The organism is Halorhabdus sp. SVX81, from assembly GCF_029207715.1.
GTDB lineage: Archaea > Halobacteriota > Halobacteria > Halobacteriales > Haloarculaceae > Halorhabdus.
Window position 1 is genome coordinate 1,803,468 of record NZ_CP104322.1, and the last position, 112,724, is coordinate 1,916,191.

Here is a 112,724-nt window from a genome sequence, read left to right on the forward strand (position 1 = left end):
TAACTCCTCGACGTGCGATTCGATCAGCCGCAAGGTCGCGTCGGCATCAGTGTACCCACGGTCGTAGTCCTCGCGGGCCGCGTCGTACTCGTCGAGGAATTCGTCGACAGCAGCTTCGATATCACTCATACCTGACGGTTCGGCTCGACGCCTCTCAAGGCTTTGGAACCAGCTATGTGACTGCGTAGGACACGTCGCTGTCACGGAGGGCATCGGTTACCCGCCCGACCGCGTCAGTCGTGGCGACGACGACGACGTCGAGGCCGCGACTCGCTGCGTCGGCGGCGACCTCCCCGGCCCCGAAGTGTGTCGCCGGTTCGTGGTCGATCCGACGGAGCGCGCCGACGGCCTCGACACCCGCCGCGGCGACGAGGTCAGCAGTCTCGACCGCGTCCGTGAGCCGATCGAGCGGCGGGTCCTCGTCCGAACGGATCGGCGGCACCTGAAGGATAGTAACCTCCCCCGGTTCGAGATCGATGACGCCCTCGAACCCAGTGACGCCCACGACCTCGCCCGCCTCGGCGTCCGTCGTTGCCACACCAGTCGCCTCGCCGTCGCCCGGCCGCGCCTGGAGGAGGCCATCGGCGATCGAGAGCGTAACGGTCTGGCCTTCGTTGACGGGCTTGAGGGCGATCGCGGCGTCCTCCTGAACGCTCCCGAGGACGTCTTCGGTTACATGATCCGCGAACCGTCGGACGTCCGTCGCCGCGCCGAACAGCCAGTCGACGCCCTCGTTGGTGACCCGATAGCGCGAGCGCCCCTCTTTCTCGACGAAGCCGTCCTCGACGAGTTCGCGAATGTACTCGCTGACCGCCTGGCTCGTCACGCCGACGGCGTCGGCGATCTCGCCCTGGCTTACCGCCGGCTGGCGTTCGGCAATCTCGACGAGGATCCGAAAGCGGGTCGCCGTCCGCTTGTTGTCGAGGACGTCGATCATGTCCGAACCCTGGGAGCGCTGGGTAAAAAACCCCGGAGTTGCGTCCCCGAGCGATTCCCGTTTCGTCTCGGTCGAATCCCGACGACACCCTTACGCCCGTGGGTCGCCGATGGCGTAGTGATGGAACCGACGTTTCGGGACCGGGCCGTGATCGTCGGCGAGACGCTCGTCGTCGCGGATCTGCATTTCGGCCGGGAACGATCCTCGAACGTCGAGCTGTCGCTCGGTTCGGACGCGTCCATGTGTGATCGAATCGGGACCCTGCTGGAGGCACACGACCCCGCGGAAGTCGTGATCGCCGGCGACGCGTTGCACTCGTTCGATTCGCTTCCACCCGGCGTCGCACGGGCGTTCGACGACCTCCGGGAATCCGTCGCCGACCACGGCGCAGACCTGATCATTACGCCCGGGAACCACGACGTGCTGCTCGATGCTGTCTGGGACGGGCCGACACCCGACAGCTACGCCCTCGCCGACGGCGAGACCGTCGTCCTCCACGGTGACGACCCGCCCGAACGATCGGCTGACCGGTACCTGATCGGCCACGATCACCCGGCCATCGAGATCGAGGGCCAAAGGCGGCCGTGTTACCTCCATGGCGTCGACGCCTACCGGGGGAGTGACGTCGTCGTCCTGCCATCGTTCAACGAACTGGTCGCTGGCGTCCGGATCAACGAGATGCGCGCCGCAGATTTTCACTCGCCGTTCATCCGGAACGCGGGCGCGTTCCGGCCGATCATCCGTGACGAGGCGGCCGCCGAAACCCTGGAGTTCCCGCCGCTTGGCTCGCTTCGGGAGATGCTGTGAAGACCTCGCCATCCAGTACCGACTGCCCCCAGTACCCACCAGTGTTTTGTTCAGGGGCGTCGAACCCGTTACTATGGAAGCTGCCGTCATCCTACTGCTGGTGAGCCTGCTTGCCCTCGGTGTGTTGCTCGTGTTGACCCGGTGGCTCGTCCCGAAAGCGCTCGCCGAAGAGCCGACTGATCACGCCGGCGGTCACTGAGTCGGCCGGGCAGTCAGGGGAGTCCCGGCCCGTCTAGGAGTGTCTCAGCGGCGATTCGACCGCTCTGGAGAGCACTCTGTATCGAACTCCAGCGAGTGTAATCGCCGGCCAGGACAACGGGGCCGTCCGGGTCGTCCGGATCGGGCAGCCCCGACTGGAACCCTGGCGGCTGGTCGATCTGGGCGAAGGGGACCCGTTCCGTCCGGCGGTGTTCGAGGGTGGCGAACGAGCGTTCGGGATACCACTCCGAGAGGGTATCTCTCGTCTCTTCAAACAGCGTTTCGTCGTCAGCAGCCGGCACACCGAGGAACGTCGCGGCGAGTAACTGCTGGCCGTCCGGTGCGAACTCGGGAGCCACTGCCGACATGGGCGCAACCTGATTTGGCCGGTCGTCCGCGACGTTCAACAGGAGGCGTTTGCCCGTATCGAGTTGCGTTTCGGAGGGCAACGACGCGTAGACAGTGGCACACCCCCGATAGTCGGTCGGCGTCTCGACGCCCGTGAGCTCGCCGGCCGTCTTCGGGTCGGTCGCCACGACCGCGCCGGCCGCCGTGATGGTCTCGCCGTCGACGGTCACCCTCACGCTGTCTCCCGTTTCGCCGGTCTCACCAGCATCCGCGCCGATCGACTCGACCGTCACCCCCGTTTCGATCCGCACACCGGCCTCGCGGGCACGACGGGCCAGTTGCTTCGGAATCGCCGCCATCCCGTCAGCCGGGACCGCCGCCGACCCCTCGATCAGTCTGGCAAACGTGTACTCGAAGATCCGGGCGTCCGTCGACAGCGTGCGATCCAGCGTGATCCCGCCGTAGAACGGCGCGACGAACCGCTCGCCGAAAGCTTGGGAGAAGCCACGGTCGGCCAGCGCCGCCTCGATAGTCCGATCCGGCCGCGTCGGGTCGAAGATATCGCCTTCATCACGCCCAGCGAGTTCCTGACGGAGTTTGAGGACGCGAAGCTTGTCGCCGAAGGGAATCTCGCGGTTGAACAGCGTTTGGGTCACGGTCCGTGGGTCCCGAAGCGGGTCAGCGATGACGCTCCGTTCGCCCGGCCGTGCGAGCGTCGCGCCCGGTGCGAATCGCCGCAGGTCGAGCGCGTCCACGTCGAGTTCGCGCTTGACTGCCGGATAGCTGTCGAAGACGACCTGGAACCCCCGATCGTAGGTAAATCCGTCGTCTTTGTGGGTGTGGACTCGACCGCCAACGCTCGAATCTGCCTCGAAGGCGGTCACGTCCAGTCCGTCTTCGGCGAGGTGGCGTGCGGCGACCAGTCCGGCGAGCCCGCCGCCAGCCACGATCACGTCAGTCATGTCGTCGCCTACGGGGGCGACGATCAAAAACCCCGGTCGACCGTGGGCGATGGGCCAGTCGGGAGCGGACGTTCTCCGTGACCGGACCACACTTTAGCGGGGCGGACTGACGGCGTGGTATGCACACCGACGGCGGACTCGACGGCTTCGATTGCCAGACGTGCGAGACGACCCTCGCCCCGGAGGACGTCGAGACGACTTGCCCCGAGTGTGGCGACCCTGTCACACCGGTGTTCGACGCCGATGCACTCACAGACGTGGTTGCGGCTGAAACGGACAACGCAACCGGAATCGACCGTTTCGCCCCGGCGCTGGGATTCGACTCGGATGCGGGGCTCGTCTCGCTCGGTGCGGGCGGAAAGACTGTCATCGACGCCCCCTCACTGGCTGCCGAACTCGGCGTCGACCGCGTCCGGATCGCCGACGAAGGACGCAATCCCACCGGCAGTGCCGTGGATCGAGAGTTGGCCGTGGCCGTCTCGGTCGCCGCTGAACGTGACGCCGAGCGCGTCGTCCTGCCATCGACGGGCAACGCCGCACGGTCGGCAGCCGCCTACGCCGGCCGCGCCGGCCTCGAATCGCTGTCCTACGTCCCCTCCCGGACACCCTTCGTCGAGAAGGCGATGACAAACGTCCACGGCGGCGAGCTCTCGGTCGTCGAGGGCCGATATGTCGACGCGGCAGCCGCCTACGACGATGCCGACACCGACGCCTTCCCGGTCGGGCCGGCCTCGCCGTTCCGGCAACTCGGTGCGGCGACGCTCGCGTGGGATCTCTTTGGACAGGACGGATCGTCGCCGGACGCCGTCGTCCTGCCGGTCGGCCACGGGACTCGCCTCGCCGGGTTCTTCGCCGGGCTGCAAGCGCTCGAGGCGGCCGGTCGAATCGACGCAGTTCCACGGCTGTACGCCGCACAGCCGGCGGGATGTGCACCGATCGTCACCGCTCACGAGAACGGCGTGGAGATCGAGGCCTGGGAGACACCGGACAGCGTGATCGGTCCCCTAGAAATCCCAGAGCCGGCCGTCGGATCGCTCGCCCTCGACGCACTCACAGCCAGCGACGGCGGTGCAGTGGCCGTGACGGACGACGATGCTCTCGCCGCCGCCGTCGACGCCAACGCGGCGACCGGCGTCGAGGTCAGTGCGACCGGCGGTGTCGCGCTGGCTGGCGCTCACGAACTTGCCGAGCGCGGAACGATCGAAACGGGTGCGTCCGTACTCGTCGTCGATCCGCTCGCCGTCGCTGCCGAGAGCGACATCCTCCGCAGTCAGTTGATGAGCCGCGGGATCTGAAGGGCGAAAAAGCCGTTCGTTCAGCCGATATATCGGAGATCCTCGTCGGGACTGCTGGGTGCACCTTGCTCCATCTCCTGGATCTTCCGGACGACTTCCTCCATGTCGTCGGCACGCTCTTCGAGCGAGGCATAGTCGACATCGAAGCCGAGGATGTCCTGTAGAATTTCGAGGACCGCCTGGGCGCTCTTGGGATCGACGAGGTAGCCCGAGGTCTCGCCCATCAGACAGGCTGCCGGCCACTCCCGACGCTGGCCCATCCCGAGCAGCAGCCCCGAAACCCCGACGATGCCCCCGGCTGGCTCGTTCTCGCGGAAGTCGACGCCGGCGTCCTCGAGTTCCGTCTCCAGGTCCTCGGTCGTGACCGCACCGATGACGTCGTACTCCTCGATGAGTTCGCCCGTCGGGACCCCGCCCAGCGCGACGATGCGTTCGACGTCGAATTCCGCAGCGACGTCGAGGAAGGTCTCGACGAGGCCGTAGTGACCGACGTTGTCCTGGGCCTGGTGGTCGCCCGAGAGAACGAGCATATCCTGGCCGTCCTCGGGGGTGACTGCGTGGAAGGTTGCACTGGCGAGTTCGATGCCATCCTCGACGCTGACCTGCGGCGGAAAGTGCTGGGAGTAGACACGCCGGACCGGCGTGCTGTCGAGTTCTTCGAGTAAATGTTCGGCGGCCAGTTTCCCGACGTGGCCAACCCCCGGCAATCCCTCAACCAGAACCGGCTCGTCGAGGTCGACGTCGCCAAGAACTTCGATCTCGTATTCGTCCATACCGCCTACTGCCGGTGTCGTCGTTTAAGAGCGCGTCGATACTCCCCGTTCGGGTCTTCTGGAGAAAACGGGGCTGGAACGGCGTTTTTGGCCGACGCGCCACAATCAGGACAGGCGTCACCGAGCGTGTACACCGGGCGGTCGTGTGCTTCGCGCCACGCCGAACACACCCGGATGTCGGACTTCATTCCTCTTCGGTGGTCCGCTCACGGTGGTACTCGGCGGAGCCACCGCGTTCTTCGATGGCCGCCGCGGCGCGGTCTGCGCTCGCTTCAAGTTGGGACTCGGCCGTCTTGTAATCCGGAGCCTGCACCTCGATCCGGTATTCGGGGGCCCCGACGTAGGTGACGTCGAGTTCGATCTCCTCTGGCACGCTGCCGTTGCCCTCGGCGGCCTGCATCGCTTCCTTGATTGCATCAACGCCGTCACTCTCGGGGCACGTCAGATCGACGTAGCCCGTGACGTTGACGTACGGGACCGAGACGTTCTCGCGTGCCGCCTCGACGATCGCGTCGATCTCCTCGTCGTCGAGGTCGGTCTCTTCGAGCGGCTCCGTGCCGTGGATGGCCGCCTGCTCGAAGCCGTCGTACATCGAGCCGAACGCGGCGATGAGTTCCTCGGCGATGGCAGCGTAGTGGTCGTCGTCGAGATCCTCGCCGAAGGCGATGGACATCCAGTTGTCGGCCTTCTGCTCGTTTTTCCACTCCTGGATGGTGTCCTTGCGCTGGTGATCGTTGACGTCCTTGATCGAGAGGTCGATCTGCTGGGCGTCCTCGTCGACGTCTAAGACCTTCGCGACGACAGTCTGGCCCTCGTTGACGTGGTCGCGGACGTTCTTGATCCACCCGGAGGCGACCTCGCTGATGTGGGCCAGCCCGCGCTTGTCCTCGTACTCTAAGAGGTCGACGAACACACCGAAGTCCTCGATCTCGTCGACGCGCCCGACGACCAGTTCGCCGGGTTCGGGCCAGCCGCTGAACTTCATCGTTGTTCGACCGTCTCGAGTACGTCGCCCTCAATGGTGGCCTTGCCACCGGTCGGGCGGACGAGCGTGTTCCCACAGACGGCACAGACGACTTCACTCGCCGCCTTGCCGAAGACGACCTGTTCGTTCTCACAGTCCGGACATCGGACGCTGTAGAAGTTTCCTGTCATCGTTATTCCTGGAACTCGATCCGGCCGGCGCGCCATCCCTCGCGGAGGTGGGCGTTGCCACACTCCGAACAGCGGTACGTGAGGTTGGTCTTCTTCGTCGGCTTGTCGCCACCGGGGACCTTCGAGAACTTGCCGTCGTTCCCGATCCCGGACTGGCGCTCGCGCTGGCGGCCGTTGACTTTCGTCATGCCGGTAGAGCGTCCCTGTCGGACGCGCTCGACTTCGTGTTCGTGGTGCTCGTTGCAGTTCGGACAGTAGGTGTTAAACCGGCGTGGCATCTGCATGGATATCTACCTTGCCGGAGGGTTAGACAGCCCGGCTTAAAACCCGTTTGGTTCCACGCGAGCGCCGTCTGTGGAACGTGAATCATCCGCACGCCATACGGCCATCAGTCCGTACACAGACTGCATGCTCCGAAGCGTTTAATGCCATCTCAGGCGAATCCCCGGTAGTTCATGAAGCGGCTCATCATCCACGGCGACCCCGGCATCCGCAAAGACGCCGTGATCGAGCACGACGGCGAAGAGTACATCTGCTTCGGGATCAATAAACAGGGCGACTGGCATGGCCCGGCCGAACCCCAGCTGTGGTGTACGGTCGGCAGCGAGGACGAACGCGAGACCTTCGAGCTCCGGAACTACATCCCGATGCACATGGAGACACTCTCTGCGGACGCCGACGCGATTACTGTCGTCGAGTCGGCCTGAGATAGTTCGAGCCAAGCATCGACTGGTTGACGCGGTAGATTGTCACCGAGTCCCAGTGTTTTTCGATCGTCACGGCGTCGAGTTTCTGGACCGTGATCTCCGGGAAGGCCGCCCGTTCGAGCGGGCCGACGTAGACATATGCGATATCATACTGGGCGAGCAATCGACGCTGGTTTGTGGGGGCACCAGTGAACAGCTGGATGGTATCGTGGACGCGTTCACAGTACGTCGATGCCCCGCGATAGCCGATTTCGCGGTTCCATCCGGCGACCGTTGGGACGCCAGTCATGGTTGCAGGAGCATTGCCCCAGTTGTAGATGTCCCAGCGCCATGGCGTGACGCCCGTTGAGAGTTCGCTGTCAGCAGCACAGTATCGACTCAGCGAGCCCGAAGTCGGTCGGGACAACAGGTTCGGTTGCCCGGTGACGTTGTCATTGAGCCAGTGGATCGCCGGCGCTTCCTCCGGATGGTACCTGTCGACGAACGCGAGCGCATCGAGGGTCGGTTCCTCCGGTGGCGCTGTCACGGAAGACCCGGAGAAATGCTGTGAGAGGGCCAACACACCGTATATCGAGGTCGAAACAACCAGTACGGCAACGAGGACTCGGAAGCCACGTCGCCACCCGTCACTGGACAGGCCAAGCGAAGGCCGTCGGTCGGCAAGCAACCCCACGAGTACGACCCCCATCGCCGAGGCCCAGAGCGCCCACGTCTGGGCGTAGAACTTGAAGACGGTGTTCATGCGCCCCGGCCCGGCCTGCTCTTGGACGTAGACGAATTCGACGAGTACCACGAGCCCCGCTCCGGCCACGATCAGGATCGTCTCGTAGCCGGGTGTCGGCACATCCTTATAATCCCCAACACGGCGAAGGAACCAGCCGACGGCGATCAGCGGCCCGAACAGCCCGAGCGCGGGCACGTCGAGCAAAACGGAGACGAGAACCAGGCCGAACGCACCACCCAGTAGTGTTCTCCTGACCACCCGGGTGGTGTGTGAATGCAAGTACCGAACATAGTAGCACGCGAATGCGATCAGGAACGCCCCGTGAACCAGCAGGAGTGGGCCGAGTCCACTTCGGTCCGGCCACAGGGCAAGTTGCTGCTGGCCACTCACGGACTGTAACCAGAACGGCAACGACAGCGCACCCCCGATCACGAGCACCGCGACCCCCGCGACGCCGGCGAGAACGTGACGCCGAATTTCCTCCCAACGCCAATCACGTGCGTCGAGCCGGTTCCGGATCGACGGCGGCAGTAGCGTTACCGGACTCGCCGGTGCGAGTGAAACTGTCAGAACGGTGAGCCCGCCGATCGAGGGGAACGACCAGGTGTTGCTGACGGCGAGTTGGGCCGCGATCGGGCCGAGGGCGGCAAGTAACGCGATCCGTCGGGTTCGGTCACCCGCTGGCGTCCGGTAATAGCCATAGAGAAGCGTCGCCGCGAGCAGCAACAGGGGTGGGCTCATCATGTGTGGGTGGAGATCACCGTTGAGCCAGGCAAACAGCGGGAACTCGTTGATCGTCCCCGGGATGACCCGGCTGGCCGTCCAGTAACTGAAATTCGCGAACCCGGTCCCCAGCCCGTCGAGTTCGTGGCCGAAAGCCACTGAGAATCGCGTTGCGATATCGGTCGGGAGCGTCAGAAGGACCAACTGGACCGCCGGAACGAGATTGCTCGCTAATCCGACGAAGAAGGCGGCGATGACACCCGCGGGGCGGGCCGGAAGATCACGACCGGCGGCGACGTCTTTCGCGAGCCCGTACGCGGCCGTGACGACCATCGCATAAAACCCCGCAACGGAGAGATTGTAGGCGAACCGGGCAGCAGTGTCCGTCATGCGGGCGAGCAGCGACGCGAGGAGATGACCGCCGTAGTAGTACTGGACGGGTTCGCCGGCGAACCACATGTCCTCGGGTGGCAGGGCCTCGGCGCGGAGGAGGGTCTGGAGCAGGCCGAAGTCGAGGAACTTCTCACCACCGCTGGCGTGGACGGCCGGATCGACCGCTCGGATCGCCACAACGAACAGGAACGCGATCGAAAACACCGCCGCCGTTTCCATATACACCGTTCTGTTCACGCTGTCGCTTCGATGCCGAGCGATCACAGCGACGAGACCGAGGACGAAGAGTCCGCCCCAGAGCCCGAGCGTGAGCGAGACGTGGCCGACGAAGAAGGTGACGAGCCAGATGATCGTCAATGTGAGCGGAATCGCAACCCCGGCACCACTATCGGCCAGGTCCGGCAGCACCGTGTGAGTGATCGGGAGACCGACGAATAACAGCAGGAGATAGGTCCCTAGCCACAGCGCGAGGAGTCCAAACTCCATCACCCGGGCCAACGGACAACCGCACTAAATGGCTTGTGTAATTGAAAGAGACGGTCATGCAACGTCACCTTGGCAGGGAGAATACGTCTCGACGGCCCAACCAGGGGCCAGTCTACCAGAATATCCGGTGTAAGTATTTGCTGGAATTGTTCCGTCAAGTCACAGGGAATGCACGGTAAGAACTAACGGACGGCATCCGAATCACAACCCTTAATTGACGACCGAGGGTACAGTAGGGTAGCGGGATGGGATAGCTAGGAGATTCCGGCGGGCTCATAACCCGCAGATCGGTGGTTCAAATCCACCTCCCGCTACTTCTCAGCGAATTTACGGCGCAGAGGCGTATCTCTGCGCCATCCTCGCTGTGCTGTCGCCGTAGTGGATTTGAAGCAGGGAGTGGAGCGGAGCGGAACGACCGTGGTTCAAATCCACCTCCCGCTATACTTCTGCCGCTCGCAAACTTGCGAGCGGCGAATATCGGTCACGGTGATTTGAAGTAGACCACGAGGGAGTGAAGCGACCGAAGTGGGCGTGGTTCAAATCCACCTCCCGCTATTTTGCTGCGAACAAATCCGTGAGCAGCAAATCGTATAGAGTGGATTTGAAATAGAGAAACGCGAGCGGAGCGAGCGTTTCGCGTGGTTCAAATCCATCTCCCGCTACGTCTCGGCGAATTTACGGCGCAGAGGTGTATCTCTGCGCCATCCTCGCTGTGCTGTCGCTGTCGTGGCTTACCCCTGTTTTGAGCGGAATGAGACAGTACCTGCCTGCAAGCCCGACTTTTAGGTACCCGCCGGCGAAGGTCGACTATGACCGAAGAAATCGGAATCGTCGGTGGCGGGATCGCCGGGGCCGGTGCGGCCTACGCGTTGAGCGACGCCGACGTCACCGTCTACGAGATGGATACCGTCGGGGGGCGGATGGCGAGTCGGCAACGGAACGGATGTATCTTCGACTTCGGTGCGAACTACCTCGAAGTCGCCGATCCGGACCTGGAAGCGATCATCGAAGACGCCGCCGGGGACAGACTCGTCGAGATCGAACCACCGGTCTGGCGGTTCGACGCCGCCGGGGAGGTCACGGCCGGAGATACGCCACAGAACACCCGCTGGACGGGCCGCGGTGGCCTCGACGAGGTCGTCCGAGGCATGATCGATGCCAGCGGCGCGACGCTGGAGGATGGCGTCGGCGTGACACACCTCGAACGACTCGACGATGGGTGGCGTCTCACGACCGAGACGGGCGAGCGGGAGTTCGATGCGATCGTGCTCGCGGTGCCAACCGCGTCGGCGTCGGTCCTGCTGGAAACCGCAGATTGGGATGCCTCGCTCCGGGAGGAACTGGCCATGGCCATCAATCAGATCCCCTACCGGACGATGGATACCGTTGCGCTCCACTTTGCCTTCGAACTGGAGACGCCGTACTTCGGGCTCGTCAGCGAGGAGAGTGTCTACGATGTGGCGTGGGTGTCAAACGAAGGTCACAAACCCGGCCACGTTCCGGATGGCGAGACGGTGATCGTCGTCCAGTTCGGCCCGAGCTGGGTCGTCACGCACCCACAGACGTCGCCGGCCGCTGCCGCCGAGGCGGCGACCCATCGAGCCCGGGAACTCATCGGCGACGACCGGCTCGTCGATCCAAACTGGTGGGAGTACCAGCGCTGGGGTGACGCGATCCCCACGCGAAGCCCGGATGAAGAACTGATCGAGCAGGCGCTCGATTCGGACCTGGCGATCGCTGGCGACTGGGTCAACGGTATCGGGCGGACACGATCGGCCCTCCGGAGTGGCCTGGATGCCGGTCGAAACCTGCAGTAAGTCGGTGCTATACTTTTCGTCCCGTCGTCACTCGCCGGGACTGTAGTTCGGAGCCTCGTCAGTGATGAGCACGTCGTGGGGATGGTTCTCCTGCTGGCCGGCACTGGAGACCCGGACGAACTCGGCGCGTTCCTTGAACTCGGGGATCGAACTCGCACCGACGTAGCCCATTCCGGACTGCATCCCGCCGACCATCTGGTGGAGTTCGTTCTCGACAGGTCCCTGATACGGCGTGGCTGCCTCGACGCCCTCCGGGACGTAGTCCTCTTCCTCCTGATCCTCGACGTCCTTGAGGTATCGCTCGCCGCCGCCGGACTTCATCGCGCCGACGCTACCCATCCCGCGGTACTGCTTGTACTTCTTGCCGTTGCGGGTGATGATGCGACCCGGCGCTTCGTCGGTGCCCGCAAAGTACGAGCCGAGCATCACGGCGTCCGCGCCGGCCCCGATGGCCTTGATCGCGTCGCCGGAGTACCGAATGCCACCGTCCGCGATGACGGGCACGTCGTGATCTGCTGCGACGTCGGCGACCTCGGCGACGGCCGAAAGCTGGGGCATCCCCGACCCGGAGACGATTCGCGTCGTACAGATGCTGCCCGGGCCGATGCCGACCTTGAGCCCGTCGGCGAAGTCGACAAGGTCCTCGGCGGCCTCCCGCGTGCCGATGTTCCCGACGACGATGTCCGCGTCGATCTCCGCTTTGATATCTCTGGCCGTGTCGACCACGTCGAGGTTGTGGGCGTGTGCGCAGTCGACGAAAATGATGTCCGCACCGGCGTCATCGGCTTCGAGCGCCCGCTCCGTCTCGAAGGGGCCGACGGCGACGCCACACCGGAGGCGCCCGTTCTCGTCTCGGGCGGCCTGGTCGTACTCGCGACGCTGGAGAATCCCCTGCATCGTCACCAGCCCGATGAGGCGGTCCCCGTCGTCGACGATCGGGACGCGCTCGATCTTGTGTTCGTACATGAGTTCGAGCGCCTCGCGCGGCGAGACGGACTCTTCGGCGGTGATAACCTCGTCAGTCATGGCCTCCCGAACGGCATCCGATTCGCCGACTTCGAGGTACGGGCGGATGTCCGTCGCCGAAATGATCCCCAGGACTTCGTCGTCCTCGCCCACGACGGGCGCGCCACTGACGCCCTTGTGCTCCATCATCTCGTCGACCTCACGGACGGTTTGGTCCGGGTCAGCCGTCACGACATCGCGAATGATAGGTTCGTCAGCGCGTTTGACGCGCTCGATCTCCGTGACCATCCGGTCGACGTCCATGTTACGGTGAATGACGCCGAGTCCGCCGTGTCGAGCCATCGCGATCGCCATCTCGCCCTCGGTGACGGTGTCCATCGCTGCCGAAAGGACGGGGACGTTCAACGAGACGTTCTTCGAGACGCGGGTCTCCGTCGTCGCATCGTCAGGTTCGACGCGACTCTCCTTCGGACGCAACAGGACGTCGTCGAAGGTCAGCGCTTCCGGTACGTCGAGTTTCGCCGAAAACGGTCGATCGTGCTTCGCCATGTAATCGGTCGTACAGCCCAGCCCAAAAACGTTGCGAGTTGTCGCTCATCGCTTGCAGTTTCACCGGGTGGAACCACAGCGCCCCGCGATTGTGGAGGGCGTCCGATGACCGATCATTACGATATCCGGATCCCACAGGCAGTTATCCGAAAGGAGATTACGATCCAGTACAAATGAACGATATTATTCGAAATGACTGCTATTTTGTAGCCGATCCATGCGCATACCGTCGCTTGCGGGCACTTCTCACACAACGTTTTTACTTCTATCCTTCGTGGTTTATCATATGGCTTCCGCCATCCCCATCAGCTCGCGGATCGCCAGTGAGCAGCGTGCAGTCACCGGTGTGACGAATACATGGAAGTCGATGGGGACACCGTTCAATTTTGGCGCTGACACAACCAGTCAGCCGGCGGAGCACGACCGTCACGGTATCGCCGAGCGATACCGAAGACGGCCCCAGTACCCATTGGCCACGGGAGACGGCCCCCGTCGCTGATGAGTAGCTCCCAACATCCGATCGCCCTCGCCATCGAGCGACGCGTCGGCGGTGACGGTCGCCTGCTTGCGACGGTGATGTGTCTCCCACTCGTCGACGGGGTGTTCCCGGCGCTGATCCTCGCCGGTGCGATGGGCAGTGTGTCCGGGGTTTTCGAGGTCGGACTCCTGGTCTTTGGGGGAAGTGCAACGGTCGCAGTCATCCTCGCAGATTTAGACGGGACGCCGCGCGAGCAGGTTCTGACTGTCCTCGGTGTCGGGGCGATCCTGTTGCCGATTGCAGCGGTTGAAGCGGCCCTCGCGCCGACGATCGCCAGCGTGCTCGATCTGGCAATCTTCGAGCGGTTCGCGGGGCTCGTTATCCTGGCAATCGCCGCCCAGACCGCCAGTTCACGGATCGCCGACCTCATTCCACGGCCGGCGATCGTCGTCGGATTCGGCCTGATCGCCAGTCTTGACCTCGGCGGCGCGGAACTGACCGTCGCCACTGATCCCGAACTCGTCGTCAACGGGACAGCCACGGCCCTGGTCGGCGTCGGCTTTGCGGTACTTGTTGCGCTTGCTGGCCCGTGGCTTCGAGCCAACGTCGACATCGACCGCTTTCGTTTCGGCAGCGCTGTTGCCCTCGGCGTGCTGGCGCTATCGATCTACGGATTCGTCCCCAGCGACGCCCCGCTTTCGCTGGCTGTCCTTGCGATGGCCGGGCTATTGGCGTTCGATCCGGACCAGGGACTGATCTTCCCACCCCGCGAGTCCCCAGTGGACGCTGAGGCGGACGAGTCACTCCCGGACGGCGGCAGTCAGTCCGACGCGTCAAATTCTGTCTCGACAGAATCAGATGGCAGTGACGATCGCTCACCGTGGCTGTAGAGACAGGGCTCGATAGTGAACGGGGGCCGAACGAAGAGACGGTGTACGTTGACAGTAGGAATCCTGCCTGGACGGCAATATTTAGAAGTCTCGATAGCCTGGGTCCGTCATGGCCGAAAATAGGGTGGTCCAGGGACGGATGGTCACCGCCGTCACGCTGGCAGAACTCATCGAAGGCGAGGATGTCATGGACGCCGAATCGATCTCCGACGCCGAGCGCACGTGCCCCGAATGTGGCGGCGATGTCCTGGAAGTCGGATATATGCCCTCGATCACCGAGTTCGTGACCGGAAACAAGTGCCAGGACTGTGAGTGGGCAACAACCGACAGAGACTGAATCGAAATCCCTTTAGGGGAAATCGTCTAACGACGGGTTGCGGGGTCGTGGCCAAGTCCGGCATGGCGACTGACTCCAGAGGCACGCGCCCGGGACGACACTCCAGACTGATATACTGAGCGACCGGCTGATCACCGGCCGCCTTGATGACCCTCTGGAGTTCCGAGGCGCAACCGGAGATATCAGTCGATCGGGAGTTCAAATCTCTCCGACCCCATTCTTTCGCGCCCACCAACTCCGTGAGGCGCAAGTGTGTAATTCGGAGAGATGTGAATGTGGGAGCCGCTCACTACGACCGCGGTTCACAATCCTTCCGATCCCCTCTATTCAGACAGCATATAGACCCATCTATGCCGCATCAAGTAGCTAGATCGAGTCCCAGAACTCACTCAGCGATTGCTTCGATACGGTCGGCCAGTCGGGTGCCGATCCGTTCCATTCCGGCATCACCCGGGTGGAGGAGATCGGCCGTTAACCCGGTGATATCGTTGAGGTCAGGCCCCGCGACGACGTGGAGGTTCTCGTGTGGCGACTCGGCGACGACAGCACGCACTGCATCGCGGAACGCGCTGGCGTGTTCGGCGTCGCCGGATTCGGTCAGGTCGTCGAAGTAGGGGAACAACGTGAGACACACGATCGGTTTCTCGGGATGTGCATCCGCAATCGTGTTCACGAAGTACTCGACGCGGTCGTGGAACTCGGCCGGCGTGAAATCAGCGTTGGCCATGTTCACAGACAGTTCAAGCGTTGCGACGTCCCAGTCGTCGCGAGTGGCGAGGTAGTCCGCCATCGACGAGTCCGCGTAGGCGGACCCCGAGCAACCGAAGTTCAGCAGGTCGTATCCGAGGTCCCGGGCGACGTGGGTGACGTAATCCGTGTGAAGCGCCGAGGCGGCGGCACCTTCCGTGATCGAAGTCCCGTAAGCGAGATAGCGTTGCTCCGGGAGTTCGTCCTCGTTTGGCGGGCGGCAGTTACCGGAAATATCGTGGATCGCGATCGCTGTCCGACGTTCGAAGCGGATCCGGCAGACTTCCGGATCAAATCGACCCGCCTCATCGGTCGGCTCGATTTCGCGGAGACGCTCGGGCACGCTGAAGGTGTACGTCTCCGGCGTCGGGCCGACCTCGGTCGGCTGCCAGGGCTGGTGGACACCCCAGAACGTCCGAAATTCCGTCTCTTCGGCGGCCGAAAGCGTCACTTCGATCGCCGCGTCGTCCTCGGTTGGAACGAACCGGACTTCACTGGCCGTGGGGTGACGAACCCGGTCTGCCGCCATCTCGTTTAGCTCCTGGCCAAACGAAGATGGGATCCGACAGAGTCGATCCCCATCCGGGCCCCACTCGGCGGGTTCAGTTTCCGCGACGTTATGCAACGAAACCGACGGATACTGGTCGTGATCCATGTGCGTCGTGGCACCAGTCGAATCGCGATCACATGGGTTTGTTGGAAATCATTCGCGATCCGCCATCGATCCGTGGCGGCTCGTTTGCCTCGTCCGGTGGTGAAAACAAACGCCCAGATAGGACGTACCCCAGGCTCCTCAAGCAAGGGCCTGAAATCAAGGCGACCGAAGATGGTGGGGGAAGGGAATGGCAATCCGGTCGTCTTGATGTGCAGACGGTCCGCGTCGGGGGAAACGGGGACCGCTGTGTATCGCCTGGGTCGGCGGGGACCGACCCGTGAGTAACTGACGTATTTCATAAATGTATACCTTCCGTACGCTTTCAAAAATGATACTTTGGGAGAAAGTACCCAGAAAATAAGTTATCATATGTTAGTATGGATAAATTAATAAATGGCACATGTTTTACCGATGCTGTATGAGCCGTACAGTGCTCCTTCGCAGTGGGCGGCAAGAATTCGTAGCCGCTATTCTCCCACGGGAACGTCTGTGAAACCAGCCAGCCATTTTATAAGCGAGACACCGGTATGGGGCTGTAACGTGGTTGCTATGGTGGAGACAAGATCAATCAACCCGATCGTTTCGACGGAGTGGCTGGCTGATCGTCGTACCGACGAGGATCTCGTCGTCGTCGACGCCAGAGGGCCAACAGCCTACGAGGAAGGTCACATTCCCGGTGCAGTCAACGCCCCGAAATGGACGTGGATGGACGCCGAAGCCGACCTGCTCCTCACGCTGCCGAGCGCGGCGGACCTCTTCGAGACCCTGGGGTCGCTGGGGATCGACTCGGACTCCCGAGTCGTAGTCGTCGGCGGGACCGAGGACACGTTCGCGCTTGCCGACGCGGCCAACGCTGCGGATACGCTTGTTTACGCTGGTCTAGACGATGTCTCAATTCTCGACGGCGGCTATACGAAATGGGCCGACGAAGGACGACCGACTGAAGACGGGGCAGTCACACCGACACCTGCCGAGTACACGGGCACACTCGACGAACAGATGTTCGTGACGAAAGACGAGGTAGCTTCCCGTCTCGGGGATGTTCCGCTGCTCGACACCCGGTCGCCGGAAGCCTATTTCGGGGCAATGCAGGAGGATTTCACGGACCGTCCGGGTCACATCCCGGGGGCGTCCTGTCTCCCGGCCGCCTGGATCTGGACGGACGAGGGGACGTTCAAACCACCTGAGGAGCTGGAACCCTTCGTCGAAGGACTCGTCGGCGACGACCGAACGAAAGAGGTAGTCCTCTACTGTGGTGCGTCCCCGTTCTCGAAATCCTGGCGATACGTCATCCAAGAGATGCTGGGCTATGAGAACGCCAGAGTCTACAACGGGGCCGCCCAGGAGTGGACCCAGGACCCGGACGCGCCGTTAAACCGGTACTGCTGGGAATAACGTGACGACCTATCCCGAGTTCAATCAGAGTGACAGGCAGACCGTCGTGGACACGTAGTGGTGCGACAAGGAGCGTCGTTGTAAAACGACATATAGCGGAGTATAAAACAACAAATATATAATTGTTATTCATATCACGCCGGTCTTTCGAGAAATAACCGTCCGAAAAACAACAACCCGGTGATATACGCAAGACATTCTCCAGTGGTTTCCCTAATGAATAAATATAAAAATATTTGTATTAGTGTGTTGAATTACTTGATTGCAATGTCCACGTATCGACTGCTGGATAGGGGGGTATCGCCAGTCATCGGGGTGATCCTGATGGTTGCGGTCACTGTGCTGCTCGCGGCTGTCGTCGGCACATTCGTAATGAATATGGACATGCCGGAGAATCAGCCGCCCAGCACTAGCTGGGACATTTCCGAAGAGGGGGACGCGATCGTCATCGAACATGACGGTGGCGAGTCTGCGACTGCTGAAGAGCTCACCGCGGTGATATCGTATGAGGGAAGTCATCCTGCTGAACGCTACACGTTCGCGGACGCAAACGGATACAGTGACGGCGATACAGTCACTGCCACGGACTCGATGGAACTTGTCTACGGCGGCACCACGCCAGCAACTGACTATATCGATCTCACAGCTGGCAGCCTGAGTGTCTCTGATGTCGATGAAGTCCAACTCATCTGGGTCTCGTCTACCGGCTCTCAAAGCCAGCCGTTGACAACCTGGACGCGGTAATCGAGACGGGCTGCAACCCGGTTTCCGTTCAGAAGTCGTCGATAGTCGCTTCGATCACGTCGATATAGGCGTCGAGGTCTGCATCCTCGACGTCTTCGGGGGCGCGTTCGGCACGGTCCGCCAGCAGATCCGGTAACCGATAATCGTAGGCTCCCTGGCCGACGTGCTCGATCAGTTCGGCCGTCCGAAGCGTCCGATTGCGGGCGTAGGCATGCGTGCGATCACCCGATCCGCCGGCGACAAAGTGGGCGTCGAGCGGCGACGCCGGCCCCTGTTCGCGGTAATACGAGAGCATCTTCTGGGTTTTGGGTTCGAGCGACCGGACTTCGGCACGGAGCCGGCCGACGAAATCGGGCACCTCGTCGATGGAGACTTCCCCGCTCGCCGCCGTGATTTCATCCTCGTCTTCGCCAGCTGACCCGGTGCCGTCAGCGGACTCGTCGGTCTCCGAGGCGGTGTCGGTTGCGTCAGCGATGGGGGTGGAGTCGACCGATGCTTCCGCCGGGACGAAATCGTCGATAGACTCGAACGCCTCGGCGACTGCCTCCCCCGTGCCGTTGCCGCCGGCAGCGTCCGGCGCGGCCGTCCCTGAACCGTCCGCCGTAGCGACGTCCGACCCGAACGTGGCCTGGTCGTCGGTGTCGTCCGTGGCCTGGCCCTGCGTGCGTGCATGGCTGTCCCGAAGCTTTGCCTGTTCGGTCCGGCCCGGGTTCGCCCCGTCGACGTGCTCGACCAGGGCGTCGACGAACTGATCGGCCATCCGGCTCATGTCCCGGGCGTCCTGGAGTTCGCGTTCGAGTTCGGCGATCCGGGAGTTCTTGCGGTCGAGTTCCTCCCGGAGTTCGGCGATCCGGTCTTCGGTCTCCGCACGCTCGTCGGTGATCGACTTCAGTTCGGAGACGAGGTCGTCGCTGACGGACTTGAGATCCGGGCGCTCGAAGTCCTCCAGCCCCGGGGTGGCCCCGGCGTCGAACGTCTGCTTGCGGTAGAACTGGACGCGCTCGACGGCCGCCGCCCAGTCGGTCATCAGGAACGCCTCGCCGTCGGCCAGGTCCTCGACGGCGTCGGCGTACTGGCCGTCGAGGATGCGGCTGACGACCTTGGTGTCGTTGTTCCAGGTGAGGCGATGCCAGACCAGCCAGTCACACTGGGTGATGAAGTCCTTTTTGACGTCGGCGGGTCGCTGGCTGATCCCGACGATGCCAAGGCCGTGTTTGCGCCCGCGCTTGCCGATCTTGATCAGCATCTTCCCGCACTCATCAACGCCGCCCTTCTCCGGGATGTACTCGTGGATCTCCTCGACCAGCAAGAGGAACGGCTGTTTGCACTTCTTGGCCTTCGCGAACAGCTGGCGGGCAACGGCCGTCAGTACCTCACGGGCCTTCTCCTCGTCGAGGTAACTCGAAACGTCGAGGATGATCGGGACGTTCTGTTCTAAGGCGAGCGAAGCGAGTTTCTCGGCGTGGTCGGTCGTGACCTGGATGTCACACTCGTCGTCGGCCCCGGCGTGGAGGATCTCGTACTCCTCCTTGAGCCCGTAGTACTCGCCGTCGATGTCGACGATGAGCAGGCCGAAGCCGTTGTCGAGCAACTTCTCGGCGACGACCGACGCGGAATTGCTCTTGCCGCTCCCTGATTTCCCGGTGATGAACCCGCGTCCGGTGAGCAATTCGACGACTGGCAGCGAAACCGGCCGGCCTACGTCACCAGTCCCGCCATGCCCGGGGCTGCGTTCCGCAACGGTGATCGTCCGCGTATCGCTGTCAGCCATACGTTTCTTACGTAGCCCAGAACCTCGACACCCATAATTCATCGTCAGACGCGGGTCCGACGCTGGGTCGTGGGTGGCTCCGTCCGCCGCGATCGACATGAGGGTATATATCCGTGGACTACTTTCCCCTGGATTGAAAGCTGGAGAAAATGCCCCGATACGAGACGATCGTCGAGGACGGGACTGTCTACGTCGCCAGCGACGGCGACCGCGTCGAAGTCGGGCGCGTCGATGCCGTCCTCGACCTGGTCGGCGGGCCGTCCTGGACCATCTCGTATACGCCCGCGGAGAAAGAGCGCCACCCGGAGATGGACACCTCGGACGAGGGCCTGACCGTCGACGTCGTCGACATGATGGCGGCGATGACCCACGGCGAGCAGTTCGTCCGCGCGCTCGAGACCCACCCCGTCGACGCACCCTCGAACGATCCCGACGCCATCTCACCACGGCTGGGGCTGTTCGCCGGCAAGCTCTTAGAGAACCTCGACAGCGGCCTGGAGTGAGTCCGACTCACCGGAAGTCCGCAAGCGTCGTCTGACCTGACAGCCGCCGGCTCCCGGACGACGACTGAGGGGTGGTGTCCGTTTCGTTCGTGTGCGTTTCAATCTCCGTGCCGTCACTATCGCCGTCCCACTCAGCGAGACTCGCCTGGTCGCCCGCCGAAAAGGAGAGCCCGGAGACGAACACGCCGACCTTGCGAACCTCGCGGTCAGCAAACTCCGTGAGGAGATCGAGCGCGACAGAACGAACCAGCTCCGGGCGGTCGACCGGTCCGGACAGCGACCGTTCGCGCGTGTTGATATCGAACGGTGGCGTGACGACTTTGATCCCGATCGTCTGATAGAGCGCATCACGCCGATTCGCCCGGTCCGCCACCGCATCGGCGAGCGTCCGTACTTGTTCCCGGACAGTCCGGGAGCCACCCGCCTCGGCTGGCAACGACGACTCCCGGGAGAGACTCTTGGGTTTGCCGACGGGCGTCACGTCGCGGTCGTCCTCGCCGCGGGCGTACCGGTAGATCGCGCGTCCGCGTTCACCGAAGCGATCGACGAGCGCCGCCGGATCGGCATCCGCGAGTTCCCCAGCCGTCTCGATGCCCATCTCGGCGAGTTCCGTGACCGTCTTCGGGCCGACTTCGTGGATATCCTCAACGTCGAGCGGGGCCAGAAACGACTGGACGGATCCCGGTTCGACGACCGTGAGGCCGTCGGGCTTGTCGTGGTCGCTCGCGATCTTGGCCGCGCTCATCGTCGGCGCGACGCCGACGCTCGCCTCGACGCCGACTGTGTCGGCGATCTCGGTTTTCAGTTCGCCCGCGAACTGTTCGACGGACTCCCAATCGGTCCGGTCGGTCACATCCAGGTACGCCTCGTCGATGCTGACCGCACGCAGCACGTCGGCGTGTTCCGCTAGGACGGACTGGACCTCTTCGCTGACGTCCTCGTAATAGGACATATCGACGGGCCGGTAGTAGGCAGTCGGCTCCGCGTCGGGATCGGCAACCTCGCGTCGGGGCAGCAGCTCGAGTGCCCGCTCGATCGACTGTGCGCTCTCGACGCCGTGCTCGCGCGCCTCGTAACTCGCGGTGGCAACCGCCCCCACTGTTTCACCCGGCTCGTATCCCATCCCCACGACCACCGGTTCGCCTCGGAGTGGGGGTTCGCGGAGTCGCTCACAGGCCGCATAGAAACAGTCCATATCGACGTGGAGGACAATGCGCTGCTCGCTGGTGGACTCGACCGGCAACCGGCCGGGCCGGGACATACGCGGCGTTCGCGCCGGAGCCATACCAAGGTTCTCACACCGGCATGGACAGAGTCGAGACTACTGGGCAGGTGAAAACGGAAACTCCGCCGGAGAATCGGCGGAGGGTACTCGTCGTTTGCGCACGGTGCGTCTCCCGGACGTTCACGACGGTCGTTCCCGTCGGGAACCACCCGGCGCGGTTCCACGCTAATGTTACACATGCCCATACTTAACTCTTGCTCTCGGGGCCTTTCCAAGACACGCCGCTGGCCAGCAGACACAGCGGAAAGCGAATATCGAAGCCTGGATCGCTGGAGAAAATGCCGAATTGCGCGCGTTTAACTGACGTGTGCGGCGATATCGGCGTCGGTGATGATGCCGACGGTCTCGCCGCTGTCGACGACCAGGACGGCGTCGTGATGATCCAGGTACGTATCGATCTCTTCGAGCGTCGCGTCGGGTTCGACGGTGGTGATCGACTCGTGCATCACGTCGGCAACGGGGAGTTCCCCGACGTTGTCCGCCTGGCGCTGGCGGATGTCAGTGTTCCCGATAAGTCCGTCCGGTCGCCCGTTGCGGATGACCGGCACCTGCGAGTAGCCCTCGCTGTCCATCAACTGTTTGGCCTCGTGGACGCTGTCGTCGGGCGCGACGCTGACGATGGGCGAGTTCATCAGGTCGCCAGCCCGAAGGATGCCACCTTCCGCTTCCTGGAGCGCGTTGACGATCCGCCGGAGCGTCGAGAGTCGCGGATCGACGTCACCACCCTCGATCCTGGCGATCAGCGGCTGGGAGACATCGGCACGATCGGCGAGTTCACTCTGGGTGAGCCCGAGGTCCGTCCGGCGCTCGCGTAAGTCCGCTGGAGTCGGCAGTTCCATAGAGGCTGATAACCATAGGTAATACAAAAAGCCACCGGCTCTCAGCGGTCGGTACTCTCCCGATAGACTCCGTGTCGTCCCGCGGGCGGTCTCACTCGTCGGGTGCAGTCGGTGGCTCCTCGTCCTCGGCGTATTCGATCGTCTCGACGATTTTGAGCGGGACATCCCGTAGCGCCCCACCGATCTCGCTTTTCGCGATCCGCTGGGCGTGTTCGGCACTCTCGGCGTTGAAGACCTTCATCTCGAGGACGAGTCCGACCAGGGCGGTGTCGGCGGCGATGAACGCCGAGTCGAACGGTTCCGCGCACGCGGGACAGGTCGTGGCACCGACCTCGACTTCAACGTAGTCCATGTCCTGATCGTTGAGTCGCTTGCCGGCTTCGCTGACTGCCACACCGATAGCGTCGTCGATGTTCTCTACGTCACGAACCAACCAGGCTGCTTCCATTGCCACGAGGTAGTTCATACTTCATCTCTACCGGCGAGCCTATTCGTGTTTTATGATTTCCGGATGTCGCCCCGATGTTGCGCGTCACGCCGTTGGGCCCTGCGCACGTCACGCCAATAATGGCTATAACTTATGACGAGGCCGCGTCGGTGTGACGAGCCCATTATGCCCTCCGGCAGTGAGTATCCTGTGCAGTTGGGGATAGTACAACCGGAGTTGAACCGCAAGACGTAGCCGTATTTAATTATAATAATCTACAATACTGTAATACTTCTTTCAGCAATCTTTATATACTGGAGGCGGGGGAAGCTCAGGTGAGGACCAATGGAAACGTACCTGTACCGAGCCGGCCTGTCCGTGCTGTACCACGTGACACTGCTCGTCGGGATCATGCTGTTGCCAGTCGCGTTGCTCGCCCGCCAGATCGGGATACCGCTGCCGTATCACCGGTTCCTCGGATCGCTGAAAGACGCATACGATCGGGCGGCGACAGAGGCCTGAGGCCGGCAGTGACAGGGCGACTCGGAGTGCGACGACTGGGGCCAGGAACGTCAAAGCGCTCCGGAGGGCCGGCGGGGTCGACCCCACGTCGAACGGTGAGTCGACCGATCGTCACATTCTAAGTGCGGTGCCGTCCAGGGAGTCGTATGGACCTGTTCGGGACAGCCGGAATCAGAGGGCCGGTCAGCGAACGCGTAACCCCCGATCTCGCACTCCGCGTCGGTCGAGCGGCCGGCGACGACGGCGCGGAGTTCGTCGTCGGCCGGGACGGCCGGACGACGGGCATGGGACTGGCGGCCGCCGTCGAAGCGGGACTGGAAAGTGCCGGTGCCGACGTGATTCGTGTCGGCCAGATACCGACGCCGACGCTCGCCTACGCCTCCCGGGGCCGTCGTGGCGTGATACTCACCGCGAGTCACAACCCACCGGCGGACAACGGACTCAAACTGTTCTTCGACGGCCAACAGTACCCGGCTGGGGCCGAATCCCGGATCGAATCCCGGATCGAAGACGATCCCGCCCCCGCCCCATGGGACGAGTGGGGGACGACCACCCGCCGTGATCCCCTCCCCGACTATCGGAAAGCGGTCGTCGAATATGCCGAAACCCTCGGCGCGCCGCTTGACGGACTCGGTGTGGCAGTCGACTGCGGTAACGGTGTCGCCGGCGTCGCGACCCCACCGGTGTTGCGCATGCTCGGTGCGCACGTCCGTGCCCTGGACGCAAACGTCGACGGTCACTTCCCGGCCAGAGAGAGCAAGCCGACACCGGAGAACATCCGGGGACTCCGGCAGTTCGTCGCCGGGTCCGAGGCGGTCGAACTCGGCTTCGCTCACGACGGCGATGGGGATCGGATCGTCGTCGTTGACGATGACGGCGACGTGATCCACGAGGATACCGTCACGGCGATCCTGGCAGACCATTTCGTCCGCGAGAGCTCCGCCGGTGACCCGGTCGTGATCACGACGCCGAACACCTCAACCCGGATCGACGAACGCGTCCAGGCCGCGGGCGGCCGCGTCGAACGCGTCGCCCTCGGTAGTCTGCACGAGGGGCTGGCGGACATCCCCGACACACCGGAGACCGAAGTCGTCCTTGCCTCCGAGCCCTGGAAATACATCTTCCCCGACCTCGGGCCGTGGATGGACGCCATCGCCAGTGCGGGGGTGTTCGCCCGGCTCGTCGCCGAGTCGGGGCTTGACGCCCTGCGAGCGCCAGTCACGGAACGGCCCTTCCGGAAAGTCAACGTCGACTGTCCCGACGCGGACAAACCGGCCGTGATGGATCGACTCGCTGCGGAGTTGCCTGCCCAGTTTGCATCCGCGACGGCCTCGACGGACTACGGAGTCAGACTGGAATTCCCGGACGATTCCTGGGCGCTGGTCCGTCCGAGCGGGACCGAGCCGTACATCCGGCTGTACGCCGAAAGCGATGAGGTCGAAACACTGATCGACGACGTTCGCGCGGGCATCGAAGACGCCGTCGAAGCAGCGACGTAAGCGAGCCCCGTTTGCGGTTCGTCACGGCGGTGGCTATTTGCCCACTCCGATACACCGCCCTGTATGGACGAGTTGATCGAGCGAGCACGCAAAGCCCTCCGAAGTTCGTATGCCCCCTACTCGGCGTATCGGGTCGGGGCCGCCCTCCGGACGGCGGATGGAACCGTCTTCACCGGGTGTAACATCGAGAACGCCAACTATTCCAACAGCGTCCACGCCGAGGAACTCGCGATCAGCAAGGCCGTCGAGGCCGGCCACCGGGAGTTCGAGTCGATCGCCGTCACGTCATCGAAACGCGATGGCGTCACGCCGTGTGGAATGTGTCGACAAACGCTCACGGAGTTCTGTGACGAGGGGTTACAGATCGTGTGTGACGAGGACGACGCCGTCGCCGCGTACACGCTGGGTGAATTGCTCCCGAACACGATCAGTAGCGAAAACCTGGAGGACTGACGATGGACAGCGAAGACCCCAACGACGAGGTCCAGTATCACCTGCAGGTCGGCCCCGAGGACGTGGCCGGGGCGGTCCTGCTGCCGGGTGATCCAGACCGCGTCCCGAAGATCACGGACACGTGGGACGACAGCGAGACCGTCGCCGAACACCGCGAGTTCCGGACGGCAACGGGGACCGTCGACGGGACGCCGATCTCGGTATCCTCGACAGGGATCGGGAGTCCGTCGGCGGCGATCGCCGTCGAGGAACTCGCCAGACTCGGCGTCGACACCCTCCTTCGCGTCGGCTCGTGTGGGAGCCTCGTCGAGGAGGCCGCCGTCGGCGATCTGATCATCACGACCGGCGCGGTCCGCCAGGAGGGAACCAGCAAGGAGTACGTCCGTGAGGATTATCCGGCAGTCGCCGACTATCGGGTGGTCTCGGCGCTGATCGCCGCCGCCGAGCGGCTCGACTATGACTATCACGTTGGACTCACGTGTTCGACGGACTCCTTTTACGCCGGGCAGGGCCGGCCGGGATTCGAGGGGTTCGAGGCGCGTGGAAGTGACGAACTGGTTGGGGAGTTGCGTGACGCCAACGTCCTCAACTTCGAGATGGAGGCGAGTTCGATCCTGACGCTCGCGAACCTCTATGGACTCCGGGCAGGTGCGGTCTGTACCGTCTACGCCAACCGGGTGACCGGCGAGTTCCAGACGGAGGGCGAACGCAAGGCGGCAAAGACGGCGTCGACTGCCGTCTCGATTCTGGCGTCGATGGAGAGCGACGCAGACGCGGCCGATGCCGACGCCTGGCACGCCGACCTCTGAGGGCTGGAAGCTACATATTGGGCCAGGCAGCGAGTGCCCGGGAGACCGAACTGACGTCGGCGATCCACCGCGCAGCGATGCCCTTTTTTAAGAGTTCGGCGGTGAATCCGTCGAACGTCTCGATCGGACTGAACATCACGTCGGTTGCGACCGCCTCGTCGCCGACGGAGACGACGGTCCCTTTATTCTCGTACTGCCACTCGGCGAGCGGTTGACCGCGGATCGACCGGGCAATGTTCTCCGCGGCGACGTCCGCCGCCTGCCAGGCCGCCTCGGCGTTCGGCGGGGCCGGATCGTCACCCGGTTGTTCGACCAGCGCCGCGTCGCCGATGGCAAAGACACGGTCGTCGTCCGTTTGAAACGTCGTGGAGGCTTTGAGACGGTTGCTCTTGTGATCTTTCGCGACGCGAACGTCCTGCATGGCACGCTGGCCCGTGATACCACCAGTCCAGACGAGGACGTCGTACTCCAGATCACGACCGTCGTCGAAATGAACCCGTTCGTCGTCGACCTTGCTGACAAAACTGCCCGTCCGGACGTCGACCGATCGCTGGTCGAGTCGCTTTCGAATTGCCGACTGGAACCCGGGGCGTTCCCCCGGCAGGATCGACTCCAGGCCCTCGACCAGGACGACATCGATCGGTGCCGAGTGTTCCTCGCGATAGGCAGTCACTTCGCCGGCGACCTGGACGCCGGTCTGGCCCGCGCCACCGACAACCACGCGAGCGGGATCAGCCGTGGAGGCGGATTCGGCCGCCGACTCGACCGCGTCGTGGATCGCGAGCGCGTCGTCGAGACTCTTGAGCGTGTGTGCGTGGGCTTCGAGACCGTCGATTCGGAAGAAGGCAGTCTGGCTGCCGATGGCCACCAGCAGGTAGTCGTACTCGATGGGATCGCCGTCGTCGAGTGCGACCGTTCTGTTGTCGACGTCGACGGCCTCGACCCGGCCCCGGACGAACGTCGTGGACGGTCCTTTGATCTCCTCGATCGGGATCGTGACGTGCTCTTTGATAGTCGGATCGCGAATACAGCGATGGACTTCGTGGAGAACGAGATGATACGGTTGATCGGAGACCCACGTGAGGTCGACCCGATCGCCGAGTTCCGACTCGAGGCGTTGGATCGCGCCCGCGCCGGCGTACCCGGAACCGAGAACGACCACCGACTCAGTCATATCCGTCGTTCAGCGAGGCCCGGATACAAACCCTTTGGAATGGCCCCGTGGAAGGTGTATGTAACCGTATCACGTGGACGCGACGCAACCATGGAGACACGCCACGAAAGCGGCAAAATCGAGTGGGGAATCCGAGCCGTGGTCAGTGTTCGGGTGCTTCGGCCGGGGCGACCATATCGTCGATCGTCAGGATGAGCTTGTTGCTGGTATCGTCCTTGCCGTCGAGGGTGCCGACGATCTGCAGCTTCGAGAGCGGCGTCGGGCCGACCGTGACGCTGTCACCTTCGTCGTAATCAGAGAGCGACCCCTGAAGCGTGACCTCCGCACGGCAGTTCTCCGGATGGTGGACGCTCGCAAGGTTGATCTCGGCGACGTTCGCCTCCGGGATCTGCTCGCCGTTGTGAAACAGCGGGACTTCCGCGGCGTGGTCCATGTCCTGAATCTGGAGTGCGTCGTAAGCGGTCGCCGTCGGCTTGTAGCCGCCTTTGGGACCGGGGACCCCTTCGACCAGCTGGAGGGCTTTCAGACTCTGCATCTGGTTGCGGATCGTACCGGGGTTCCGGTTGACTCGCTCGGCGATCTCCTCACCCTTTACCGCACTTTCTGAGTCACGATAGAGGTTGACGAGCTCCTGCAAGATGTTCTTCTGACTGGGCGTGAGTTCGATTGATGACATGAGTTATTTTTCGTGATAGGCTGTATTAAATGCGGCGGTGGATGACGACGACGCGTCCGCCCGGTTAACCGGGGTACACGGTGGCAAAGACGGCCAAATCCTCCAGGGGAGATAACTGTTCTCGAACATATGTACGCCGGAGGGATCGATGGGTGGGCCGCGTCCCGACTGTGTCCTGAACGGACGCCACGCTGGTGGCTATCACGGGGCTGGCTGGCCTCTGGAGACGGCTCGTAAGTTGCCGACGGCCATTCGAGAGCACGGTCGCTGCAGTTCGTGACACAGATTTATGAAACACCGCTGTGAAATCCGGCTATTGATACAGATATGGGTTCTTCGGATACGGACACCGGCGAGTCAGTCATCGAGGTCTCAAACCTCCGGAAAACCTACGGTGAGACGGTCGCCGTCGACGGGGTAAGCTTCGACATTCAGGCCGAAGAAGTGTTCGCGCTGGTCGGTCCCAACGGTGCGGGCAAGACCACAACTGTCGAGATGATTGAATGTCTGCGGACGCCAACCGCGGGGTCGGCACTCGTTCTGGGCGAAGACGTGACGACAAATGCACACTCGATCAAAGCGGAGATCGGCGTCGTCCCACAGTCGTTTCACACGTTCGATCGTCTCTCCGTTCGGGAGAACGTCACGCTCATCCGGCGGATGTACGACGATGGATTGTCGGTCGATGCAGTGCTCGACGAACTCGATCTCACCGAGTGGGCCGAAACATCGTTTCAATCGCTGTCAGGCGGCTTACAGCGACGGACTGGCATGGCGATGGCGCTCGTTAGCGATCCCGCCGTGCTCTTTCTGGACGAGCCGACGACCGGCCTCGATCCCGACGCACGCCGCACGACATGGGAACAGATCGAGGGGCTCGCCGATCGCGGCACGACCGTCGTCCTCACGACCCATTACATGGAAGAGGTCGAACGGCTGGCCGACCGGGCCGCACTCCTTCTCGACGGGCGGATCGAGGCCATCGACACCGTCCCGAACCTGATCGACCGATACGGCGGGGCCATCAAGGTCGTCGTCAGAAGCACGGGCGAGTCTGCCGAGGACGAAGTGTTCGAACCGATCCTCGAAGACGCGGCAAGTGAGGTCTACCGGACCGAAACCGGCGATATCGTCGGTCTGTTCGAGGACCGCGGTCGCGCCCAGGAAGCCTACAGTCGACTCCACCAGGAGGGCGAGGGCCGGGCGATCGACCTGATCAGCGCAGGCATGGAAGACGTGTTCCTGCAACTGGCCGGCGCGACGCCGGACGCCCGGGGGGAAATCGAATGAAGCGAATCGCCGCGCTGCTGGATGCGCTGTTGCGTGACTGGTCGCGCTCGCGGGAAACAGTCTTCTTTGTCGTATTATTTCCGATCATTCTGCTGGTGATCTTCAGCACCGTCTTTGCGTCCAGTGCGCCGTCGTTCGGACTCGTCGTCCAGAATCAGGACGTCGGCCCGAACGGCGAAGCGACGAACCTCTCCGCGACGTTCGTCGAGAACCTGGGCGGGATCGAACCCCTCGACGTTCGGCACCTCGACGCCGATCGGAACCTGACCGAGTGGAGTCAAGAGAGCGACGGCGGGGGCCGTGTCCTCGTCATACCCGACGGGTTCGCCGAAGACGTCCGCGCCCAGAGCGGCCGCGTTCGGATTGCGATCATTCGGGACACTGTCGCGCGTTTCCGGGACGACATGAACGATACCGAGCGAGCAAACATTGAGCGGGGCCTTGATCAGGCAAGCCAGCGGAACGCGACGAACGCGACCGGTGTGACGGTGCAGTTTTACGCACCGCCGGACGACCAGTCGGCACCCGTCGTGCGTGGCATCCTTTCGACTGTCATTGCCGAGTTTAACCAGGAATCGCTCGGTGTCGAGGAACCGCCAGTCAGTCTGGATTCTGGAACGATCGGCTCAGCCGGGCTGACGTCGACTGATTACTACCTGCCCGCGTTCATCGCCACGCTGGTGTTGATCAACGGTGTGATGACAGTCCCGGGCGTGATTGCCGGGTTCAACCAGGACGGGACGCTCAAGCGCCTCGTGGCGACACCACTGCGAAAGCGCGACTGGATCATCGCGAACATCGTCCAGCAGTCGCTGCTCGCCCTCTTACTTTCGGGGGTGATGCTCGTCGTCGCGGCGCTCCTCTTCGGGGTGACGGTGATTCCGGGTCCGCTCTCGGTCGCCCTCATCTTGCTCGGGGCGATCGCCTTTTCGGCGCTGGGGATGACCCTCGGGAGTCTCCTGCCGAACCCAGACGCGGCAAGTAGTCTCGGCGGGTCGATCGCGTTCCCGATGATGTTCCTGTCGGGCGTCTTCTGGGAGGTCGACATCATGCCCGAGACGTTACAGACGATCGGCCGGCTCATGCCGCTCTATCAGTTCCATCGCGGACTCCGCCGGCTCATGATCGTCGAAACCACCGACGGGGTGTGGCCGGCGTTTGCGATGTTGGGCGCGATGGCGATCGTCTTCATCGGGCTGGCCATCAAACTCACGCGCTGGCGGGATTTCGGGGACTGAATTCAGTCCGCGAGCCGGGTTTCGACCAGTCGAACGCCCACGACGACGATGCTTGTGATCACCAACAGCAATTGGTATCCCGACCGTGCGATGGGGAACACCCGGTCGACGTTTGCGGGTTCCGGGCCACGCTGGGGATCGACGCCTGAGCTAATGTGGACGTCTTCGGTCGACCCGACGGCAACCCCGCCGCCGTCAGTTGCCTCCGGAGCAAGGTCCACGAACGTCTGGACGAGACCGCGCTGGGTCGAGAGTTCAAGCTTGCCGGTAACGGCGTAAAACTGGTCGTGGATCGGATAGAAGATGTTCGCTCCTGCCCCGAACAGATCCGGGCCGATCCCCGCGAAGACGACCGCCAGGACCCCGACCCAGGCGACACGAGGAGCGTGCCCGTCGAATCGATCGGCGAGCCAGGAGTCCGCTCGGACTCGCGTATCCCAGTAGACCAGCACAGCGAGGCCGGCCGGGAACAACAGCGTATGTAGAAGCGCTCGGTGCCCACCTGGAATGAAGAGGCCACCGAAAGCGTCCAGGTCTGGGACCACCACCAGCGCAAGTACGACGAGGAGTGCGCGTGCGTCGAAGGCACGCCCCAGCAGCGCCGCCCCTATCAGCCCGGCCAGGGCAAGGTGTACCACGGTTGAGGGCATATGCGTGGGACGCACTGGACACAAAAAGCAATTACGTCGCCATTGGCGGGGGAAGCTGTCCCCGGATTCGTCTTTTGTCGAAGTGTACTTCGACGGGATTTATGGGCTCGACCACGCACTTACGGGCATGGACAGAGGGTCGGACCGCGACCGTCTCGCGAAACAGATCGCCGGGGAGATCGCGACGAGCGATCGGCCGGGCGAAACGATACGAAAGTGGCGGACGGACTTCGAGATCGCTCAATCGGAACTCGCCGCCGAACTCGAGGTATCGCCATCGGTCGTCTCGGATTACGAAAGCGGGCGGCGGGACAACCCCGGGATCGCCGTGGTCAACCGGACGGTCAGCGCATTGCTCGCGATCGATCAACGACGCGGCGGTCGGCACATCCGCCAACACGCCCGGGTTATCTCGGCCGGGTTCGACAACAACATTGTCTCGGATCTCCGGGAGTTCGCGGCGACGGTCCCGATCGACCGATACTTCGAGGTGATCGAAGCCACGAAACTTGCGCCCGGTTCCCAGGAGACTGTCGTCGGCCACACCGTCATCGATAGCATCGAGGCGATTACCCGTCTCTCCAGTGAGGAATTCTACCGGCTCTATGGCCAAAGCTCGAACCGGGCGCTCGTGTTCACGAACGTCACCCGCGGCGAGTCACCGCTGGTCGCAATGCGCGTGGTGAATCCGACACCCAACGCGGTCGTGCTCCACGGGATCGAATCCGAAGACGTCTGGGCACGGGCCGCCGATCTGGCTCGCGTCGACGGGTTCGCGCTGGCGGCGACGACGCTCGACCTGGACGCGATGCTCGACCGACTGGCCGAACAGTTCTGAGAGGGAACAGCGAGGGGATGCGGCCGCGAACACGATGGGCCAGCCACGGCCACATCCCGTTCCCGCTGTCGGTCCGGAAAGCCCGAACCGGTGGCGATCGGCTGATTCCGTCCGCGGTATCCGTCCGAAGCGTGGTCTCGCTCTATTCGACGTCGTGCTCTCGCTCTATTCGACGTACGTGTACTTGCGCTCGCCCATGCGGCCCCAGCCGTCGAAGACGAACTCCGCCTCGGGCGTGGTGAACGCGTCGACGTCCGTGGTCTCGTCGTAGTTGTGAACTTCGTGAATCTGTTCGTATTCCGCGAAGCTGATATCGTAGCGCTCCCGAAGCTGGCTGTCGACGTTGAGTTGGGCGATCTCCTCCTCCCAGCCCGGCTGGACAGTTTCGACGTGGATCTCCGCCTGCGCACCGCTGCCATAGGAGCAGACCAGCATCTCTTCGTCGTCCAGATCACGGCCGTTCTCTCTGGCTTCCTTGAGCGCCGATGCCCGGGCAAGGTGGACGGAGCCGGTGTACCAGTTCCCGACGTATCGGGAGATACCGAGCGTCGGCTCGACCGTCCGGTCGTACCACTCGCGATAGCGATCGGTCTCGGTCAGGTCGTCGGTGTACGCCGACAGCGCGTCCCGGAACGCCTCGTCGTCCTCGAAGTCCTCGCGACGGGGCTGCATACCGATTTCCTCGGCGAGTTCCTCCTCGACGTCCGTGTCCCGAGAGATGTGTCGATAACCGAGTGCTGCACCCTTCCGGACCATCCCGGGGAACGGAATGTGGAACGGGACGACCGCGAAGTCATCAGGATGTAAATCGCGCTGTCGTTCGACGTCCGTCATCGCTTCTCGCATCCGGGCGAGATACACCTGCATCGAGCGCTTGCCGTCGACGCTCGGGAACTGCTGGTTGGGTTTGAGGAAGTCCGTCTCGTCGGCGCTGCCAAAGCCCTGGACGGGATCGACCGACGTGAGACTCGGATCCTCGTCGATCAACATCGCGACCGCGCCTGCACCCTGGGTCGCCTCGCCGGAGTCACCGCGGGCGTACAGCGCAGTGTCGGTGGCGATCACCAGTGCCGCGCGTCCCCGATTCTTCCCGGCCTGGATCCAGTTGACCGCGTCGTCGATCGCCTGCGTGCCCGCGACGCAGGCGAACTTCCGCTCGCCCTTGTTGGCGTGATGGAAGTCACCCTCGTAAACGTCCTCGAGACACCCAGCGATGTACGTCGAGGCCGGCTTGGAGTGATCGAACGCGCTCTCGGTCGCGACGTCGATCCGGCCGATATCGTCGGGTTCCAGCCCCTTTCGATCCATCAGGCGCTTGGCCGCGTTCGCGCCCATGGTGACGATGTCCTCGTAGACGTCCGGGAACGAACTCGAATGCAGTCCGAGGCCCTTGGTATATTTCGCGGGATCCTCGTCCTTGGCGGGGGCGAACGTCTCCGCCAGGTCGAGTTTGAGATTGCCAGTGCGGATCTCGACAGCGTCGATGCCCACTGTAGTCATGATTCGTTCCCGGAAACGGAGAGGTCCCTTATGTTTTTGTCGACTGTGAATTCGTCAATCGTCGAAATCGATCAGCTTAACAGGTTTCGTACGCCGAATCGGGGGGATCACTTCCGTCGGCAGTGTCCATCACAGTACGGCACGCCTCGTTTCCGGCCTCATCGACGGCAACAATAGTGACTGTATGCTCGCGCCCGGACGATTCATATGTTCGCGTATTGTTATACGTTTCATCCCCTGACTGGTCTGTGTACGTATCTTGAACCATTCCGGACCGGTTGACGTAAACCGTCGTTTCGGCGAGGTGGTCGTCCGTTGTTTCCCACTCAACCTCGAATGATTCTATAAACTCCCAATAGATGACGACAAAATTGAATTCACTCTCGTCTGCGACCGAGAAGTTCGTAATGCTCGGTGGCGTTGTGTCCACAGTTAACGTGTTGGCCATCGCACTCGCCGTGTTCGAGGCATTGTCGACCGCGGTAATTGTCACTGACTGTGGCCCCTCTGTGGGCGAGGTCCCAACCGAGGTAGTCGCGTTGTAGATTCCATCACCGTCGCGATCAGTGAGCGTGACCGTCCCAGCGTCCAAGGACGACGCGTCGGCTGTGACAGTTGAAACGCCTGAGAATGAATCGGAGACAGTCACTGAGAACGAGACGGAATCACCATCGGTAACGATAGCGTTGCCGTCGCCATCCTGCAGGCTCACATTCTCAATCGTTGGTGCCACCGTATCCACGGAGAGCGTCTGAGAAGTCGTTGCAATTAGACCGAATGTATCAGTTGCTATTAAGGTGACGTTGTAGGTGCCACTACCGGCATACGTGTGGTTGACCACCGGTTCAGTCGTCGTGGTCGTATTGCCATCGTCAAACGCCCACGTGTAGTTGGCAATCGTCCCGTCATCGATCGTCGTTGAGGCATCGAACTGGCACTCATCGCCTTCACAGGCCGACGTGAAGTTTGCATCCGGCGGACTATTGGCCAGCAGCGACCGGGTCGTCGCGTTCGTCGCCCCTGTATCGTCTGTCACATTCAGGGTCACGTTATACCGGCCCGGCGTGGAGTAACTGTGTCTAATGGCTTCACCGCCCCCATCAACCGTGCCATCGCTGTCGAAGTCCCATTCGTAACTGGCAATCGAACCATCGGAATCACCCGAATCGGACGCATCAAACTGGATCTCCTCACCAGTTCCGGGCGCGCTTGGGTTGTAAGTGAAGTTGGGAAGGGGTTCGTACGTGGCTGTGATTGTCGTCACTGTCGTGTTCGTCTCACCACGATTGTCAGTGACTCGTAACCGAACCGTCTGGTTTCCTGGCTGTGTGAACGTATTGGTAATGGTCGAATTGCCGGACCGTTCGTAGTTCCAATCACCGTCGAGATCCCACGCGTAGCCAATAATCGAACCGTCGAGTGCAAACGAATTGCTTGCGTTTACCGTCACACTCTCACCGACAACCGGGACCGTCGATGAAGTCGACATGACAGCCACCGGCCCGGTATCTTGCGTCGGCGGCGGGACATCGAAATCACGGTTATATAGCACGGTGTTCGATGGATCATGAACGACGAAGACGGTAAGCAACGCTGTTGCGTTGTGGGTGTGAGTGACCGTTTCCCCGGGATCGAAACTGCTGTCGGCATCTCCCTGCCGCTCCTGAAATGCGTCCAGCAAGTGGCGTTCCGTATTCGCGGATCGGAGGTGGACCGTGATTTCATCGACTGAAAGATAGGTTCCGCCGTGATGACTCACCGTGACGTTCGAGGCGTCAACGGACACGTTGAGATTTGCCGTCGGCTTTTCCTCCGTGTCGACGGTGCTAAGGATCGTTCCGCCGACGATCATTGCCAGAATGATGATGACTGCGGTCATGAGAACGACACCGACAACTTCCGATTGGGCGCGGGCTTGTTTCATCCTGGGACCCCATCAGTAGTGGTATCCTGGCTGTGCTCAATATCGTGATATCGAAAACGGACGGTCGCGACCCACTTCATGGGTCAGTGCCATCTGCGACTTCACCGGTGATTATGCGACTATCGACAACTGCCCCTGACGAATCGTAGACGAGAATTCCGACTTTGTACGCTGTGCCAGTGCCGCCACCGGGGTTCACATCGACGTTTTTATCGTCTGGGTTCGACTGTCTCGTCGTGGCGGAATCACCATTGTCATTCTCATTCAGAGCGAGCAACTCTACCTGGGAGTAATCGCCCGTATTACCGATCGTATACTCAAAGCGGTAGCGCACTTTGTTGTTCTGTGTATTCGACCGATCGGTGATTGTTGAAGAGCTCAGCGTTGCTGAGGTCCCCGTTGAGAGATCATCATTCTCGGAAACGGGATTTTGCGTGTCCGAAACCGTCGAAATGGTTCGCTGTGCGGCGACATATTCCCCACCACCGTTGTCGTAGATGACTTCGTAGGTAATATCAAACGACGTTCCAGTTCCGCCGGCACTCGTCGAATAGCGAACACTGCCCCGTTGTGTCGTATTGGAGACGGAGCCACTAGCACCACCAGCACTGGTGTCGAAGGCCACATTCACACGTTGGAACGAGCTATTCGCGTTGATTACGTCATAGGACGCAACGAACGTGGGTGCGTTGTTCCGAAAGTCCGTGAGATCGTCAACACGGGCCATGATTGACGGACCGCCAGTCACGTTTCGGACAGCAATATCGATAACATCGCCATCGCCACCACTCACCACTGCAACACTGATCGTCCCGTTATCACGCGCCGTCAGTGTGGTCGACGCGCGACCAGTCGGCCCCGTCGTATTATCGTCGGGCGAAATAGTCCCAATGGACGTATCGTTTACACTGAAATCAGTGATAACACCCTCGAACGATGGGTCTGTCGCAGCGACCAGATCTAAGTTAGCGCTATCACTTGCACCGACGTCCCAAACACAAGAACCGTCCGAACAGGTGATGTTAGCGGAATTTGTACTTTCAGGACCAACCCACGAAACGTTGAACGGACCACCACTACCACCACCGCTTGCATTCCCAGTTTGTGGTGATCTCTCCACGGTTACGTTGACAGAGACGTTTTCCGGCGTAGTGGAGTCAAACGGATTCCCGATCGATTCCAGACTGAACTGAATCTCATGGGTGTCCGGTGTCATCGTTGCCGTGGTATTGTATATGAATGTGATTCGACCGTCAGTATCTGACGTTTCGACGTTCGTGTTGAGCGATCCGGCATTCTGGGGATCAACGCTTCCATTGACGACGACACCCGCCGAGGGATTGTTGAATGCGTCACGAACCTCCAAACTGATCCGTTGACTATCCCCACGAGTGATTGTCTCGCCGTCCCCAGCGATATCTGTCAAATATGCCGCCGACTCCTCACTTGCCCCCGTCGCGACCCCGACTTTCGCCATCTGCAAACGATATTGGCCCGGATCCAGCGTGATCTGCACGCGGGTAAACGGGTCAGGCACAGCAGCAGCATTCGGCGCGGGCGCGACAGTATCCACGTTGGCCTCGTCGTCGAGTAGCGTCGTCCACCGACTGGCCGAGAGCCGGGTCGTCAGATTGAGCGTGATCGGCGACGTGGCGTTGCCCTTGACCAATATTGTCCGGTCTGAACTGCTGATCGGCTGAGTATCGACGGTCGTCGAGGCGCTGCTCGACCGACTCAACGACCCGTTGAGCGTGACCAGCGAGATTCGGTCCCCGGAGATGAGTGACTGTCCTGCCAGCGTCAGGTTCCCGCCACGGAACGTATTGTACAGCAGCGTATTCTCATAAATCGTTGTCGGGGGATCACGATACTGGTTGTAGTCCGGTTCGTAGACGATGCCCCCCGTATTGTACGGGCGTGTCGACCCGTTCCAGACATCGCCCGTCTCCCCGGCGACTGTCGCGTTCGTGATGGTCAGATTCACCCGCGGATCGGTCGTCCCAGCCGTCGACAGTCGGCCGGACGGCGGGGGTGGATTAAGCGCCACTACCCGAGCCGGATACGACGTTCCCAGCGAAATCGTCGTCCCTGTGCCCGACGTGCGCCCGGGCATCGAGACGATTGCGTTTCGGAGGTCCTGGAGTTGTTGTTGGACCTCAACGTTGTGGTCCAGTTCGATCTGTTCGTTCTGCGTCGGGACGATAAACGCCTGATAGAGGGAAAACGCGATCACGAGCACGGCAAACAACAGTACAGCACCGATTTGAATCGCCTGCGCACGCTCGTCGCCCCGGAAGGACATTGTCCCTAGGTGGGCCGGCCGCGGGTAAAAGTTTGTCTGCCGAACCACCGGACCGCTCCGACTCCGGGCCCCGATCCGCCGTTCCGGCTTACTCGTCGTCCTCTTCGACGACTTCCGGGTCGCTCATCGCCGTCTGGAGACTGTCTAGCCCGTTGACCCACTCGGCGACCAGTCCGAACTCCAGGTCGTCGACGACCTCCATCGTCAACTCCTCTTCGTCGGCGATGATCCGCGTCCCGGCTTGCGCACAATACCCCAGGGCAGCGTCCATGTTCTCTTCGGCTTCGGCCTCGCTGGCGGCGGCGATATACTCCGCAACCGACCCGTCGGCGACGCCACCGGCGACGTACTCTTCGGCGGCATAGAAGACACAGACCAGCGAGGTCTGGACGCCGTCGACGACCATCAGCTTCTCCTCGTCGGCGATGTCCACCTCGCCGAGGACGATCTCACGGACGCCCTCGAGTTCCTCGAGTGCCCGCTCGGCTTCGAGTTCGCCGTCCTCGTAGTCAGTGACGATTTTGGCGACAGCGATCGCCGTATCGTCCTGGAGGTTCAACAGGAGACGAGCCGAGTCCTCCTGCTCGGGATCGATATCCTCCGATTCGATCCGCTGGATCCAGTTTTGCCACCGTTCCTCTGTGTAGTACTCCCCCGGCGGAGCGCTCATACCTCTCCGTTCGTGTCTCGGGGGATATGGCTTTCGCTACCGATCACGTGTCACCCGAGACCACTCACCGTCGAGAGTGACCGACACCCCGTCAGTCGAGCAGTTCGAACGCGACAGTCACTTCGGCCTGGTACTCGCGATCGTCGGCGGTCGCCACTTCGACGCCCAGTTGGTCGACCTCGATCCACTGGACGTTCTCCAGCGTATCCTGTGCTCGATCGATCGCGTCGTCTGTCGCCGCGTCGAAGCCGTCGGGACTCGTTCCCACGAGGGTTACCTTTTTGAACACCATAGCGGCAACCACGTGTCCATCACAGGTACCTTCTTCGATACCGACAACTCTGTCCCCGGGTCGGTCCCGACGCCCCGAAGCGGAATCCAGGGACAGCTGAGGAACCCACTCGGCTCGAGTGTAGAAACCGCATCTCCACGCGAGAGGCGTCTTCGAGACGCGCGGCTCGATCGATCTCTTGGCAGTGTGTTCAATACGAAACGTTGAGGCGTCCCCGGGACGGACATAGTGTCGATGACAACGGTGACGGTTCCGATCCGGTATCCACTCAGCGAACACTCGGAGGCGACGCTGGCCAGAGCGATCGACGTCGCCGAGGCGGAGAACGCTGATCTGACGATCTTACACGTCAATCTCTACCAACACAACGGGCACGTCACGCGAGCCGAGCTCAAGTCCGCGGTCGAGGACGTGTTTGGCCATCTGCCGCGGACGCGATACGCGATCCGAACCGGCCTTCTCGTCGAAGAGACCATCCTCGAAGAGGTCGCCGCTGAAGGAGCCGACGTGGTGGTGATTGGAAAGAAACAGGTCGGTCGATGGCGGCGGATGGTCCGGCGGTTGGTGGACGATCCCGACGTCGCAACCTTCCTCGAAACCGAACTTGACTGTCGGATCGTGACTGCTTCAGTCGAGTAGCCAATCGACGTCTCTCGACCGAGCTCCAAACGCCTGCACACCAATCACTCGGAGCGGTCGCGATACTCTTGGCGTTCGTCGTCGACAGCCGCCTCGCTAGATGGGGGCTGTCTTCCAGGTTACTCCGAGACTCCTTCGTCGTGACTGACCCGCAACTGGCCACTTGTATCATCAAACATCAAGTGGGAGTGAGGATAGGCGATCTCAACGTCCAGATCCTCGATCGCGTCCCAGAGCGCAGTCTGTATCTGTGACCTGACTGCTTGCATCCGGTATGGTTCTTCGATCCAGTACCGGAGAGTCAGATTAATGCCATGATCGCCGAATTCGGCAATCTGGCAGACTGGACTCGCTGGATACCGGGCGGCCCCAACTCGGATGTCCGGCCCGCCGCCGATGACGCCCTCGACCGACCGGGCTGCCTGGACGAAGCGCTCGCGTGCCAGTTCCAGATCACTTTCGTATGTGACCACAATGTCGATCGATTCCCGAACGCGCGCGTCCTCTGCGGAGTAATTAACGACATCCCGCTCGCGGATCGTCCCGTTCGGGATAACCAGAAACGTATTGTCCAGCGTGAATATCTTGGTGTATCGCAGTGTGATATCTTCGACGAACCCGCGCTGACCTGTGTCGGCCAGTTCGACCATGTCGCCGATCTCGTAGGGTTGATCGGCCAGCAGGAAGACGCCGCTGATGACGCTGCCGACAATTGGGGCGAGGATGACACCGATGACAGCGGAAAAGACAGTCACCGAGAGGGCGATATCCCCCAGTTTGAGTCCAAAGATGCGAAGGATCACAAGGAGCGCGAGGATGAACACGCCGGCTCGAATCCCGCGAATGAACGCCCGAGTCAGGCTTGGCCGTCGAAACTGGCGCGCGATCCGCCGGCCGAGCAATTCGATCAGTAGTCGGCTGGCGGCCCAGGCAAGTCCAAGGACAACGACGACAGAGACCAAATCGAGAGTCCACCCAGGGATCCACGTCGGAATCCACTCCAATGCCTGGACCGGATTGGCGGCCTCGGTGGTCGTGGCTCCAAGCACGTCGATCCACCCGACGGCCACCGGTTGCATGCGAAAATCGACACCCCGATAGCTGAAAAGGGTTGTGTTGACGGGTACTGGAATCGAGAGCAAGGGGCACTGGCATCGATCTGGCAAGCAGGGCGAACAGTCTTTTTATCGCCACGGGTACAAGGGAACCTGTGATGGAACCGGCCACTGCGACGGGTTGGGACGAACGCGGGATCTCGGAGATGACTGCGGTCGTCACGCTCGTCGGCATCGCGTTCATTCTCGTGGCCGGAGTGGGGATCAGTGCGTTCCTGTTTGTGGGCGATACATCCGGGCCACCCCAGGCCAACTTCACGTACACGTTCAACGAACAGGGTGGCTTTCTCATCATCGAGCACGATCGTGGAGACGAATTCAGGAGCGGTGATCTCTATATCGCGGGTTCAAACAACAACGTCACGTGGGCTGCACTGGCCGAATCAAACGAATCGGCCCTGGTGACGCCGGGCGATACGGTCCCGGTCAGTGAACAAAATGCCTACGGGGACCGGATCCGCTCGAGCAGCCGCCTCGAGATCATCTACCACAACGCCACACTGAACCAATCGACCGTCCTCTCACGCTGGAACGGTGACACGGGCATCTAGGCCGGGCAGCGATCACCCTTTGATATTACAGACCGGAAACGTCCGGGCGACCCGATCGCCGATCCCGAGTTCGTCGGAGATGCGCACGACCTCGTCGACGTCCTTGTAGACGCCCGGGGCCTCCTCGGCGACGGTCGCGCCGCTCTCGGCTTTGACGTAGATCTGCTCCTGATCGCGGAGGTCGTCCTGGACATCCTCGCCCCAGTAGGTGTTCTTGGCTTCCGTCCGGGACATGAGCCGGCCCGCGCCGTGGGCCGTCGAACCGAACGTCTCCGCCATCGAATGCTCGCCGCCACGGAGGACGTAACTCCCGGCCCCCATGCTCCCGGGGATGATGACCGGCTGGCCGACGTCGCGGTAGGCGGCCGGGATTTCCGGGTGACCGGCGGGAAACGCGCGCGTCGCGCCCTTCCGGTGGACGAAGAGTTCCCGATCCTCGCCCTCAATGGTATGGGTCTCCTTCTTGGCGATGTTGTGGGCGACGTCGTACAGCAGTTCCATCTCCATATCGCGCCAATCCCGGTCGAAGACGTCGGCAAAGACCTCCCTGGTTCGGTGCATGATGAGCTGGCGGTTGACCCACGCGAAGTTGATCGCGGCGTTCATCGCCCCGTAGTACGCCTCGGCGAGATGGCTCCCGGCGGGCGCGGCCGCGAGTTCCTTGTCCGGCAACTGCGAGAGCAGTCCCTGGTGGGTCTGTTCGATCTCCCGAAGGTAGTCGGTACAGACCTGGTGGCCCAGGCCGCGTGAGCCACAGTGAATCAGGACGACGATCTGGTCTTCGCTGAGACCGAAAGATTCGGCGACGTCCTCGCGATAGACGTCCGTGACGCGCTGGACTTCCAGGAAGTGATTCCCGCTGCCCAGACTCCCGAGTTGCTGGCGGCCCCTGTCCTTTGCTTTCTTCGAGACTGCGTCGGGATCTGCCCCCGGCCGGACCCCCTCGTCCTCGCAGTGGGCGAGATCGTCTTCGACGGCGTAGCCCTCGTCGAGCGCCCACTCGACGCCGCGTGTGAGGACTTCCTCCAGTGTGTCGACGTCGGTCTGGACGACGCCGCCACCGCCCAACCCCGACGGGATCGCCTCGAACAGCGCGTCGACGAGTTGCTCCTCGCGACCCTGAATGTCGCTGTACGTAAGGTTAGTTTTCAACATCCTTACGCCGCAATTAATATCGTAACCAACCGCTCCAGGCGATATAACGCCGGTTTCGGCGTCGATGCCGGCGACGCCGCCGACCGGGAACCCATACCCCTGGTGGGCGTCGGGCATCGCGAGGGCGTACTGCTGGATCCCGGGGAGGTGGGTAGTGTTCTTGAGTTGCTGCAGAGAGAGGTCGTCGCTGATCTCGTCGAGGAGTTCCTCGCTGGCGAGGACCCGCGCGGGAACGCGCATGTCGCCTTCCTGTGGCATCTCCCAGACGTACTCGCGTACCTTCTCCAGGGTGAACTCACCGGCGTCGTAGGTAGTCATACACGTGGGTACAACCTGTGGCAGCAAGTAAGGTTCGAAGCGGGAGACGGCGTCGGATCGACAGAAACGCGGCGGCGAGACGGCCGTTATTCGAGATCGAACCGATCGAGTTGCATGACCTTGCTCCAGGTGTCGACGAAGTCCGAGACGAACTGCTCCTCGCCGTCCTCGGCGGCGTACGCCTGCGAGACGGCACGAAGTCGGGCGTTCGACCCGAAAATGAGATCGACACGCGAGCCTGTCCACTCGACCGCACCCGTCTCGCGGTCACGGATCTCGTAGACGTTCTCGTCGTCGGTCCCTTCCCACTCGTAGTCCATGTCGAGGACGTTCACGAAGAAGTCATTCGTGAGCGTGCCGGGCTGATCGGTGAAAACGCCCTTCTCGGTGTCGCCGTAGGTCGCGCCCAACTGGCGCATGCCGCCGAGGAGGACCGTCATCTCGGGGACGGTCAGGTTCAACAACTCGGCGTTGTCCACCAGGATCTCTTCGGGCTTGCGGTCGGCCTCTTCGCCGACGTAATTGCGGAAGCCGTCGGCTTCGGGCTTCAGCGCCTCGAAGGACTCGACGTCAGTCTGCTCGGGCTCGGCGTCGGTCCGGCCGGGCTCGAAGGGCACCGTCACGTCGTAGCCGGCGTCCGCAGCGGCCTCCTCGATGGCGGCGTTCCCGCCCAGGACGATCAGGTCCGCGAGCGAGACACGGACGTCGTCGGACCGGGAGTCGTTGAACTCGGCCTGGATGTCCTCGTACGTCGAGAGGACCGTCTCCAGCTCGTCGGGCTCGTTGACCGCCCAGCTCTTCTGGGGTTCCAGTCGGATCCGAGCACCGTTGGCACCGCCGCGCTTGTCGCTGTCGCGGTACGTCGAGGCAGCGGCCCAGGCGGTCTTGACCAGCTGGGAGCGGGAGAGCTCCGAGTCGAGGATCGTTGCTTTGAGTTCCGCGACCGCATCCTCCCCGATCAGATCGTAGTCGGCGTCCGGCAGGGGATCCTGCCAGATCATGGTCTCGTCTGGGACTTCCGGACCGAGGAAGCGCTCGGGCGGGCCCATGTCGCGGTGGATCAGCTTGTACCACGCCTTCGCGAAGTTGATCCCGAACTCCATCATGTTGTCCTGGTAGCGTTCGAGGATCTCCCGGTAATCCGGATCGCGCTTCAGCGCGATGTCGGTCGTGAGCATCATCACGTCCTCCTTGTCGTCGGAGTCCTCGACGCCGGGGGCGGACTCGTCGAGTTCGCCGTTCTGGGTGGTCCACTGCCACGCGCCGCCGGGGCCCTTCTCGGGCCACCACTGGTACTCGAGAAGGTTGTCGATGTAGCCCATGTCCCACTCGGTCGGCGTGGTGTTCCAAGGCCCCTCGATTCCGCTGGTGATGGTGTCCGCGCCCTTGCCCGAGCCGTACTCGTTGTCCCAGCCGAGCCCTTGCTCTTCGATCGGGGCATCCGCGGGCTCGGGACCGAGGTGGTCACCGGAGTCGGCACCGTGAACTTTCCCGAACGTGTGGCCGCCGGCGATGAGCGCGACCGTCTCCTCGTCGTTCATCGCCATCCGGCTGAAGGACTCGCGGATGTTCTCCGCCGAGGCCTCCGGGGCGGGCTCGCCGTCCGGCCCCTCCGGGTTCACGTAGATGAGCCCCATGACAGTCGCCCCGAGCGGATTCTCGAGTTCGCCGTCTTCGAAGCGCTCGGAGGACTCCATCTCCATTTCCGGGCCCCAGTCGACCGACTCGTCGGGGGCGAAGTCGTCTTCACGTCCGCCAGCGAAGCCGAACGTCTCGAAGCCCATCGACTCCATGGCGACGTTGCCGGCCAGAACGATCAGGTCAGCCCACGAGAGCTTCCGGCCGTACTTTTGCTTGATCGGCCAGAGGAGTCGACGCGCCTTGTCGAGATTCGCGTTGTCCGGCCAGCTGTCAAGCGGCGGGAACCGCTGTCTCCCGCCAGCGGCCCCACCACGGCCGTCCGTGGTCCGGTACGTCCCGGCACTGTGCCAGGCCATTCGGATGAAGAGGGGACCATAGTGGCCGTAATCGGCCGGCCACCAGTCCTTCGAATCGGTCATCAGTTCCTCTAGATCCGCCTTCACCGCTTCGAGATCGAGTTCTTCGAACGCGTCGGCGTAATCGAAGTCCGCGTCGTACGGACTGACGTCGCGAGCGTTCTGATCCAGAATTGTCAGGTCAAGCTGGGTTGGCCACCAGTCTTGGGTACTCCTTCGCATCACCAGATGAACGGGCCAAACGCACATTAATTTTGGCTTTGGCGAGGTTGTCTTCGCCGAGCCCAAAGAAATACACGCTGTTTAATAATCCTCGCCATCGGTTGGCCCTTCCCCCGTCCGGGAGAAATGCCGCCGGAAAATTCGCCGTCCTCGTCGTCTCTCTGTCGGTGCTGGAACTGATGCGGGATGGATTTCGACGGCGACCGGTCTCATGTCGACAAGTCGTCGATCAACAACGGACAGCCGGCATGCATCGCTCCGATCAGACATCGAAGACGACGTAGGCGTGCCAGCCCTCATCAGTTGCTTCGAGGACCATTTCCGAGTACGTGACGGCCTTGACCTCACGGGCGGAAATCGCGTCCAGTGGGACGCCCCGAGCGCTGGCACGGACGTGCCAGTCATCGCCGGTTCGGTCGACTGTCGCCCGGTTGTCGACCGGAAGGACGCCCCGCATATCACGCTGATAGATGAGTTCGTCCAGATAATCGAACAGTGCCGACTCCCGACTCTCGGCGCTCACGTCGACCTCGAAGCGCTCGCCGTGGCGAGGGACGTCTGCACACATCGCCGCGGCCAGGCCGTCGGCTGTCGCGCCAAAGGCGTCACCGAGAGTTTCGCCGGTCGATTCGACTGCCACGTCCGCCGTGTGCTCGCGCAGGTCGAAACTCATGTGTGGTCCTCTCCTCCGTCATCGGCTCGGGACGGTTGCTCTGCAGCCGCGTCGTCAGTTTCGGACGCAGTTCCCGATAGCCACTCCGTCCCGACGATCCCGTCCGGCAGGCTGTCGGGATACTCGATGGAATCCGCGTCGGCGGTCGCGGTCTCACCGACGGCGACGCCGCTGGTCATGATGGCCTTGAGCCCCTCCTCGACGCTCATATCGACATCGATACATCGATCCGGTGTGACGTGGAGGACGTATCCACCCATGAGCGGGTTCGGAGCCAGCGGCACGTAGATCGTCAACATCCCTTCGTGGCCAGTGTCCTGTTGGATCCCCTCGGGCGTCTCGGCCGTCACGAATCCGGTCGCGTAGGACCCTTCCGTCGGGAACTCGACGAGTTTGATCTCCTGAAAGCTCTCCGTATCCGCGTCCAGCACCAGTTCGCTCATCTCGTTGAACGTCTGATAGACGCTGCCGATACCGGGAATCGTTCCCATCGCACGGTCAAAGCGCTGCTCGACAGCCGCCGCGCCGGAGTACGCCTCCGCAAGAAAGCCGACGAACCCGATGAGCAGAATCACGGCACCAAGCGAGATGATCTGAAGCAGTATCACCGGAGTGTTCCCACCGAGGCCGAGAACGCTTTGGAGTGTCCCCGTCAGTGGTTGCAGTATCCCGAAGATGAACCCCCAGACGAAGCTCACAACCACCACGGTAATCAACAGCGGGATGGTGAGCGTCAATCCGGTTACCAGCGCCTGCTTGACCCGGTCGCGGATATCTGTCGGGTGAGATGGCTGGATAGAACTCGACATATCCGACCAATTAGCTGCAGCCACCGAAAGCGTTGTGGCCACGGGATCGACGGGTCGGTCGCCTGCCCCCAGCGACAGCAGGAGCGGATGCGAACCCGACAGTATCGACGTCCATGTTACCGACGGCTTTCCCACTCCGCCGTTCGTGTCGGAAAGAAGACGGTCGGCTTAAACGTTATATAGATCAAGATCATACCCCTGCGTAGTGAGCGTCACTGTCGAAGCGACACGGGTCGAACGTGGCGACGACGAGTTCGTCGATGCCGCGTGGAACCTCAAGGAGCATATCAGATCCGAGGAGGGAATCTTACGACAGCGGCGTCGATTCTTCGAGAACGCCTATCGACGCTCGACAACATACCTCTATTACGATGGGGGCCACGACCCGGACCTCATCGGGTTCGCAGCGGTCCGTCGTGACGGCTACATTCTCTTTCTCGCAGTCGATCCGGCCTATCGCAACGAGGGGTTCGGGAAGCGCCTCATCGCACGGGCCGTCGGAGATTATGAATCCGTCTCCTGTCACGCGCGAACGACTAATCAGTCCGCTATGCAGTTCTACCGCCACATCGGTTTCGAAGTCGAGCGGCGGATCGACAACTACTACGAAGACGGCGGGGACGCCTACTACCTCACACTTGGCAACGACGACGGGATCATCGATCGGCTCCAGGGTCTGTTGACTCGATAGGATCGGACAGTCCAATGGTTCGATGACTGGCGAGCGCGCGGTGTAGACGTCAACGCCCCCCGCGTTGCGGGCCCGACCGACAATCATTTTCCTCCCCTCCGCGAACCCGGGAGCGATGGAGGAGCGAACCCGCGCGTATCTCCGGGGCCGGTTCGGCGATCATTATCGACGAACCGATCCGCTACCGCCGCCGGACGCCCACGAACGCGAATGGGGCTACATCCCCTGGACCGACAGCCCCGGCGAAACGATGGTTCGCCACCAGTCGCTGCTTGACCTCGGCGACCTCGAATCGTTCCTCGCCAGGGAACGACCACGGCACGTCTACTTTTCGGCCGGCCGATACGCCGACCCGGGGGCCGGGTCGATGAGCGCCAAGGACTGGCGCGGGTCGGACGTCGTCTTCGATCTGGACGCCGATCACCTGCCGTCGGTCGATCCCACCCAGGCCACCTACGCCGAGATGCTCGCTGCCTGCAAGGACGCTCTCTTTCGACTGCTTGACTTCCTGGAGGACGACTTCGGGTTCGATGACCTGACGATCGTCTTCTCGGGCGGTCGCGGGTACCACGTCCACGTCCGCGACGAGGGGATTCAACAGCTTGAACGTGAGGCCAGGCGTGAAATCGTCGATTACGTTCGTGGGATCGGCCTCGATCTGGATGGCCTCGTGACGACGGAGATGCGGGGGAACGTGACGGCCCGAACGCTCCGGACTGAAGGGGGCTGGGGGGAACGCGTCCACGACGAGTTGCTCGCCTTCGTCGACGAAGTCGAGTCGCTCGAGGAAGACCGGGCGATGGAACGACTACAGGAGCTGGAAGGGATCGGCGAAGGACGGGCGAAGACGATCCATGGCGCGATCGAGGAAAACCGCGCGGCGATCGAAGACGGAAACATGGAGGCGGGCGGCCCGGGGATCCGCAAGCTCGTCGAGGCGATCACCGGGGACGTCATCGAGGGGCAAAACGCACCGATCGACGAACCGGTCACGACCGACACGAACCGGCTCATCCGACTGCCGGGTAGCCTTCACGGCGGCAGTGGCCTCGCCGTGCGGAAGCTCCCGCGGGATGAACTTGCGGAGTTCGACCCGCTGGTCGACGCCGTCCCGGAGACGTTTGTGGGCCACGACATCACCGTCGAAGTGACAGATCCCGGTGAGGTCGAGCTCGGTGGCGATAGCTTTACACTCCCGGAGGGAGTTACTTCCGTTCCGGAGTACCTCGGCGTGTTCCTCATGAGTCGTGGACGCGCCGAGAAGGGCCAGGAATAAGCTGGAGTCGCCGAAAATCATGGACTTAGACGAGATCCAATCGGTACAGAGTCGCGAGCGCCAGACCGACAGCCTCCAGCAGCTTCGCGATTCGTTTTACGAGGAGGCGGGGCAGTTCGTCCGCTCGTTGCGGGCCGAGCGCGAGCGCGCGGCCGAGGCCGCCGACGATCCGTTCGACTCCCCGAAGGTCACCCGCCTCTCAGATGACATCGACACCGCCGAGCAAACGCTGCAGGCCATCTACGAACGCCGCGTCGGCAAAGTCGTCAAGATGGCGTCGCTCGCGGCCGCGGACATGCCAACTGAGGAGGAGGGGCTGACCACCGAGGAGCGCGATCTCTTCGCTGACCTGGTGAGTTCGATCGAATCGAATCGCCAGCGCGTCTTCGACGTCCTGGACGGAGACTCCATGTCCGTCGCCGGCAATTCGGAACCGGAACCGTCCGTCGAAGATTCCCCACCGAGTGTGACCGACGAAGGCGTCACTGCACAACCCGACACTGCCGGGTCGACGACAGCCAGCCAGGAGCCGGCTGTCCCGCCGATGGAACCCGACGAAGACGGTCCAACCCCGGAGAGTGACGAGGTGCCCGCGGCGGAGTTGATGGGCACCGACTCGACGCCCGAGGCGAGTCCAGCCGATCCGGACGTGACCAGCCCGTCAGCGCCGGCCGAGAACGCGAAAGCGCCGGCAGCCGGGTCGAATGATGACGGATCCGACCCGACGACGCGGCGTGACGGCGGTCCGCCGGATTCGACGGACGGCGGCGTCGAGCGGACGACCGTTCGAATCACCAGCGATGTCGGAGAGATTCTCGGTGTCGACGACCGGACGTACGATCTGGTGGCCGAAGACGTCGTGACGCTGCCGGCGACAAACGCCGAACCCCTGGTCGAGCGCGGCGTCGCGGAGACGCTCCAGTAGTCTCTTGCTGTGAAGGTCGTTTTCGAAGACTGCAGCGGTACTGAGTTGTGAAATCCGCAGTGTCAGTCCGCTTGGTCCCGGGATCCGATCCGCACGTCCAGCGTCTCGGTCGTCCCGTCCCGCCAGACCTGAATCGCTGCCGGTTGTCCAACTCGAGTTTCGAGCGCCAGGGCACTGGCCAGTTGCTGGGTGGTCGGGGTCGGCTCGCCTTCGATACGGGTAATCACGTCGCCACCGACCGGGATTGGCCGTCCATTGATCGACACGTCGTCGGTCGCCCCCCGGAGAACCCCGTCCGACGGCCCGTCGTCAACGACCTGCGTGACGTAGACGCCCGAGGTCTCCGGAAGATCGTTAGCCTCCGCCACGGCGGGTGTGACGTCCCGAAGCCCGATGCCGAGGTAGGGGTGAGCGTACGATCCTGTCTCGATCAGACTCGGGACCACCCTGGTGGTCAGCGCACTGGAGATCGCCAGCCCGATATTGTCGCCCTGGCCGGCACTGATGACGCCGACGACCTCGCCCTGGAGAGTCACCAGCGGGCCGCCACTGTTGCCCGGGTTGACGGCGGCGTCCGTCTGAATCGTATCGGGGATCGAGAACCTGTTCGGCCCCTCAAGCGTCCGGTCGACGCCACTGACGATACCCGCGGAAACCGACCCCGAGAGGCCATACGGGTTCCCGATAGCGACCACTTCGGTTCCGATGGCGGGTTCACGTTCGACAAAGGATACCGGGTCGGCGGCCGGTGGATGGTCCCCGACGGATAGAACCGCGAGGTCGCTATGGGTGTCGGTCCCGACGATGGACGCCTCTCGCCAGCCGGTCGACGGATACCGGACGTACAGGTCTTGGGCGTCCGCGACGACGTGTTCGTTCGTGACGAGATGGCTTTCGTCGTAGACAAAGCCGGTTCCGGTCCCCGCCGACCCGAAGGTCGTGATGACCCTGATCTGAACGACCGAATCGCTGATTGAACGGTACACGTCAGTGTATCGCGACTGGGTGTCCGCATCGAGTCGGGTTGCGTCCAATCCCGGATCGTCGCCCGCGGACGACACCGGATCGGTCGTCTCGGCCGACGGCGAGTCCGCACAGCCGGCGGTGCCGAGTGCGGTTGCCGCACCGAGCAGACCGAGAAACCGTCGGCGAGACAGTCCCTGCGGTGACATAGGCAATGCTAGTCGTAAACGCGCATAAACGCTTGGCTGGCGACAGGTTCTTGGGGGTAGCTGTCACACCCCACGAGAGGCCCACCTATGCTGCCGAGCCACCGAGGATTAAGTATCTCTCGGGCGTATCAGTTCCTGACCCATGAAACTCACCTGGCACGGTCATTCGACCTGGAGTGTCGAACTCGCAAACACGCGCTTGTTGATCGACCCCTTTTTCGACAACCCGAAGACTTCGCTGTCGCCCGCGGATGTCGAGAGCCCCGACTTCGTGCTGTTGACCCACGGGCACGCCGACCATATCGCCGACGTCGGTGCGTTCCCGGACGCGACCGTCGTCGCGACGCCGGAACTCGCCGGTTACATCGAGAACGAGCACGGCAACGAGACCGTCGGGATGAACCTCGGCGGGACGGTCGCGGCCGGCGACGCCTTCGTGACGATGCATCGGGCCGACCACACTAACGGCATCAACACGTCCAACGAAATCGGCTCAGCCGGGATGCCCGCCGGGTTCGTGATCTCCGACGCCGAACCGAGCCGGACCACTACCGAGGATGCCACAGCGTTCTACCACGCCGGCGACACCGGGCTGATGTCGGAAATGCGCGACGTGATCGGGCCGTTCCTCGAACCCGACGCCGCGGCCGTCCCGATCGGCGATCATTTCACGATGGGACCGGAGCAGGCCGCCGTCGCCGTCGACTGGCTCGACGTCGAGTACGCCTTCCCGATGCACTACGACACGTTCCCGCCGATCGAACAGGACGCCGAGGCGTTCGCCCGCGAGGTCAAAGCCGTCGGCAGCGACGCAGACGTCCACGTCCTCGACGGCGACGGAACGTTCGAGCTCTAAGTGGGGACGCCACCGGGATCTGGACCGCACTTACAGCGTCGATTCGGTGTCGATGCCGTAGACGGCGGCGGGTGTCTCGACGTGGGCTGTCCGGATCGCGTCGTCGTAGCCGTCCGCCCGCAGCCACTCGACGCGCCGGGGGACGGTCTTCGGGCCGAGCACCGCCCCTGGTCGATCGGGATCGTCGATGAAGTCGGTCTCCATCAGGAACGGTTCGTTCTCCTCGATGGCGATCTCCAGCTCGTCTTTGTTCGAGAGGACGCTCTTGGTCGGCCCGTCGAGGCGGCCTTCCGAGTAGTGCTTGACGACACGCTTGGCCGGCAGCCCCCGATCTTCAGCCCACTCGGCCACCTCGGTGAAGTCCTGGCCACCTTCGGTGTGAAGCTGGACGGCGCAGCCGGTTTCGGCACCCAACTCGAAGGCGTGTTTCATCACATCGTTCGAGGCTTCCCAGACCGGGTCGCCCACGTCGTAGTGTGGCCGCCCGGATTTGAGTGCGAGCGCCGGGCCGTCGGCGACGTACTCGGCGGCAACGTCAAGGCCCGCCTGCATGATGTTGCCTGCTTCTTCAGGAGTGTACCCCCGCCCCGTCAGCTTCGAGATCAATGCGGGATGGACGCCCAGAACCGGCCAGGCGCGTCCCGGGAGTACTTCCGTGGCCCGCTCGACGGCGTCGATGGTCGTCTCGAACACCGCTCTGAAAATCGCCTCGTCGTCGCCGACATCTTCGAGCATCCAGGAGGGTTTGTTGACGACCAGTAGGTGCGTGCCGCCGGCCCTGGCGAAGTCCTCGACGGCGTCGATCCCGCGGCCGTGTTCGGGATCGAGATGCAGGTGATTATCCAGGATCGGCGTGTCGGACTCGTCAGTCATACCCGAAACTGGGGGTGTTCGATCCAAAAGGCGTTCGTCTCCGAACGAGTCGACGCTGTTCAGTCTTCGAGCGAGTGGCTCTCGTGGGCAGTATTCGCCAGCGCGTCCGAGCGGCCGTGTTCGCCCGGCGCGATCGCGACCGTCCGACAGCCCCGGTCGGCGGCGACTTCCAGCGCGGGTTTGAAGTCAGTATCGCGGGAGGCAACCACCAGCGTGTCGATCCGGCCCTCGCTGGCTGCTCGCGTCGCGTCGACGGCGAGTTTGACGTCAACGTCTCCGCTGGTCGTGATGACCTCGAACCCGCGGGCTTCGCCGGCCTGAATCAGCCCCGGGGTAGCGTGTTCGTCGAGATAGAGTCGCGCAGCCGCTACTCGGCCGTACTCGTCGGCGATCGCTCGCAGGTCGTCGAGATCAATGTCGAACTCCTCACGGAGGACGTTCGGTCCGTCGACGTAGAGACCGACGCCGCCCGCTTGATCGCCACGAAGACGGCCCAACAAGCTCATATTCTCCCCGATGAGAGGGTCGAACTTGGAGGTTCCGTCTCCGCCGGTTCCTGGGTGAGCCTAACACGCCACAGTCCCGGGACGAATTGACGGCATTTATTAGGGTCCAGTCCGTCGATCGGAGTGTAGTTCGCGGCCCGCTCGGTTGGTGTAGTCCGGCCAATCATCTTGGCCTTTCGAGCCGAGGACCAGGGTTCAAATCCCTGACCGAGCATGGATTTTCGAGCGAACAACGTGAGCGAGAACCATCCACGCGCAGGAAAGGGATTTGAACCACGCGAGTCGCAGCGTCCGACGTGACCGCAGGGAGCGAGGACGACCGTCTCGCCACCGGGTTCAAATCCCTGACCGCGCAACGATGCTGACCGGAAGAAGCTAAGTGGGTTTCAATCGGGCGCTCACAGAACAAACGCGCCGCCACCGATGATACCCATCGTCACCAACAGCCGACCGACGCTACCGGCAAACGTCGCCAGCGCAAATTTTCCATAGTCTTTTTCCAAAATCGTGAACGCGTAGATCGAGATCGTATCCGGAAAGAAAGGCACGGAGAGAGCGAGTGCCAGGCCGACGTAACCGAACTTGCGGGCCAGTTGGACGGTCTTCCGTTCGGACCACTCGATGACGTCGAAGCGGGACTCCTTGATTCGCTTGACAAGGGGGCCATACTCCTTGGCTTCCTGGCCGATGTGGAAGGCAAAGACACTCCCGGCAGCTTTCCCGAGCCCGCTAACAAGGACGATGACCGCGAGGGTCCAGTTGTACGAGAGACCCAGTTGCATGTGTCCGGCCGGGGCGAGGACGATTTCACTCGGCAACGGCAACACGAAGGCGATCAAAAACGAGTAGATCGCGATGACGGCCAGCCCGAGTGGGCCGGTCGCTGAACGGACCATGTCTTCAAGGACGGCGTAGAACCCCGAGAAGAACCCAGCGCTCGACAGAAGCGCGTCCCCGAACGGATCCACCAACCCCTGGGCGATGTCGCCAACGATGACGAGTGGGAGGGCACCATTCACGCGGAAGGATTACGGGTGGGTTGTCGTAAACCTTAATATTCTAACCAAGCAGCGACCGGCTCAATACCAGTCCAGATCCGCAACGAACGACCGGAGCATCGACCGGGTGACGTGGGGCATACAGACGACGCGCATCTCGCCGGACCCGGTCTTCGTGACTCGCCAGCCGCGGTCGCGTAACTGCTCGATCAACGACAGCGAGACGTCAGCGGCCAACAGCGGGAGTTCGGGGCCGACGACCGTATAGCCACGATCCTCGAGGGCGTCGGCGAGCCACTCGGCGTTGTCCATCGACGCGTGGTACTGTCGGCGGTAGCCCTCGGGCCACAGCGCCTCCATGGCGGCGACGGCGCTGGCGACGCCCGCACCGCTTCTGGTCCCGGTCAGCGTCACCTGCGAGCGTGACTCCAGATACGGCGTGTCGATCGCGAGTTCGTCGAGCAGATCGCTCGAGCGCGCGAGAAAGCCGCCCGCGGGGACCGCAGCCTGCCCCACCTTGTGTGGGTCGATCGTCATCGTGTCGATGTCGGCGTGACCGAAGTGCCACGCGAAATCAGTGAACGGGAGAAAGAACCCGCCGAAGGCGGCGTCGACGTGCATCAACGCGTCGGCCTCGTCGGCCAGATCGGCGAGTGCGGGGATCGGGTCGACGTGGCCGTACTCGGTCGTGCCCGCGACACCGACGACGGCGACAGTGTCGTCGTCGATGGCGTCAGCCATTGCCTCGACGTCGGCCCGGTAGTCGGTCGTCGGAATCCGGCGCAATTCGACATCGAGCATTTCGGCGGCCTTCGTGAAGCTGAAGTGGGCGCTGTCGGGGACGACGACGTTGGGGTCCGTCGTCTCTGCCCGGTTGCGCGCGATCCGGACGGCCTGGATGTTCGCCTCGGTCCCGCCGCTGGTGACGTAGCCCGCGGGATTGCCGAGGCCGGTGATCTCACCGAGCAAGTCGACGGCCTGGCGTTCGAGGTCAGTGACCGTCTGGTAGGTCCCGGGATCGCCCGGGTTCGTCGCGAGGAATCGTTGGGCTGCCTCGCGAGCCGCTGGATGTGGTTCGGTACACATCGAGGAAAGCACGCGGTCGAAATCCTGCGGCCCGGCTCGCTGCATGGACGGTATTTGGGGCTTGATCGGTTTATCCGTTCCGCTCGTCGCAGTACTGTCGCTGTCAGATTCGCTGACACGCAGTCAGACTTCGATGATGTCGCCATCCTCGACGTCCGGAATGGCAATGTCGCCAGTGAGTGTCGTCACGGCCTGCCCGCCGACGAAGACGCCGTCCTCGACGCGAACCTGTACACGCCCGGGTCGATCCAGGAAGTCGCCCTGTTCACACCGGACCGTGGTGGCGTCGATCTCGGCGAACCGGTCAAGATACGCCGCGACCGCGCCGCTTGCCGTCCCAGTAACGGGATCCTCGTCGACGCCGACGCCCGGCGCGAACAGCCGGCCATGCACTGTCGACTCCCGATCGAGGGTGTCGAACGTGAACGCGTACAGCCCGGTCGCGTCGTGTTCGTCACAGAGGTGCTCGATCGCCGCCAGGTTGGGCGCGACGTCACCCAACTGCTCGAAGTAGTTGACGGGGACGACGAGAAATGGCATCCCCGTCGACGCCCGGGCGATCGGAAGATCCATGCCGACACCTGCGAACGCTGTCTCGGTCAATCCGAGGATCTCGGCCAGCCGGTCATAGCCGATGTCGACCGACCGAACGTCGGGGTCGTCGCCCGCCATCCAGACCGTGCCGTCGGGTTCGATCTCGATAGAGAGCGTCCCGAGGTTCGTCGAAATCGAGTGGTCGCCGGCGTCGAGGTCGCCCTGCTCGAACAACCGAGCGTGGGCGGCGATCGTCGCGTGTCCACAGAGATCGACCTCGTTCTCGGGCGTGAAATATCGAAGCGTCCGGTCGGCATCCTCGGCCGAGCGGACGAAGGCCGTCTCGCTCGCGCCGAGTTCCGCGGCGATGGCCTGCATCTGATCGGCGGACAGGTCAGCAGCGTCGGGAACCACGCCGGCCGGATTCCCGGCGAAGGAGTCCGTCGTGAACGCGTCGACGAGCGAAACCACGAGCGAGTCGGTTGTCATAGCACGTGCTGGGGCCACCAGGGGGATATGTCCACCGACGTCAGTCCGGCGCTACTGATCGTCCTCGCCCGTCACCCGTCGCACCCACGACGCAACGTCCTCGACGACTGCGCGGGAGACGTTGTTCGGCTGGAAGTACTCGGCCGGTGACGGCTGGCCTTCACCCGGCATGAAGAGATGGTTCAGGTCGGGGTACAGGGAGAACGAAACGTTCTCCCGGTCACCGAGTGCCTGCTGCCACTGGTTGTATCCATTCTCGACCGTGACCTGGTAATCACGCTCGCCCTGGAAAATGGCGAGGGGCACGTCGAGTTCCTTGGCCGTCGCCACCTGATCGTATTCCTGGACAGTCCGCCAGAAGGGACGCCCGCCGAGGCCGAAGAGGATCTCATCCTCACTGATGTCCAGCGACCGAATTCGTTCGACCGTTTGTTCGACCGCTTGGAGTTGGGTCGCCTCCTCGTCGCTGAGTTCACCGTCGAGACGGAACAGATACTCCTGCTGCTCAGGAATGATGTCCAGTAGTGGGCGGGCGTTCCCGGCCAGCATGACTGCACCCGCAACAGAGCCGTCGCGGTCGGCAATCCGCGGTGCAGTCATCGCGCCGATGGAGTGACCGACGACGACTGTCCGAGCCGGATCGATCCGGGGGTGTTCACGGAGGACGCCAAGCGCGGTCAGCGCGTCTTCGGTGACCTTCTCGTCGAGCGTGAGCGCGGCCCGATCGACGTCACAGGCATGCGTTCGCTTGTCATACCGGAGGACGGCGACGCCACGGCTCGCCAGCCCCCACGCGAGATCCTTGAACGGTTTGTTCGGCCCCAGCGTCTCGTCCATGTCGTTGGGGCCTGATCCGTGGACCAGGACGACGCCGGGGACCGACTCCTCGCCTGTCGGGAGCGTGAGCTTTGCGGGGAGTGAGCAGGTTTCGGTCGCCTCGATCGTCCGATCGACTTCCTCGAACGCCGACTGGTCGACGTACTCCGGCGGGGAATAGGAGCCGCCCGACGCCGGGAAAAACAGCCCGACGATCGTTGCGGTGTCGTCGAAGACGAGCCGGACCGCCTGTCGACCGCCGGTGAAGCGCGCGAGGACCACGGTGACGTGGTACCCGTCCGATCGGCTGTACTCCACTCCGGCGAGTTCGACGAACTGCCCGAGGGAGGCGGTCTGGGTGGTCCAGATCGATTCGAGCTGCTCGGCGTCGATTTGGGCGGTGAACTGTTCGGAAAACGCATAGTCGTCCATGATCGCGGCGTACTCGCCGGCAGCGAGTTGGTTGACGAACGCCCGTCCGGTCTCTTTGAGTGTCTCCGGATCGATGGATTCCGTCTCAGTCGGTTCGGTCGTTTCTGTGGGCTCGTCGGTCGCTGTCGACTCGCTCGGTTCCGACGTCGCCGTGTCGGTTTCCGGCGTCGAGGCTGTCGTGGACACCGCTGTCGTCGTGCTCGTCGGTGTCGACGGTTCGTCGTCCTCCGAACAGCCGGCCAGCGACGCGCCGGAGAGGGCAATGCACGTCTGGAGGAAACGGCGGCGAGTTCGCATACGGAGCCATCCGTCGGCGAACCTCTTAAGCAGACAACCCGAGCTACAGCGAGTGAAGCGGGGCTGCATGTAAAACCATAATTGTCGCCGTCCCCTGGCTTCGCCCGGTGACTACCTGAATGGCCGACCTGCCGGAGGAATTCCCCTGTACCATCACGAACTGGGAGTACATCTACGGGCTGTGCCGGGATGTCAGCGACGACGTCAAGGCCGACGACTTCGAACCCGACGTCGTCGTCTCGCTGGCCCGTGGCGGCTGGTTCGCCGGTCGGACGCTGTGTGACTTTCTCGGACTGGACGACCTCACAAGTCTCAAGATCGAACATTACGTCGGGACCGCGGCCAAGAGCCAGGAGCCAGAGGTTCGCTATCCGATGCCAGAAGGCTCGGTCGCTGGCAAGGACGTCCTGATCGTCGACGACATCGCCGACACCGGCCAGTCGCTCGAACACGCCTACGAATACGTAAGCGAGCGCGATCCGAACGCTGTCCGGACCGCCACGTTGCAGTTGCTCCAGACCAGCGAGTTCGAGCCGGACTTCGTCGGCGAACGTTTGGCGGAGTGGGTCTGGGTCGTCTACCCCTGGAACTTCATCGAGGACATGATCGACCTGATCAGTAGCGTCATGGCGAAGGCCGACGCCGAAACCTTCAGCGAGGAGGACGTCCGGTCGCTGTTGCGTTCCTACCACGAGGTCGACCCGATCGAAATGGAGATCGCCCAGCCCGACCGCATGGACGAAGTGCTCACGGAGATGGAACGCCGCGGCGTCATCGAGTATGCCGGCGAGGACGCCTGGCGGCTCTCCGGGCAGTAAGTATTAGTTTATCGTCCTCTTCGTCGGATGCGTGGCGCTCGGAGACATCGACCGTCGGGCAGTTGGGTTCGCCGCACTGCTGGCTGGGGCGATCACGTTCGTCCACGTCTCGACCAGCACCGGCACCATCACCGCCGCAACGACGAATACGCTCGTGATGGCAGTCGGCATCGCGGCCGTGCCTGCCGGCGTCGTGGTCGGCGTTTGGAGCGACAGTTACGATCGTCACCTGATCGAGGGCGGGTTCGCTGCCGCCGCTGGGTCGGCGATCGGTATCCTCGGGTGGTCAGTGGTCAGGGCGATCCTGCTGGACGGCGTCCCGATCGCGCATCGACTCGACGTCGTCTTCCTCGTCGTGGCCCTCGAGGGGCCGGTGTTCGCAGTAGTCGCCCCGTTCCTGTTTCTCGTCGGCGGCTACACGGCCACCCGGGTGGCCGAATGGACCGAGCAGTCGATCGACAATCAATTGACTGTCGGGTTGTTCCGGTGAGGACCGACGGTCGCTGGGAGCGGAGCCGTCCGGAGAATCCGAATCCGAAGGGATTGTGACCACCCCCGACGAATCAGCCGTCAGTGTTCGGCATCCAACCGAGTTCGCTGCTGGGCATCTTCGGGACGGCTATCCTGCCGATCATCGCCATCGCAGCCGCCGGGTTCGTCCTCGGGCGGGTCAAAGACGTCGAGGCCGGCCCGCTGAACACCATCACGGTCTACGTGCTGGTGCCCGCGCTGGTCTTTCACACCCTGGTGAAGACGCCGATGAGTGTCGAGACAGTGCTGCTCGTCGCGGTCGGCGTCCTCGCCGTGACGCTGGTCATGCTCGCCATCGCTGGTGGGGTCGGGCGGCTCGCCGGCCGGACCGAGCCACTGCTGGGGGCGTTCGTGCTGACGGCCGCCTTCGCCAACTCCGGGAACTTCGGGATCCCGCTCTCGGAGTTCGCCTTCGGCGCGACTGGCCGGAAAACCGCCGTCCTCTATGCAGCGGTCCAGGGCGTGCTCCTGTACACACTCGGCACCTACGTCGCGGCGCGGGGCAGCGGCGGGGCGCTGGCCGGCGTCCGTCGCGCGGCCCGGATCCCGCTGGTGTACGCGGTCATCGTCGCGCTCGGCGTCCGGTGGCTCGGCCTCGCCCCGCCGACCGGCTCGGCGGCCATGGAGACGCTCCGGCTCGTCGGCGACTCCTCGATCCCGGTCATGCTACTCATCCTCGGGATCCAGCTCTCCGGGACGGACTACGGCGCAGCCATCGGCCAGGTCGGGCTCTCGAACCTGCTCAAACTCACGGTCGCGCCGGTCGTCGCCGTCGGAATCGCGTTCGTCCTGGGCTTCGAAAATCAGACGGTCGCGCGTGTATTCATCCTCGAATCAGCTGGCCCCACCGCAGTCACGCCGATCATTCTCCTGGGCGAATTCAGCGAGCACGGCGACGGGCCGATCGGCCCCGCGGAGTTCGCCAGCACCGCGATCCTGACGTCGACACTGCTGAGCATCCCGATACTGACCGTCCTGATCGCACTCCTCAGGGCCGGCGTCGTGATCTAGACGCCCCCGTCAGGGTCGCCGCTTCCGGCCGTCGTCGTGAACGTATCGCAACGCCGCGTAGTACCGGTCCCGGTCGAACCGATCCTCGCTCGCGGCGATGCGCTCGCTGATTCGCTCCGGCGTCATGGTTGTGGGTATGAGCCACACTAACATAATGGTTTTTCATACAAAATATGAGAGGACTGCCCCCAAGTTCCACGGATCGAGAAGCGGCTGAACGGTTTCGCAGATCACTCGGCCGCCGTCGATTCGGGGGGTTGGATCCACAGATCCCCGAAGTACTCGTCCTGATCGAGGACGATCCGGCCCTGGTTTGACAGAAAGAGCAGGCCCAGGAACGACTCGATGCGTGAGCCGGCGGCACCGTCGACTTCGGCAAACAACACCGCGTCCCGGCCGGCGTCGAACTGCGTCTCGATCTTCGTGGCGACGGACTCGACGAGTTCCTCGACGTTCTCGCCGTGAGCCGTCCCGGTCACGTCCTCGACAGTGGGCTCGGCGTCCTCCCGCATGTCGTCGTCCATCCGGTAGTCGAGTTCCTGGGTCCCGCGGCGGAATCCACGCGGGGACTCGCTGGTGTCGTACTCCCTCGACTCCTTCCAGTCGGCGGACCGCTCGGCCTCCCGGAGTTCCCGGACGAGATCCTCGAGGGTGTCTGGCGTCCCGCGTGCCCGTTTGCGGTCGAGTCGCCGGTCCATCTCGTCCTCTAAGGCGTCGAACGGATCGCTATCTCCCCCCGAAAGATCGCCGGCGGCGAACGGATCGGCCGGTTCCTCCACCGCAGGTTCCTCGGCAGGGTCGTCGTCTTCCAGCAGCGCGTCGCTTTTCAGCCGCAACAGGACACTCGCGTAGAACAGCGCTCGTCCGGACGTCCGGAGGTCGGCCTCGTCGAGACGTTCGAGGAACTTGTCGGTCACCCGGACGACGTCGATGTCCCACGGGTCGATCTCGTCGTCCTCCGCCAGCCCGACCAGGACTTCGACGGGTTCGACCTCGCCGTCGTCGAGCGATGGCTCGGAAGGCGCGCCAGATTGGGCCATCACGCCTGTCCCGCCGTCGGGTCGCGTCTGTTCTCCCCCGTCCGTGTCCTCCCGTTGGTCCTCACTCATTACGTCCTCCTCAGTCATCCGCGGGCACCTCCTCGGTCAGATCGATCCCCGTCACGCTACTCACGTTGTCACCTTGCATCGTGACGCCGATGGCTCGCTCGGAGCGCTCCAGCATCGCCGAGCGATGGGAAACGACGACGAACTGGGCGTCACCGGCGAGTTCGTCGACCATCTCGCCGACGAGATCGGCATTGGCGGCGTCGAGAAACGCGTCGACCTCGTCCAGCGCGTAGAACGGCGCCGGATTGTGTCGCTGGATCGCAAAGATGAAGGCCAGCGCAGTCAGGGACTTCTCGCCGCCACTCATCGCGTTCAGCCGCTGGATCGGCTTGTCGCCGGGCTGGGCCTTCATCGTCAGCCCGCCGTCGAAGGGATCGTCCTCGTTTTCGAGGTGGAGTCGCCCCGTCCCGTTCGAGAGTCGCTCGAAGATGTCCTGGAACTGGGCGTCGATCGTCTCGAAGGCCTCCATGAACGTCTCCTTCTTTTTGGCCTCGTAGGAGTCGATCCGCTCACGGATCCCGTCGGCTTCCTCGACGAGTGTCCCACGTTTGTCCTCCAGATCCGCGAGGTCGGCCGCGACCTCGTCGTACTCCTCGATGGCGAGCATGTTGACCGGCTCTAAGCGTTCCATCTCCGCCTCGAGTTGGCCGATCCGCGTCTGGACCGTGTGGTGATCCGGGATCTCCTCAGGGTCGTACTGACCGACGGCGTCTTCGAGTTCGTCGATCTCCCACTCCAGGCGGGATTCGGTCTCGCGTTTCCCGTCGAGCTTCGACTCGATCTCGTTGACCCGGTCTTTCTGCTCGTCGCGTTCCTCCTGGGCAGCCTGGAGTTCCTCGCGGAGGTCCTCACGGTCGCTCTTGAGGTCGGCGAGTTCGGCCTCGAGTTCGGCGACAGCGTCCTGTTTGTCGGCGAGTTTCGACTCCTCCTCGGCGACAGTTTCGTTCAGCTCCTCGATGCGCTCGGCCTGTTCGGCCTTGCGGTTCTGTGCCGTCTCGATCTCGTCGTGGAGATCCTCGATCGCGTCCTCGGCGTACTGTTTTTCGAGCTGGAGTTCGTTCAGCGCCGCGTCCAGATCGTCGAGTTCGTCCTCGCGCTCGTCGATCTCGCTCTCCAGCGATTCGGCCTCGTCGGTCAGCGCGGGAAGTCGGGAGTCCTCGATCTCGGCTTCCAGGTCGTCGATCTCGCCCTCCAGGGCGTCGATCTCGCTCTCGGCTGACTCGATGTCGGCCTCGATCTCGTCCATCTCCGCGGAGACGGCCTCGCGTTCCTCCTCGATCTCTTCGAGTTCCTCGCGGCGCTGTTCGATTCGCTCCTCGGTCTCCTCGCGTTCGCGCTCACGGCGCTCGATCTCGGCCTGGATCTCCCGGACCTGATCGGCGGCCTCGGACTTGCGGTCGCGGGCATCTTCGAGTCGCTCCTCGACGTCCCCCAGTTCCTCGCGGTACTCCTGGCGCTCGTCTTCGAGTTCGGTGATACGTTCGGCGACCCGCTGGAGTTGGCCCTCACTGTCCGAGAAGGAGTATCGCGACCCGCTCGAGGATCCGCCGGTCATCGCGCCGCTCTTCTCGACGAGTTCTCCCTCGAGGGTGACCAGCCGATACCGGCCCATCAGCTCCCGGGCCGTAGCCATGTCCTCGACGACCAGCGTGTCCCCGAGGACGTAACTGAATATGCCCGAATACTCGGGGTCGAAGTCCACGAGGTTGTACGCGAAGTCGACGACACCATCGTGGCTGGGCAGCGACGGCAGTGACCGGTCGTCCATCTCCGTCAGCGGGAGGAACGTGGCCCGGCCGGCGTTGCGGTTCTTGAGATACTCGATACACCGCTGGCCGATGCCGTCATCATCAACGACGACGTTCGCGAGTCGGCCGCCAGCCGCTGTCTCACACGCCGTCGCGTAGGTCGGATCGACCCCGCCGAGTTGCCCGACCGTTCCGTGGACGCCGTCGAGATCCCCATCGAGGACGGTCGTGACCGCCCGACCATATGAGGCGTCGCCGGACTCCGCGGCCCGGGCTTCGAGCTCGGCGTACTCCTGTCGGGCGGCCTCCAGATCGTCGTCGATCTCTTCGATTTCGGCCTGGAGGTCGCGTTTCTCCGCGGCGAGATCGTCGATCACGTCCGTGATCGTCTCGCGGTTCTGCTCTGCCTTCCGGCGCTCCTCTTCGAGATCCGCGATCTCGGCGTCGAGTTCGGGGATTGACTCCTGGAGATCCTCGATCGTGGATTCGAGCTCGCGTTGCTGGTTCGAGCGCCGGCGCGCCTCGTCGAGCAGCCGATCCTGCTCGCGCTGGAGGTCGTTGCGTCGCTCCTTTGCGTCTTCGAGGCTCGCCTTCTTCGCTTCGAGTTCGTCTCTGACTTCCTCGAACTCCGCGCCGACTTCCTCGATCTCCTCCTGGACGGCCGCGAGATCGACCTCGAGATCGTCGATCTCGGCTTTCACGGAGGACTTCTCGACTTTCGTCTCCCGGATATCGGCTTCCAGATCGTCGATGGTCTCCTGCTTGCGGTCGATCTCGACGAACGCCTCGCGTCGCCGTGCCTCTGCCTCGTCACGCTTCTCCTCGGCGCTCTCGATAGCGTCCTCGAGTCGGGCGATCTCGCCTTTGATCTCCTCGATCTCGCGTTTGAGTGCGAGCTGTTCGTCCTCGCCCTTGCGCTCGATCTCGGCGTTCAACTCGGCGAGTTCGTCCTCCAGCCGGACGACCTTGCCCTCACGCTCGTCGAGTTCGCGCTGTCGATCCTCGAGCGTCTCCTCTAAGTCCGCGATCTCCTCCCGGACCGCGTCGAGATCATCGCGCTTGTCCTCGAGTTCGGCAGCCTTCTGGTAGGCCTCGTACTCCTCTTTCTCGTCTCTGAGTTCCTGGTACTCCAGGGCCGTCTCGCGTTCGTCTTCGAGTTGTTCGAGGCGGGTCTCCTTCTCCTCGATCCGGAGGTCGGCCTCTTCGATCCGGTCCTCGACGACGTCGAGTTCCTCGAAGGCCTGGGCCTTCTTCTGGTCGAACTCCGCGACGCCGGCGATCTCGTCGATGATCTCCCGGCGAGCGCCCGCAGTCATGTTGATGATCTCCGTAACGTCGCCCTGCATGACGACGTTGTAGCCCTCGGGCGCGACGCCGGCCTGGGCGAGTAAGTCCTGGATGTCCCCGAGGTTGACCGAGCGACCGTTGATGTAGTAATAGGAGTAGTAGTTGTCGTCGGTCTCCTTGACCCGGCGCTTGATCGTGATCTCCTCGACGTCGCCGACGTTCTCGCTCCCGGCAGCACTGACGACTTGCGACCGCGAAAGCGTCCGGTCGCTGTTGTCCAGTACGACCTCGACGCTCGCCTCGCGTTCGCGATCCGGTGATTCGCCGTCCTGATGGCCGGGATTGTAGATGAGGTCGGTCAGCTTCTCGGCGCGGATCCCCGAGGTGCGGGCGAGTCCGAGTGCGAAGAGGATCGCATCGACGATGTTTGACTTGCCCGACCCGTTCGGGCCGCTGATGGTCGTAAAGTCCTCGTAAAAGGGGATGCGCGTCTTTCGTCCGAAGCTCTTGAAGTTGTCGAGGACGACCTCTGTAATGTACATGTGGTGGGGTTCGGCGGCTGTTTCGCCTCGACGGTCGTGGGCACCCGGTGTCCGTCAGGCGATGATGATGTCCGATTCGGCCTCTTGGTCGTCCGTGTCCTCGACCTCCTGGGATTTAGTGGCTTCGGCCGAGGTCGAAACCGATTCCGTCTCGTCCTCGACGTCAGTCTCGATGTTGACCGGCTTCTCGAAGCCGAGTTCGTCGTCGACGGCGTTTTCGAGTTCACGCAGCCGGACTTTCGATTCGACGAGTTCGTCCGTGAGGCCTTCGACGGTCGCTTCCAGATCGCGGACTTTCGCTTCGAGTTCCTCCACTCGATTGTCGCTCATACCTCCAAAACCAGTCTCGGTCCGCTTAAACCTACGTCAGACATTCACATTCTGTCTGATACGTCTCCCGCGTGGACGGCCCCGAAGACACGCCCGAGTGCGACCGAGGGATTTAATCGCGGCGCGCCGGATATTCGGACAATGACTGCCCAAGCCATTCAGGAACGCGATCTTACCGTCGTGATCGGGCTGGAAGTCCACGTCCAGCTCGAAACCGCGACGAAGATCTTCTGTGGCTGTTCGACCGATCTCGAGGACGCCGAACCCAACACTCACACCTGCCCGGTCTGTCTCGGGCTACCAGGATCGCTGCCGGTACTCAACGAGGGGGCCGTCGAGGCCGCCGTCAGGGTTGGGAAGGCCATCGACGCCGACATTCCCGAACAGACCCGTTTCCACCGGAAAAATTACTACTACCCCGACCTGCCGAAGAACTTCCAGATCAGCCAGTACGACGCGCCGATCTGTGCGGACGGCGAGCTGGAATTCAGTGTCGAAGGCGAGCGCCGGACGGTCGGGATCGAGCGCGCCCACCTTGAAGAGGACCCCGGGAGCCTCCAGCACGCCGGCGGGAACATCGACACCGCCGACTACACGCTCGTGAACTACAACCGCGCGGGCGTCCCGCTGATGGAGATCGTCACCGAACCGGACTTCCGGGACGCGACAGAGGTCCGGGCCTTCCTCGCGAAACTGGAGGAAGTCCTCGAGTACCTGGGCATTTTCGACGCGACGCGGGACGGCTCGCTCCGGATCGACGCAAACCTCTCGCTGGTCGACGCAAGCGAGGTCGACGACGACGGCTCCATCGACCAGGATGTTCTCGAAGACGCCAACCGGACCGAGGTCAAGAACATCTCCAGTCACAAAGGGGCGGAGAAAGCCCTGGCCTACGAGGCCCAGCGACAGAAAAACGCCGTCGAACGCGGCCGCGAAGTCGAACAGGAGACCCGCCACTGGGACGAGTCCCGGGGGATCACGGTCTCGATGCGCTCGAAGGAAGAAGAGAAGGACTACCGCTACTTCCGGGAGGCCGACTTGCCGCCCCTGGAGGTCAGCCACTGGAAGGAGGAGCTCTCGATCCCCGAGTTGCCGGACGCCCGCCGTGAGCGTTTCGGCGAGGAATACGGACTCAACGAGGAGGCAGCCTCGAAGCTCACCACGACCAAGCAAGTCGCGGACTTCTACGAGGATCTGGCAAGCGAATTCGATCCCGACCTCGTTGCGACGTGGGTCGCCGACGAACTCCTGGGCGAACTCAACTACCGCGACATGGCGATCACCGACGTTGCGGACCGCCTGGACGAGATCGAACGCCTCGTCGAACTCATCGCAAGCGAGGAAATCACCGCCAAGAACGCTCGCGAAACCGTCCTCCGGGGGATGCTCGACGACGGTGAGGACCCCGATACGATCGTCGATCAGGAAGGACTCGGGAAGACCCAACGCGACGAACTTCAGGGTGCCGTCGAGGAAGCTATCGAGGAGAACCCCGACGCCGTTTCAGACTATCACGACGGCGACGGCGGCGCGATCAACTTCCTCGTCGGCCAGGTGATGCAAAAGACCGGCGGAAGTGCGGATCCCGGTGACGTGAACGAGTTATTGCGGGCCGAGCTAGAGGATTAGATTCCGAGCCACTCGTCGACGCGGATCTCGTAGCCATTGGATCGGCAGAACTTCGCGGCCTCGCGGCGAACCGCCCGCGAGCCGGGGAGTTTTCCCTTCTCGTCGATCTGCGCGACGATCCACTCGGTGATGACGTCGATCCCCTCGTCGTCGTCATCCGCCTCGATCGCCGCGAGTGCTTTGAGCGTCTTTTTATACGCGTCGCGGCGTGAACCGCCGAAATCAGCGTCCTGGAGTTCGTCACTCGCCTCGATGATGCGCTTCATCGCCGCGGCGACGGTCGGCCGCTGAACCTGGACACTGACAGCGGCGGGCGAGTCGAAGGTCTCGGCGTCTGACTTCGGCAGTAGTTCTTCGAGCCGGTAGGTACCCTCCGGTGACAGGATCTCGCGGTCGCCGACCGTCTCGACCACGTCTGCCGCCGTCGTCGGGAACGGCAGCGTTTCGAGTGCGTCCTCCAGTTCACCGAGTTCGGCCGCGGGGATCGGCGGTTCCGGTTCGTCACCACGTTCCAGTGCCGTTTCGAGTTCGCGCTCACGCTGTCGTCGGTCCTCGTCGTGGGCCTGTTTGTCTCGGCCTCGTTTGTCGTCTGCCATTTCTAACTGTTGGAACCCCAGGCAGATAGACTTATTGCCCGAATATGACGTTGGATTGAATAGACATGCGACAGAACCCCGAAGAAATGACAACCGAACCTGACGAGATCATCGAGCAAATGGACAGGCTCGTCGCGGACACGAGTCCCGGACGTGAGGGGACCGTCCCACTCAATGGGATTGCTGAACCGATCGCCAGAAACCACAGAAACGCCATTCGACGAGGGATGAGTACGGACGATATCGAGGGGTAACGCCGACGGGGCATGCGGTTCAGCGACTGTTGCCGATACGTAGACCACCCGAGCGCGAGCGGGCGACGCGTGCGCGCCTTGTCCCCCTTCCCTCTTGCGATTACACGCCGAAAGACATATGGGACGCTCTCCGCGTAGCGAGAGACAATGAGTCACGAGCCAGACGGTGGTGATCGGGCGTGCGCCTGATCGTCACCGAGAAGGACAACGCCGCCAGGCGGATCGCCGAGATATTGAGCGGCGATTCGGCGAGTGGTGAGCGGCGAAATGGCGTCAACGTCTACAAGTGGGGCGGCCAGCGCGTCGTCGGCCTCTCCGGGCATGTCGTCGGCGTGGACTTCCCGCCGGAGTATTCCGAATGGAGGGACGTCGAACCGGCCGAGTTAATCGACGCCGATGTCGTTACAACGCCCACGCGGGAGAACATCGTCGCGACACTCCGTAGCCTCGCCAGAAAGGCCGACGAGGTCGTGATCGCGACAGACTACGACCGCGAGGGCGAACTCATCGGGAAGGAAGCCTACGAGTTGATCCGCGAGGAGACCGACGCGCCGGTCGAACGCGTGCGCTTCTCCTCGATCACCGAGAGAGAAGTCCAGAAGGCCTTCGAGAATCCCGACGAGATCGACTTCGACCTCGCCGCCGCAGGCGAAGCCCGCCAGATCGTCGACCTGATCTGGGGAGCAGCGCTGACCCGCTTCCTCTCTCTGTCTGCCAAGCAGCTCGGCAACGACTTCATCTCCGTCGGCCGGGTCCAGAGCCCGACGCTGAAGCTGATCGTCGACCGCGAGCGCGAGATCGAGGCCTTCGATCCCGACGACTACTGGGAGATCCTCGCCGACCTCGCGAAGGACGGCCAGGGCTTCGAGGCCCAGTACTTCTACGACGACGACGGCAGCGAAGCCGAGCGGGTCTGGGACGAAGCGGCCGCCGAAGCTGCCTACGCGGATCTCTCCGAATCCGGGACGGCCACCGTGACCGAAGTTCGGCGGCGAACGCGCACCGACGACCCGCCCGCGCCGTTCAACACGACAGCGTTCATCTCCGCGGCGAGTTCACTCGGCTACTCCGCCCAGCGCGCCATGTCGCTGGCCGAGGAACTCTATACGGACGGCTACCTGACCTACCCACGGACGGACAACACTGTCTACCCGGACGATCTCGATCCCGGAGAGCTATTAGGTGCCTTCGAAGGCAGTTACGAGTTCGGCGACGACGCCGAGTCCTTGCTCGCCCAGGACGAGATCGAGCCGACTCGTGGGGAAACCGAATCGACCGACCACCCCCCGATCCACCCGACCGGGGAGCTTCCCGATCGCAACGAGATCGGCGCGGACGCCTGGGAGATCTACGAGCTCGTCGTGCGGCGCTTTTTCGCGACCGTGGCCGAGCCGGCGACCTGGGCGCACCTGCGGGTCGTCGCCGAGGCGGCGGGCCGGTCGCTGAAGGCCAACGGCAAGCGCCTGCTCGAAGCGGGCTATCATGCGGTCTATCCCTACTCCTCCGCCGGCGAAACTGTCGTTCCCGCTGTCGAGGAAGGAGAAGAGCTGTCGATCGACGACGTCGAACTGGAAGCCAAGCAGACCCAGCCGCCGCGACGGTACGGCCAGTCACGACTCATCCAGCACATGGAGGAGATGGGCATCGGGACGAAGGCCACGCGACACAACATCGTCGAAAAGCTCTACGATCGGGGGTACGTCGAGGACGACCCGCCGCGGCCGACAAAGCTCGCCGATGCAGTGGTCACGGCCGCCGAGGAGTACGCCGATCACGTCGTCAGCGAGGAGATGACCGCCCAGCTCGAGGCCGACATGACTGCCATCGCCGAGGGCGAGGCGACCTTAGAAGAGGTGACCGAAGAATCGCGGGAGATGCTCGGCGATATCTTCGAGGAACTGCGCGAGTCCCGCGAGGAGATCGGCGAGTTCCTCCAGGAGTCGCTGAAGGCCGACCGGACGCTCGGCCCCTGTCCGGAGTGTGGCCAGGACCTGCTGGTCCGCCGGAGTCGCCAGGGGTCGTACTTCGTCGGGTGTGACGGCTTCCCCGAGTGTCGGTTCACCCTCCCACTGCCGAGTAGTGGTGAACCACAGGTGATGGACGAGACCTGCGAGGACCACGACCTTCGGGAGGTCAAAATGCTCGCGGGTCGGGACACGTTCGTCCACGGCTGTCCGCGGTGTAAAGCCGAGGCAGCCGACGAGAGCGAGGACGAGGTGATCGGGGACTGTCCCGAATGTGGGGATGGCACTGGGCCGGAGGGGCAGCGAAACGAAGGCGGCGAAGCCGCCGAAGGGGAGGGTGGCGAACTCGCGATCAAGCACCTCCGGTCGGGGTCGCGACTGGTCGGCTGTACGCGCTATCCTGACTGTGATTACTCGCTCCCGCTCCCCCGTCGTGGTGAGATCGTCGTGACCGACGAGCGTTGCGAGGAGCATGACCTGCCACACATCGAAATCCACGACGGCGAAGACGACGATCCCTGGGAACTGGGCTGTCCGATCTGCAACTACGAGGAGTTCCAGGCGCGCAACGCCGTCGAGAACTTGGAGGACCTCGACGGGGTCGGCCCGGCGACGGCGGAGAAACTACAGGACGCTGGCGTAGCGGACCCCGAGGACCTCCACGAGGTGGACCCGGACGCCGTCGCCGGCGAGGTCCAGGGCGTCAGCGCCGATCGCATCCGAGAATGGCAAGCCGAACTCGCGACTTAAAAAGGAGTTCCGGGGGGCCGGAAAGCGAATTGCCGGCCGATTGTGATCAGTACACGAACCGTTCGAGGAGTCGACCGAGCAGGCCTGGCTGCCCTTCACCGCCGGGATGAAGGACGAGCGCGTTCCCGCCGTTCGCGAGATCGAGGCCGGGGCCGTCACGCAGGATCGCACCCCCGGTGTCGGCAACAACGACGAGATCGGCGTCTCGGGACGCGCGGAGTAGCGCCGCCGCGTCGTCCTCGCTCTCGACGACCGCCGATTCGGTCGGGCCCGAACAGAGGTCGGCCAGTTCGTCGTGATAGGTCTCGACTGAGTGACGCCGTTGGTCGGTCGCGTCCGGCGCGATCCCGTGGACGAACTCGACAGTGGCATCACGATCCATCGCCAGAGAGTTGGCAATTCGAACTTTCTGGGGATCGAACGGGCCCCCGTCGTCGACGAGGGCAAAGCGGTCGATATCGTCCAGCCCCTCGGCGTCGACACCCAGTACGTCGAAGGACCGACTCGGCCCCATGAGCACGTCGGCAAGCCCTTCCGTGAAGGTCGGGCCGGACTCGTCGACGATGACGAGGTCGTAGCCGTGCAGATCGGCGACGTTTGCGACCGCCCGGTCAACGTCGTGACTGACGATCTCGCCGTACTCGACGGGCACGTCGGTGTCCTCGACGAGGACGGCCGTCCGCTCCTCGAACACCTGGTCGGTTTCTGTGAGTGTCGATTCAGCATACGACAGTGGCGTCTGGTCGGGCACCTGATCGAACTGAACGACAGTTACAGTCCCGTTCCCGGCTCTGGCTAGCGGGACCGCCACGTCGAGCAGACGTTCCTCTGCCGCCGCGGTCGTGTCCTCTGTGAGCGCGACGAGCACGTCGGACTCGTCGGCGTCGTGACAGACCGAACGCGTTTCCTCGACAGCTCGTTGATCGATGCCACGACGGATCGCGTCGGTAGCTGCGCCCTCCCGGGAGACGTTGCGGTGGGCGTACGCGAAGTACCAGCCGACGCTCCCGAGAATGATGACGATCGCGCCGACGAACGGGATCAGTCCCATCTGGGTCAGCAACACGAGGCCGCCCAGGACGCCAAAGCCCTGCATCCAGGGGTACAGCGGCGATTCGTAACTCGGGTCGTAGGCGATGTCACTCTCCCTGAAGGCGATCAGGGCCACGTTGATCAACACGAACACGAGGATCTGGAACGCGCTCGCGAGTTTCGCGATGCTCATGATCGGGACGAACGCGATCAGCGTCAGCATGACGAGACCGGTCAGGGCGATGGCCGTGACCGGCGTGCCAAAGCGGTCGCTGACGGTGGCGAACGTCGGTGGGGCGAGGTCGTCGCGGCTCATCGCGAAGGGGTATCGCGACGACGAGAGGAGGCCGGCATTGGCGGTGCTGATCAGCGCGAGCATCGCGGCGATGACGACGGCGGCCACGCCGGGCGTCGACATCGTCGCCTCGGCCACGTCGGCGACGGGGGTGTTCGAGCCGACGATCCCCGACGGATCGACGCCGACGATCACGAGCACGACGAGGACGTACAGCAACGTCGTGAACCCGAGCGACCAGATCATCCCCCGGGGTATCACGCGGTCCGGATCCTCGATCTCCTCGGCGACGCTCGCGATCTTCGTCACCCCCGCATAGGAGACGAACACGAAGCCGGTCGCTTCGAGGATGCCGCCCGCGCCCGCGGCCAGGAATCCATCAAAGGAGGCGCTCTGAATCGAACCCGCACTGCCGCCGACGAACCAGATCATCGCGGCCAGCATGATCGCCACGATCCCGACCTGCAGGCGACCCGTCTGTTTCGCGCCCAGGAGGTTGACCAGGATGAGGACGGCCGCGAGCACGAGCGCGACCGGCTTGATCGGGAGTTCGAAGTACCACAAGAGGTACGGGACGCCGCCAACGAGCGCGAGCGCGCCCTTAAACGAGAGCGCGAACCAGGTCCCGATACCCGCGATCGTGCCGAGCAACGGTCCCATCCCGCGTTCGATGTAGAGGTAGGTCCCACCGGCCTCGGGCATCGCCGTCGCCATCTCGGCCTTGCTCAGTGCTGCCGGGAGGACGATCAGTGCTGCCAGAACGTACGCCAGGATCACCGCCGGCCCGGCCATCTCGAGGGCGAGCGCCGGCAGGATGAAGATGCCACTGCCGACCATCGCACCGATACTGATCGCCAGCACCGAAAACAGTCCGAGATCGCGTTCGAGTTCCTTCGGCATCGGGATTAGAGTGCCTCCAGCGAGTCCTGAACCGCTTGCACGCTCGCTTCGGCTGGCGTCACCGTCTCGGTGGCTATCCCATCGAAGGCGGCCGTTCGATCCGAATCGTTGACCCTGATGATCACTGTCTCGACGTCACCGTGAATTCGCAGGCGCTGGGCCACGAGCAGATTGACCGCGTCCCTGTCGGTCGCGACGAACGCGGTCTTTGCCGAGATCGCCTCCGGGTCAAGGCCCGTGTCGAACGTCGTCCGATGGGTCGGCACTCCGGCACGCTCGGCCACCCGTGCCTGATTGTGTCGATCCGTGACGAAGACGACCGCGTGGGAGCTATCAAGTTCCTCTGCAACCGCTCTGACACCGCTAGTGGTCCCGACGACCACCACGTCGACGGGGGAAGGGACGTCGTCGGTCATCCCGGCGCACACCCTCCCGAGATCGGCGATCGTTCGTTCGTTCCCTCGGTTCGATGGCTGACTGACGCGTCCGGACGATGGTGTTCCATACAGTGCGGCATAACACACGGAACGTCATAAGTTAGTCGGTTAATTTGACGCTACGTCATTTAAATTCGGCAAAATGGCCCAATTCGTTCGAATCCGTGAAAGACCGTCGAACGACGACAGCCCTGTGAGAGCTGGCCAGCTCGACCAAACGGCGACAACGAAAAAACAGACAATCAGGCCCGTTCGACGCTGAATCCGTCGAATGGCGTTTCGTACTCGTTGCGGATGAGATCCTCATCTTCGATGGTGAGCCCGATCTCGTCGAGCTCACGGCCGATCCGGTTCAGGTCGTCGCCGTCGCGGCCGATCGCCTCGATGTGGACGTTCTCGTGGCCGGTCATGACCTCCCGAACGGCGACGACGCCGCTGACCTCCTGGGCCCGTTCGGCGAGTTCCTCACGGTCGGGGACAGGTGCCGTACAGACGATCAACGTATGCAACTGGAGGCCAGTTTGTTCGTAGTCGATCTCGGCGTGATATCCAGTCAGAATGCCGTCGGCTTCCAGCGCCTGGATCCGGGTCCGCACCGTACTCGGGGCGACGTCCATACGCTCGGCGATCGTACTCGTCGAGGTTTTCCGTGCATTGTCTTGCAGTGCATAGAGAATCGCCCTGTCGAGATCGTCGAGTTCGTGAGCGGCCATGGACTGGTGTTGTGAGCCACGCGACAGAAGCGTTGTGGTCACTCAGGGACACGGCCCACGAAAGCGGGCAGAATCGAACGCGTCCCTCGAACGGAATAAACGGAGTTTAATCCCCGGGCGAGAAACACCGGAGTATGCAGGAACGGACATATGCTGCAGACGCTGACCCCGGGACGAGCGCGACCGTCGCGGGCTGGGTACACGAGATCCGCGACCTCGGCGGGATCGCCTTCCTGATCCTCCGAGACACGACCGGAAAAATCCAGGTCAAAATCGAGAAGGACAACCTCGAGGAAGCACTCGTCGAGACGGCACTCGATGTCCACCGCGAGAGCGTTCTCAAGGTTGTCGGTGACGTCGAGGAAGAGGAGCGTGCCCCGACGGGCGTCGAGGTCTCGCCCGACGACATCGAGGTGATCGCCCCTGCCGACCCCGAACTTCCCCTGGACCCCTCCGGGAAGGTCGACGCCGAACTCCCGACACGACTGGACAACCGGACGCTTGACCTCCGCAAGCCCGAAGTCAAGGCCATCTTCGAGATCCGCGCGGAAGTCCTGCGGTCGGTCCGGAAAGCCTTCCGGAACTTAGAGGCCACGGAGATCAACACGCCGAAGATCGTCGCCACGGGCACCGAGGGCGGGACGGAGCTGTTCCCGATCACCTACTTCGGCCGCGAGGCGTTCATGAACCAGAGTCCACAGCTGTTCAAGCAGCTGATGGTCGGCTCGGGCTTGGAGCGAGTCTTCGAGATCGGGCCGATCTTCCGCGCCGAGGAGCACAACACGCCCCGGCACCTCAACGAGGCCACCTCGATCGACTTCGAGTCGGCCTTCTACGATCACACCGAGGCGATGGACGCCTGCGAGACGGTCGTGAAAGCTGCCTACGAAGGCGTCGCACAGAACTGCGCCGACGAACTCGAAACGCTTGGCCTTACCGAGGTCTTCTCGGCTCCCGAGGGCGACTTCCCGCGGCTCACCTACGAAGAAGCCATCGAGCGGATCAACGCCACGGGCGAGCTTGATGACGTGCTGGTGTGGGGTGACGACCTCTCGACGGAAGCCGAACACGCCCTCGGCCAGGACGTCGGCGAGCACTACTTCATCACCGACTGGCCCAGCGAGATCAAGCCCTTCTACATCAAGGATCACGACGACGATCCGGAACTCTCGACTGGCTTCGACATGATGCACCCCTCGATGGAACTCGTCTCCGGCGGGCAGCGTGAACACCGCCACGACCACCTCGTCGAGGGCTTCGAACAGCAGGGTCTGGATCCGGGTGCCTTCGAGTACTACACCAAGATGTTCAAGTACGGCATGCCGCCCCACGCCGGCTGGGGCCTGGGTGGCGAACGGCTCGTGATGACGATGCTCGGCCTGGAGAACATTCGAGAAGCCGTGATCTTCCCGCGAGATCGCCAGCGACTCTCTCCGTAGAGTCGCTCGATCTCGCAGCGGTCAAAGATCGGCAGCGTTTGTCGCCATAAGCGAGGACGACCAGCGGGAGTCCTCGAAACGCGAGCGGGAGCGAAGCGACACGCGAGCGGCGACAAACCTGCGAGCCAGCGAGACGAACGAAGTGAGTCTCGCAGGATCGCCAGCGACTCTCTCCGTAGCGTCGCTCGATCTCGCAGCGGTCAAAGATCGCCGATGGCCTGTGCCCGGAGTTCGCCAGTTAAATGGAGTCCGTGACTGTCGATCCTGCGGACGATCCGCTTTGCCTGCGTGGTCTTGAGATACTTGTCCTCACTGGTGGCCCGGACAACGGTCCCGAACGTCCCGGTCACCGTGGCCCCCAATCCCTCGGCGACCGTCCGGAGGCGGCGGTCGTCGGTGACGAGCCCAATCGTCGGCCCGTCGTCCTCAGTGTCCGCCGCCTGGTCGTCGTCCATGGCCGCCAGCACGGGCTGCAGTAAGCGGCTTTCGACGACTGGGTTTTCGACGCCGAGGACTCCCATCGCGCGTTCGGCGTGGTCGGTGTCGATCGTCTCTCGGGTGGCCCCACCGTCGTGAACGAACTTCTCCATGTTCGTCTTCGCCGGTTCGGTCGAGACTTGGTCGGCAACCATCTCGGGGATGACGATCGCGCCATCGAACGCGGAGAGCAGTTTGGTCTCGCCGACCGTGCCGAGATCGATCAGTGGGCCCGGGCCGACGTAGATCCGGGTCATAGCTCGTGGGCCGCTTCGACCTCGCCTTCTAGGTCTTCGCGCCGGAACTGGGCTGTCAGGTTCTTCTCGCGGGCGATTTCGAGCCACTCGGCGACGGTCACGTTCGCCAGCCGGGCGGCCTCGTTGACCGCGACATCCCCGGACTGATACCGCTCGACAGCGTGGCGCACGCGAAGGTCCTGCAGACCGTCACGCAACGCTTTCCGGATGGTCGAGCTCCAATCGTCCTCGAGCAGGTCGGCGACGGCTTCGAGTTCAGCCTTCTCTTCATCGGGAAGCCGGACGCTGACTGTGGGCATGTGTATACGGCCGATGACAGCGTAAACATATTTCAAACCCCCGGTTTCGGATCACTCGCCGATCCGAACTCGAAGGGTTCTACCGGGGGGACGACGAAGGGCCGACAATGAGCGAGCGAGCGAGCGCGTTCGTCCCGGGCCACGTGACGGGGTTTTTCTCCGTCGTCCGGACCGACGATCCGACGACGACTGGCTCACGCGGCGGCGGGATCGCCCTCTCCGACGGCGTCCGGGTGACCGTCGAACCGGCACCCGAGACGACGATCACGCTCGACGGGCGGACCGTTCAGATCGAGGCAGTCGAGCGGGTTCTCGACGCCCTGGCGGTCGAGGCGGCGGTCACCGGCGAGACGGACCTGCCGATCGGTGCGGGATTCGGCGTCTCGGGGGCGATGGCGCTCGGAGCGGCACTCGCTGCCAACGCCGTCTTCGATCGCCGGCTCTCGCGGGACGAACTCGTCACGATCGCCCACGGAGCCGAGGTGCAGGCCGGGACGGGGCTGGGCGACGTGGTCGCGCAGGCAGCCGGCGGCATCACCCTCCGGCTGGAACCCGGCGGGCCGATGGAGAATCGACTCGACGCGGTTCCCACGCGTTCCCGCGTCGAATACGTCACCTTCGGCGAACTCGACACCGCGACCGTCATCGGCGGCGACACAGACCGACTGAGCGAGGCCGGAAACGAGGGGCTGTCGACTGTCGTCGCCGAGCCGACCGTAGCGGAGTTCATGTACGCCTCCCGGCGGTTCGCCCGCGAAGCTGATCTCCTGACTGAGACGGTTCGGGACGTGATTACGGATGTCGCGGCGGCCGACGGCGAGGCCTCGATGGCGATGCTCGGCGAGACGGTCTTTGCGCTCGGGGACGGACTGTCGGCGGCCGGGTACGACCCCCAGGTCTGTCAGGTCGATCCGGCAGGGGCGACGCTGGTCGATGGCAGGCACGCGGACAGAGAAGGCCCGCCCCTCTCGACGGGCACTTCGCAGTAGCGACGTTTTTCACCGTCTGGATCCGATCGTGATTCATGAGCGACGTGGACATCCCGGAGAGTCACCCACGGTACGAATCGCTGTTGACCCGCCATCGTATCGAAACCGGCGTCGAGAAGGGGATCACGAGCCAGCAGGGGCTCATCGCCCAAGGGCGGGGCGAAGCATTCGATTACCTGCTGGGCGAGCGGACCATCGAGAGCGCCGACCGGGCCGAGCGGGTTGGGGCCGCACACCTTCTGCTCGCCGACCGCCCAGTGCTCTCGATCAACGGGAACGTCGCCGCGCTCGTCCCCGGGGAAGTCGTCGAGCTGGCCGCGGTGACGGGAGCCGACCTGGAGGTCAACCTGTTCAATCGTACCGAGGCGCGGATCGAAGCGATCGCCGACCACCTCCGCGATCACGGCGCAAACGAGGTGAAGGGACTGACGGCTGACGCGCGCATTCCCGGCCTGGATCACGAGCGGGCGAAGGTCGACGCCGACGGCATCTACGACGCTGACACGGTCGTGGTTCCGCTTGAGGACGGCGATCGGGCCGAAGCACTCGGCGAGATGGGGAAAACGGAGATCGTAATCGACCTCAATCCGCTGTCCCGATCGGCACAGGTCGCGGCGGTGCCGATCATCGACAACGTGCTCCGGGCCGTGCCAAATATGACAGCGCATGCCCGATCGCTACAGGACAGCCCGGCCGAGGACCTCCGGCAGCTAGTCGAGGACTTCGATCCGGCGGGGGCACTCGACGCCGCCGAGAAAGCGATTCGATCCGGCCAACTGGAGTGAGAAAGCGCGGTACCGGGCGACCAGCAGAGTACTTACGTGAACGCGTCGAAAAGGAGGCTATATGAGTCTCGAAGTCGACGTCCGGAAACTCGATCTGTTCAACAAGATCGCAAAGGAGGGATCGGAGACAGTCTCGGATCACCTCAACCAGATGGCGGGGCTAAACACCGAAATAGCCGTCTCGAAGATCAACTTCCTCGACATCGAAGACGTGCGGACCCACATGGGTGACGGCGACCGCGTCGGGATCTTCGTCGAGTTGACCGAAGCGCCGTATGGGTACGTCCTCTTCATGCTCGAACCGGACGATGCAAAGGAGTTGGCAGGGATGCTCGTCGGCGGGACTGACGACGACACAGAGGGATTCAGCGAGATGGAGCGGTCGGCGATCCAGGAGGTCGGCAACATCATGACCTCCGGGTATATCGACGGCTGGGCGAACGTTCTGGATACGACCATCGGGATGGGGACCCCCTCGTTCGCGTACGGCCCGGCCGGCGGCATCGTCAACGAGATGGGCGGGTGGCCCGACGAGGACATCGCGTTCGTCATCGACTCAGAGATCACCGCCGGTGACGGTGACGTCTCACTGACGATCTATACCTTCCCGAAGCTCGTCGATCTCGTCGAACTGATTCAGGGGATCGACGTCTCGACGGTCGTCGGCGAGGACACGACGATCTCGTCGGACATCGCCGACGAAATGTAGCCGGGTCTGTGCGTGAATCGACATGCCAAGAACGGAGGGCTCAAGACCCTACTCGCCGTGATCTCAGTTAGTGGTTGAAGCGTTCCTCGAACGGGTACTGATCGATCCCTTCGCCGTCATGAACACGATCGGCCTGGTCGCGTTCGCCCTCGTCGGCGCGGCAAAGGGGATCCGTGAAGAGTTCGACATCTTCGGGATCAGTGTCGTCGGATTGGTGACGGCTTTCGGTGGCGGTGCAACCCGGGACGTCCTGGTCGGGCGGACGCCGCTGGCACTCCAGTCGATGGGCGAAGTCAGCCTCGGATTTCTCGGCGTCGGACTTGCATTGCTTCTCAGCGTCCTGCTCGAATCACCGGACGACCATCCGATCACCCTCGTGGCCGACGCGATCGGCCTCGCCGCGTTCGCGACCGCCGGCGCCATCGTCGCGACGGAGGCCGGGGTCTCGCCGTTCGGCATCGTCACTGTCGCAACGATCAACGCCGTCGGCGGCGGAGCCTACACCGACATTCTGCTCGATCGTTCCCCCTTCATCCTCTTCGAGGACTTCTATGCGACCGCCGCAGTTCTTGGCGGGAGTACCTACTGGCTGGTGACCGCTGCCGGCGCGGCGGGCGGCCTCACCGCCGCCGCGTGTGCGGGAATGACCGTCGGTACCCGACTGCTGGCGGTCACCTACGGCTGGCACCTCCCGACGGCCCAGATGCTCGGGCTGGCGCAGGAAAACTGACGGCCCCGGACAGCACGCACGCGACTCTCGACCAGTCATGACACCGAACCCCACTTCGGAATGTTGGGACCGTAACAGTTATTATTTGTCAGTAGTACCACTAGGTGGTATGCACGCGAACGAGTTCGATCAGTTCAGCGATGTCGGCGAAGCAACGGTCACCCGCGCGATCACCCAGGAGTGGACCGACGAGTTCATGGACTTCACGGAGAGCGACGTCATCATCATCGGCGGTGGGCCATCGGGGCTGATGGCCGCCAAAGAACTCTCCGAGCGCGGTGTCAAGGCGATGGTCGTCGAGAAGAACAACTATCTCGGCGGCGGCTTCTGGCTCGGTGGCTTCCTGATGAACAAGGTCACCGTCCGTGACCCGGCCCAGAGTGTCCTCGACGAGCTGGACGTCGAGTATACCCAGTCCGAAGAAGACGACGGGCTGTACGTCGCCAATGGCCCGGAAGCGACCTCGGGACTCATCAAGGCCACGTGTGACGCCGGCGCGAAGATGCAGAACATGACGGAGTTCACCGACATCGTCGTCCGCGAGGACCACCGCGTCGGTGGCATCGTGATGAACTGGACGCCCGTTCACGCCCTGCCCCGCGAAATCACCTGCGTCGATCCGATCGCCGTCGAATCCGACCTCGTGATCGACGCGACCGGCCACGAGGCCCTGGCGATCAAGAAACTCGACGAACGCGGCGTTCTGGACGCCGAGGGGATCGAGGAAGGCGCGACCGGCATGGACGCGACCGACGACGAGAGCTACGGCGCGCCGGGCCACGACTCGCCGGGCCACGACTCGATGTGGGTCGCCGAGAGCGAGGACGCCGTCGTCGAACACACCGGGCTAGTCCACGACGGCCTCATCGCGACGGGCATGGCCGTCGCCACGGCCCACGGCCTCCCGCGGATGGGACCGACGTTCGGCGCGATGTTGCTGTCAGGAAAGCGTGGTGCCCAGATCGCCCTCGACGAACTCGGCGTCGACGCCGATCCGGTCGACATGACGACGCCCGCACCGGCTGACGACTGAAAAGAGACTTCGTGGCCTCACTCCGACAACGACACCGAAACCGACTCGTTGTCGCCCGCCACGGTGACGCCCTCGACAAACGCCGACGAACCTGCGGTGACAACCACTGCTTTTGAGCCCGGGCGGGTGAGCACGGACGTCTGTGGCGGATTGCCCGCCGCCGCGTACTGTTCGTAGCCAGCGAGGAACTGCTCCGCGTAGCTGGGCTGATCCCAGGTCGTCACCCAGACGACCCCGGACGTGGTCCCGTCCTCGAACGCGAGCAATCGGTCGTTCCCCCAGCCCCTGGCCGCCCTGTCGGCCTCGTCACCGTCGATCCGTGTCGAAAGGAGCGCCCGAATGCCGAGTTCGCCGAACTGCTCCGTCGCGACCCGGTTCCAGTCACCCGTCCCCACGAGAGTTACCTCGAGGGGCTGGGGCGGTTCGCTTCCCGGCGGCAACCCATGGAGGAGTTGTTCGGTCGTGTTCGGCGGCTCAGTGTACAGCTGTCCCAGCGAGTCCGGAGCGGTGATCTGCCCGCCGGCGTAGTCGTATCCGGCCCTGACTGCGGCCCGGGCCAGCCAGGGTGAGTCCAGCCAGCCGAACTGCCACTCGCGGACGGGAGTATCGACTGACAGCGAGTACTGCGCGGCGTAGGCGTCGGCCGCATACGCGCTGGCGCCGCGATCCAACGCGGTCGCAACCAGTCGCCTGTCGAGAGTGCCGTTGTCGTGTCTCGCGAGTGCGTCCGCCCAGCCGAGTCGATCCTGAAGAAATCGCGTGTGCAGATATGCGAGATGGTACTCCAGGCGCGACGGTTCGTACATGCCTCGCAGGAGATGGACCGTCGCGTTCTCGCTGTCGACCCGGCCGGGCGGAACGCCACCGGTGTCCACCGTCGGCCCAAGCGATCCGGTGACGGCATCCGACATCCCGAGAGAACCCGCGTCGACGGGTCTGGACAGGCCGAACTGACGAACGACCGTCGGTTCGATGGCCCCCACGTCAAGCACGGTCCGGAGTCGCCATAGCGCGGTCCTGACCGAACGCTGGTCTCGAAGGCCGAGCGGTCCGGTTGCCGACGGATTCTCGGGCGTGAACGTCGCCACCGACTCCGTCGGGACCGACGGCGTGACAACCTGTTCGTGTACGTCGGCGTCCGGCACCGGTGCGGGCGTCAGCGTCGGGGGGTCCGTCTCGTCGCCGAGACCGCTGCAGCCGGCCGTCACAACGAGTACCAGGATGGCAAGAGTAACCAACCCTCGGGAATCCATCTCTCGAAGGTGGGCGGGCGAATCAGATAAGCGTTCAGGTCCCGGACTGGGCGGGGTCAGACCCGACGCCCGGCCCAGAGGTGCACGAACCCCAGTCCGAGCGTGTTTTGGGTCGTCCCGGTCGTCCGGGCGTCGATCCGATCGGCCGCCGATCGAATCCGCCCGTCCAGGGTGACCGCGGGCGATTGGACAGCCCCTCGGTTCGACGGTGCCGAAAGGCGAGTGAATGCCCGAAACGCCAGGTTCAGCGGCTTCAAAACCCATCGGTCGGTCGATCCGGCTTCGAGCACCGCGAGCCGACCGCCCGGATCGACCAGATCAAGCCACTCATCGATCACTGACGCCGGGTCCCCGAACAGTCCAACGACGAACGTCCCCAGGACAGCGTCGACGCCTGGGGTGATCGGGGGGCACGTCGCATCACCCAGACACAAGTGGACGTTCGACCAGCCGGCTCGATCGACCCGTCGGCGTGCTTCCGAGAGCATGCCGGGCGTGAAATCGACACCGATCACTCGCCCCGTCGGACCGACCCGGTCGCGTAACAATGGCAGGTTTGCACCCGTTCCACACCCCATCTCGACCGCCACGTCTCCCGCCTGAAGGGCAAGTGCGTCGACGGCTCGACGTCGCCAGGAATCAACGAGTGGCACCGACGCGATCAGGTCATAGTACCGCGCCCAGCGGCCGTAAAACTGCTGTACCGCCCGGACGTCGGTCATATGTTACACCTCGTCGACGATCTCCCGAACTGACGAGACGACGGTGGGCGCATCGGCCCCCAGCACGTAGACGATCGGCTCGATCCCGAATCCCCCCGTCTGGTAGAGGACGTCGGCACCGGCGACATCGACGGCATCGAACGCCGCATCGAGTTCCGCCTCGGCGTCGAACTCCACGGCAGTGTAGCCCCGGGCCTCCAGGGCGGTGACGACCCCAGGCTCGTAGGCGACGTTCAGCGTCGCGCGGGCGTCGCTTCCGTGCCGGCGTGCGGCGAGCAACACGCTTGCGACGTATTCACTCACGCCGAACTCGGGGTCACCCGGAACCGCCGCCCGTCCCTTGACGTCGAGGATCCGACCGGGGACGGCAACCACGTCGTCGATACCGCCGGCGTCGGGCAGACATTCGACGAGGTTCGACCCGACGGCTGGAATCAGTCTGGCGAACCCGCTGGCGTTTTCCAGCATTCCCAGTCCCCGCCGGACCGACGACCGGACCTGTTCGGACTGGCGGACGCGACTCTCGGGATCGTGAATCGCAAGCGTCCCACCGTGTTCAGCCAGCGACGGGAACGCCTCCTTGTGCAGCTGTGCGAGCAAGTCGCCCTGTTCGAGCTGTCGGATGAACACCTCCGCCTCGGCCAGCGCCTGGACGGGACTAACCTCGCCGGCGGCCAGTCCGTCGGCGAGGCTGTCGGTCAGTTCCTGGAGGCGATCATCTTCGAGCAGCGACTCGTTGCGTTCGACCTCGCCGTGGGCGTACTTCGAGACCGCACTCTGGCTGATCCCCAACTGGTCGGCGACTTCGAGCTGAGTCAGCCCGCGATCCCGGAGGCGCTCGGCGAGCATCGACCGGAACGTCGGCAGGAACTCCTCGACGACCACCTCCTCGACGAATTTCATTGGTCGCCTCCGAACTCATGGTCGTTTCTCGGCGACGTTCCGGCGTACACAATCGTCGTCATTGATCGCCTCCGAACTCTCTGTCCCCCTGTATCCGGGACGCCTGTGGCCCCTTCTGACCCTGATACTTCGAACCGCGCTCCTCGCCGTAGGGCCGCTCGGCGGGGCTACTCAACTCGGTGAACGTCAACTGGGAGATGCGCATACCCGGCGTGAGCGCGACCGGTGCGGTGCCGAGATTCGAGAGTTCGAGCGTGATCTGGCCCCGATAACCGGGATCGCACAGTCCCGCTGTCGCATGCACCACGACCGCAAGACGGCCAAGCGACGAGCGCCCCTCGACGTGGGCGATGAGGTCGTCCGGGATCTCGACGGTCTCCTTGGTCGTGCCGAGGACGAAATCGCCAGGATGGAGGATGAACTCCCCGCCCTCCTCGACGACCGTTTCTTCGACGTACTCGGCGACCTCCTGCTCGCTCGTCGGGTGGATACACGGGATGTTGGCGTGCTGGAATTCGAGGAACTCCCGGCCGAGTCGGAGGTCGATACTGGCTGGCTGGATCTGGAGATCGGGCTCGTCGAGTGGCTCGACCACGAGTTCGCCCGCTTCGAGCCGGTCGAGAATGTCCGCGTCCGAGAGGATCATACCAGCGTCTCGGTCCCGAGGTGAATAAAATACCACGGTCCACGTTGCGCGGTCAAAATTGAGTGAGCCCGGTAGTCAGTCCGGTTTCGGCGGTCAGGCCTCTTCGATTTTGGCGTTGGGCCCGTTGCGCTTGACGCTCTCGATGCCGTCGCGAGCGTTCGAGCGATCGTCGTAGCCCTGGCCGCTGTCAGCGAGGATGTTGCCGTTGCGGTGACGGAGCCGCCAGCGCCACTCCCCGCCGGAATCCTCGTAGATCTCGAAAGCAGTCGGACCGACGTCGAGGGCGTCGGCGTCGGGTGCGTACGTCTCGACGCGCTCGACAGCAGCTTCGGCTTCGTCACGGTCGGTGTAGCCCTCGCCGCTGTCGGCGACGATTTGATCGTTGCTCGCCGTCAGCCGCCAGCGATACTCCCCGGCGTTGTCCTCGTAGATCTCGAACTCGTAGCTGTCGAGATCATCCCGAATCCGATCGACGGCACGCCTGGCGTCGTGATATCGCGAGTATCCCTGCCCACCGTCGGCGAGGATGTTGCCGTTGCGGTGGACCAGCCGCCAGCGATACTGGCCGGCATTGTCCTCGTAGATCTCGAAGGCGGTCGGATCGAACCGGAGGTACGCCGCCGGGCCGACGTACGCTCTGACCCTGTCGATCGCCCGGGTGAGGTTGCTCCGGGAATCATAGCCCTCACTCGAATCACACAGGATGTTCCCGTTGTCGTGACGGAGCCGCCACCGATGTTCGCCGGCGTTGTCCTCGTAGACCTCGAAGGCGGCCTGGCTCTCGACTTCCTCGACCGGTTCGAAAGTCTCGTCTTCCGCGGGAAGTTCGTCCTCGGATGCTATCAACATGAGTTCCGCGCCGAGAGCGTCCCGGCGGACACCCGCGATCCCTTTCTGGGCGTTGTGTTTCCGGGTATATCCCTCGCCGCCGTTGGCGATCAGATTGCCGTTGGAATGCCGGAGACGCCAGCGCCACTCCCCGCCGGTATCCTCGTAGAGTTCGAACCTGGACTGACTCGTCCGCAATGTCCGGAGCTGGGCCGAGAGGTCCGCTTCATCGGCGGCAGTATCAGCCAAATCCGCTCGAAGTCGATCGATCTCGGCAGCGAGATCGTCCTCGTCGGCGTCGGCGTCTTCGAGTGCCGCCCGGAGTTCGGTGATGGATCGAGCCAAGTCAGACTCATCCGCGATCGTGTCCGCAAGTTCCCCTTGTAGGCGGTTCGCTTCGTGCTCGGAGCGAGTCGTCAACAGCGGCGCGAAGATACCGCCGACAGCCATCACCAGGAGGCCGACCGCGTAGACGGTGATGATCGGACTCGACTGGGGCCGCCAGTTGTCGGGGTACGCGATCGTGAACCACAGGACACCGGCGATACTCACGATCAACCCGACGATAATCAGAATCGACGCGTACTGATCCAGCGGCAGTCGAACGAGTGGACCGGCGACAAGCAGCGCCAGCGCGAGCGCGCCGGCGACGATCCCCCAGCCACGGAGTGCGGAGGCGGGGTCGCTGATGATCACCATAAAGATGCCGAGTATTCCAACCAATAAGCCGAGAACGAATATCCAGTAGCCGGTCACTTCGTCGTCAGTCGCCGGCTGTCCGATCCGTTCCTCGTACCACTCGTTGAGTCGCCGATTGTGTGACGGGTCAGTTGCCATAATATATCCGTTTGATTAAATACATGGCAGATACTTATAAATTTGTACAGGTACGTCCGGGGGCGCTCGGGAACACACGCAGGATAGAACAATGTCAAGCTGGTCCTCCTGGGACGACAGACGGCCGGCGTCGCTAGTCCGTCGCGTACAGATCAGTCGAGAGATACCGCTCGCCCGTGTCCGGCAACACTGTCGCGACGACGGCATCGTCGGGATAATCGGTTGCGACCTGTGTGGCTGCGTGGGCCGCTGCGCCACAGGAGATGCCGACCGCAAGTCCCTCTTCGCTGGCGATCCGACGCGCCTCGTCGATCGACTCCTCGCGCGTGACAGTCACGACGTCGTCGAGAAGATCCATCTCGAGGATCTCCGGAACGAACCCGGCACCGATCCCCTGAATACCGTGGCTGCCGGGCTCCTCGCCGGAGAGGACGGCCGAATCTTCGGGTTCGACGCCGATCACGTCAACGTCAGCTTCGATATCGTCCCGCAGGAACTGCCCGATGCCGGTGATCGTTCCGCCGGTGCCGATGCCGGCGACGAATGCGTCGAGTTCCCCGTCGGTGGCGTCCCACAGTTCCGGGCCAGTTCCGTCACGGTGTGCGGCGGGATTTGCGGGATTCTCGAACTGCTGGGGAACGAACGCGTCGTCGTATTCGTCGGCGAGTTCGTGGGCACGGTCGATCGCCCCACCCATGCCGCCGTCGGCGTCCGTGAGTTCCAGTTCGGCACCGAGACCGGCGAGCAACTGCCGGCGCTCCTCGCTCATCGATTCGGGCATCGTGAGCACAAGATCGTACCCCTTCGCGGCACAGACGCTTGCGAGGCCGATCCCGGTGTTGCCGCTCGTCGGCTCGATCACGACCGTCTCCTCGGTGAGCTTACCCGTCTCCTCGGCAGCTTCGATCATCGACTTGCCGATCCGATCTTTGACCGAATAGGGATTGAGCGATTCGACCTTGCCCAGGACCGTCGTCCCGGTTCCATCGTCGAGTCTGAGCAGCGGTGTGTCGCCGATAAACTCCGTGACGTCGTCTGCAACGTGCATCGTAGCTGTCGATCTATCACCCTAATAAATAAGGCCAGCCAAAACTCTCAGCTTTCGAGAATCCGCATACCCGAATGGGAAATCGCGAAATCCATACCGTCGCCGGACGGACCCAGACAGATCACATTTCGGCGAGGAGTTCGTCCATCAGCTTCGACTGGGCAGCCGCGAGATGCTCGGTGAAGGTCGAGGCGTCGATGCCGAGTTCGGCGGCGACGTCGGTCGCGTTGGCGTCGCGAGGATACGAGAAGTAGCCCATCCGGTAGGAGGTCTCGAGGACCTCCTGCTGGCGGTCGGTGAGTCGGCTGCGATCGATCGGGATCACGTCCGTACTCCCTTCCTCGTCGCTTTCGACCTGCAGGAGATAGCGGATACGGACGGCGCCGTACTGTTCCCGAAGATCCGTCACGAGGTCTCGCAGATCCTGAATCGTGGTCAGATGCAACGAAAGGACCAGCGACCCATCCTGGGCCCGGATCTCAGAGATAGGGTGATCGTGGTCCTCGACGAACTCACAGACGCAGTCCAGTGGCTCCCGGTGGAATCGATAGACGCTTGCAGACCGGTATTCGAAGAGTTGACTGAGTCGGTCGTCGGTGAGAGCAGTGTCGCCGCTGACAGTGAATTCCTCGGTAACCGTTCCCTCGGCGTTGCCGGCCCGAGACACGGACGTGAGGGGGCCATCCGCCTGTTCTGAGAGACCAGCAACTGGACAGGCATCCGGGGAGAGGACTTCGATTTCAGCGCGCATACCGGGCATTGTTACATATACGTTGGGCGAGTATCGGCATAATCCAACGGGCCATTCTCAGCCAGTGAAAACGAACGGGCCAACCGGATATCCGGCAAGAGCAACCGGAAGCCGTCCCTCGGGGAGAGGAATGGAAAAAACACTTTGGAGGTGACCGCGAGTGAGCGTACATGCAAGCCGTCGTACTCGCTGGTGGCTACGCCACGCGGCTGTGGCCCGTGACCCGCAACCGCCCGAAAATGCTCCTCCCGATCGGTGACACGACCGTCATCGATCGTGTCCTTGCGGAACTAGAATCCGACGACCGAATCGAGGACGTCTACGTTTCGACTAACGAGCGGTTCGCCGACGACTTCCTCGATCACATCGCCGAAACGGATTTCCAGAAACCGACGCTCTCGGTCGAGGAGACCGTCGAAGAGGACGAGAAGTTCGGCGTCATCGGGGCACTTGCCCAACTCGTCGACCGCGAGGGATTGCACGGCGAAGATCTGCTTGTCGTCGCCGGTGACAATCTCATCAGCTTCGACCTGAGCGAGTTCATCGATACCTTCGAACGCAACGACGCGCCGACGCTGGCCGCTTACGATGTCGGATCACGCGAGCGGGCGAAGTCCTACGGACTCATCAACGTCGAGGGCAGCCAGGTCGTCGATTTCCAGGAGAAACCCGACGATCCGGACAGTACGCTGGTCTCGATCGCGTGCTACGGCTTCCCCGCCGAAGACGTCCGCTTCGAGGAGTACCTCGACGGTGGCAACAACCCGGACGAGCCGGGCTGGTTCATCGAGTGGCTCGTCGACCGTGGCGATGTCCACGCCTTCACGTTCGACGGTGCGTGGTTCGACATCGGCACGCCGGAGAGCTATCTCGACGCGATCCAGTGGGCCCTGGAGGGGGACAGCGTGATCGCCAGCTCGGCGACCGTCGAGAACGCAGAAATCGGGGGCAACGTACACGTCCTCCCTGGTGGCAAGATCGTCGATTCGACCGTCGAGGACTCGATCGTCTTCGCCGACGCGACGATCCGGGACTGTGAGATCCGGGATTCGATCATCGACGAGGAGACGCACGTCGAACACCTCGATCTCGCCGGCGCGCTCATCGGGGCCCACACCGAGATCACCAACGGAATGTAGGGCGGCCGGACGATCGGTTCCGGAGCGAACGTTGATGGGGGACGTTCCCCAACGCTTGAGTGATGAACACCGACTTGATTCGCGATCTCGCCCCACACTACGCCGTGATGGTCACTCTGGCGTACCTGACGCTGACTATCGCGAACAGGATCGTCGGCCCACTCGAGTTCTGGGTCGAACTCGCGGGCATCATCGTCATCTTCTTCGGCTATCGCGTCGCCATCGTTCGGACCGGATACGGCCCCGATATCTGGGAGTGAGCGTCCCCGCGTCGGGCCGACGTCTGTTTCCCTTCGTTACCCCAGCCGCGCGTTCTCGATCCGGATCGAGCCCCTGGTGCCGTCCCACTCAGTCGTGTATTCGAGTTCGATCGGGCGATCCATGTGCGGGCCGTCCGTGACCAGCGTCTCGAACTCGCCGCCCTCGCCCAGGACGTGAACCCCGTATTCATCGTTGAGTTCGCGAAGTTCAGCGAGCGCGTCCGCATCGAATTGCCGGCCGAGCCAGGATTCGTCGAGACCGGCCGCCGACACGCTGACGATCCGGATTTCGAATCCGGCTTCGAGCATCGCTTCCGCGAGATCAACCGGATCGCGCTGCCAAAGCGGGGCGTACAGCTCCGCGTCGAGCCGATCGGCCAGCCGCTCGATGCGACTGGTCTGGAACTCACTCTCGACAGCCCCGGCGACGATACCAGCGACGCCGCTGTCGAGTTCGGTGTCGAGTTCGTCCAGGGCGGCCGCCAGTGGTTCGAGTTCGCGGTCGCCCTGCGCGCCGGCGTCCGTCACATCCCCCGCCCCGAAATCAGCGGGTTCGACTTCCAGAAGCGGAATGTCGACGCTCTCGGCAGCCAGGCGAGCCAGTTCCGTCGCCGGGACGTGATACATGTACGAATCGCCGGCCGGGTGAACGGTGAGGAGTCGCTCGACGGGACGGCCGTCTTCGAGCGCCCGATACAGTGCCCACGAGGAGTCCTTGCCGCCGGAGAAGAGACTTACCCACGCGCCATCGGCGGTCTCGGTCATACGCCGGCTAGTCGAACGGGGTGGTTGAGTGTTGCGGTCGGGAAGCCGTCTCGGGGACGCTTCTACCGGGCGACGGTGACGGTGACGGCCCCACACGAACACTCGTAGACGTGGCGGGTCCCGCCCGGCGACTCGTAGACGATCTGTCGATCGTCACGGTGGAGCCGCTGATCACACCCGTCGGCCTCACAGGTCGGCGTGAGCGATTCAAGCATATGTATCACTGTGTCCCCAGGGGACATGAAGGCGCGCCAACCCCGGAGTGAAACTGAAAGTGACGGACGACGGCACGGAAACTCGACAACCGGTCGGGACGAGTCGGCGTACGTAAAGGATATGCCGACGGCGGCCCCCGCCACACGTATGGTGAACGAGTGGCGGGCTGCGACAGTCGAGCCGGGCGGCGACCAGCCCGCTCCGGCGACCTGGGAGCCGGTCGAGGTGCCGGGGCGGCCGGCGGATTTCGCCGGTAGCGACGCCGTGGCGTATCGATCGACGTTCGAAGACCCGAGAGACGGTGACGAGCACGCGATGGTCGTCTTCGAGGGCGTCTACGCACACGCTCGCGTCTGGCTGAACGATACCTTCCTGGGCGAGCACGACACCTACTTCGAGCCGCTGCGACTCCGGCTCGACGGGGCGCTTGCGCCCGAAAACGAACTCGTCGTCGAATGTCGACGGCCTGACGATCGCTTCGGCGGGAGCTACGAGACCGACGACGTCCCGGACGAACGTGCCGTCCCCGGTATCTGGTGGAATGCCGACATCGCGACCTACACCGACTCTCACATCCTCGATCTCTCGGCTCGGCCACGAGTCGACGACGACGGCGCGCGCTTCGAAGTGCGGACGACTATCCTGGCCGAGACGGATCTCGAGGATCGCGTCACCTTCTCCGTCAAACCCGAAGGATCACGACGGGGCCGGGGAATGATGGACCGCACGTCGGTAACGGCGGCGGCCGGGGAGCGAACGACCGTCGAGTACACCATCGACGTTCGGGATCCGGCACTCTGGTGGCCCCACGATCTCGGCGAACAGAATCGGTACGTCCTCCGGGCGAAACTCGGCGACGACGAACGAACGCTAACGACGGGGCTGTGCTCGATCAGGTACGATGACACCGACGGCCTCCGCGTCAACGACACGCCGATCACGGCCCGGGGCGTCGGCTTGCTCGCGGCGGAACCGGCGGATATCGAGCAGGCGGTCGAGCTCAACGCCAACCTGGTCCGGGCTCACGCACACGTCCCGTCGCCGGCAGTATACGAGGCGGCCGACGAGGCCGGCGTGCTCGTCTGGCAGGATCTCCCGCTGACCGGGCCGGGGCCGTTCGACATCGAGCGCGGCCGAACACTGGTCGATCGGATCGTCTCCGCGTACGATCACCACCCCGGGCTGGCAGCGATCAGCGTCCACGACGACCCGATCTCACTGAGTGACGGTGCGCTCGGGTCGGGTCTTCTCGATCGACTCCGCCTGCGATGGCGACGGTTTCGAGCGGACTACGACCACGAACCCGCCGAAACTGTCGCGGAGGCGGTACCCGACGAGATTGTTGCGCTTCCCGTCGTCGGACCGCCGGGGATCGAACCGGACGCGACAGCGCTGTATCCCGGGTGGAAGTACGGGGACGCGGCCGACGTCGACCAACTACTGGATCGGCATCCCGCGCTCGAGGCGATCGTCGGCGAGTACGGTGCCGGTTCCATCGGTGTCCCGGAGCCCGAGAACATGGCCGGGTTCGACCAGGAGATCCACGACACACACGTTTCCGGCGGCATCGAACCGTCACAGGCCTATCAGCGGTCCGTTATCAAAACAATCACTGAACGACTCCGATTGCGAGCGTCGGATGTGATCGTAGCTGCCTCGCTTCGCGATCTCTCGGACGCTGGGATGGGTGTCTTGACCCGCAACGGCAAACCCAAACAAGCACATGACGCACTCACCGACGCCTTCGAGCCGGTCCAGGCCGTGCTCGCGGAGCCTTCCCCTGGCGCTGAATCCGACGTTGTCGTCCTCAATGACACCCCGAGCGAGGTCGTCGGCCATCTCTCGTGGGACATCGACGGCGATACCGACGAAACGGCGGTCTCGGTCGGTGCCGACAGTCGCAAAACAGTCGCGTCACTCTCGATACCCACGGACGCCGAATTCGTCACCCTCTCGCTCACGGGCCGATCGGCCACGAACACCTACCGCTTATAAACGTCCGTGTGAGTGGTTAACATCCCCGGAGAGGAGGCCTGAGGCGTGTGATACGCCAAACCACTGGCCGCATTCACCGGAATACTTAAATGAGTGTCTCCTGTAATACGAGATACCTGAACGCCCCGAGCGTTCGGCAGTATCGTGCGACGCCCAAAATGACAGGGAATCTAGTTATAAGGCGAAAGCAAGTCGGTAGCGACTGTACTGTCGAACGCCGGAGCGGGAATGGCACAGAGGAGTAATCATGACAGACTCGATTGATGAATCAAAGAACGTATCGGTAACTGACGAAGACCTCGAAACCAAATCGAAAGGCGAACTTATCAAGCTCGCCGGGCAGCTCCGGGATCGACGGAACGATCTCAATCAGATGGCGTCCGAGCGCGCCTCGGATCGGGACGACCTCAACGCGAAAACTCGCGAGAAGGTCGACGAGGCCCAGGAGCACCGCGAGAAGCGCGACGAGCTCAACGAGCAAGTCCAGGAACACAAGGAAAAGCGCAACGAGCTCAACGCGAAGGCCAACGAGCTGTTCGAGGAGGTCGAGGACAAAAAGGAGGAGATGGAGCTCGACGAGGGCAAAAGCGTCGACCAGCTCGAAGACGAGATCGAGGATCTCGAGTTCAAACAGCAGACTGAAGTACTTTCCTCCGAGGACGAGCAGGAACTCATCGAGAAGATCGAGGCCAAACGCGAGAAGCTCGCCGAGCGCAAGGAAAAGTTAGAGCAGACCGACGACATCGATGAGATCAAGGCCGAGGCCCAGGAGATCCGCTCCGAAGCGAGTAAACACCACCAGAAGGTGACCGAGCTCGCCGACGAGGCCCAGGAACATCACAACGAGATGATCGAGGCCTATCGCGAGGCCGACGAGATCCGCGACGAGGCCGACGAGATGCACGAGAAGTTCGTCGAGGCCCAGGAGGCAGCCGATCAGCACCACGAGGACTTCGTGCGCGTCCAGAAACGGCTTCGCGAACTCGACAAGGAAGAGGAAGAAGAAGAGCGTTCGCGCCGCGAGGAAGAGCAGGAAGCCGCCCGCGAGGAGGCCGAGGAGATCTACCAGGAGTTCAAGGACGGCGAAACCCTCGATACCGAGGACCTGATGAAACTCCAGAAGACGGGACTGCTGTAAGTTTTTTCGCCACTCATTCTCGTTTGGCGGGTTGCTTGGGATTTTTATGGATCGGTAGCGTCCGATAAACTGTGAGCACGCTGGTGGTGTGCCTGGACCGCGGGGGTGACCTGGCGAGCGTCGCGGACCCGCCGATCGTCGGGACCGAGGCAGTCGAATCGCTCGTCACCGAGTTCGGCGTCGACGACCCGGAGGACAGTCGGGTCAACTGTCTGCTCGAAGGGCTGCGCGTCGCCCGCGATCTCGAAGCCGACGACGAAGCGGTAACTGTGGCCGTGATCTCCGGGAACGGCGAGACGGTCGGCGTGAGCCGGTCGGTCGCCAGACAGACCGAGCAACTGCTCTCCGCTCACGAACCGGACTCGGCGATCGTCGTCACCGACAGCACGGAAGACGAGCGCCTCGTCCCGATCATCGAGAGCCGGGTCCCCGTCGACGCCGTCGACCGCGTGGTGGTCCGGCAGGCCCGGGACATCGAGTCGACGTACTACCTACTCAAGCAGTTCCTGGCCGACGAGGAACTTCGCGAGACCGTTTTAGTGCCGATCGGGGCCGCGCTGCTCGCGATGCCGATCCTCCTGCTGGTGGTCAACAGCGTGACGATGGCGCTTGGAGCGATCGCGGCAGCTGTTGGCCTCCTGTTGCTGTACAAGGGGCTTGGGATCGACGAGTACGTCGAGACGCTGCCCGGCCAGATACACAACGCACTCTATTCCGGACAGGTGTCACTCGTGACGTATGTCGTCGCCGTGGGCCTCGCGTTGATCGGGTTTTTCGTCGGCGCGCTTGGCGTCTCGGCGACGGCCTCCGATAGCATCCTCATCCTGGCGATGCGGTTCGGATTCGATAGCGTCACCTGGCTGACCGCGGCTGCCCTGGCAGCGAGTACCGGCCGACTGCTCGATGAGTTGCTCCGTCGGGAAGGCGTCCGCAACGCCTACCTCAACCTGCCGTTTGGCGTGGTCGCTGTCGGCCTGGTCGTCCGTGGCGTCACCGGGTACTTCCTCGAACGGGCCGCAGTGTTCGCGGCGGTGACGGTCTCGTCGATCGATCTCGGCGTCGTCACCGTCGAAGGATTTACGCTTGCACCGGGGACCAGACTCGCAATATTCCTCATCGCGGGGATCGTCGTCAGCCTCGTCGGCGTCCGGTTTGCCGCCTACTTCAGCGAGACGAACATCGAAGAGGAACTCGTCGATGAACGGGCGACTGAATAGGTGGATTCTCGCGAAGCCACGCCATTTTCGGAGACGATCAGCTGGATCAGACGGCTGAAGTGCGCCGAACCGAACCGACGTGTATGGACGAAGTGATTCACGCCGATGGCCACGAGAACGTCACCGCCAGCCACGAGAGCACGCTCGAACTCACGAGCGACGACTTCCTTACCCCGGCCGGGGATTGCATCGTCGGGATCGAGGCCGATCGCGTTCCCGCGGATTTCGATCCGGCGTTCGTCGAGGCGTGTCAGGACGCTACCGCCGAAATCACGGCCACACTCTCGACGGGCGACCACGAGGCCCGAATCACCGGTCGAGGGCACCCGGAACTCTCCTTCGAGAACGACCGCTCGCTAGTGATCCGGACCAGCGAGTACGTCGACGACCGAACGGTCATGATCGACGCCGACGCCGCTGCGGCGGATCTGGATCGCGAACTCGTCGACGCGCTGGCCGCCGGGGCGTCGGTGACGATGCGCCTCACCGTCGAGTAACGTCCCAAAATTGATGCGGTCGTTTTTGACGCTGCGCGAACCAAGACGAACCATGAGCGAGGACGCCGAACCGGTCGAGAACATCAGCGGTGGCCCCGGCAGCGGCGGCTCGATGGATACCTTCGAGCCGAGCGAAAATGAGACGCGGGCTGCCAAGGTGGTCGACCGCCTGGGCGAACTGTACTGGCAGAAGACCTACGGCGGCCAGGACGCCTTCGAGTGTCTCGTCCGGACGATCCTCAGCCAGAACACGAGCGACGTGGCGAGCCAGCCGGCCCACGACGCGTTGATGGACCGATACGGATCCGAGGAGGACGAAGTCGATCTCGTCGACGCCCTCGCCGACGCCGAACAGGCCGAACTCGCAGAGACGATCTCCGGGGCCGGCCTCCACAACCAGAAGTCCGCCCGGATCATCGAGATCGCCGAGCGCGTCCGCGAGGAGTACGGCGGCGAGGACGACTTCGACGCGTTCGTCCGCGAGGAGCCCGCCGAGGCAGTTCGGGAAACGCTGCTCGCGATGAACGGCGTCGGCCCCAAGACCGCCGACTGTGTCCTCCTCTTTGCTGGTGGACGCGACGGCGTCTTTCCGGTCGACACGCACGTCTACCGGATCTACCGCCGCCTCGGTATCGCCCCGCCGGACGCCGACCACGAGGCAGTCCGCGAGGTGCTCGAAGAGAAAGTGCCCAAGGGGAAATGTGGCTTCGGTCACACCGCGAGCATCCAGTTCGGCCGGGAGTACTGCAGCGCCCGGGAGCCGGCGTGTCTCGACGGTCCCGAGGCATGCCCGCTGTACGATCTGTGTGATCGCGTCGGTATCGAGCCGGCGAGCGGCGATGTCGTCGATCCGGTCGAGACAGTCGAACGTTGAGAGCGCGTGGAAAGAAATCGGCCGCGATTCAGTTCTCGATCGCGGCGTCGATCCGCTCGAACTGTTCGTCGGTGAGCTCGACCTCGATCGCGCCGAGGTTCTCCTCGAGCTGGTCGGTCGTCCGCGCGCCGATGATCGGGACGACGGTGAGGTCCTCGTGAGCCAGCAACCAGGCCAGCGAGACCTGGGCGGGGGAGGCGTCGATTTCCTCGGCGACCGCACGGATTTCGTCGAGGACGTCCCAGGCCTCCTCTCGGAGGTACCAGTCCGCGAAGTGCTCGTCGATGTCGCCACGCGAGCCGTCGGGAGCCTCGACCTCGTCCTCGCCGACGCGCTCGTACTTGCCGGTGAGGAAGCCGCCGTGCAGCGGCGAATACGGACAGACAGCGATGTTCTGGTCTGCACAGACGTCCAGATATTCGGCGACGGGCTCGCGGTGGACCGCCGAGTACTGTGGCTGGGTGACGGTGAAGGCCTCGTAGTTGTTGACGTCGGCCTGCCAGAGCCCCTTGGTGAGTTTCCAGGCGTCGGCCGTCGAGAGGCCGACGTAGTGGACCTTGCCCTCGCTGATCAGGTCGTCGATGGTCCGCAGGGTCTTCTCGATCGGCGTCTCGTCGTCGAAGCGGTGAAGATAGAGGATGTCGAGGTAGTCCGTATCGAGTTTCTCGAGGGAGCCTTCGACCTCCGCGCGGACGTTCTTCGCCGAGAGGTTCTCCTGGAAGCGCGAGACATCCGACCAGAAGCACTTCGAGGCGACGACGTAGTCCTCGCGATCGCGGTCGGCAAGCCACTCGCCGATCCAGCGCTCGCTGTCGCCCCCGCCGTAGCCGTTGGCCGTGTCGATGAAGTTCCCGCCCGCCTCGGCGTAGGCGTCGAGCAGTTCGTGTGCGTCCTCGCGGTCCGTCTCGACGACGCCCGTCTCCTCGTGTTCCAGCCCGAAGCGCCACGTCCCGAGCGCGATCGGCGATACTTCGAGTCCAGTCTCTCCAAGTCTGACGTATTCCATATACAAGGGATCGAGCCGCGTACGCATAAGTTCGATGTGATAATTCGTACCAACTGCCGGCTTTGCGGACAGTGGTGGCCTGCCGGGTGTGCCAGGCGGCATGGTCCAATCGAAGGAGTGTGCGCGTTACTCGGACGAGCGAGTCATCAGGACCAGCATCGACGCCGTGATCAGGACGAACGCCAAAAGCGAGAGGTTGGGGATCGTCAGTCCAGCCACTCGGAACAACACGGACCCACAGCCACCGATGGTACACTGGTTCCCGGTCGAGGAGGTCAATTGCAAAAGCGAATGGTACGCGGCTATGCCGCCGCCGAACACCGACAGCGGGAGGACGGTTCGAAAGATCGTCTCCCGGTTCTCGACGAAGGCCACGCCGAGAACAACCACTAGCGGGTACATCAGGATACGCTGATACCAGCACAGCGTACACGGGATCAATCCGAGACCCAGACTGAGATAGAGGCTCCCGACGGTCGCGACGACCGCGACGAGCGTGGCGAACCCGAGCAGGGTACGGGAGCGACCAGCGAGGTGACGCGTCACGGCCACAGTGACACGGCAGTGCGGAATAAGCCTTGATGTCGGCGACGCCAACCCGCCGCAGGATCACTTCGTGACAGGAGTCACGCGATAGCACTCGCCCGGCGTCGTCTCGAAAGTGACGGTGCCATCGTCGCGTTCTGCATCGACCGGCGTGCCATCCGCCGCAACGACGCGAACCGACGGGGTCGCCCGCACCCGACAGCGCTCGCCGGAGCCCGACCTGATTGTCGCCCGATCCAGTCGCCCAGCCGACCACGTGAGATCCACCTCGAAATCACCGCGAGCCCGGAGCCCCGAGACCGTTCCCTCGGCCCAGGCGTCGGGCAGTGCGGGCAGGAGGCGGATCTCGCCGGCGTGGCTCCCCAGTAACATCTCGGTGATGCCGGCCGTCGCGCCGAAGTTCCCGTCGATCTGGAACGGCGGATGGAGATCGAAGAGGTTCGGGGCCGTCGAGTCGGTGAGTAGAGTTCTGACCCAGCTGTGAGCGCGTTCACCGTCCTCCAGTCTGGCGAACTGGTTGACCAGCCACGCGGCGCTCCAGCCGGTGTGGCCGCCACCGTGTTCGAGACGGCGGTCGAGCGTGGTTTCGACAGCGTCCGCGAGTGCGGGGGTCTCTCGGGGCGTGATCTGGTCGCTCGGATGTGCGCCGTACAGGTGCGAAATGTGGCGATGCCCCGGGTCGGCCTCGTCATAGTCCTTGATCCACTCCTGTAACTGGCCGTGTGCACCGACCTGCATCGGCGGGAGCCGATCGAGGGCGGCCCGCAGATCGTCGTGGAAGGCGTCTTCGACCTTGAGAATCTCCGCGGCGGCGATAGTGTGCTCGAAGAGGTCCCGAGTCAACTGCACGTCCATCGTCGGCGCGTAGGTGACCGTCGCTTCCTGACCGTCATCAGTCACGTAGGCGTTCTCCGGCGAGTTCGAAGGGGCGGTCACCAGCCACTTCGCTTTCTCCTCTTCTTCCGCAGGGTGCTCGACGAGAAAATCGGCCACGAACGTTGCCGCCTCCCGCAAGATCGGGTACGCCATCTCGCGGAGGAATTCCTCATCTCGAGTGAAGGCGTAGTGGTCGAACACCAGCCGTGAGAGCCACGCCGCGCCCATCGGCCAGAGCCCCCAGTGAGCGCCGTCGACGGGCGCGGCGTTCCGCCAGAGATCCGAGTTGTGGTGGACGGTGAAGCCCGCACAGTCGTAGTGAGCCTCGGCGACGCCTCGGCCAGGCCCCCGGAGGTCATCGACGAAGTCGTATAGCGGGGTCGCACACTCCGCGAGGTTCGTCTGCAGGGCCGGCCAGTAGTTCATTTCGAGGTTGATATTTAGCGTGTAACCGCTGTTCCACGGGGGCTCGAACTCCTCGTTCCAGACCCCCTGGAGGTTGGCGGGTTCGGTCCCGGGCCGGGAACTCGCGATTAGGAGATAGCGGCCGAACTGGGCGTACAGCGCCGTAAGGTGAGGATCTGACTCGCCCGCAGCCACGCGATCGAGGCGCTCGTCGGTCGGCCGGTCGAGGGGCTCGCCCAGATCCAGTTCCACGCGATCGAAGAGCTCCCGGTGGTCGGCGACGTGAGTCGCTCGCAAGTCGTCGGAATGCTGGTCCGCTACCGCATCCAGCACCGCCTCGCATGCTTCGCCCGGATTCTCCGTTTCGTGGCCGGTGAACCCGGTCAGCGCGATCGTTGCTGCGTCGGCATCTTCGACCGCGAGCCCGACGCCCGACCCCGCCGGCGCGTCCGCGCCGGTCACTCGCTGTACGTCCCCGCCGTCGGCGGTCACGCTGGCGCGAGCCTCGAAGGATATCCCCTCGCCGCCAGCGCCGCGGTCGTCCTCCGGTTCGTCGACGACTCGTCCCCGGAGTTGAAGCGTCCCGTCGCGAACACTGTCGTCGGCGTCCTGCTCTCGGTCGAGTCCGACCGTCGCAGTGACGGCCCCGGGTTCCTCCGCCGTCAGCCGAATCACGATCGCATCGTCCGGGGCCGAGGCGAAGTACTCCCGGACATGAGTTGTCCCCTCGTGGTCGTAGCGGACGCGCGCCACGCCGGCCGAGAGGTCGAGTTCACGCCGGTAGTCGGTGACGGCGTCGTGGCCAACGTCGATGGAGAGGTCACCGAACGTCTGGTAGGGACGCAGGCGGATGGGGTCGCCCATCAGTTTCTCGTCGGCGAGGGCCTGTGCGCGCTCGACCTCGCCGTCGAAGATGAGTCGGCGGACTTCCTCGACATGTTCTCGAGCGTCGGGATTGGTTCTATCCTCGTGGCCACCCGCCCAGAGCGTGTCGGCGTTGAACTGCACCCGCTCACACCCGGGGCGGCCGAAGACCATCGCGCCGAGGCGGCCGTTCCCGATCGGTAATGCTTCGAGCCACGCCGACGCCGGTTCGTCGTACCACGTGGTGGTCCGCGGATCGAAGTCGAGAGTCATGGTTCGCCAAGCGTGAGAAATCACTTAAAACCGCATGGAGCGACGACGGTAGTGTTCACATAAGCACCGACTGCTGGAGTGCAGACACCGAAAGCCCTCGTGCAGTTCCGGTCCCGCGGCTCGTTGCGGCCCTCACGGCGTTGCGGTCCTTACGTCGCCGGGGTTCCCGGAACTGCACTCGCCCTTTCATCCGCCAGGAGTCTGATTGTGAGACCGTCTACGTGCCTGGTGGATGAAAGGGCGAGCGGGGCTCGAACCCTCCTGGACGATGCAAGCACCGACGGAGCGCAGCGAGTGCGTGGCCGAGCGGAGCGAGGCCACGTTCGCTCGAACGGCGAAAGGAGTGAGCCGTGAGAGTCCCGGAGCGGTCGAGCCCCGCGAGGGCTTTCGGTGCATTGTCTCCAGTTTAGATCTCTTATCTGAACACCGCCACCACACCAACAGGACTAATATTTGCCTTCGAGACTGCAAAGACATGCAGTACGACAACCCAATCATCCCGGGCTTTCACCCCGACCCGACGATCTGCCGGGTCGAAGATACCTTTTACCTCGCGACCAGTTCCTTCGAGTACTTCCCCGGCGTCCCGTTGTACCGCAGCCAGAACCTGACCGACTGGGAACCGATCGGGCACGCACTCACCCGCGACGACCAACTGCCCCTGGAGGGTGCCCGCTCCTCGATGGGGATCTTTGCGCCGACGCTGCGCCACCACGACGGCACCTTCTACATGGTGACCACGAACGTCACCAACGGCGGTCACTTCTTCGTCACCGCCGACGATCCGGCCGGCGAGTGGTCAGACCCGACGTGGGTCGACGCGCCGGGCATCGACCCGGACCTCTTCTTCGACGACGGCACCTGCTACTTCACCTACCACGCCGACGACCCCGACGCACCCATCAAGCAGGCCGAACTCGACCTGGAGACGGGCGAACTCGGCGAGCCCTACCCCGTCTGGGAGGGGTTCCGCGATCCCTACGCCGAGGCCCCGCACGTCATCGAACGCGACGGCACCTACTACCTGCTCGTCGCCGAGGGTGGCACCCACGCGGGTCACATGGTCGTCGCGGCGCGCGCCGACGACCCGGCCGGTCCCTACGAGGGCTGTCCCGACAACCCGGTTCTCACGCACTGGGGACGCCCGCGTGACGAAATCCGCGCGACTGGCCACGCCGACCTCACCGTCGACGGAAACGGGCAGTGGTGGCTCGTCTTTCTGGGCATCCGCCAGCACAGCATGTGGCCGCGCTTTCACCACCTCGGCCGCGAGACCTTCCTCGCGCCCGTCTCCTGGGAGGACGGCTGGCCGGTCGTCAACGGCGGCGAGCCGGTCACGACCGAGATGGATGCCCCGCTCCCAGGCGAGCCCCGAGACGATGTGACGTCGGTCGATCGCACCGACACGACGTTCGCTGACGGCCTCGGCGTGGAGTGGGAGTTCCGCCGCAATCCCGACCGCGAGCGCTACGAGACGGGGCCGGACGGACTCACCCTCCACGGCGGCCCGGAGACCCTGGACGAACCCGGGGCCACGTTCGTCGGTCGCCGACAGACCGCCTTCGACTGTTCCGCCGAAGCGACGCTCGCCTTCGATCCCGACGAGGACGAGGAGGCCGGCCTCGCCCTCGTGATGAACGAGGACCACCACTACCAGGTCGGGGTGACCCAGCAGGACGGCCGCCGGGAAGCCGTCGTGCGCCTCCGGATCGGTGACGCGACAGAAGTGGTCGGCCGCGCGCCAGTCGGATCGACGACCGACCTCGCCGTCGAGGCTGACACGCAGACGTATCGCTTCCTCGTGGACGGTGAAGAGGTGGCGACCGCATCGACGCGCTATCTCGCGACGGAGGTCGCGGACGGCTTCACCGGCGTCATGATCGGGCCGTACGCGACCGGCCGCGGGCGGACCTGCGAGTCGAATGCAGTGGTCGAGCGGTTCGTCTACGAATCCTGAGCGCCGGGAAACCGACCGTTTCGGTCGGTGCCGAACGCCGTCCGCCGACGTGATGGGTACTACTTTTTGCGTGGGTGAAAAGCGTATGCAGCATGGACCTCCCCGCGGAGTGGACGCACGGAACCGTCTCGGCGAACGGGATCGACCTCCAGTACTATCTTGATTCAGCGAGAGAATCCCGCCCTTCCCGTGAGTGACGAGCGTTCCGACGCTTAGTCGGAACCGAGGAGCGAACAGGGCGGGCGTGAATCGCGTAAGCTCCGGTAAGAAACCGCCACGTCACTGCTGGTCTTGCGTCTCCAACGCTTCCAGACCAGCTTCTAACACTTTTGCATAGGCTTCCGAGAGGTTCAAGTCGTTCGCTTCTGTGTAGTCTTTGATTCGTCCGTGGATTGCCCAGTCAATGTCGATGTTTGGCCTCATCGGTGGACTTATTAGATATTGGGACTAATTATACTTTGGATGAAGCGCACCAACACGTTCGCCGTGCGACCGCTCACCGACGATGGTGAGCAGGTGCTACGCGACCTGTTGGACGCTTCCGCCGCTCTCTGGAACGAGATTAACTACCAGCGCCTCATGCGCTACAACGGCGAGGACGGCTTCGAGGGCGACGTATGGGACGCCGATACCGGCGCTCTCGAAGGTAAATACAAAGGCGTTCTCGGCGCGTCCACCGCCCAGACTGTCCGGCGAGCAAACACCGAAGCGTGGCGCGGGTTCTTCGAGAACAAGAAAGCGTACCACGACGAGTCGAACACGTCGGTCACGGAACACCCGGAACCGCCGGGCTTCCGGGGTAACGAGGACGACGGACGTGTTCTCAAAGGTATCGTCCGAAAGGACGCATACACCGTCGAATGGGGCGACCGCTCGCGGCTTGAGATGGTCGTCGGAAAACAACTCCGTGATAGGCACAACAGCCCGAAAAGTCGTCTCCGGCTCGAAATCGTTGGCGACCCGAACTGGCCTGACTACGAAGACCAAGGCCGACTAGAACTGTGGTACGACGAGACAGACAGCACCTTCCGAGCTTCGCAGCCCGTGACTGTTTCTGACGATGCACGGGCGACTCCACTGGCCGACGAGACGGCCGCTCTGGATATTGGTGCAAACAATCTCGTCGCTTGTACCACCACGACCGGCGAGCAATATCTGTACGAAGGCCGGGAGTTGTTCCAGCGATTCCGTGAGACGACGCGAGAAATCGCCCGGTTGCAGTCGAAACTCGAAGAAGGCAGGTACAGTAGCAAGCGTATCCGGCGGTTGTACCGGAAACGGACTCGTCGCCGCGACCACGCCCAAGAAGCACTGTGTCGTGACCTACTGGAACGGCTGTACGCCGAGGGCGTGGACACAGTGTATATCGGTGGCTTGACCGACGTGCTGGAGACGCACTGGTCGGTCAGGGTGAACGCCAAGACACACAACTTCTGGGCGTTCAAGCAATTCACCGAACGACTGGCGTGTACCGCTGAAGAATACGGCATCTCGGTCGAAGTGCGGTCAGAGGCGTGGACCAGCCAAGAGTGCCCGCAGTGCGGCGGTACAGACCGAACGACACGGCATCAGGATACACTCACCTGTCCGTGTGGGTTCGAGGGGCACGCCGACCTCACGGCGTCAGAAACGTTCCTGAAGCGGCACACAGAACAAGCAGTCAGGCCGATGGCACGGCCCGTGCGGTTCGAGTGGGACGACCACGAATGGTCGGAGTCACCACACTCTCACGAAAGTCCCAAAGAACAGCGCACAGACCCAAGTACTGTCCACCACAACGGGAATGTTGCGTCCGGGGAATCGGCATAGCCGAGACTCCCACGGAGGAAACCGCGCTGTTTACGGCGCGGAGGATGTCATTGCGGTCCGACAGAGATATCGAGGTACGGGCGGCCGACCTCGACGCGGCCGAAAGCCTCCAGTCCGGTCGATTGCTCCACATCCCGGAGGCAGGCCACTACGTGATCCGTGACAGGTTCGACGCCGCACTCACGGAGATCCGGACGTTCCTCCGACAGGTCGATCCGTAGCGGCCTCGTGGCGTCGAATATCGAATCGACCGGGAGAACACGGACAAACGGCGATCAGACGAACCGGAAGGTTTCGAGGTTCTTCGGCGCGAACGTCCGCATGTTGTACTCGTGATAGAGCGCCGATGAGAGGTCCTGGACCGAGGATTCGTCGCCGTGGACACAGAGCACTTTCTCCGGACGGGGGTTCATCGTCTTCACGAAGTTCTCTAAGCCCTGGCGGTCGGCGTGGCCCGAGAACCCGTCGACGGTCTCGACGTTCATCTCCAGGGAGAGCGTGTTGCCCCGACCGCGACCGTTACCGTTGCCAAGCGGGATCTCGTCCCAGCCGTTCTGGATCCGCCGCCCGAGGGTCCCCTGGGCCTGGTAGCCGACGAAGGTGAGCGTCGAGTCCGGATCGGGACCGAAGTGTTCGAGCCAGGACATGATCGGGCCGCCGGTGACCATCCCCGACGTCGAGAGGACGATCGCCGGTTCGCCGTCGGTGACCTCCTGGCGTTCCTCCTCGCCGCCGTCGATGTGGTTGAACTGGTCGGCGAGGAAGGGGTTCTCGTCCTCGTGGAAGATCCGATCCCGCAGGTCGTCCCGGAGATACTCGGGATAGGTCGTGTGGATGGCCGTCGCCTCCCACATCATCCCGTCGAGATGGACCGGCATCTCCGGGATATCACCCTCACGCATCGCCTCTTCGAGGACGAGCATGAGTTCCTGGGAGCGCCCCACCGCGAAGGCGGGGATCAGGACCGAGCCGTCGCGCTCGTAGGTCTCCCGGATGATCTCCTTGAGCCTCTGTTCGGAGTCCGCCTGGTCGGTCTGGTAGTCGTTGCGGCCACCGTAGGTCGACTCCAGAACGAGCGTCTCGACCCGGGGGAACTCGTTGACTGCGCCGTTGAACAGCCGCGTGTCGTCGTAGTGGATGTCCCCCGAGAAGGCGACGTTGTACAGGCCATCGCCGATGTGGAAGTGCGAGATCGCCGACCCAAGGATGTGGCCGGCGTTGTGCAACGTGAGCTTGATGTCCGGCGAGATGTCGGTCACGTCGCCGTACTCGATCGGGATGGTGTGTTTGATCGCCTCCCGGACCATCTCGGAGTCGTAGGGCGGGGCGCGGCCTTCCTTGGCTGCGACGTCGAGATAGTCGAGTGTGAGCAGCCCCATCAGGTCACGCGTCGGCTCTGTCGTGTAGATCGGGCCGTCGTAACCGTACTTGAACAGGAGCGGAATGAGCGCCGAGTGATCGAGGTGGGCGTGGGTGAGCACGACGGCGTCGATCGAACTCGCGCCGACGCCGAGAGCCTCGGGTACCTGCAGATAGGGATACTCGTCTTCCGCGCCCGGTTTGTCACCGGCGTCGATGAGAACCCGGGTTTCGGGCGTCGAAAGGATGAACGACGCGCGGCCGACTTCCCGACAGCAGCCAAGCGTCGTGATTCGAACCCACTCGTCGTCGGACATCTCCTCGCGGTGGATCTGGCGACCGACGCGTTCAAGGATGTCCCGGCGGTCGTCGCGTTCCTGCTTGAGGAAGTTCCGGACGTTGCTGACTGTCGATGACTCGATCGGCGGCGTTCGGACGACCTCCGGCGTCCACCCAACTTTCTGGGTGATCTCCCGGAGCGTCGAGCCGTGGCGGCCGATTACCATCCCCGGCTTCTCGGCCTCGATGACGACCTCGCCAGTATCTTCGTGGAAATCCAGATCCGTGACGCTGGCCTCATCAGGGATGACCGACAGGACCTCGTCACGCGCCTCCCTGGGCGGGGAGAGCACGTCCGTGTCCGGGCGGACGGTGATCCGCTTGCGGAGTTTCGACGCAAGCCGACGAACGAGGTCGCCGTTCTCCGCGAAGGACTTGGGATCGCGCGTGTAAATGACCAGTTCCGGCCCCTCGTAGGTGACATCCGTGATCGAAATGTCGTTGGGTACTTCGCTAACAATCGTCTCTTTCGTATCCTCGAGTTGCTGATCTACGTTACTCATAGCTGCAAGATGCCCCCGTCGTCTCCCGAAGGCGGTCCCCGCTGCTCGAAACAGACGGGCGGAAACCAAGCCGGTGGGAACGACGACGACTGATTAGTAATGTCATGGTACGACAGTGATTCATCCACATCGGTCCGGTCCCGTAGTACTGTCGAGTGGAAGCCGGAAAACCGATATCCGTACCTGGCTATTCCCCTCGGTTAATAAAAAGCTTCGGAAACGTTGAGGGGTTTCGCCCCACGAAACACAGCCATGGAACTGACGCCGGCCCGGGTTGAATCCGAACGGACGTGGGTGGACGATCGAGCAACGGTCGTGGTACCACTGATCAATCGCCTCCGGGAGAATCTGGGAGAGGTCTTCGAGACGGCCGTCGACCCAGTGACGCCCGAGCAGTACCACGAGGCCGTAACAGCAGTCTTTGCCGTTGGCGATCGAGCGGTCAACGTCGCCGCACTGGTGGGTCTTCTGCGCGATCTCGACGTCGAGGGCGACTATCCGGGGTTCGTCGTCGACGAACTACTCGGCCGTGAACTCGCTGCCACGATCGCCGGCGAGCAGCCGCGTGCAAGCCTCGCGGAAGCAACCTTCCACTACGCAGATATCCGGACCCACGGCAGTGACGAGGACAACGCTGGGCTCGACGACCTCGACGCCGCGCTTGCGGCCGGATTCCAGACTCGCCTGCCCGGGTGGGAGTGGACCGCCACGGAGAGCCCGTTCGGTATCGATCCCGAGTGAGGGACGGTCGGGACAGGGAACGGCGGCGATCGGACCCGACGCGCTCTTGAGGGTCGATACTGAACTGTTGGACATGCGCGTCGAGCAGCTCGGAAACGGCGAGCCGGAACTGGCGATCGTGGCGGCGATCCACGGCGACGAACCCGGTGGCGTCGAGGCGATCGAGCGTCTACTCACGGACGGAACGAACGTCGAGCGACCGGTGAAGTTGATCGTCGCCAACGAGAAGGCCCTCGAAGCCGGCGAACGGTATCTCGACGCCGACCTCAACCGGGCCTTCGATGAGAACGTGCCAGAGGACGCCCACGAACGGGAGCTCGCGCGGCAACTCGCCGATGCAGTCCAGGGGTGTACAGTGCTGTCGCTGCACTCGACGCAGTCCTCTGCCAGACCCTTCGCGATCAGTCCTGGGCTCGACGACGCGACGCGGGCGATCGTTCCCCAGCTGTCGGTCGCCGCGCTGGTTCGGACGGGGCTCGATGTCGAGGGGCGGCTGTTCGCGACCGACGCGACCATCATCGAGGTCGAGACAGGATACCAGCGATCGGTCGAAGCCGCCGAGAACGCCTACCGGATCGCCCTGGAGTTCCTGACAGCGACCGGCGCGCTGCCCGGATACACCGTTTCGACTGACCTCTCAGTCTACGACCTCGGGGAACCCGTCGAGAAGCCGCCCGCAGACGAATACGAGGTATTCGCCGAGAACTTCACCCACGTCGACGCCGGCGAGACCTACGCGGCCGCCGACGGCGAGGGGCTCACCGCCCAAGAGGGATTCTATCCCGTTCTGTTCTCGGCCTACGGCTACGAGAACATCTTCGGCTACACCGGATCGTTCGCGGGGACGCTCCAGACGACCGAGGACGGGACTGCGACACTGACCGCCGACTGATCGACGCCGGCACATGGCGGGTCGAACACGGCGGGTTTAAGCCCCGCCTCGTGGACACACGAGTATGAGCGGCGAGCAAGAGCTCGGGATCACCGAGAGCAAGGAACACGCGACCGGCGAGTGGTACGCCGAACTGGTCCAGAAGGCCGGCCTGGCCGACTACGCCCCGATGGGCGGGTTCATCGTGACCCGACCCCGCGGGTACGCCATCTGGGAGCGCCTGAAGAATCATCTCGATAGCTGGTTCAAGCAGACGGGCGTCCAGAACGCCTACTTCCCGATGTTCATCCCCGAGAGCTACCTCGAAAAGGAGAAGGACATCGTCGAAGGCTTTGACCCCGAGGTGGCGTGGGTCACGAAGGGTGGCTACGACGAACTCGAAGAGCAACTCGCGGTTCGGCCCACCAGCGAGAGCATCATCACGCCCTTCCTCGCCCAATGGACCCGCTCACACCGGGACCTCCCGATCCGCGTCAACCAGTGGTGTAGCGTCGTCCGGTGGGAGGCCACCGAGACCAAGCCGTTCTTCCGCACGAAAGAGTTCCTCTGGCAGGAAGGCCACACCGCCCACCACGACGAGGAAGACGCCGTCGAGGAGATGGAAACTCGCCTGGGGCAGTACAAACGCCTCTACGAGGACGTCCTGGCGATGCCGGTGCTTTCGGGGCGCAAGCCCGACCACGACAAGTTCCCGGGCGCGCACACGACGACGACCGTCGAGGCGCTCATGCCCGACGGCAAGTCAGTCCAGGGCGGGACCTCCCACTATCTCGGGACCTCCTTCGCGGAAGCCTACGACGTGACCTACGTCGACGAGGACGAGGAAGTGAAGACCGCCCACACGACCTCCTGGGGGCTGTCCTGGCGGGCCCTGGGCGCGCTGTTCATGACCCACAGCGACGACCAGGGGCTGGTCCTGCCGCCGACGCTCGCCGAGACGCAGGTCGCCATCGTCCCGATCTGGGACGAGGACAGCAAGGACGACGTCCTCGCATACGCCGAGGACGTCGAGGCCGATCTCAAGGAAGCGGGTGTCCGGGTCGAACTCGACGACCGCGATCACCGCAATCCCGGGTTCAAGTACAACGAACACGAGCTCAACGGCGTCCCGCTCCGGATCGAGATCGGCTCCTACGAGGTCGAAGACGACGAACTCACGCTCGTCCATCGCCCCGACGGCGAGGAAATCACGGTTGATCGGGATGGCGTCGCCGAGACCGTCGAGGACCACCTGGACACGATCTTCGCGAAACTGTACGCCAGCGCCGAGGAGACCCTGGAAGGGGAAATCCGCGAGGCCGAATCGCGCGAGGAGATCCTCGGCACCATCGGCCAGCACGGCGGCTACGTCAAGTGTGGCTGGTGTGGCGACGAGGACTGCGAGGAACCCATCAAGGACGCCATCGCCGCCGAGATCGTGATGGTGCCCAAAGATCGCGACGAGGAACCGATCCACGACGAGTGCGCCATCTGCGGGGAGGAAGCCGAGGAGACGGCCTACTTCGCCAAAACATACTAGACCATCTTTTTCATCGTCGGGTTTCCTCGCTCGCTTCGCTCGCTGTGGGAACCGCGTGGCGACTTCGTCGCCACGGCATTCGGTTGCGGGCCCATGGGCCCGCAACCCACTCCTCGAAAAACATGGTCCACGCGAACGCAGTGAGTGTGGGCTCGGGAGAGCTTGCTCTCCCGGCGGTGAAAAAAGCCGACGGCTCGACCGCCGGTCTCGCCGTCGGTGAACCGCGCTCACTCCGTTCCCGCGGATGCTAATCCACACGCGCTATTCATTCCACCCTGCAAAAACAGTGTTACCGCGACCAGCCGTCAATCCCAGAGGGCGACAGGGAGCCCCCGCCTGTTTCACTTCTCCGACCCGCTCAGTATAAGAGAAGAAAATACCCTTGCATCGGTAGAAATGACAAAATACTTCAGAAATACAGGGAAGAGTTCTCAACATGGAGCGAACTGCCCTCCAACGGACGATTCGACGCGGCATTGCTGTGTTGCTGATTCCGATTTCGCTGTATCCAATGATGTTTGTTGCACGAATGGATGACAACCGTGTTGCCTACAATCATCCAGCCCTCGGTCTTGGATATGATATTGCTCTATTGATTTTTATCGGAGCAACCCTGTATTTTCTCGGAAGTATCCTCATCCAAAGTCTCAGCTCAATACAGGACAGCGGTCAAGGAGAACCGATCTCTGATTAAATCAAAACCCCTTCTGAATTTAGTAGGCCAAATCATAAATTAGCACCGCACTGAAAAGATATCCACTTCTATCCGTCCTGAAAACAACACCCTGTGAACCGTTCTATGACATCCTGGTCACGCCCATCCAAATCGATGGTCACTCGACGACCTCGACATCGAACATGCTTCGCCAGCGATAGCGCCGCCCGCCCCAGACGAAGGTGTGACGAGCCAGTGCGTACGCGAACAGCGGGAGATTCACCACCGTCGCCGGTACCGCGAGCAGGAACGTCCACCGGCGGATGCCGAAAGCCGCGTAGACGAGGCCATAGGACAGTGTCACTCCGACGGTCGTGAGTACCGGATACAGGACGAGGAGCGCGGTGAGGGCAAGCAATGCGAGGGCGTTGAACACAGTGATACCCGGGCCGTGGAACCGGACGATTTTGATGAATCGGACGAACCGTTCGAGAGACTCATCGATCGTGCCGCCGGCCGAAACCTCATGAACCCGTCGTATCGAGGTCACGTCCAGATGCTCGTCCAGCGTTCCATCGTCGCTAATCGTCCGGGTCAGGTCCGCCCGGAAGGCGTCGACTTCGAGATCACCACGCTCGAAGATCACGCTCCCACCCCAGGGGATATCGGCCGCCCATGTCGTTAGTGTGCCGCCAAAGACGTTGGTGGGTTCGAGCAGGATCGCCAGTGGATCTTCCCCGCGGAAGAAGGGGACCTCCGAGACCGGGCCGTGGCGATCGTAATCGGCCGAGAGTTGGTCCAGCCAGTCCGGCGGATGGTCGAAGTCGTCGTCCGTCCAGACGAGCCGATCGTGGCGGGCTCGTTCCATGCCGACATCGATCGCGTTGGCCTTGCCCGAGCAGCCATCGGGGTCGCCTGCGGGGATCACCGACACTGACGGAGGGAGGCCTGTTTGCTTTGCAACTGGATCGCTCTCGTGATCGGGGAGAACCAGGAGTTCGTCGTCGCCGCGAAGTTGCTCGGCCACCTGCCGGCAGGCTGGCGTCCAGGTCGTCGTCGGCAGCAGGACCGAAACTGGCGGTCGCTCCACGGTCGACAAACGGCGGCCTCCTGTCAGAAGCTACTGGAAGCGTCACGCTCTGCCGGTTGATCACCCTCCGCCAGCATGGTCTCGATCGTCTCGACTAGCACGTCCGCCGCCCGCAGAACGTCCTGCCGGTCGACGTACTCCCGTGGTGAGTGAGCGACCGGCCCCTCGTCGTCAGCCAGCACGCCCGGACCGAAGACAACCGTCGGGGCGAGTTTGGCAAACTGGGCAGCCTCCGTCGCCGCGCCGAAGGGGCGCACGTTCCCGCCGCTTGCGGCCCGCAGCACCTCGACGATTTGAGCGTCCGGGTTCGTCTCGAACGCCTCAGGGAACGGCGTGTCCGGCCGAACGAGGGAGACGTCGACGCCGATCTCAGCGGGAAGCAAGTTCCGAAGGTGAGCCTCCAAGGAGGCGGGGAATTCCTCGCTGCGCTCGGGTGGGACGCTTCGGCGGTCGAAGGTGAGCGTCACCTCGGCCGGGATCTGGTTCGGGGCCTCGCCACCCTCAACCATCGTCGGCGTCAATGTCGGCGATCCAAGTGTGTCGTGAGCGGCTGTCCCGCGTGCGTCGTCGTAGCGATCCATCGCCTCGATAGTCGGGCCGATCGCTCGAACGGCATTGGTTCCGTCGCTTGGATCGCTGGCGTGGGCGCTCTCGCCGGTGAGAGTGATCTGGCCCTCGAACTGTCCGCGAGCGGCATAACAGATGTCCAGGTCCGTCGGCTCGCCGACGATCGCCGCGTCGAGGTCGGCATCGAGCGTTTCGACGAGGTGGGCCGCGCCGGTCTGGGTTGTCTCCTCGTCGGGCGTGATCGCCAGCGTCACGCGCCCGTCGCCGATTTCGGCGCGGAGGAAGGCCTCGACCATCGCCGCCAGCGCCCCCTTCGCGTCGCAGGCACCTCGTCCCCGGACGATATCGCCGTCGCGCTCGAACGGGACGTGTGGCGGAACCGTGTCGAGGTGGGTGTTGAGCAGGAGATGGGAGATGTTGTCAGTCTCATCACTGCCGCTCCGGTGGGCGATAACGTTCCCAGCCTCGTTAATATTGGCGCTCACCCCCTCGTCTTCGAGTACGTCAACGAGCAGTGTCTGCATCGCATCGACCGACTCCTGGGATTCAGTCCGGACTGCCTGCTCGTGGAAATCCAGAATGTCAAACGCCATCACTCACGCTCCGCATCGGGCACGCCGGCCGTCTCGTCCTCGACTCGCGTGACGTCGGCCATCGTCTCCCGGCGACGAACAATGCGTGCGCCGTCGCCCTCGATCGCGACCTCGGCTGGCCGGGGCTGGGAGTGGAAATTGTTCGCGAGTTCGTAGCCATAGGCACCGGCGTTGCCGATCGCGAGGATGTCCTCGCGTTCGGGTCGAGCGATCGGCCGGTCGGTCGCGAAGACGTCCGCGCTGGTACAACAGGGGCCGCCGACGGAGACTGCTTCGTCCGCCCGATCCGGCGCAGAGACGTTCCGGATCGGATGGTAGGAATCGAACATCGCCGGCCGGATCAGCGTCGCGAGTGAGGCATCGACGCCGACGACAGTCGTTTTGGGGGCTTCCTTGACCGTGTTGACCCTCGTGAGGATCAACTCGGCGTCGGCGACGACGTACCGGCCGGGTTCGAACTTCATCGTCGCGTCGAGGTCGCCCACCGCCTCCCGGACCGTCTCGGCGACGGCTTCGATGTCGAGCGGTGGTTCGTCCTCGCGATACGGGACGCCGAACCCGCCGCCGAAGTCGACGAACTCCAAGTCGCCGTCGCCGACTTCCCGCGCGAGGTCTGCAACTTTGCCGAGCGCACGGGCGTGCTCGTCGACTTCGCCCGTCAGGACGCCGCTGCCGACGTGGGCGTGCAGACCAACCAGATCGAATCGCTGCCGGAGATCGGCAGCGAGATCGGGGACGCGCTCGGCCGGGATCCCAAACTTCGCGTCCTTGCCCGTCGCGACCTTCTCGTGATGGCCGGTCCCGATCCCGGGATTGATCCTGATGGCAACGCGGCCGTCGTACCCCCGCGCTTCGAGGCGGTCAAACGTGTCCCGAGCGCCGCCGGTGATCGTCAGCCCAGGGTACTCGTCGGCGAGTTCGACAGCGTAGTCAAGGTCCGCGGCGGGCGGGTTGACGGCCGTGTACTGGAGCGTGTTGGGATCAGCGCCGGCCTCGATCGCCCGCTGTAACTCCCCGCGGGCAGCACACTCGATGTCGGCACCGACGTCGAGCAATGCAGAGAGGACAGCCCGGCCGGTGTGTGCCTTCGCGGCGTACATTACCTCGGCATCCGGGAACGCGGCGTCGAACCGGCGGTAATTTGCCTGGACGCGTCCGGTCTCAAGGACGTACAGTGGGGTCTCGTACTCGGCAGCGAGATCGAGCAACTGCTCGTGATCCCAGTCGGCGAGGCGACGGACGGGCGGCGAATGACTCATTACTTAGCGGACGGGTTCGGCGGCTAACAAGCGTTCCGTTTCCTGAAAGGGCAGCGGGAAGGTTCTAGCAGGAGGCCTATTCGTCGCCGACGAACACTGTCTCCAGACGGTTCCCGCAGTCCGGACAGCAAAACGTCTGCCACTTTGTTGGATCGAGTCCGCCCATCGTCTCCGTACGGATCACGTCTTCGCGGACGACTGATTGCTCACAGGTCTCACAGTAGAAGGACTCGTCGTCAGTCATTAGTCATCGTAGGTGTCCCGTCGGAAAAAGGTCGCCGGCTTCGTTACTCGTCGAGGACGAGCCGACGGAGGAAGTTCCCGTACGCTGGCCGGGTGACCAGGACCCCGATCAGCACACCGACGATGGTGATGATGGCGAACCCACTCAGATCACCGAGGCCAAGCACGGTCAGTGGGCTCATCGCGATGATCGTGGTCGCCGCGGCCGCCCCGATGACCCAGAACGCCTTCCGGAACCGGTTCTGGAACACCCGATCGGTAGCGATCTCCTCGCGCTGAAGGATCTCGTCGGCGATG

General features: G+C 63.3%; 110 protein-coding genes, 3 tRNA genes and 1 pseudogene (2 of these 114 cut by a window edge). 52 read left to right on the forward strand and 62 right to left on the reverse strand.

Going from position 1 to position 112,724, the window contains the following annotated elements; all coding sequences use genetic code 11:
- Positions 1-129, reverse strand: partial view of a hypothetical protein gene (locus SVXhr_RS08935; RefSeq protein WP_275736866.1) — the 5' portion only. Its footprint begins 18 nt before the window's first position; 129 of the gene's 147 nt are visible here — the first part of the coding sequence; the start codon lies at positions 127-129; its stop codon lies beyond the left edge, outside the window.
- Between the two features lie 43 nt (positions 130-172).
- Entirely contained in the window at positions 173-937 is a 765-nt protein-coding gene (locus SVXhr_RS08940) for a MarR family transcriptional regulator (protein WP_275736867.1), read from the reverse strand.
- A 120-nt stretch (positions 938-1,057) separates the two neighbouring features.
- On the opposite strand from SVXhr_RS08940, the gene SVXhr_RS08945 reads away from it, so the two are divergent.
- Both SVXhr_RS08945 and SVXhr_RS08950 read left to right on the forward strand, forming a co-directional pair.
- Positions 1,058-1,744 carry a metallophosphoesterase gene (locus SVXhr_RS08945; RefSeq protein WP_275736868.1) on the forward strand — a complete coding sequence of 229 codons (687 nt, stop codon included), beginning with the start codon at positions 1,058-1,060 and terminating at the stop codon, positions 1,742-1,744.
- Positions 1,745-1,817: 73 nt separating this feature from the next.
- A complete protein-coding gene (locus SVXhr_RS08950) occupies positions 1,818-1,943 on the forward strand; it encodes a hypothetical protein (RefSeq protein ID WP_275736869.1) in 126 nt (41 codons plus the stop codon).
- Between the two features lie 13 nt (positions 1,944-1,956).
- On the opposite strand, the gene SVXhr_RS08955 is transcribed toward SVXhr_RS08950, so the two are convergent.
- Positions 1,957-3,252 carry an NAD(P)/FAD-dependent oxidoreductase gene (locus SVXhr_RS08955; RefSeq protein WP_275736870.1) on the reverse strand — a complete coding sequence of 432 codons (1,296 nt, stop codon included), beginning with the start codon at positions 3,250-3,252 and terminating at the stop codon, positions 1,957-1,959.
- A 119-nt stretch (positions 3,253-3,371) separates the two neighbouring features.
- Between SVXhr_RS08955 and SVXhr_RS08960 the strand changes: the two genes are divergently transcribed.
- Entirely contained in the window at positions 3,372-4,547 is a 1,176-nt protein-coding gene (locus SVXhr_RS08960) for a pyridoxal-phosphate dependent enzyme (RefSeq protein WP_275736871.1), read from the forward strand.
- Between the two features lie 20 nt (positions 4,548-4,567).
- Here SVXhr_RS08960 and SVXhr_RS08965 read toward each other — a convergent pair whose 3' ends face one another.
- The 5 genes from SVXhr_RS08965 to SVXhr_RS08985 are packed head-to-tail and all read right to left on the reverse strand — an operon-like array spanning position 4,568 to position 6,759.
- Positions 4,568-5,320, reverse strand: a complete 753-nt coding sequence (locus SVXhr_RS08965) for a proteasome assembly chaperone family protein (protein ID WP_275736872.1) — start codon at positions 5,318-5,320, stop codon at positions 4,568-4,570.
- A gap of 5 nt (positions 5,321-5,325) precedes the next feature.
- On the reverse strand, positions 5,326-5,508 hold the full coding sequence (locus SVXhr_RS08970) for an RNA-protein complex protein Nop10 (protein ID WP_275736873.1): 183 nt from the start codon (positions 5,506-5,508) through the stop codon (positions 5,326-5,328).
- The gene (locus tag SVXhr_RS08975) at positions 5,505-6,305 is read right to left on the reverse strand and encodes a translation initiation factor IF-2 subunit alpha (RefSeq protein WP_275736874.1); all 801 of its coding nucleotides are present in this window, start codon (positions 6,303-6,305) and stop codon (positions 5,505-5,507) included. Before SVXhr_RS08975 ends, SVXhr_RS08970 begins: the two co-directional genes overlap by 4 nt.
- Positions 6,302-6,475, reverse strand: coding sequence for a 30S ribosomal protein S27e (locus SVXhr_RS08980; protein WP_275736875.1), 174 nt, complete (start codon positions 6,473-6,475; stop codon positions 6,302-6,304). The genes SVXhr_RS08975 and SVXhr_RS08980 overlap by 4 nt, the downstream gene beginning before the upstream one ends.
- Before the next feature lie 2 nt (positions 6,476-6,477).
- Positions 6,478-6,759: a 50S ribosomal protein L44e gene (locus SVXhr_RS08985; RefSeq protein WP_015790511.1), complete on the reverse strand. Its 282-nt coding sequence runs from the start codon at positions 6,757-6,759 to the stop codon at positions 6,478-6,480.
- A gap of 171 nt (positions 6,760-6,930) precedes the next feature.
- On the opposite strand from SVXhr_RS08985, the gene SVXhr_RS08990 reads away from it, so the two are divergent.
- On the forward strand, positions 6,931-7,182 hold the full coding sequence (locus SVXhr_RS08990; protein WP_275736876.1) for an HAH_0734 family protein: 252 nt from the start codon (positions 6,931-6,933) through the stop codon (positions 7,180-7,182).
- Here the strand turns inward: SVXhr_RS08990 and SVXhr_RS08995 are convergent.
- Complete coding sequence (locus SVXhr_RS08995) at positions 7,160-9,508, reverse strand: DUF2298 domain-containing protein (protein ID WP_275736877.1); 2,349 nt, start codon at positions 9,506-9,508, stop codon at positions 7,160-7,162. The two genes, SVXhr_RS08990 and SVXhr_RS08995, sit on opposite strands and share 23 nt — an antisense overlap.
- Positions 9,509-9,747: 239 nt before the next feature.
- Here SVXhr_RS08995 and SVXhr_RS09000 point away from each other — a divergent pair.
- Together SVXhr_RS09000 and SVXhr_RS09005 are read left to right on the forward strand one after the other, a co-directional pair.
- Positions 9,748-9,822 (forward strand) — tRNA-Met (locus tag SVXhr_RS09000).
- Positions 9,823-10,317: 495 nt separating this feature from the next.
- On the forward strand, positions 10,318-11,325 hold the full coding sequence (locus SVXhr_RS09005) for an FAD-dependent oxidoreductase (protein WP_275736878.1): 1,008 nt from the start codon (positions 10,318-10,320) through the stop codon (positions 11,323-11,325).
- A gap of 27 nt (positions 11,326-11,352) precedes the next feature.
- Here the strand turns inward: SVXhr_RS09005 and guaB are convergent, their stop codons facing one another.
- A complete protein-coding gene (guaB, locus tag SVXhr_RS09010; protein ID WP_275736879.1) occupies positions 11,353-12,840 on the reverse strand; it encodes an IMP dehydrogenase in 1,488 nt (495 codons plus the stop codon).
- A 498-nt stretch (positions 12,841-13,338) separates the two neighbouring features.
- Here guaB and SVXhr_RS09015 point away from each other — a divergent pair, with 498 nt between their 5' ends.
- The 3 genes from SVXhr_RS09015 to SVXhr_RS09025 all read left to right on the forward strand — a co-directional run bounded on the left by SVXhr_RS09015 (position 13,339) and on the right by SVXhr_RS09025 (position 14,762).
- Positions 13,339-14,208, forward strand: coding sequence for a DUF5794 domain-containing protein (locus SVXhr_RS09015; protein ID WP_275736880.1), 870 nt, complete (start codon positions 13,339-13,341; stop codon positions 14,206-14,208).
- 109 nt (positions 14,209-14,317) lie between these two features.
- Positions 14,318-14,545 (forward strand): DUF5795 family protein, encoded by a 228-nt coding sequence (locus tag SVXhr_RS09020; protein WP_275736881.1) that lies wholly within the window; start codon positions 14,318-14,320, stop codon positions 14,543-14,545.
- 41 nt (positions 14,546-14,586) lie between these two features.
- Positions 14,587-14,762: transfer RNA gene (locus tag SVXhr_RS09025), tRNA-Trp, on the forward strand.
- A 168-nt stretch (positions 14,763-14,930) separates the two neighbouring features.
- Here SVXhr_RS09025 and SVXhr_RS09030 read toward each other — a convergent pair.
- Positions 14,931-15,947 carry an SGNH/GDSL hydrolase family protein gene (locus SVXhr_RS09030; RefSeq protein ID WP_275736882.1) on the reverse strand — a complete coding sequence of 339 codons (1,017 nt, stop codon included), beginning with the start codon at positions 15,945-15,947 and terminating at the stop codon, positions 14,931-14,933.
- Between the two features lie 552 nt (positions 15,948-16,499).
- Between SVXhr_RS09030 and SVXhr_RS09035 the strand changes: the two genes are divergently transcribed.
- Positions 16,500-17,342 carry a rhodanese-like domain-containing protein gene (locus SVXhr_RS09035; RefSeq protein WP_275736883.1) on the forward strand — a complete coding sequence of 281 codons (843 nt, stop codon included), beginning with the start codon at positions 16,500-16,502 and terminating at the stop codon, positions 17,340-17,342.
- 267 nt (positions 17,343-17,609) lie between these two features.
- On the forward strand, positions 17,610-18,086 hold the full coding sequence (locus SVXhr_RS09040; protein WP_275736884.1) for a type IV pilin N-terminal domain-containing protein: 477 nt from the start codon (positions 17,610-17,612) through the stop codon (positions 18,084-18,086).
- A 28-nt stretch (positions 18,087-18,114) separates the two neighbouring features.
- Here the strand turns inward: SVXhr_RS09040 and SVXhr_RS09045 are convergent, their stop codons facing one another.
- Positions 18,115-19,857 carry a DUF87 domain-containing protein gene (locus tag SVXhr_RS09045; RefSeq protein ID WP_275736885.1) on the reverse strand — a complete coding sequence of 581 codons (1,743 nt, stop codon included), beginning with the start codon at positions 19,855-19,857 and terminating at the stop codon, positions 18,115-18,117.
- 149 nt (positions 19,858-20,006) lie between these two features.
- Here SVXhr_RS09045 and SVXhr_RS09050 point away from each other — a divergent pair, with 149 nt between their 5' ends.
- Positions 20,007-20,360, forward strand: a complete 354-nt coding sequence (locus SVXhr_RS09050; RefSeq protein WP_275736886.1) for a hypothetical protein — start codon at positions 20,007-20,009, stop codon at positions 20,358-20,360.
- A gap of 7 nt (positions 20,361-20,367) precedes the next feature.
- Here SVXhr_RS09050 and dinB read toward each other — a convergent pair whose 3' ends face one another.
- The 3 genes from dinB to SVXhr_RS09065 form a co-directional block, all read right to left on the reverse strand.
- The gene (gene dinB / locus SVXhr_RS09055) at positions 20,368-21,621 is read right to left on the reverse strand and encodes a DNA polymerase IV (protein ID WP_275736887.1); all 1,254 of its coding nucleotides are present in this window, start codon (positions 21,619-21,621) and stop codon (positions 20,368-20,370) included.
- A 320-nt stretch (positions 21,622-21,941) separates the two neighbouring features.
- The gene (locus SVXhr_RS09060) at positions 21,942-22,484 is read right to left on the reverse strand and encodes a CBS domain-containing protein (protein ID WP_275736888.1); all 543 of its coding nucleotides are present in this window, start codon (positions 22,482-22,484) and stop codon (positions 21,942-21,944) included.
- A 91-nt stretch (positions 22,485-22,575) separates the two neighbouring features.
- On the reverse strand, positions 22,576-22,950 hold the full coding sequence (locus SVXhr_RS09065; protein ID WP_275736889.1) for a DUF555 domain-containing protein: 375 nt from the start codon (positions 22,948-22,950) through the stop codon (positions 22,576-22,578).
- A gap of 306 nt (positions 22,951-23,256) precedes the next feature.
- Between SVXhr_RS09065 and SVXhr_RS09070 the strand changes: the two genes are divergently transcribed.
- The 4 genes and pseudogenes from SVXhr_RS09070 to SVXhr_RS09085 all read left to right on the forward strand — a co-directional run bounded on the left by SVXhr_RS09070 (position 23,257) and on the right by SVXhr_RS09085 (position 26,194).
- Positions 23,257-23,433, forward strand: a complete 177-nt coding sequence (locus SVXhr_RS09070) for a hypothetical protein (RefSeq protein ID WP_275736890.1) — start codon at positions 23,257-23,259, stop codon at positions 23,431-23,433.
- Positions 23,434-23,579: 146 nt separating this feature from the next.
- A complete protein-coding gene (locus SVXhr_RS09075; protein ID WP_275736891.1) occupies positions 23,580-24,932 on the forward strand; it encodes a phosphomannomutase in 1,353 nt (450 codons plus the stop codon).
- A gap of 60 nt (positions 24,933-24,992) precedes the next feature.
- Positions 24,993-25,385, forward strand: a pseudogene (cdd, locus tag SVXhr_RS09080) (cytidine deaminase); the annotation flags it as partial.
- The gene (locus SVXhr_RS09085) at positions 25,382-26,194 is read left to right on the forward strand and encodes a nucleoside phosphorylase (protein ID WP_275740914.1); all 813 of its coding nucleotides are present in this window, start codon (positions 25,382-25,384) and stop codon (positions 26,192-26,194) included. The pseudogene cdd and the gene SVXhr_RS09085, both read left to right, overlap by 4 nt.
- A 10-nt stretch (positions 26,195-26,204) precedes the next feature.
- On the opposite strand, the gene SVXhr_RS09090 is transcribed toward SVXhr_RS09085, so the two are convergent.
- Together SVXhr_RS09090 and SVXhr_RS09095 are read right to left on the reverse strand one after the other, a co-directional pair.
- Positions 26,205-27,368, reverse strand: a complete 1,164-nt coding sequence (locus SVXhr_RS09090; RefSeq protein ID WP_275736893.1) for an FAD-dependent oxidoreductase — start codon at positions 27,366-27,368, stop codon at positions 26,205-26,207.
- 142 nt (positions 27,369-27,510) lie between these two features.
- The gene (locus SVXhr_RS09095) at positions 27,511-28,044 is read right to left on the reverse strand and encodes an Rrf2 family transcriptional regulator (RefSeq protein WP_275736894.1); all 534 of its coding nucleotides are present in this window, start codon (positions 28,042-28,044) and stop codon (positions 27,511-27,513) included.
- A 327-nt stretch (positions 28,045-28,371) separates the two neighbouring features.
- Here SVXhr_RS09095 and SVXhr_RS09100 point away from each other — a divergent pair, with 327 nt between their 5' ends.
- A complete protein-coding gene (locus SVXhr_RS09100) occupies positions 28,372-29,334 on the forward strand; it encodes an ABC transporter ATP-binding protein (protein ID WP_275736895.1) in 963 nt (320 codons plus the stop codon).
- Positions 29,331-30,572: an ABC transporter permease gene (locus SVXhr_RS09105; RefSeq protein WP_275736896.1), complete on the forward strand. Its 1,242-nt coding sequence runs from the start codon at positions 29,331-29,333 to the stop codon at positions 30,570-30,572. Before SVXhr_RS09100 ends, SVXhr_RS09105 begins: the two co-directional genes overlap by 4 nt.
- A 2-nt stretch (positions 30,573-30,574) precedes the next feature.
- On the opposite strand, the gene SVXhr_RS09110 is transcribed toward SVXhr_RS09105, so the two are convergent.
- Positions 30,575-31,222: a metal-dependent hydrolase gene (locus SVXhr_RS09110; protein WP_275736897.1), complete on the reverse strand. Its 648-nt coding sequence runs from the start codon at positions 31,220-31,222 to the stop codon at positions 30,575-30,577.
- A gap of 127 nt (positions 31,223-31,349) precedes the next feature.
- On the opposite strand from SVXhr_RS09110, the gene SVXhr_RS09115 reads away from it, so the two are divergent.
- Positions 31,350-32,060, forward strand: a complete 711-nt coding sequence (locus SVXhr_RS09115) for a helix-turn-helix domain-containing protein (RefSeq protein WP_275736898.1) — start codon at positions 31,350-31,352, stop codon at positions 32,058-32,060.
- 165 nt (positions 32,061-32,225) lie between these two features.
- Here SVXhr_RS09115 and hmgB read toward each other — a convergent pair whose 3' ends face one another.
- From hmgB to SVXhr_RS09140, 5 genes are all read right to left on the reverse strand, one after another.
- A complete protein-coding gene (gene hmgB, locus SVXhr_RS09120) occupies positions 32,226-33,560 on the reverse strand; it encodes a hydroxymethylglutaryl-CoA synthase (protein ID WP_275736899.1) in 1,335 nt (444 codons plus the stop codon).
- Positions 33,561-33,636: 76 nt separating this feature from the next.
- Complete coding sequence (locus tag SVXhr_RS09125) at positions 33,637-35,484, reverse strand: PKD domain-containing protein (protein ID WP_275736900.1); 1,848 nt, start codon at positions 35,482-35,484, stop codon at positions 33,637-33,639.
- Positions 35,485-35,560: 76 nt separating this feature from the next.
- Entirely contained in the window at positions 35,561-37,786 is a 2,226-nt protein-coding gene (locus SVXhr_RS09130; RefSeq protein ID WP_275736901.1) for a hypothetical protein, read from the reverse strand.
- An 88-nt stretch (positions 37,787-37,874) separates the two neighbouring features.
- Positions 37,875-38,456 (reverse strand): DUF2150 family protein, encoded by a 582-nt coding sequence (locus SVXhr_RS09135; RefSeq protein WP_275736902.1) that lies wholly within the window; start codon positions 38,454-38,456, stop codon positions 37,875-37,877.
- A 91-nt stretch (positions 38,457-38,547) separates the two neighbouring features.
- Complete coding sequence (locus tag SVXhr_RS09140; RefSeq protein WP_275736903.1) at positions 38,548-38,748, reverse strand: dodecin; 201 nt, start codon at positions 38,746-38,748, stop codon at positions 38,548-38,550.
- A 234-nt stretch (positions 38,749-38,982) separates the two neighbouring features.
- Here SVXhr_RS09140 and SVXhr_RS09145 point away from each other — a divergent pair, with 234 nt between their 5' ends.
- On the forward strand, positions 38,983-39,387 hold the full coding sequence (locus SVXhr_RS09145) for a universal stress protein (protein ID WP_275736904.1): 405 nt from the start codon (positions 38,983-38,985) through the stop codon (positions 39,385-39,387).
- Between the two features lie 119 nt (positions 39,388-39,506).
- Here the strand turns inward: SVXhr_RS09145 and SVXhr_RS09150 are convergent, their stop codons facing one another.
- A complete protein-coding gene (locus SVXhr_RS09150; RefSeq protein ID WP_275736905.1) occupies positions 39,507-40,466 on the reverse strand; it encodes a mechanosensitive ion channel family protein in 960 nt (319 codons plus the stop codon).
- 134 nt (positions 40,467-40,600) lie between these two features.
- Here SVXhr_RS09150 and SVXhr_RS09155 point away from each other — a divergent pair, with 134 nt between their 5' ends.
- The gene (locus SVXhr_RS09155) at positions 40,601-41,053 is read left to right on the forward strand and encodes a type IV pilin (RefSeq protein WP_015790482.1); all 453 of its coding nucleotides are present in this window, start codon (positions 40,601-40,603) and stop codon (positions 41,051-41,053) included.
- Between the two features lie 12 nt (positions 41,054-41,065).
- Here the strand turns inward: SVXhr_RS09155 and SVXhr_RS09160 are convergent, their stop codons facing one another.
- From SVXhr_RS09160 to SVXhr_RS09175, 4 genes are all read right to left on the reverse strand, one after another.
- Positions 41,066-42,526, reverse strand: a complete 1,461-nt coding sequence (locus SVXhr_RS09160) for an RtcB family protein (protein ID WP_275736906.1) — start codon at positions 42,524-42,526, stop codon at positions 41,066-41,068.
- An 86-nt stretch (positions 42,527-42,612) separates the two neighbouring features.
- A complete protein-coding gene (gene katG / locus SVXhr_RS09165; RefSeq protein WP_275736907.1) occupies positions 42,613-44,745 on the reverse strand; it encodes a catalase/peroxidase HPI in 2,133 nt (710 codons plus the stop codon).
- A gap of 262 nt (positions 44,746-45,007) precedes the next feature.
- Positions 45,008-45,418: an archease gene (locus SVXhr_RS09170; RefSeq protein WP_275736908.1), complete on the reverse strand. Its 411-nt coding sequence runs from the start codon at positions 45,416-45,418 to the stop codon at positions 45,008-45,010.
- On the reverse strand, positions 45,415-46,227 hold the full coding sequence (locus tag SVXhr_RS09175) for a DUF502 domain-containing protein (RefSeq protein WP_275736909.1): 813 nt from the start codon (positions 46,225-46,227) through the stop codon (positions 45,415-45,417). Before SVXhr_RS09175 ends, SVXhr_RS09170 begins: the two co-directional genes overlap by 4 nt.
- Positions 46,228-46,432: 205 nt before the next feature.
- On the opposite strand from SVXhr_RS09175, the gene SVXhr_RS09180 reads away from it, so the two are divergent.
- The 3 genes from SVXhr_RS09180 (at position 46,433) to SVXhr_RS09190 (ending at position 49,119) form a co-directional block, all read left to right on the forward strand.
- A complete protein-coding gene (locus SVXhr_RS09180; protein ID WP_275736910.1) occupies positions 46,433-46,918 on the forward strand; it encodes an N-acetyltransferase in 486 nt (161 codons plus the stop codon).
- Between the two features lie 115 nt (positions 46,919-47,033).
- Positions 47,034-48,194, forward strand: a complete 1,161-nt coding sequence (priS, locus tag SVXhr_RS09185) for a DNA primase small subunit PriS (protein WP_275736911.1) — start codon at positions 47,034-47,036, stop codon at positions 48,192-48,194.
- 19 nt (positions 48,195-48,213) lie between these two features.
- Complete coding sequence (locus tag SVXhr_RS09190; protein ID WP_275736912.1) at positions 48,214-49,119, forward strand: hypothetical protein; 906 nt, start codon at positions 48,214-48,216, stop codon at positions 49,117-49,119.
- Between the two features lie 62 nt (positions 49,120-49,181).
- On the opposite strand, the gene SVXhr_RS09195 is transcribed toward SVXhr_RS09190, so the two are convergent.
- A complete protein-coding gene (locus tag SVXhr_RS09195) occupies positions 49,182-50,291 on the reverse strand; it encodes a trypsin-like peptidase domain-containing protein (protein ID WP_275736913.1) in 1,110 nt (369 codons plus the stop codon).
- Positions 50,292-50,433: 142 nt separating this feature from the next.
- On the opposite strand from SVXhr_RS09195, the gene SVXhr_RS09200 reads away from it, so the two are divergent.
- A complete protein-coding gene (locus SVXhr_RS09200) occupies positions 50,434-51,147 on the forward strand; it encodes a metal-dependent hydrolase (protein ID WP_275736914.1) in 714 nt (237 codons plus the stop codon).
- A 30-nt stretch (positions 51,148-51,177) separates the two neighbouring features.
- On the opposite strand, the gene SVXhr_RS09205 is transcribed toward SVXhr_RS09200, so the two are convergent.
- Both SVXhr_RS09205 and SVXhr_RS09210 read right to left on the reverse strand, forming a co-directional pair.
- Positions 51,178-52,020, reverse strand: coding sequence for a TatD family hydrolase (locus SVXhr_RS09205; protein WP_275736915.1), 843 nt, complete (start codon positions 52,018-52,020; stop codon positions 51,178-51,180).
- Between the two features lie 59 nt (positions 52,021-52,079).
- Positions 52,080-52,526 carry an NYN domain-containing protein gene (locus SVXhr_RS09210; protein ID WP_275736916.1) on the reverse strand — a complete coding sequence of 149 codons (447 nt, stop codon included), beginning with the start codon at positions 52,524-52,526 and terminating at the stop codon, positions 52,080-52,082.
- Positions 52,527-52,665: 139 nt separating this feature from the next.
- Between SVXhr_RS09210 and SVXhr_RS09215 the strand changes: the two genes are divergently transcribed.
- Positions 52,666-52,740 (forward strand) — tRNA-Glu (locus tag SVXhr_RS09215).
- Positions 52,741-52,924: 184 nt separating this feature from the next.
- Here the strand turns inward: SVXhr_RS09215 and SVXhr_RS09220 are convergent.
- The 4 genes from SVXhr_RS09220 to SVXhr_RS09235 form a co-directional block, all read right to left on the reverse strand.
- Positions 52,925-53,470: a VTT domain-containing protein gene (locus tag SVXhr_RS09220; RefSeq protein WP_275740916.1), complete on the reverse strand. Its 546-nt coding sequence runs from the start codon at positions 53,468-53,470 to the stop codon at positions 52,925-52,927.
- A gap of 135 nt (positions 53,471-53,605) precedes the next feature.
- Positions 53,606-54,655, reverse strand: coding sequence for a tyrosine decarboxylase MfnA (gene mfnA, locus SVXhr_RS09225; RefSeq protein WP_275736917.1), 1,050 nt, complete (start codon positions 54,653-54,655; stop codon positions 53,606-53,608).
- A 78-nt stretch (positions 54,656-54,733) separates the two neighbouring features.
- The gene (locus SVXhr_RS09230) at positions 54,734-55,633 is read right to left on the reverse strand and encodes a PhzF family phenazine biosynthesis protein (RefSeq protein WP_275736918.1); all 900 of its coding nucleotides are present in this window, start codon (positions 55,631-55,633) and stop codon (positions 54,734-54,736) included.
- Positions 55,634-55,684: 51 nt separating this feature from the next.
- Positions 55,685-57,178 (reverse strand): alpha/beta fold hydrolase, encoded by a 1,494-nt coding sequence (locus SVXhr_RS09235; RefSeq protein WP_275736919.1) that lies wholly within the window; start codon positions 57,176-57,178, stop codon positions 55,685-55,687.
- Positions 57,179-57,297: 119 nt separating this feature from the next.
- Between SVXhr_RS09235 and SVXhr_RS09240 the strand changes: the two genes are divergently transcribed.
- From SVXhr_RS09240 to SVXhr_RS09250, 3 genes are all read left to right on the forward strand, one after another.
- Positions 57,298-57,996: a phosphoribosyltransferase gene (locus SVXhr_RS09240; RefSeq protein WP_275736920.1), complete on the forward strand. Its 699-nt coding sequence runs from the start codon at positions 57,298-57,300 to the stop codon at positions 57,994-57,996.
- Between the two features lie 31 nt (positions 57,997-58,027).
- A complete protein-coding gene (locus SVXhr_RS09245) occupies positions 58,028-58,486 on the forward strand; it encodes a hypothetical protein (protein WP_275736921.1) in 459 nt (152 codons plus the stop codon).
- Positions 58,487-58,569: 83 nt separating this feature from the next.
- Positions 58,570-59,538 carry an AEC family transporter gene (locus tag SVXhr_RS09250; RefSeq protein ID WP_275736922.1) on the forward strand — a complete coding sequence of 323 codons (969 nt, stop codon included), beginning with the start codon at positions 58,570-58,572 and terminating at the stop codon, positions 59,536-59,538.
- Between the two features lie 230 nt (positions 59,539-59,768).
- Here SVXhr_RS09250 and SVXhr_RS09255 read toward each other — a convergent pair whose 3' ends face one another.
- From SVXhr_RS09255 to SVXhr_RS09265, 3 genes are read right to left on the reverse strand one after another with little or no spacing between them, the layout of a single operon-like run.
- Complete coding sequence (locus SVXhr_RS09255) at positions 59,769-60,665, reverse strand: ScpA family protein (protein ID WP_275736923.1); 897 nt, start codon at positions 60,663-60,665, stop codon at positions 59,769-59,771.
- A complete protein-coding gene (smc, locus tag SVXhr_RS09260) occupies positions 60,658-64,224 on the reverse strand; it encodes a chromosome segregation protein SMC (RefSeq protein ID WP_275736924.1) in 3,567 nt (1,188 codons plus the stop codon). Before smc ends, SVXhr_RS09255 begins: the two co-directional genes overlap by 8 nt.
- A 54-nt stretch (positions 64,225-64,278) precedes the next feature.
- On the reverse strand, positions 64,279-64,554 hold the full coding sequence (locus SVXhr_RS09265; RefSeq protein WP_275736925.1) for a bZIP transcription factor: 276 nt from the start codon (positions 64,552-64,554) through the stop codon (positions 64,279-64,281).
- A gap of 141 nt (positions 64,555-64,695) precedes the next feature.
- On the opposite strand from SVXhr_RS09265, the gene gatB reads away from it, so the two are divergent.
- The gene (gatB, locus tag SVXhr_RS09270) at positions 64,696-66,183 is read left to right on the forward strand and encodes an Asp-tRNA(Asn)/Glu-tRNA(Gln) amidotransferase subunit GatB (protein ID WP_275736926.1); all 1,488 of its coding nucleotides are present in this window, start codon (positions 64,696-64,698) and stop codon (positions 66,181-66,183) included.
- Here the strand turns inward: gatB and SVXhr_RS09275 are convergent.
- Positions 66,180-66,779, reverse strand: a complete 600-nt coding sequence (locus SVXhr_RS09275; protein WP_275736927.1) for a hypothetical protein — start codon at positions 66,777-66,779, stop codon at positions 66,180-66,182. The genes gatB and SVXhr_RS09275 overlap by 4 nt on opposite strands.
- A 65-nt stretch (positions 66,780-66,844) precedes the next feature.
- On the opposite strand from SVXhr_RS09275, the gene SVXhr_RS09280 reads away from it, so the two are divergent.
- Both SVXhr_RS09280 and SVXhr_RS09285 read left to right on the forward strand, forming a co-directional pair.
- Positions 66,845-67,033 (forward strand): transcriptional regulator, encoded by a 189-nt coding sequence (locus SVXhr_RS09280; protein ID WP_275736928.1) that lies wholly within the window; start codon positions 66,845-66,847, stop codon positions 67,031-67,033.
- Between the two features lie 179 nt (positions 67,034-67,212).
- On the forward strand, positions 67,213-69,747 hold the full coding sequence (locus SVXhr_RS09285; RefSeq protein ID WP_275736929.1) for a DNA topoisomerase I: 2,535 nt from the start codon (positions 67,213-67,215) through the stop codon (positions 69,745-69,747).
- Between the two features lie 46 nt (positions 69,748-69,793).
- Here SVXhr_RS09285 and SVXhr_RS09290 read toward each other — a convergent pair whose 3' ends face one another.
- From SVXhr_RS09290 to SVXhr_RS09300, 3 genes are all read right to left on the reverse strand, one after another.
- Positions 69,794-71,974 carry an amino acid permease gene (locus tag SVXhr_RS09290; protein WP_275736930.1) on the reverse strand — a complete coding sequence of 727 codons (2,181 nt, stop codon included), beginning with the start codon at positions 71,972-71,974 and terminating at the stop codon, positions 69,794-69,796.
- A 5-nt stretch (positions 71,975-71,979) separates the two neighbouring features.
- Positions 71,980-72,390 carry an NAD-binding protein gene (locus tag SVXhr_RS09295; RefSeq protein WP_275736931.1) on the reverse strand — a complete coding sequence of 137 codons (411 nt, stop codon included), beginning with the start codon at positions 72,388-72,390 and terminating at the stop codon, positions 71,980-71,982.
- Positions 72,391-72,653: 263 nt separating this feature from the next.
- Positions 72,654-73,124: an Lrp/AsnC family transcriptional regulator gene (locus tag SVXhr_RS09300; RefSeq protein WP_275736932.1), complete on the reverse strand. Its 471-nt coding sequence runs from the start codon at positions 73,122-73,124 to the stop codon at positions 72,654-72,656.
- 134 nt (positions 73,125-73,258) lie between these two features.
- Between SVXhr_RS09300 and aspS the strand changes: the two genes are divergently transcribed.
- Complete coding sequence (gene aspS / locus SVXhr_RS09305) at positions 73,259-74,563, forward strand: aspartate--tRNA(Asn) ligase (protein WP_275736933.1); 1,305 nt, start codon at positions 73,259-73,261, stop codon at positions 74,561-74,563.
- Between the two features lie 200 nt (positions 74,564-74,763).
- Here aspS and SVXhr_RS09310 read toward each other — a convergent pair whose 3' ends face one another.
- Together SVXhr_RS09310 and SVXhr_RS09315 are read right to left on the reverse strand one after the other, a co-directional pair.
- Positions 74,764-75,297, reverse strand: coding sequence for a hypothetical protein (locus tag SVXhr_RS09310; protein ID WP_275736934.1), 534 nt, complete (start codon positions 75,295-75,297; stop codon positions 74,764-74,766).
- The gene (locus SVXhr_RS09315) at positions 75,294-75,596 is read right to left on the reverse strand and encodes a UPF0175 family protein (RefSeq protein ID WP_275736935.1); all 303 of its coding nucleotides are present in this window, start codon (positions 75,594-75,596) and stop codon (positions 75,294-75,296) included. Before SVXhr_RS09315 ends, SVXhr_RS09310 begins: the two co-directional genes overlap by 4 nt.
- A 107-nt stretch (positions 75,597-75,703) precedes the next feature.
- Between SVXhr_RS09315 and SVXhr_RS09320 the strand changes: the two genes are divergently transcribed.
- From SVXhr_RS09320 to SVXhr_RS09340, 5 genes are all read left to right on the forward strand, one after another.
- Entirely contained in the window at positions 75,704-76,585 is an 882-nt protein-coding gene (locus tag SVXhr_RS09320; RefSeq protein ID WP_275736936.1) for a pantoate kinase, read from the forward strand.
- Between the two features lie 35 nt (positions 76,586-76,620).
- The gene (locus SVXhr_RS09325) at positions 76,621-77,370 is read left to right on the forward strand and encodes a 4-phosphopantoate--beta-alanine ligase (RefSeq protein WP_275736937.1); all 750 of its coding nucleotides are present in this window, start codon (positions 76,621-76,623) and stop codon (positions 77,368-77,370) included.
- Positions 77,371-77,431: 61 nt separating this feature from the next.
- Positions 77,432-78,079 (forward strand): chemotaxis protein CheC, encoded by a 648-nt coding sequence (locus SVXhr_RS09330; protein ID WP_275736938.1) that lies wholly within the window; start codon positions 77,432-77,434, stop codon positions 78,077-78,079.
- A gap of 118 nt (positions 78,080-78,197) precedes the next feature.
- Complete coding sequence (locus SVXhr_RS09335) at positions 78,198-78,809, forward strand: TRIC cation channel family protein (RefSeq protein WP_345799510.1); 612 nt, start codon at positions 78,198-78,200, stop codon at positions 78,807-78,809.
- A 109-nt stretch (positions 78,810-78,918) separates the two neighbouring features.
- A complete protein-coding gene (locus SVXhr_RS09340; RefSeq protein ID WP_275736940.1) occupies positions 78,919-79,842 on the forward strand; it encodes a sulfide-dependent adenosine diphosphate thiazole synthase in 924 nt (307 codons plus the stop codon).
- Between the two features lie 17 nt (positions 79,843-79,859).
- Here SVXhr_RS09340 and SVXhr_RS09345 read toward each other — a convergent pair whose 3' ends face one another.
- From SVXhr_RS09345 to SVXhr_RS09375, 7 genes are all read right to left on the reverse strand, one after another.
- The gene (locus SVXhr_RS09345; protein WP_275736941.1) at positions 79,860-81,095 is read right to left on the reverse strand and encodes a hypothetical protein; all 1,236 of its coding nucleotides are present in this window, start codon (positions 81,093-81,095) and stop codon (positions 79,860-79,862) included.
- 56 nt (positions 81,096-81,151) lie between these two features.
- Positions 81,152-81,817, reverse strand: a complete 666-nt coding sequence (locus SVXhr_RS09350; RefSeq protein WP_275736942.1) for a methyltransferase domain-containing protein — start codon at positions 81,815-81,817, stop codon at positions 81,152-81,154.
- Between the two features lie 3 nt (positions 81,818-81,820).
- Positions 81,821-82,720, reverse strand: coding sequence for a thiamine-phosphate synthase family protein (locus tag SVXhr_RS09355; RefSeq protein WP_275736943.1), 900 nt, complete (start codon positions 82,718-82,720; stop codon positions 81,821-81,823).
- Positions 82,721-82,778: 58 nt separating this feature from the next.
- On the reverse strand, positions 82,779-83,366 hold the full coding sequence (dcd, locus tag SVXhr_RS09360; RefSeq protein WP_275736944.1) for a dCTP deaminase: 588 nt from the start codon (positions 83,364-83,366) through the stop codon (positions 82,779-82,781).
- A 93-nt stretch (positions 83,367-83,459) separates the two neighbouring features.
- A complete protein-coding gene (locus SVXhr_RS09365) occupies positions 83,460-85,031 on the reverse strand; it encodes a DUF1508 domain-containing protein (RefSeq protein ID WP_275736945.1) in 1,572 nt (523 codons plus the stop codon).
- Between the two features lie 133 nt (positions 85,032-85,164).
- Positions 85,165-86,079, reverse strand: coding sequence for a cysteine synthase A (gene cysK, locus SVXhr_RS09370; RefSeq protein WP_275736946.1), 915 nt, complete (start codon positions 86,077-86,079; stop codon positions 85,165-85,167).
- A gap of 121 nt (positions 86,080-86,200) precedes the next feature.
- A complete protein-coding gene (locus SVXhr_RS09375) occupies positions 86,201-86,839 on the reverse strand; it encodes a helix-turn-helix domain-containing protein (RefSeq protein ID WP_345799481.1) in 639 nt (212 codons plus the stop codon).
- Positions 86,840-87,000: 161 nt separating this feature from the next.
- Here SVXhr_RS09375 and SVXhr_RS09380 point away from each other — a divergent pair, with 161 nt between their 5' ends.
- Positions 87,001-87,969 carry an NDP-sugar synthase gene (locus SVXhr_RS09380; RefSeq protein WP_275736948.1) on the forward strand — a complete coding sequence of 323 codons (969 nt, stop codon included), beginning with the start codon at positions 87,001-87,003 and terminating at the stop codon, positions 87,967-87,969.
- 62 nt (positions 87,970-88,031) lie between these two features.
- On the forward strand, positions 88,032-88,229 hold the full coding sequence (locus SVXhr_RS09385; RefSeq protein ID WP_275736949.1) for a hypothetical protein: 198 nt from the start codon (positions 88,032-88,034) through the stop codon (positions 88,227-88,229).
- Positions 88,230-88,265: 36 nt separating this feature from the next.
- Here SVXhr_RS09385 and SVXhr_RS09390 read toward each other — a convergent pair whose 3' ends face one another.
- Together SVXhr_RS09390 and SVXhr_RS09395 are read right to left on the reverse strand one after the other, a co-directional pair.
- The gene (locus SVXhr_RS09390) at positions 88,266-88,994 is read right to left on the reverse strand and encodes a diphthine--ammonia ligase (RefSeq protein WP_275736950.1); all 729 of its coding nucleotides are present in this window, start codon (positions 88,992-88,994) and stop codon (positions 88,266-88,268) included.
- A gap of 62 nt (positions 88,995-89,056) precedes the next feature.
- Positions 89,057-89,209 (reverse strand): hypothetical protein, encoded by a 153-nt coding sequence (locus tag SVXhr_RS09395; RefSeq protein WP_275736951.1) that lies wholly within the window; start codon positions 89,207-89,209, stop codon positions 89,057-89,059.
- Between the two features lie 148 nt (positions 89,210-89,357).
- On the opposite strand from SVXhr_RS09395, the gene SVXhr_RS09400 reads away from it, so the two are divergent.
- The 5 genes from SVXhr_RS09400 to nth all read left to right on the forward strand — a co-directional run bounded on the left by SVXhr_RS09400 (position 89,358) and on the right by nth (position 94,931).
- Positions 89,358-91,205, forward strand: a complete 1,848-nt coding sequence (locus SVXhr_RS09400) for a hydrolase (protein ID WP_275736952.1) — start codon at positions 89,358-89,360, stop codon at positions 91,203-91,205.
- 247 nt (positions 91,206-91,452) lie between these two features.
- Positions 91,453-92,343 carry a coiled-coil protein gene (locus SVXhr_RS09405; RefSeq protein ID WP_275736953.1) on the forward strand — a complete coding sequence of 297 codons (891 nt, stop codon included), beginning with the start codon at positions 91,453-91,455 and terminating at the stop codon, positions 92,341-92,343.
- A 71-nt stretch (positions 92,344-92,414) separates the two neighbouring features.
- Positions 92,415-93,560, forward strand: coding sequence for a DUF373 family protein (locus SVXhr_RS09410; RefSeq protein WP_275736954.1), 1,146 nt, complete (start codon positions 92,415-92,417; stop codon positions 93,558-93,560).
- Positions 93,561-93,643: 83 nt separating this feature from the next.
- On the forward strand, positions 93,644-94,057 hold the full coding sequence (locus tag SVXhr_RS09415; RefSeq protein ID WP_275736955.1) for a DUF371 domain-containing protein: 414 nt from the start codon (positions 93,644-93,646) through the stop codon (positions 94,055-94,057).
- Between the two features lie 52 nt (positions 94,058-94,109).
- Entirely contained in the window at positions 94,110-94,931 is an 822-nt protein-coding gene (gene nth / locus SVXhr_RS09420) for an endonuclease III (protein WP_275736956.1), read from the forward strand.
- A gap of 28 nt (positions 94,932-94,959) precedes the next feature.
- Here nth and SVXhr_RS09425 read toward each other — a convergent pair whose 3' ends face one another.
- The 3 genes from SVXhr_RS09425 to SVXhr_RS09435 form a co-directional block, all read right to left on the reverse strand.
- Positions 94,960-95,937: an aldo/keto reductase gene (locus SVXhr_RS09425; protein WP_275736957.1), complete on the reverse strand. Its 978-nt coding sequence runs from the start codon at positions 95,935-95,937 to the stop codon at positions 94,960-94,962.
- Between the two features lie 126 nt (positions 95,938-96,063).
- Complete coding sequence (locus tag SVXhr_RS09430) at positions 96,064-96,489, reverse strand: disulfide bond formation protein B (RefSeq protein WP_275736958.1); 426 nt, start codon at positions 96,487-96,489, stop codon at positions 96,064-96,066.
- A 57-nt stretch (positions 96,490-96,546) separates the two neighbouring features.
- Positions 96,547-98,901, reverse strand: coding sequence for a glycoside hydrolase family 95 protein (locus tag SVXhr_RS09435; protein ID WP_275736959.1), 2,355 nt, complete (start codon positions 98,899-98,901; stop codon positions 96,547-96,549).
- A gap of 475 nt (positions 98,902-99,376) precedes the next feature.
- On the opposite strand from SVXhr_RS09435, the gene SVXhr_RS09440 reads away from it, so the two are divergent.
- The 3 genes from SVXhr_RS09440 (at position 99,377) to SVXhr_RS09450 (ending at position 102,888) form a co-directional block, all read left to right on the forward strand.
- Complete coding sequence (locus SVXhr_RS09440; RefSeq protein ID WP_275736960.1) at positions 99,377-100,858, forward strand: glycoside hydrolase family 43 protein; 1,482 nt, start codon at positions 99,377-99,379, stop codon at positions 100,856-100,858.
- A 462-nt stretch (positions 100,859-101,320) separates the two neighbouring features.
- Positions 101,321-102,667, forward strand: a complete 1,347-nt coding sequence (locus tag SVXhr_RS09445) for a transposase (protein WP_275736961.1) — start codon at positions 101,321-101,323, stop codon at positions 102,665-102,667.
- A 44-nt stretch (positions 102,668-102,711) separates the two neighbouring features.
- A complete protein-coding gene (locus tag SVXhr_RS09450) occupies positions 102,712-102,888 on the forward strand; it encodes an alpha/beta hydrolase (protein ID WP_275736962.1) in 177 nt (58 codons plus the stop codon).
- Positions 102,889-102,942: 54 nt separating this feature from the next.
- Here the strand turns inward: SVXhr_RS09450 and SVXhr_RS09455 are convergent, their stop codons facing one another.
- Positions 102,943-104,868 carry a beta-CASP ribonuclease aCPSF1 gene (locus SVXhr_RS09455; RefSeq protein WP_275736963.1) on the reverse strand — a complete coding sequence of 642 codons (1,926 nt, stop codon included), beginning with the start codon at positions 104,866-104,868 and terminating at the stop codon, positions 102,943-102,945.
- 252 nt (positions 104,869-105,120) lie between these two features.
- Here SVXhr_RS09455 and SVXhr_RS09460 point away from each other — a divergent pair, with 252 nt between their 5' ends.
- The 4 genes from SVXhr_RS09460 to SVXhr_RS09475 all read left to right on the forward strand — a co-directional run bounded on the left by SVXhr_RS09460 (position 105,121) and on the right by SVXhr_RS09475 (position 108,714).
- On the forward strand, positions 105,121-105,609 hold the full coding sequence (locus tag SVXhr_RS09460; RefSeq protein ID WP_275736964.1) for a hypothetical protein: 489 nt from the start codon (positions 105,121-105,123) through the stop codon (positions 105,607-105,609).
- A gap of 73 nt (positions 105,610-105,682) precedes the next feature.
- Positions 105,683-106,501 (forward strand): succinylglutamate desuccinylase/aspartoacylase family protein, encoded by an 819-nt coding sequence (locus SVXhr_RS09465; RefSeq protein ID WP_275736965.1) that lies wholly within the window; start codon positions 105,683-105,685, stop codon positions 106,499-106,501.
- A 64-nt stretch (positions 106,502-106,565) separates the two neighbouring features.
- Positions 106,566-108,020 (forward strand): proline--tRNA ligase, encoded by a 1,455-nt coding sequence (gene proS / locus SVXhr_RS09470; RefSeq protein ID WP_275736966.1) that lies wholly within the window; start codon positions 106,566-106,568, stop codon positions 108,018-108,020.
- A 436-nt stretch (positions 108,021-108,456) separates the two neighbouring features.
- Positions 108,457-108,714, forward strand: coding sequence for a hypothetical protein (locus tag SVXhr_RS09475; protein ID WP_275736967.1), 258 nt, complete (start codon positions 108,457-108,459; stop codon positions 108,712-108,714).
- A gap of 139 nt (positions 108,715-108,853) precedes the next feature.
- Here SVXhr_RS09475 and SVXhr_RS09480 read toward each other — a convergent pair whose 3' ends face one another.
- The 5 genes from SVXhr_RS09480 to SVXhr_RS09500 all read right to left on the reverse strand — a co-directional run.
- The gene (locus SVXhr_RS09480) at positions 108,854-109,765 is read right to left on the reverse strand and encodes a glycosyltransferase (RefSeq protein WP_275740918.1); all 912 of its coding nucleotides are present in this window, start codon (positions 109,763-109,765) and stop codon (positions 108,854-108,856) included.
- A 23-nt stretch (positions 109,766-109,788) separates the two neighbouring features.
- Entirely contained in the window at positions 109,789-110,925 is a 1,137-nt protein-coding gene (locus SVXhr_RS09485) for a M20 family metallopeptidase (RefSeq protein WP_275736968.1), read from the reverse strand.
- Positions 110,925-112,184 carry a diaminopimelate decarboxylase gene (lysA, locus tag SVXhr_RS09490; protein ID WP_275736969.1) on the reverse strand — a complete coding sequence of 420 codons (1,260 nt, stop codon included), beginning with the start codon at positions 112,182-112,184 and terminating at the stop codon, positions 110,925-110,927. Before lysA ends, SVXhr_RS09485 begins: the two co-directional genes overlap by 1 nt.
- Before the next feature lie 76 nt (positions 112,185-112,260).
- Positions 112,261-112,428: a hypothetical protein gene (locus tag SVXhr_RS09495; protein WP_275736970.1), complete on the reverse strand. Its 168-nt coding sequence runs from the start codon at positions 112,426-112,428 to the stop codon at positions 112,261-112,263.
- Positions 112,429-112,471: 43 nt separating this feature from the next.
- A protein-coding gene (locus tag SVXhr_RS09500; protein WP_275736971.1) for a preprotein translocase subunit SecD crosses the window boundary here: on the reverse strand, positions 112,472-112,724 show its 3' portion. It continues 1,286 nt past the right edge of the window; only the last 253 of its 1,539 coding nucleotides appear in the window; the start codon falls outside the window, past its right edge; it ends in the stop codon at positions 112,472-112,474.

Coding starts and splice junctions, on each gene's coding strand:
- SVXhr_RS08940 (WP_275736867.1), bottom strand. CDS start 937: ATGATCGACGTCCTCGACAACAAGCGGACGGCGACCCGCTTTCGGATC.
- SVXhr_RS08945 (WP_275736868.1), top strand. CDS start 1,058: ATGGAACCGACGTTTCGGGACCGGGCCGTGATCGTCGGCGAGACGCTC.
- SVXhr_RS08950 (WP_275736869.1), top strand. CDS start 1,818: ATGGAAGCTGCCGTCATCCTACTGCTGGTGAGCCTGCTTGCCCTCGGT.
- SVXhr_RS08955 (WP_275736870.1), bottom strand. CDS start 3,252: ATGACTGACGTGATCGTGGCTGGCGGCGGGCTCGCCGGACTGGTCGCC.
- SVXhr_RS08960 (WP_275736871.1), top strand. CDS start 3,372: ATGCACACCGACGGCGGACTCGACGGCTTCGATTGCCAGACGTGCGAG.
- SVXhr_RS08965 (WP_275736872.1), bottom strand. CDS start 5,320: ATGGACGAATACGAGATCGAAGTTCTTGGCGACGTCGACCTCGACGAG.
- SVXhr_RS08970 (WP_275736873.1), bottom strand. CDS start 5,508: ATGAAGTCCGACATCCGGGTGTGTTCGGCGTGGCGCGAAGCACACGAC.
- SVXhr_RS08975 (WP_275736874.1), bottom strand. CDS start 6,305: ATGAAGTTCAGCGGCTGGCCCGAACCCGGCGAACTGGTCGTCGGGCGC.
- SVXhr_RS08980 (WP_275736875.1), bottom strand. CDS start 6,475: ATGACAGGAAACTTCTACAGCGTCCGATGTCCGGACTGTGAGAACGAA.
- SVXhr_RS08985 (WP_015790511.1), bottom strand. CDS start 6,759: ATGCAGATGCCACGCCGGTTTAACACCTACTGTCCGAACTGCAACGAG.
- SVXhr_RS08990 (WP_275736876.1), top strand. CDS start 6,931: ATGAAGCGGCTCATCATCCACGGCGACCCCGGCATCCGCAAAGACGCC.
- SVXhr_RS08995 (WP_275736877.1), bottom strand. CDS start 9,508: ATGGAGTTTGGACTCCTCGCGCTGTGGCTAGGGACCTATCTCCTGCTG.
- SVXhr_RS09005 (WP_275736878.1), top strand. CDS start 10,318: ATGACCGAAGAAATCGGAATCGTCGGTGGCGGGATCGCCGGGGCCGGT.
- guaB (WP_275736879.1), bottom strand. CDS start 12,840: ATGGCGAAGCACGATCGACCGTTTTCGGCGAAACTCGACGTACCGGAA.
- SVXhr_RS09015 (WP_275736880.1), top strand. CDS start 13,339: ATGAGTAGCTCCCAACATCCGATCGCCCTCGCCATCGAGCGACGCGTC.
- SVXhr_RS09020 (WP_275736881.1), top strand. CDS start 14,318: ATGGCCGAAAATAGGGTGGTCCAGGGACGGATGGTCACCGCCGTCACG.
- SVXhr_RS09030 (WP_275736882.1), bottom strand. CDS start 15,947: ATGGATCACGACCAGTATCCGTCGGTTTCGTTGCATAACGTCGCGGAA.
- SVXhr_RS09040 (WP_275736884.1), top strand. CDS start 17,610: ATGTCCACGTATCGACTGCTGGATAGGGGGGTATCGCCAGTCATCGGG.
- SVXhr_RS09045 (WP_275736885.1), bottom strand. CDS start 19,857: ATGGCTGACAGCGATACGCGGACGATCACCGTTGCGGAACGCAGCCCC.
- SVXhr_RS09050 (WP_275736886.1), top strand. CDS start 20,007: ATGCCCCGATACGAGACGATCGTCGAGGACGGGACTGTCTACGTCGCC.
- dinB (WP_275736887.1), bottom strand. CDS start 21,621: ATGTCCCGGCCCGGCCGGTTGCCGGTCGAGTCCACCAGCGAGCAGCGC.
- SVXhr_RS09060 (WP_275736888.1), bottom strand. CDS start 22,484: ATGGAACTGCCGACTCCAGCGGACTTACGCGAGCGCCGGACGGACCTC.
- SVXhr_RS09065 (WP_275736889.1), bottom strand. CDS start 22,950: ATGAACTACCTCGTGGCAATGGAAGCAGCCTGGTTGGTTCGTGACGTA.
- SVXhr_RS09070 (WP_275736890.1), top strand. CDS start 23,257: ATGGAAACGTACCTGTACCGAGCCGGCCTGTCCGTGCTGTACCACGTG.
- SVXhr_RS09075 (WP_275736891.1), top strand. CDS start 23,580: ATGGACCTGTTCGGGACAGCCGGAATCAGAGGGCCGGTCAGCGAACGC.
- SVXhr_RS09090 (WP_275736893.1), bottom strand. CDS start 27,368: ATGACTGAGTCGGTGGTCGTTCTCGGTTCCGGGTACGCCGGCGCGGGC.
- SVXhr_RS09095 (WP_275736894.1), bottom strand. CDS start 28,044: ATGTCATCAATCGAACTCACGCCCAGTCAGAAGAACATCTTGCAGGAG.
- SVXhr_RS09100 (WP_275736895.1), top strand. CDS start 28,372: ATGGGTTCTTCGGATACGGACACCGGCGAGTCAGTCATCGAGGTCTCA.
- SVXhr_RS09105 (WP_275736896.1), top strand. CDS start 29,331: ATGAAGCGAATCGCCGCGCTGCTGGATGCGCTGTTGCGTGACTGGTCG.
- SVXhr_RS09110 (WP_275736897.1), bottom strand. CDS start 31,222: ATGCCCTCAACCGTGGTACACCTTGCCCTGGCCGGGCTGATAGGGGCG.
- SVXhr_RS09115 (WP_275736898.1), top strand. CDS start 31,350: ATGGACAGAGGGTCGGACCGCGACCGTCTCGCGAAACAGATCGCCGGG.
- hmgB (WP_275736899.1), bottom strand. CDS start 33,560: ATGACTACAGTGGGCATCGACGCTGTCGAGATCCGCACTGGCAATCTC.
- SVXhr_RS09125 (WP_275736900.1), bottom strand. CDS start 35,484: ATGAAACAAGCCCGCGCCCAATCGGAAGTTGTCGGTGTCGTTCTCATG.
- SVXhr_RS09130 (WP_275736901.1), bottom strand. CDS start 37,786: ATGTCCTTCCGGGGCGACGAGCGTGCGCAGGCGATTCAAATCGGTGCT.
- SVXhr_RS09135 (WP_275736902.1), bottom strand. CDS start 38,456: ATGAGCGCTCCGCCGGGGGAGTACTACACAGAGGAACGGTGGCAAAAC.
- SVXhr_RS09140 (WP_275736903.1), bottom strand. CDS start 38,748: ATGGTGTTCAAAAAGGTAACCCTCGTGGGAACGAGTCCCGACGGCTTC.
- SVXhr_RS09145 (WP_275736904.1), top strand. CDS start 38,983: ATGACAACGGTGACGGTTCCGATCCGGTATCCACTCAGCGAACACTCG.
- SVXhr_RS09150 (WP_275736905.1), bottom strand. CDS start 40,466: ATGCAACCGGTGGCCGTCGGGTGGATCGACGTGCTTGGAGCCACGACC.
- SVXhr_RS09155 (WP_015790482.1), top strand. CDS start 40,601: ATGGAACCGGCCACTGCGACGGGTTGGGACGAACGCGGGATCTCGGAG.
- SVXhr_RS09160 (WP_275736906.1), bottom strand. CDS start 42,526: ATGACTACCTACGACGCCGGTGAGTTCACCCTGGAGAAGGTACGCGAG.
- katG (WP_275736907.1), bottom strand. CDS start 44,745: ATGCGAAGGAGTACCCAAGACTGGTGGCCAACCCAGCTTGACCTGACA.
- SVXhr_RS09170 (WP_275736908.1), bottom strand. CDS start 45,418: ATGAGTTTCGACCTGCGCGAGCACACGGCGGACGTGGCAGTCGAATCG.
- SVXhr_RS09175 (WP_275736909.1), bottom strand. CDS start 46,227: ATGTCGAGTTCTATCCAGCCATCTCACCCGACAGATATCCGCGACCGG.
- priS (WP_275736911.1), top strand. CDS start 47,034: ATGGAGGAGCGAACCCGCGCGTATCTCCGGGGCCGGTTCGGCGATCAT.
- SVXhr_RS09190 (WP_275736912.1), top strand. CDS start 48,214: ATGGACTTAGACGAGATCCAATCGGTACAGAGTCGCGAGCGCCAGACC.
- SVXhr_RS09195 (WP_275736913.1), bottom strand. CDS start 50,291: ATGTCACCGCAGGGACTGTCTCGCCGACGGTTTCTCGGTCTGCTCGGT.
- SVXhr_RS09200 (WP_275736914.1), top strand. CDS start 50,434: ATGAAACTCACCTGGCACGGTCATTCGACCTGGAGTGTCGAACTCGCA.
- SVXhr_RS09205 (WP_275736915.1), bottom strand. CDS start 52,020: ATGACTGACGAGTCCGACACGCCGATCCTGGATAATCACCTGCATCTC.
- SVXhr_RS09210 (WP_275736916.1), bottom strand. CDS start 52,526: ATGAGCTTGTTGGGCCGTCTTCGTGGCGATCAAGCGGGCGGCGTCGGT.
- mfnA (WP_275736917.1), bottom strand. CDS start 54,655: ATGCAGCGAGCCGGGCCGCAGGATTTCGACCGCGTGCTTTCCTCGATG.
- SVXhr_RS09230 (WP_275736918.1), bottom strand. CDS start 55,633: ATGACAACCGACTCGCTCGTGGTTTCGCTCGTCGACGCGTTCACGACG.
- SVXhr_RS09235 (WP_275736919.1), bottom strand. CDS start 57,178: ATGCGAACTCGCCGCCGTTTCCTCCAGACGTGCATTGCCCTCTCCGGC.
- SVXhr_RS09240 (WP_275736920.1), top strand. CDS start 57,298: ATGGCCGACCTGCCGGAGGAATTCCCCTGTACCATCACGAACTGGGAG.
- SVXhr_RS09255 (WP_275736923.1), bottom strand. CDS start 60,665: ATGACTGAGGAGGACGTAATGAGTGAGGACCAACGGGAGGACACGGAC.
- smc (WP_275736924.1), bottom strand. CDS start 64,224: ATGTACATTACAGAGGTCGTCCTCGACAACTTCAAGAGCTTCGGACGA.
- SVXhr_RS09265 (WP_275736925.1), bottom strand. CDS start 64,554: ATGAGCGACAATCGAGTGGAGGAACTCGAAGCGAAAGTCCGCGATCTG.
- gatB (WP_275736926.1), top strand. CDS start 64,696: ATGACTGCCCAAGCCATTCAGGAACGCGATCTTACCGTCGTGATCGGG.
- SVXhr_RS09275 (WP_275736927.1), bottom strand. CDS start 66,779: ATGGCAGACGACAAACGAGGCCGAGACAAACAGGCCCACGACGAGGAC.
- SVXhr_RS09280 (WP_275736928.1), top strand. CDS start 66,845: ATGCGACAGAACCCCGAAGAAATGACAACCGAACCTGACGAGATCATC.
- SVXhr_RS09290 (WP_275736930.1), bottom strand. CDS start 71,974: ATGCCGAAGGAACTCGAACGCGATCTCGGACTGTTTTCGGTGCTGGCG.
- SVXhr_RS09295 (WP_275736931.1), bottom strand. CDS start 72,390: ATGACCGACGACGTCCCTTCCCCCGTCGACGTGGTGGTCGTCGGGACC.
- SVXhr_RS09300 (WP_275736932.1), bottom strand. CDS start 73,124: ATGGCCGCTCACGAACTCGACGATCTCGACAGGGCGATTCTCTATGCA.
- aspS (WP_275736933.1), top strand. CDS start 73,259: ATGCAGGAACGGACATATGCTGCAGACGCTGACCCCGGGACGAGCGCG.
- SVXhr_RS09310 (WP_275736934.1), bottom strand. CDS start 75,297: ATGACCCGGATCTACGTCGGCCCGGGCCCACTGATCGATCTCGGCACG.
- SVXhr_RS09315 (WP_275736935.1), bottom strand. CDS start 75,596: ATGCCCACAGTCAGCGTCCGGCTTCCCGATGAAGAGAAGGCTGAACTC.
- SVXhr_RS09320 (WP_275736936.1), top strand. CDS start 75,704: ATGAGCGAGCGAGCGAGCGCGTTCGTCCCGGGCCACGTGACGGGGTTT.
- SVXhr_RS09325 (WP_275736937.1), top strand. CDS start 76,621: ATGAGCGACGTGGACATCCCGGAGAGTCACCCACGGTACGAATCGCTG.
- SVXhr_RS09330 (WP_275736938.1), top strand. CDS start 77,432: ATGAGTCTCGAAGTCGACGTCCGGAAACTCGATCTGTTCAACAAGATC.
- SVXhr_RS09335 (WP_345799510.1), top strand. CDS start 78,198: ATGAACACGATCGGCCTGGTCGCGTTCGCCCTCGTCGGCGCGGCAAAG.
- SVXhr_RS09340 (WP_275736940.1), top strand. CDS start 78,919: ATGCACGCGAACGAGTTCGATCAGTTCAGCGATGTCGGCGAAGCAACG.
- SVXhr_RS09345 (WP_275736941.1), bottom strand. CDS start 81,095: ATGGATTCCCGAGGGTTGGTTACTCTTGCCATCCTGGTACTCGTTGTG.
- SVXhr_RS09350 (WP_275736942.1), bottom strand. CDS start 81,817: ATGACCGACGTCCGGGCGGTACAGCAGTTTTACGGCCGCTGGGCGCGG.
- SVXhr_RS09355 (WP_275736943.1), bottom strand. CDS start 82,720: ATGAAATTCGTCGAGGAGGTGGTCGTCGAGGAGTTCCTGCCGACGTTC.
- dcd (WP_275736944.1), bottom strand. CDS start 83,366: ATGATCCTCTCGGACGCGGACATTCTCGACCGGCTCGAAGCGGGCGAA.
- SVXhr_RS09365 (WP_275736945.1), bottom strand. CDS start 85,031: ATGGCAACTGACCCGTCACACAATCGGCGACTCAACGAGTGGTACGAG.
- cysK (WP_275736946.1), bottom strand. CDS start 86,079: ATGCACGTTGCAGACGACGTCACGGAGTTTATCGGCGACACACCGCTG.
- SVXhr_RS09375 (WP_345799481.1), bottom strand. CDS start 86,839: ATGCCCGGTATGCGCGCTGAAATCGAAGTCCTCTCCCCGGATGCCTGT.
- SVXhr_RS09380 (WP_275736948.1), top strand. CDS start 87,001: ATGCAAGCCGTCGTACTCGCTGGTGGCTACGCCACGCGGCTGTGGCCC.
- SVXhr_RS09385 (WP_275736949.1), top strand. CDS start 88,032: ATGAACACCGACTTGATTCGCGATCTCGCCCCACACTACGCCGTGATG.
- SVXhr_RS09390 (WP_275736950.1), bottom strand. CDS start 88,994: ATGACCGAGACCGCCGATGGCGCGTGGGTAAGTCTCTTCTCCGGCGGC.
- SVXhr_RS09395 (WP_275736951.1), bottom strand. CDS start 89,209: ATGCTTGAATCGCTCACGCCGACCTGTGAGGCCGACGGGTGTGATCAG.
- SVXhr_RS09400 (WP_275736952.1), top strand. CDS start 89,358: ATGGTGAACGAGTGGCGGGCTGCGACAGTCGAGCCGGGCGGCGACCAG.
- SVXhr_RS09405 (WP_275736953.1), top strand. CDS start 91,453: ATGACAGACTCGATTGATGAATCAAAGAACGTATCGGTAACTGACGAA.
- SVXhr_RS09415 (WP_275736955.1), top strand. CDS start 93,644: ATGGACGAAGTGATTCACGCCGATGGCCACGAGAACGTCACCGCCAGC.
- nth (WP_275736956.1), top strand. CDS start 94,110: ATGAGCGAGGACGCCGAACCGGTCGAGAACATCAGCGGTGGCCCCGGC.
- SVXhr_RS09425 (WP_275736957.1), bottom strand. CDS start 95,937: ATGGAATACGTCAGACTTGGAGAGACTGGACTCGAAGTATCGCCGATC.
- SVXhr_RS09435 (WP_275736959.1), bottom strand. CDS start 98,901: ATGACTCTCGACTTCGATCCGCGGACCACCACGTGGTACGACGAACCG.
- SVXhr_RS09440 (WP_275736960.1), top strand. CDS start 99,377: ATGCAGTACGACAACCCAATCATCCCGGGCTTTCACCCCGACCCGACG.
- SVXhr_RS09445 (WP_275736961.1), top strand. CDS start 101,321: ATGAAGCGCACCAACACGTTCGCCGTGCGACCGCTCACCGACGATGGT.
- SVXhr_RS09450 (WP_275736962.1), top strand. CDS start 102,712: ATGTCATTGCGGTCCGACAGAGATATCGAGGTACGGGCGGCCGACCTC.
- SVXhr_RS09455 (WP_275736963.1), bottom strand. CDS start 104,868: ATGAGTAACGTAGATCAGCAACTCGAGGATACGAAAGAGACGATTGTT.
- SVXhr_RS09460 (WP_275736964.1), top strand. CDS start 105,121: ATGGAACTGACGCCGGCCCGGGTTGAATCCGAACGGACGTGGGTGGAC.
- SVXhr_RS09465 (WP_275736965.1), top strand. CDS start 105,683: ATGCGCGTCGAGCAGCTCGGAAACGGCGAGCCGGAACTGGCGATCGTG.
- proS (WP_275736966.1), top strand. CDS start 106,566: ATGAGCGGCGAGCAAGAGCTCGGGATCACCGAGAGCAAGGAACACGCG.
- SVXhr_RS09475 (WP_275736967.1), top strand. CDS start 108,457: ATGGAGCGAACTGCCCTCCAACGGACGATTCGACGCGGCATTGCTGTG.
- SVXhr_RS09485 (WP_275736968.1), bottom strand. CDS start 110,925: ATGGCGTTTGACATTCTGGATTTCCACGAGCAGGCAGTCCGGACTGAA.
- lysA (WP_275736969.1), bottom strand. CDS start 112,184: ATGAGTCATTCGCCGCCCGTCCGTCGCCTCGCCGACTGGGATCACGAG.
- SVXhr_RS09495 (WP_275736970.1), bottom strand. CDS start 112,428: ATGACTGACGACGAGTCCTTCTACTGTGAGACCTGTGAGCAATCAGTC.